Origin of the sequence: Chryseobacterium sp. FH2, from assembly GCF_001045455.1 — a bacterium.
GTDB lineage: Bacteria > Bacteroidota > Bacteroidia > Flavobacteriales > Weeksellaceae > Chryseobacterium.
The window spans coordinates 1-115,343 of sequence record NZ_LFNE01000010.1 but is presented as its reverse complement, the minus strand read 5'-3'; the positions used below and the strand labels follow the sequence as shown (position 1 = coordinate 115,343).

Annotated in this window: 99 protein-coding genes, 10 tRNA genes, 1 other RNA gene and 1 riboswitch (1 of these 111 running past the window's edge); of the genes, 70 read left to right on the top strand and 40 right to left on the bottom strand. The window is 34.3% G+C overall.

Annotated features, from left to right (window positions below; all coding sequences use genetic code 11):
• The 3 genes from ACM39_RS15035 to ssrA all read right to left on the bottom strand — a co-directional run.
• Positions 1-850: the beginning of a cysteine peptidase family C39 domain-containing protein gene (locus ACM39_RS15035; protein ID WP_048511864.1), read on the bottom strand. The gene continues 1,454 nt to the left of window position 1, outside the view; only the first 850 of its 2,304 coding nucleotides appear in the window; its start codon is at positions 848-850; the stop codon falls past the left edge of the window.
• Between the two features lie 477 nt (positions 851-1,327).
• Complete coding sequence (locus ACM39_RS15025) at positions 1,328-1,627, bottom strand: hypothetical protein (RefSeq protein WP_048511862.1); 300 nt, start codon at positions 1,625-1,627, stop codon at positions 1,328-1,330.
• Between the two features lie 607 nt (positions 1,628-2,234).
• Positions 2,235-2,633, bottom strand: a transfer-messenger RNA (tmRNA) gene (gene ssrA, locus ACM39_RS18915).
• A 216-nt stretch (positions 2,634-2,849) separates the two neighbouring features.
• On the opposite strand from ssrA, the gene rpsU reads away from it, so the two are divergent.
• From rpsU to ACM39_RS14965, 12 genes are all read left to right on the top strand, one after another.
• On the top strand, positions 2,850-3,047 hold the full coding sequence (gene rpsU, locus ACM39_RS15020) for a 30S ribosomal protein S21 (protein ID WP_048511861.1): 198 nt from the start codon (positions 2,850-2,852) through the stop codon (positions 3,045-3,047).
• An 83-nt stretch (positions 3,048-3,130) separates the two neighbouring features.
• Positions 3,131-4,018 (top strand): tyrosine-type recombinase/integrase, encoded by an 888-nt coding sequence (locus ACM39_RS15015; RefSeq protein WP_048511860.1) that lies wholly within the window; start codon positions 3,131-3,133, stop codon positions 4,016-4,018.
• Positions 4,015-4,305 (top strand): HPF/RaiA family ribosome-associated protein, encoded by a 291-nt coding sequence (locus ACM39_RS15010; protein WP_048511859.1) that lies wholly within the window; start codon positions 4,015-4,017, stop codon positions 4,303-4,305. Before ACM39_RS15015 ends, ACM39_RS15010 begins: the two co-directional genes overlap by 4 nt.
• A 112-nt stretch (positions 4,306-4,417) precedes the next feature.
• Positions 4,418-4,491 (top strand) — tRNA-Thr (locus ACM39_RS15005).
• Between the two features lie 16 nt (positions 4,492-4,507).
• Positions 4,508-4,588, top strand: a tRNA-Tyr gene (locus ACM39_RS15000).
• Between the two features lie 86 nt (positions 4,589-4,674).
• Positions 4,675-4,747 (top strand) — tRNA-Gly (locus tag ACM39_RS14995).
• Positions 4,748-4,834: 87 nt separating this feature from the next.
• A tRNA-Thr gene (locus ACM39_RS14990) sits at positions 4,835-4,908 on the top strand.
• Positions 4,909-4,924: 16 nt separating this feature from the next.
• Positions 4,925-5,005, top strand: a tRNA-Tyr gene (locus tag ACM39_RS14985).
• A gap of 84 nt (positions 5,006-5,089) precedes the next feature.
• Positions 5,090-5,162, top strand: a tRNA-Gly gene (locus tag ACM39_RS14980).
• A gap of 43 nt (positions 5,163-5,205) precedes the next feature.
• Positions 5,206-5,277 (top strand) — tRNA-Thr (locus ACM39_RS14975).
• Positions 5,278-5,466: 189 nt separating this feature from the next.
• Complete coding sequence (locus tag ACM39_RS14970) at positions 5,467-6,162, top strand: hypothetical protein (RefSeq protein WP_048511858.1); 696 nt, start codon at positions 5,467-5,469, stop codon at positions 6,160-6,162.
• 208 nt (positions 6,163-6,370) lie between these two features.
• Positions 6,371-6,634, top strand: a complete 264-nt coding sequence (locus ACM39_RS14965) for a hypothetical protein (RefSeq protein WP_048511857.1) — start codon at positions 6,371-6,373, stop codon at positions 6,632-6,634.
• 209 nt (positions 6,635-6,843) lie between these two features.
• On the opposite strand, the gene ACM39_RS14960 is transcribed toward ACM39_RS14965, so the two are convergent.
• A complete protein-coding gene (locus ACM39_RS14960; protein WP_048511856.1) occupies positions 6,844-7,143 on the bottom strand; it encodes a hypothetical protein in 300 nt (99 codons plus the stop codon).
• Between the two features lie 34 nt (positions 7,144-7,177).
• Positions 7,178-7,954 (bottom strand): GLPGLI family protein, encoded by a 777-nt coding sequence (locus tag ACM39_RS14955; protein ID WP_048511855.1) that lies wholly within the window; start codon positions 7,952-7,954, stop codon positions 7,178-7,180.
• 357 nt (positions 7,955-8,311) lie between these two features.
• Between ACM39_RS14955 and ACM39_RS14950 the strand changes: the two genes are divergently transcribed.
• The 23 genes from ACM39_RS14950 (at position 8,312) to ACM39_RS14840 (ending at position 35,505) form a co-directional block, all read left to right on the top strand.
• Positions 8,312-8,992 carry a response regulator transcription factor gene (locus ACM39_RS14950; RefSeq protein ID WP_048511854.1) on the top strand — a complete coding sequence of 227 codons (681 nt, stop codon included), beginning with the start codon at positions 8,312-8,314 and terminating at the stop codon, positions 8,990-8,992.
• A 4-nt stretch (positions 8,993-8,996) separates the two neighbouring features.
• Positions 8,997-10,361 (top strand): ATP-binding protein, encoded by a 1,365-nt coding sequence (locus ACM39_RS14945; RefSeq protein WP_048511853.1) that lies wholly within the window; start codon positions 8,997-8,999, stop codon positions 10,359-10,361.
• A gap of 220 nt (positions 10,362-10,581) precedes the next feature.
• Entirely contained in the window at positions 10,582-11,823 is a 1,242-nt protein-coding gene (locus tag ACM39_RS14940; protein WP_082140618.1) for a TolC family protein, read from the top strand.
• A gap of 3 nt (positions 11,824-11,826) precedes the next feature.
• Entirely contained in the window at positions 11,827-12,912 is a 1,086-nt protein-coding gene (locus ACM39_RS14935) for an efflux RND transporter periplasmic adaptor subunit (protein ID WP_048511852.1), read from the top strand.
• Between the two features lie 49 nt (positions 12,913-12,961).
• Positions 12,962-16,060, top strand: a complete 3,099-nt coding sequence (locus ACM39_RS14930; RefSeq protein ID WP_048511851.1) for an efflux RND transporter permease subunit — start codon at positions 12,962-12,964, stop codon at positions 16,058-16,060.
• Positions 16,061-16,316: 256 nt separating this feature from the next.
• Positions 16,317-17,519: an elongation factor Tu gene (gene tuf / locus ACM39_RS14925; protein ID WP_048511850.1), complete on the top strand. Its 1,203-nt coding sequence runs from the start codon at positions 16,317-16,319 to the stop codon at positions 17,517-17,519.
• A gap of 58 nt (positions 17,520-17,577) precedes the next feature.
• A tRNA-Trp gene (locus tag ACM39_RS14920) sits at positions 17,578-17,648 on the top strand.
• A 12-nt stretch (positions 17,649-17,660) separates the two neighbouring features.
• Complete coding sequence (secE, locus tag ACM39_RS14915; RefSeq protein ID WP_048511849.1) at positions 17,661-17,867, top strand: preprotein translocase subunit SecE; 207 nt, start codon at positions 17,661-17,663, stop codon at positions 17,865-17,867.
• Between the two features lie 18 nt (positions 17,868-17,885).
• Entirely contained in the window at positions 17,886-18,428 is a 543-nt protein-coding gene (nusG, locus tag ACM39_RS14910; RefSeq protein WP_048511848.1) for a transcription termination/antitermination protein NusG, read from the top strand.
• Between the two features lie 315 nt (positions 18,429-18,743).
• Entirely contained in the window at positions 18,744-19,187 is a 444-nt protein-coding gene (gene rplK, locus ACM39_RS14905) for a 50S ribosomal protein L11 (RefSeq protein ID WP_048511988.1), read from the top strand.
• 11 nt (positions 19,188-19,198) lie between these two features.
• Complete coding sequence (gene rplA, locus ACM39_RS14900; protein ID WP_047399347.1) at positions 19,199-19,891, top strand: 50S ribosomal protein L1; 693 nt, start codon at positions 19,199-19,201, stop codon at positions 19,889-19,891.
• An 18-nt stretch (positions 19,892-19,909) separates the two neighbouring features.
• The gene (gene rplJ, locus ACM39_RS14895) at positions 19,910-20,497 is read left to right on the top strand and encodes a 50S ribosomal protein L10 (protein ID WP_048511847.1); all 588 of its coding nucleotides are present in this window, start codon (positions 19,910-19,912) and stop codon (positions 20,495-20,497) included.
• A gap of 46 nt (positions 20,498-20,543) precedes the next feature.
• Complete coding sequence (rplL, locus tag ACM39_RS14890; RefSeq protein WP_034749652.1) at positions 20,544-20,909, top strand: 50S ribosomal protein L7/L12; 366 nt, start codon at positions 20,544-20,546, stop codon at positions 20,907-20,909.
• A 630-nt stretch (positions 20,910-21,539) separates the two neighbouring features.
• Positions 21,540-25,361, top strand: a complete 3,822-nt coding sequence (rpoB, locus tag ACM39_RS14885; protein WP_048511846.1) for a DNA-directed RNA polymerase subunit beta — start codon at positions 21,540-21,542, stop codon at positions 25,359-25,361.
• 84 nt (positions 25,362-25,445) lie between these two features.
• Positions 25,446-29,711 (top strand): DNA-directed RNA polymerase subunit beta', encoded by a 4,266-nt coding sequence (rpoC, locus tag ACM39_RS14880; protein ID WP_048511845.1) that lies wholly within the window; start codon positions 25,446-25,448, stop codon positions 29,709-29,711.
• Between the two features lie 87 nt (positions 29,712-29,798).
• Positions 29,799-30,104 (top strand): DUF3467 domain-containing protein, encoded by a 306-nt coding sequence (locus ACM39_RS14875; RefSeq protein WP_034702050.1) that lies wholly within the window; start codon positions 29,799-29,801, stop codon positions 30,102-30,104.
• Positions 30,105-30,292: 188 nt separating this feature from the next.
• Entirely contained in the window at positions 30,293-30,943 is a 651-nt protein-coding gene (locus ACM39_RS14870) for a Crp/Fnr family transcriptional regulator (protein WP_048511844.1), read from the top strand.
• A gap of 127 nt (positions 30,944-31,070) precedes the next feature.
• Positions 31,071-31,910 (top strand): DUF5777 family beta-barrel protein, encoded by an 840-nt coding sequence (locus tag ACM39_RS14865; protein WP_048511843.1) that lies wholly within the window; start codon positions 31,071-31,073, stop codon positions 31,908-31,910.
• Position 31,911: 1 nt separating this feature from the next.
• Positions 31,912-32,262, top strand: a complete 351-nt coding sequence (locus ACM39_RS14860; protein ID WP_228377127.1) for a c-type cytochrome — start codon at positions 31,912-31,914, stop codon at positions 32,260-32,262.
• A gap of 11 nt (positions 32,263-32,273) precedes the next feature.
• Positions 32,274-32,819, top strand: a complete 546-nt coding sequence (locus ACM39_RS14855; RefSeq protein ID WP_048511842.1) for a YceI family protein — start codon at positions 32,274-32,276, stop codon at positions 32,817-32,819.
• Positions 32,816-33,343, top strand: coding sequence for an ankyrin repeat domain-containing protein (locus tag ACM39_RS14850; RefSeq protein ID WP_048511841.1), 528 nt, complete (start codon positions 32,816-32,818; stop codon positions 33,341-33,343). Before ACM39_RS14855 ends, ACM39_RS14850 begins: the two co-directional genes overlap by 4 nt.
• A 3-nt stretch (positions 33,344-33,346) precedes the next feature.
• The gene (locus ACM39_RS14845; protein WP_048511840.1) at positions 33,347-34,093 is read left to right on the top strand and encodes a T9SS type A sorting domain-containing protein; all 747 of its coding nucleotides are present in this window, start codon (positions 33,347-33,349) and stop codon (positions 34,091-34,093) included.
• Positions 34,094-34,221: 128 nt separating this feature from the next.
• Positions 34,222-35,505, top strand: a complete 1,284-nt coding sequence (locus tag ACM39_RS14840; RefSeq protein ID WP_048511839.1) for an ectonucleotide pyrophosphatase/phosphodiesterase — start codon at positions 34,222-34,224, stop codon at positions 35,503-35,505.
• Positions 35,506-35,598: 93 nt separating this feature from the next.
• On the opposite strand, the gene ACM39_RS14835 is transcribed toward ACM39_RS14840, so the two are convergent.
• Positions 35,599-36,483: an SDR family oxidoreductase gene (locus ACM39_RS14835; RefSeq protein ID WP_048511838.1), complete on the bottom strand. Its 885-nt coding sequence runs from the start codon at positions 36,481-36,483 to the stop codon at positions 35,599-35,601.
• A gap of 80 nt (positions 36,484-36,563) precedes the next feature.
• On the opposite strand from ACM39_RS14835, the gene ACM39_RS14830 reads away from it, so the two are divergent.
• On the top strand, positions 36,564-36,935 hold the full coding sequence (locus ACM39_RS14830; protein WP_048511837.1) for a winged helix-turn-helix transcriptional regulator: 372 nt from the start codon (positions 36,564-36,566) through the stop codon (positions 36,933-36,935).
• Positions 36,936-36,986: 51 nt separating this feature from the next.
• Here ACM39_RS14830 and ACM39_RS14825 read toward each other — a convergent pair whose 3' ends face one another.
• Together ACM39_RS14825 and ACM39_RS14820 are read right to left on the bottom strand one after the other, a co-directional pair.
• Complete coding sequence (locus ACM39_RS14825) at positions 36,987-38,042, bottom strand: NAD(P)-dependent alcohol dehydrogenase (RefSeq protein WP_048511836.1); 1,056 nt, start codon at positions 38,040-38,042, stop codon at positions 36,987-36,989.
• A gap of 34 nt (positions 38,043-38,076) precedes the next feature.
• Entirely contained in the window at positions 38,077-38,481 is a 405-nt protein-coding gene (locus tag ACM39_RS14820) for a cupin domain-containing protein (RefSeq protein WP_048511835.1), read from the bottom strand.
• A gap of 130 nt (positions 38,482-38,611) precedes the next feature.
• On the opposite strand from ACM39_RS14820, the gene ACM39_RS14815 reads away from it, so the two are divergent.
• Positions 38,612-39,514, top strand: coding sequence for a helix-turn-helix domain-containing protein (locus ACM39_RS14815; RefSeq protein WP_048511834.1), 903 nt, complete (start codon positions 38,612-38,614; stop codon positions 39,512-39,514).
• Between the two features lie 76 nt (positions 39,515-39,590).
• Positions 39,591-40,931: a carboxylesterase family protein gene (locus ACM39_RS14810; protein WP_048511833.1), complete on the top strand. Its 1,341-nt coding sequence runs from the start codon at positions 39,591-39,593 to the stop codon at positions 40,929-40,931.
• A gap of 7 nt (positions 40,932-40,938) precedes the next feature.
• On the opposite strand, the gene ACM39_RS14805 is transcribed toward ACM39_RS14810, so the two are convergent.
• The 5 genes from ACM39_RS14805 to lpxK form a co-directional block, all read right to left on the bottom strand.
• Positions 40,939-42,411: an alpha-amylase gene (locus ACM39_RS14805; RefSeq protein WP_048511832.1), complete on the bottom strand. Its 1,473-nt coding sequence runs from the start codon at positions 42,409-42,411 to the stop codon at positions 40,939-40,941.
• Between the two features lie 44 nt (positions 42,412-42,455).
• Positions 42,456-43,553, bottom strand: coding sequence for a DNA polymerase IV (dinB, locus tag ACM39_RS14800; RefSeq protein WP_048511831.1), 1,098 nt, complete (start codon positions 43,551-43,553; stop codon positions 42,456-42,458).
• A gap of 140 nt (positions 43,554-43,693) precedes the next feature.
• Positions 43,694-44,209: a TlpA family protein disulfide reductase gene (locus tag ACM39_RS14795; protein WP_048511830.1), complete on the bottom strand. Its 516-nt coding sequence runs from the start codon at positions 44,207-44,209 to the stop codon at positions 43,694-43,696.
• 102 nt (positions 44,210-44,311) lie between these two features.
• Positions 44,312-45,127, bottom strand: coding sequence for a purine-nucleoside phosphorylase (locus tag ACM39_RS14790; RefSeq protein WP_048511829.1), 816 nt, complete (start codon positions 45,125-45,127; stop codon positions 44,312-44,314).
• A complete protein-coding gene (gene lpxK, locus ACM39_RS14785; protein ID WP_048511828.1) occupies positions 45,111-46,136 on the bottom strand; it encodes a tetraacyldisaccharide 4'-kinase in 1,026 nt (341 codons plus the stop codon). The genes ACM39_RS14790 and lpxK overlap by 17 nt, the downstream gene beginning before the upstream one ends.
• A 130-nt stretch (positions 46,137-46,266) precedes the next feature.
• Here lpxK and truA point away from each other — a divergent pair, with 130 nt between their 5' ends.
• The 5 genes from truA (at position 46,267) to ACM39_RS14760 (ending at position 50,748) form a co-directional block, all read left to right on the top strand.
• Positions 46,267-47,001: a tRNA pseudouridine(38-40) synthase TruA gene (gene truA / locus ACM39_RS14780; protein WP_048511827.1), complete on the top strand. Its 735-nt coding sequence runs from the start codon at positions 46,267-46,269 to the stop codon at positions 46,999-47,001.
• A gap of 19 nt (positions 47,002-47,020) precedes the next feature.
• A complete protein-coding gene (locus tag ACM39_RS14775) occupies positions 47,021-47,356 on the top strand; it encodes a hypothetical protein (RefSeq protein WP_048511826.1) in 336 nt (111 codons plus the stop codon).
• A gap of 59 nt (positions 47,357-47,415) precedes the next feature.
• Positions 47,416-48,003 carry a Crp/Fnr family transcriptional regulator gene (locus ACM39_RS14770; RefSeq protein ID WP_048511825.1) on the top strand — a complete coding sequence of 196 codons (588 nt, stop codon included), beginning with the start codon at positions 47,416-47,418 and terminating at the stop codon, positions 48,001-48,003.
• A gap of 85 nt (positions 48,004-48,088) precedes the next feature.
• Complete coding sequence (locus ACM39_RS14765) at positions 48,089-48,859, top strand: alpha/beta hydrolase (RefSeq protein WP_048511824.1); 771 nt, start codon at positions 48,089-48,091, stop codon at positions 48,857-48,859.
• 128 nt (positions 48,860-48,987) lie between these two features.
• Complete coding sequence (locus ACM39_RS14760) at positions 48,988-50,748, top strand: ABC transporter ATP-binding protein (protein WP_048511823.1); 1,761 nt, start codon at positions 48,988-48,990, stop codon at positions 50,746-50,748.
• Here ACM39_RS14760 and ACM39_RS14755 read toward each other — a convergent pair.
• Entirely contained in the window at positions 50,743-51,096 is a 354-nt protein-coding gene (locus ACM39_RS14755; protein WP_048511822.1) for a hypothetical protein, read from the bottom strand. The genes ACM39_RS14760 and ACM39_RS14755 overlap by 6 nt on opposite strands.
• 348 nt (positions 51,097-51,444) lie before the next feature.
• Between ACM39_RS14755 and ACM39_RS14750 the strand changes: the two genes are divergently transcribed.
• Entirely contained in the window at positions 51,445-51,657 is a 213-nt protein-coding gene (locus tag ACM39_RS14750; protein WP_048511821.1) for a hypothetical protein, read from the top strand.
• Between the two features lie 64 nt (positions 51,658-51,721).
• Here ACM39_RS14750 and ACM39_RS14745 read toward each other — a convergent pair whose 3' ends face one another.
• The 12 genes from ACM39_RS14745 to ACM39_RS14685 form a co-directional block, all read right to left on the bottom strand.
• Positions 51,722-53,014, bottom strand: coding sequence for an MFS transporter (locus ACM39_RS14745; RefSeq protein WP_048511820.1), 1,293 nt, complete (start codon positions 53,012-53,014; stop codon positions 51,722-51,724).
• Between the two features lie 111 nt (positions 53,015-53,125).
• Positions 53,126-53,881 carry a DUF3575 domain-containing protein gene (locus tag ACM39_RS14740; RefSeq protein WP_048511986.1) on the bottom strand — a complete coding sequence of 252 codons (756 nt, stop codon included), beginning with the start codon at positions 53,879-53,881 and terminating at the stop codon, positions 53,126-53,128.
• 204 nt (positions 53,882-54,085) lie between these two features.
• Positions 54,086-54,730, bottom strand: coding sequence for a 3,4-dihydroxy-2-butanone-4-phosphate synthase (ribB, locus tag ACM39_RS14735; protein ID WP_048511819.1), 645 nt, complete (start codon positions 54,728-54,730; stop codon positions 54,086-54,088).
• A gap of 92 nt (positions 54,731-54,822) precedes the next feature.
• Positions 54,823-54,948, bottom strand: a riboswitch (FMN riboswitch).
• A 132-nt stretch (positions 54,949-55,080) separates the two neighbouring features.
• Positions 55,081-55,518 (bottom strand): DUF1801 domain-containing protein, encoded by a 438-nt coding sequence (locus tag ACM39_RS14730; RefSeq protein ID WP_048511818.1) that lies wholly within the window; start codon positions 55,516-55,518, stop codon positions 55,081-55,083.
• A gap of 60 nt (positions 55,519-55,578) precedes the next feature.
• Positions 55,579-56,001 carry an NAD(+)--rifampin ADP-ribosyltransferase gene (gene arr / locus ACM39_RS14725; protein WP_048511817.1) on the bottom strand — a complete coding sequence of 141 codons (423 nt, stop codon included), beginning with the start codon at positions 55,999-56,001 and terminating at the stop codon, positions 55,579-55,581.
• Between the two features lie 162 nt (positions 56,002-56,163).
• Positions 56,164-57,090 (bottom strand): Kelch repeat-containing protein, encoded by a 927-nt coding sequence (locus ACM39_RS14720; protein WP_131701467.1) that lies wholly within the window; start codon positions 57,088-57,090, stop codon positions 56,164-56,166.
• Positions 57,091-57,200: 110 nt separating this feature from the next.
• Positions 57,201-57,524, bottom strand: a complete 324-nt coding sequence (locus ACM39_RS14715; RefSeq protein ID WP_048511815.1) for a hypothetical protein — start codon at positions 57,522-57,524, stop codon at positions 57,201-57,203.
• 704 nt (positions 57,525-58,228) lie between these two features.
• Complete coding sequence (gene groL, locus ACM39_RS14705; RefSeq protein ID WP_048511813.1) at positions 58,229-59,854, bottom strand: chaperonin GroEL; 1,626 nt, start codon at positions 59,852-59,854, stop codon at positions 58,229-58,231.
• Positions 59,855-59,948: 94 nt separating this feature from the next.
• Entirely contained in the window at positions 59,949-60,227 is a 279-nt protein-coding gene (groES, locus tag ACM39_RS14700) for a co-chaperone GroES (RefSeq protein ID WP_039369684.1), read from the bottom strand.
• A 149-nt stretch (positions 60,228-60,376) separates the two neighbouring features.
• Entirely contained in the window at positions 60,377-61,264 is an 888-nt protein-coding gene (locus ACM39_RS14695; RefSeq protein WP_048511812.1) for a hypothetical protein, read from the bottom strand.
• Between the two features lie 82 nt (positions 61,265-61,346).
• Positions 61,347-63,725: a M1 family metallopeptidase gene (locus ACM39_RS14690; protein WP_048511811.1), complete on the bottom strand. Its 2,379-nt coding sequence runs from the start codon at positions 63,723-63,725 to the stop codon at positions 61,347-61,349.
• Positions 63,726-63,790: 65 nt separating this feature from the next.
• Positions 63,791-64,369, bottom strand: coding sequence for a HupE/UreJ family protein (locus ACM39_RS14685; RefSeq protein WP_048511810.1), 579 nt, complete (start codon positions 64,367-64,369; stop codon positions 63,791-63,793).
• 149 nt (positions 64,370-64,518) lie between these two features.
• Here ACM39_RS14685 and ACM39_RS14680 point away from each other — a divergent pair, with 149 nt between their 5' ends.
• Complete coding sequence (locus tag ACM39_RS14680) at positions 64,519-67,749, top strand: S8 family peptidase (protein ID WP_048511809.1); 3,231 nt, start codon at positions 64,519-64,521, stop codon at positions 67,747-67,749.
• 84 nt (positions 67,750-67,833) lie between these two features.
• On the top strand, positions 67,834-68,358 hold the full coding sequence (locus ACM39_RS14675; protein WP_048511808.1) for a DUF6702 family protein: 525 nt from the start codon (positions 67,834-67,836) through the stop codon (positions 68,356-68,358).
• A gap of 43 nt (positions 68,359-68,401) precedes the next feature.
• On the opposite strand, the gene ACM39_RS14670 is transcribed toward ACM39_RS14675, so the two are convergent.
• On the bottom strand, positions 68,402-68,995 hold the full coding sequence (locus ACM39_RS14670) for an ACP phosphodiesterase (RefSeq protein WP_048511807.1): 594 nt from the start codon (positions 68,993-68,995) through the stop codon (positions 68,402-68,404).
• Between the two features lie 94 nt (positions 68,996-69,089).
• Entirely contained in the window at positions 69,090-70,442 is a 1,353-nt protein-coding gene (radA, locus tag ACM39_RS14665) for a DNA repair protein RadA (RefSeq protein ID WP_048511806.1), read from the bottom strand.
• A gap of 126 nt (positions 70,443-70,568) precedes the next feature.
• Between radA and ACM39_RS14660 the strand changes: the two genes are divergently transcribed.
• The 3 genes from ACM39_RS14660 (at position 70,569) to yidC (ending at position 75,064) form a co-directional block, all read left to right on the top strand.
• Complete coding sequence (locus ACM39_RS14660) at positions 70,569-71,141, top strand: YceI family protein (protein WP_048511805.1); 573 nt, start codon at positions 70,569-70,571, stop codon at positions 71,139-71,141.
• 339 nt (positions 71,142-71,480) lie between these two features.
• Complete coding sequence (locus ACM39_RS14655) at positions 71,481-73,088, top strand: CTP synthase (protein ID WP_048511804.1); 1,608 nt, start codon at positions 71,481-71,483, stop codon at positions 73,086-73,088.
• 179 nt (positions 73,089-73,267) lie between these two features.
• Positions 73,268-75,064, top strand: a complete 1,797-nt coding sequence (yidC, locus tag ACM39_RS14650; protein ID WP_048511803.1) for a membrane protein insertase YidC — start codon at positions 73,268-73,270, stop codon at positions 75,062-75,064.
• A gap of 114 nt (positions 75,065-75,178) precedes the next feature.
• On the opposite strand, the gene ACM39_RS14645 is transcribed toward yidC, so the two are convergent.
• A complete protein-coding gene (locus ACM39_RS14645; protein WP_048511802.1) occupies positions 75,179-75,763 on the bottom strand; it encodes a ribonuclease HII in 585 nt (194 codons plus the stop codon).
• Positions 75,764-75,898: 135 nt separating this feature from the next.
• On the opposite strand from ACM39_RS14645, the gene ACM39_RS14640 reads away from it, so the two are divergent.
• From ACM39_RS14640 to argS, 3 genes are all read left to right on the top strand, one after another.
• Positions 75,899-78,898, top strand: a complete 3,000-nt coding sequence (locus ACM39_RS14640) for a SusC/RagA family TonB-linked outer membrane protein (RefSeq protein ID WP_048511801.1) — start codon at positions 75,899-75,901, stop codon at positions 78,896-78,898.
• Between the two features lie 12 nt (positions 78,899-78,910).
• Positions 78,911-80,338: a SusD/RagB family nutrient-binding outer membrane lipoprotein gene (locus tag ACM39_RS14635; protein WP_048511800.1), complete on the top strand. Its 1,428-nt coding sequence runs from the start codon at positions 78,911-78,913 to the stop codon at positions 80,336-80,338.
• Positions 80,339-80,430: 92 nt separating this feature from the next.
• Positions 80,431-82,191 (top strand): arginine--tRNA ligase, encoded by a 1,761-nt coding sequence (gene argS / locus ACM39_RS14630; RefSeq protein ID WP_048511799.1) that lies wholly within the window; start codon positions 80,431-80,433, stop codon positions 82,189-82,191.
• A 37-nt stretch (positions 82,192-82,228) separates the two neighbouring features.
• Here the strand turns inward: argS and ACM39_RS14625 are convergent, their stop codons facing one another.
• The 5 genes from ACM39_RS14625 to ccoN all read right to left on the bottom strand — a co-directional run bounded on the left by ACM39_RS14625 (position 82,229) and on the right by ccoN (position 94,017).
• Complete coding sequence (locus tag ACM39_RS14625; RefSeq protein ID WP_048511798.1) at positions 82,229-83,167, bottom strand: YihY/virulence factor BrkB family protein; 939 nt, start codon at positions 83,165-83,167, stop codon at positions 82,229-82,231.
• Between the two features lie 2 nt (positions 83,168-83,169).
• A complete protein-coding gene (locus ACM39_RS14620) occupies positions 83,170-85,491 on the bottom strand; it encodes a BamA/TamA family outer membrane protein (protein WP_048511797.1) in 2,322 nt (773 codons plus the stop codon).
• Positions 85,491-90,521, bottom strand: a complete 5,031-nt coding sequence (locus tag ACM39_RS14615) for a translocation/assembly module TamB domain-containing protein (RefSeq protein ID WP_082140616.1) — start codon at positions 90,519-90,521, stop codon at positions 85,491-85,493. The genes ACM39_RS14620 and ACM39_RS14615 overlap by 1 nt, the downstream gene beginning before the upstream one ends.
• Positions 90,522-90,832: 311 nt before the next feature.
• Positions 90,833-91,720, bottom strand: a complete 888-nt coding sequence (locus ACM39_RS14610; protein ID WP_048511796.1) for a cbb3-type cytochrome c oxidase N-terminal domain-containing protein — start codon at positions 91,718-91,720, stop codon at positions 90,833-90,835.
• A gap of 17 nt (positions 91,721-91,737) precedes the next feature.
• A complete protein-coding gene (gene ccoN / locus ACM39_RS14605; protein ID WP_048511795.1) occupies positions 91,738-94,017 on the bottom strand; it encodes a cytochrome-c oxidase, cbb3-type subunit I in 2,280 nt (759 codons plus the stop codon).
• A gap of 195 nt (positions 94,018-94,212) precedes the next feature.
• On the opposite strand from ccoN, the gene ACM39_RS14600 reads away from it, so the two are divergent.
• Both ACM39_RS14600 and ACM39_RS14595 read left to right on the top strand, forming a co-directional pair.
• Complete coding sequence (locus tag ACM39_RS14600) at positions 94,213-94,506, top strand: helix-turn-helix domain-containing protein (RefSeq protein WP_048511794.1); 294 nt, start codon at positions 94,213-94,215, stop codon at positions 94,504-94,506.
• Between the two features lie 109 nt (positions 94,507-94,615).
• Complete coding sequence (locus ACM39_RS14595; RefSeq protein WP_048511793.1) at positions 94,616-96,040, top strand: amino acid permease; 1,425 nt, start codon at positions 94,616-94,618, stop codon at positions 96,038-96,040.
• An 89-nt stretch (positions 96,041-96,129) separates the two neighbouring features.
• Here the strand turns inward: ACM39_RS14595 and ACM39_RS14590 are convergent.
• Positions 96,130-96,200: transfer RNA gene (locus tag ACM39_RS14590), tRNA-Gln, on the bottom strand.
• 1,717 nt (positions 96,201-97,917) lie between these two features.
• Here ACM39_RS14590 and ACM39_RS14585 point away from each other — a divergent pair.
• The 9 genes from ACM39_RS14585 to ACM39_RS18730 all read left to right on the top strand — a co-directional run bounded on the left by ACM39_RS14585 (position 97,918) and on the right by ACM39_RS18730 (position 109,164).
• The gene (locus ACM39_RS14585) at positions 97,918-99,459 is read left to right on the top strand and encodes a T9SS type A sorting domain-containing protein (RefSeq protein ID WP_048511792.1); all 1,542 of its coding nucleotides are present in this window, start codon (positions 97,918-97,920) and stop codon (positions 99,457-99,459) included.
• 3 nt (positions 99,460-99,462) lie between these two features.
• Positions 99,463-103,023 (top strand): DUF5977 domain-containing protein, encoded by a 3,561-nt coding sequence (locus tag ACM39_RS14580; RefSeq protein WP_048511791.1) that lies wholly within the window; start codon positions 99,463-99,465, stop codon positions 103,021-103,023.
• 11 nt (positions 103,024-103,034) lie between these two features.
• Positions 103,035-106,571 carry a DUF6443 domain-containing protein gene (locus tag ACM39_RS14575; RefSeq protein WP_053073336.1) on the top strand — a complete coding sequence of 1,179 codons (3,537 nt, stop codon included), beginning with the start codon at positions 103,035-103,037 and terminating at the stop codon, positions 106,569-106,571.
• A 570-nt stretch (positions 106,572-107,141) separates the two neighbouring features.
• Positions 107,142-107,288: a hypothetical protein gene (locus ACM39_RS19270; RefSeq protein WP_165585122.1), complete on the top strand. Its 147-nt coding sequence runs from the start codon at positions 107,142-107,144 to the stop codon at positions 107,286-107,288.
• 86 nt (positions 107,289-107,374) lie between these two features.
• Complete coding sequence (locus ACM39_RS14570; protein ID WP_048511790.1) at positions 107,375-107,635, top strand: helix-turn-helix domain-containing protein; 261 nt, start codon at positions 107,375-107,377, stop codon at positions 107,633-107,635.
• A 76-nt stretch (positions 107,636-107,711) separates the two neighbouring features.
• Positions 107,712-108,053: a hypothetical protein gene (locus tag ACM39_RS14565; protein ID WP_228377126.1), complete on the top strand. Its 342-nt coding sequence runs from the start codon at positions 107,712-107,714 to the stop codon at positions 108,051-108,053.
• Between the two features lie 103 nt (positions 108,054-108,156).
• Complete coding sequence (locus ACM39_RS18740; protein WP_053073335.1) at positions 108,157-108,339, top strand: hypothetical protein; 183 nt, start codon at positions 108,157-108,159, stop codon at positions 108,337-108,339.
• Positions 108,336-108,881: a recombinase family protein gene (locus ACM39_RS18735; RefSeq protein WP_053073334.1), complete on the top strand. Its 546-nt coding sequence runs from the start codon at positions 108,336-108,338 to the stop codon at positions 108,879-108,881. Before ACM39_RS18740 ends, ACM39_RS18735 begins: the two co-directional genes overlap by 4 nt.
• Positions 108,862-109,164 carry a hypothetical protein gene (locus tag ACM39_RS18730; RefSeq protein WP_131701466.1) on the top strand — a complete coding sequence of 101 codons (303 nt, stop codon included), beginning with the start codon at positions 108,862-108,864 and terminating at the stop codon, positions 109,162-109,164. The genes ACM39_RS18735 and ACM39_RS18730 overlap by 20 nt, the downstream gene beginning before the upstream one ends.
• Positions 109,165-109,245: 81 nt before the next feature.
• Here the strand turns inward: ACM39_RS18730 and ACM39_RS14555 are convergent.
• Positions 109,246-109,316: transfer RNA gene (locus ACM39_RS14555), tRNA-Gln, on the bottom strand.
• Between the two features lie 98 nt (positions 109,317-109,414).
• On the opposite strand from ACM39_RS14555, the gene ACM39_RS14550 reads away from it, so the two are divergent.
• The 4 genes from ACM39_RS14550 to ACM39_RS14535 all read left to right on the top strand — a co-directional run bounded on the left by ACM39_RS14550 (position 109,415) and on the right by ACM39_RS14535 (position 112,876).
• Positions 109,415-110,437 (top strand): AMP-binding protein, encoded by a 1,023-nt coding sequence (locus ACM39_RS14550; protein WP_048511982.1) that lies wholly within the window; start codon positions 109,415-109,417, stop codon positions 110,435-110,437.
• 2 nt (positions 110,438-110,439) lie between these two features.
• Positions 110,440-110,832: an alternative ribosome rescue aminoacyl-tRNA hydrolase ArfB gene (arfB, locus tag ACM39_RS14545; RefSeq protein WP_048511789.1), complete on the top strand. Its 393-nt coding sequence runs from the start codon at positions 110,440-110,442 to the stop codon at positions 110,830-110,832.
• Between the two features lie 398 nt (positions 110,833-111,230).
• On the top strand, positions 111,231-111,875 hold the full coding sequence (locus tag ACM39_RS14540) for an outer membrane beta-barrel protein (RefSeq protein WP_131701465.1): 645 nt from the start codon (positions 111,231-111,233) through the stop codon (positions 111,873-111,875).
• Between the two features lie 26 nt (positions 111,876-111,901).
• Positions 111,902-112,876: a deoxyhypusine synthase family protein gene (locus tag ACM39_RS14535; protein WP_048511787.1), complete on the top strand. Its 975-nt coding sequence runs from the start codon at positions 111,902-111,904 to the stop codon at positions 112,874-112,876.
• A gap of 143 nt (positions 112,877-113,019) precedes the next feature.
• Here the strand turns inward: ACM39_RS14535 and ACM39_RS19265 are convergent, their stop codons facing one another.
• Positions 113,020-113,166: a hypothetical protein gene (locus ACM39_RS19265; RefSeq protein ID WP_165585121.1), complete on the bottom strand. Its 147-nt coding sequence runs from the start codon at positions 113,164-113,166 to the stop codon at positions 113,020-113,022.
• A gap of 93 nt (positions 113,167-113,259) precedes the next feature.
• Between ACM39_RS19265 and ACM39_RS14530 the strand changes: the two genes are divergently transcribed.
• Positions 113,260-113,556 carry an MGMT family protein gene (locus tag ACM39_RS14530; protein WP_048511786.1) on the top strand — a complete coding sequence of 99 codons (297 nt, stop codon included), beginning with the start codon at positions 113,260-113,262 and terminating at the stop codon, positions 113,554-113,556.
• 184 nt (positions 113,557-113,740) lie between these two features.
• On the opposite strand, the gene ACM39_RS19260 is transcribed toward ACM39_RS14530, so the two are convergent.
• From ACM39_RS19260 to ACM39_RS14520, 3 genes are all read right to left on the bottom strand, one after another.
• On the bottom strand, positions 113,741-113,896 hold the full coding sequence (locus ACM39_RS19260) for a hypothetical protein (protein WP_165585120.1): 156 nt from the start codon (positions 113,894-113,896) through the stop codon (positions 113,741-113,743).
• 13 nt (positions 113,897-113,909) lie between these two features.
• Positions 113,910-114,110, bottom strand: a complete 201-nt coding sequence (locus tag ACM39_RS14525; RefSeq protein WP_048511785.1) for a hypothetical protein — start codon at positions 114,108-114,110, stop codon at positions 113,910-113,912.
• Positions 114,111-114,312: 202 nt separating this feature from the next.
• Positions 114,313-114,729: a hypothetical protein gene (locus ACM39_RS14520; protein ID WP_048511784.1), complete on the bottom strand. Its 417-nt coding sequence runs from the start codon at positions 114,727-114,729 to the stop codon at positions 114,313-114,315.
• 279 nt (positions 114,730-115,008) lie between these two features.
• On the opposite strand from ACM39_RS14520, the gene ACM39_RS19110 reads away from it, so the two are divergent.
• Together ACM39_RS19110 and ACM39_RS18910 are read left to right on the top strand one after the other, a co-directional pair.
• Complete coding sequence (locus ACM39_RS19110) at positions 115,009-115,197, top strand: hypothetical protein (protein ID WP_131701464.1); 189 nt, start codon at positions 115,009-115,011, stop codon at positions 115,195-115,197.
• Position 115,198: 1 nt separating this feature from the next.
• Positions 115,199-115,342 carry a T9SS type A sorting domain-containing protein gene (locus ACM39_RS18910; RefSeq protein WP_082140615.1) on the top strand — a complete coding sequence of 48 codons (144 nt, stop codon included), beginning with the start codon at positions 115,199-115,201 and terminating at the stop codon, positions 115,340-115,342.
• Position 115,343 lies beyond the last annotated feature (1 nt).

Here is a 115,343-nt window from a genome sequence, read left to right as displayed (position 1 = left end):
CGTCAGGAAGGTGTTCTATAGAAGCTTCTTTAACTTTGTTTGCTGCCTGTTTTACCATTGACCCAACCTTTGAAAAGGCAACTTCAGCTCCCTGAACAAATGGATTATCTCCTAAGTTCTCAAAGAACTGTGCAGCCTTATTCATATTAACAGGAACTGCAACACCTCCAATAATAGGAACCAATGGAGAATAATCTTTAGATTCAGGATTGTAATTCTTCTCTGTAGGTTTAAAGGCTTCTAACTTTTCAGCACACCATCCAATAGCATCAGCAGGAATAGAAGAAATATTTCCTATGATCTCTTCAAACCTCCTGTCTCCTGTATAAAATTGATATTCTCTCATTAATGCCTGATGAACAAGAGTTGCATCAATCTTATCTTTCTCAAAAGTATAAGCCAACTGAGCCAAATAAGCAGCCTCATCTTCCATAGAAGAGATATTACTGAAGAACTGACCGCTTATATTGGATGGTAATGGTTCTGGAAACCTCTTGAAGAGCTGTACAAAGTAATCTCCCATCTTGGCAATGTAAAAATCACCAGAAAAGTTTGATTTGTTGGTATTGGGCTTCTCATAGAACAGAAATAAAGCCTGTTTCTTTCTTGTATTAGCCTGATAGCTTCCATATACCTGTGAACCTGTTTCACAAGGCAAAACTTCTGCATAATATTCATATCCTTTTTCTCCTTTGTCATTGACTCCTGTTGAAGCAAATATTGACACAGGGTTATCTGTAAGATAAGAATAGCCTAAAGGTGTATTTCTGTAATCATGGAATGGACTTCTATAATCAGGAGAATTATCTTTGTTGATAATAGTATCACCCAAAGCACTCTTATCTCCCACAAATCCTTTGTTTAAATCTTCTATAGAAATGACCTTGAACTCAGAGAGATCATCACTCCACTCATCATCAAATAGTTTTTTTCATAAGCTGTGTTTTAGCAATTAATATTTTGTTTTAATGTTTTTAAAGCAAAGCTAATCCTCATACACGCCAGAACTTGACGCATTAAAATTTCTTTTGGGAATATTATAGTGAACTACAAATAATGTAGTAGTTTCATAATGCTTATAAAAACAAACCTGCCATATTGTAGGCAGGTTATTGATTATTTGGTATTTTTCTTTTTAAAAGTACTTTTCAGTCTATTCGTTGCGAGTTTCAGCGCCAGTAGGAGATAGTAAGTGCACCCTACATACAAAACAGCAAATGAGATTAACATCAAGAATAAATTAATGTCGTCCCAAATACTGTATTGTTTAAAAGGTGGAGTATAACATCCAAATCCAATTGTAGCGGTTAGAGACTGCATTATCATTTTATTTGTGCTTTTGAATAAATGTTTTTCTATTTCTAACGATATAAATAGCAAAGCAGACTATCCCTAATAACATTAGCCATTGCCAAGGTTTATTTTGGTTAGTTGATTCACTATTTAAAGTGATATTTGGGTTGTAATCGCTTGTATTAACACTTGTATTACTTGAGTTCTCAACAGGATTTTTAGGAGTTGTTAATTGACTAAACATATCGGGATTATTTCCCATTGCTCCTCTTCTAAATTCTGCTGTTTGGGGTGAAACCTCTAATTCTTCACTTTTATATTCAATGGAGTCCAAGCTGGATGAGTATTCTTCTAATTTTTTAATTTAAGTGGTGGTGGGAGGGGACTGTTTGGGGGTGGTTCATTACTGTTTATTCTGCTACCTGTTCTATTATACATACTTGATTCGATAGGAAAAGAAGCAGGGAGGTTGTATTGTGTTTGAGCTTGTAATTTTGCGTAAAAAGCAAAAGTTAGTAAGTCAGCGATAAATAATTTTTCATACCTTTTAATTTGTTGTTAGGCATATATTAAAAAAGCAATCAAAAAGAAAAAATATGTCAAAACAAAAGTGTAATCCACTCATGAAAATTGAATTGTTTATTTCCACAATAAGTAAAAGCATTAAAAAGAGCTAAAATTCAGTATTAAAAATCATAGCTCCTTATATATTCTATCATGTCTAAAATGGTATTAATTTATTTGAAATCATTTATATAGTTCGTATCTTTACATCTGATAGAAATCTTATTTTAGAGGAGTATTCAAATAAATTAAATGAGGTTTAATTAGAGCAAATAATTATCAAATATAATTTTCGGATACAATTTCGGATACAAAATAGAAAAGAGAAAATGTAATTATTTTAAATTCAATAATTTACAAATTCTCTTTAGCTTAAAAAGTGGAGTTGGAGGGATTCGAACCCTCGTCCAAACAAGCAATACATAAGCTTTCTACATGCTTATTCTACTATTGGTTTTCGGCTGAAAGCAGAGAGCAGACACCCAACTTTCAGCTTATCTTCTAAAGTTTTCGAGTTTTGGTCAAAGCATCCAAAACCTTATTTCTGCATTCCTATATCCCAGAATCAAACGCCGCAGAACAGAGCATTTGTGAGATATCTTGCTTCCTTACTATCTTCGGGAAAACGCTTGATCTACTATACTTCGATATTAAGCTGCAAGAGCGAACTCTTCGTTGCCAGTTAAAATTTTGTAGCAAGGGATTAAAGAGATCGCGCTACGGTTCTCTGCATGCTTACTTATCCATTGATCTTGCTGTCGAAACCAGTCAACCCCAAGTATAAATTGAATGCAAAGATAAGACTTTTGTTTAAATAATTAAACTTTTTAATACTATTTATAAGGCGCTATAGTGTACTGAAAGGTAAGAGCCAAGGTATTTAGTTATTGTGATTATTTTATTTTAAAGAAAATTTAGAATATTAAATGAGCCCGGATTTTGCAGTTTAATAAAAAATTCATAGTTTTGCAATCCAAAATGAGATGTAATATATGTTAATAATTCCGGTAAAAGATGGTGAATCCATCGACAGAGCGTTAAAAAAATATAAAAGAAAATTTGATAAAACTGGTACAGTTCGTCAATTAAGATCAAGACAACAGTTTAATAAGCCTTCTGTAACTTTAAGACAAGCTAGACTTAAAGCTGCTTATAAGCAAAGAGCTCTTAGTAAAGAAGAACAGGCTTAAGAAATTTTCTTAAACTTATACTAAATTCACTTCTTAAATTCTTATATTTGAGAAGTGAATTTTTGTTTTTATAATCTAATAACATGTTAGATAAATTTTTAGACTATTTACAATTTGAAAAGAGGTATTCTCCTCACACTATTACAAGCTATAAGAAAGATCTTGAAGATTTTTCTTATTTCTATCTCAAAACTGAGTCTTCCGAAGATATTTCAAAAGCAGACAAAAAAGTTATCCGGAATTTTATTGTTGAGCTTAGTGAAAATAATATTGCAAGACGAAGTATCAATAGGAAGCTTTCCTCCCTTCGTAGTTTTTATCTTTATCTCTTAAAAATAGGTGAAATTAACGTTTCTCCCACTGAAAGTATTTCTTCTTTGAAATTTTATCCTGAAAAGCAGATTCCTATGTCTAAAGAGGAGATGCAGGTGCTTAATGATAATATTTTTGGGCAAGTAAATGATAGATTAGAAAAATGTATAATGGAGGTACTTTATCAGACAGGAATTCGGAAAGCGGAGCTTTGTGGTATGATGTTTGAGAGTGTTAACTTGAGTGGGAATGAGCTTAAAATTATTGGTAAAGGAAATAAAGAAAGATATATTCCTATATCTGAAGACTTATCTATCTTGCTTAAAAGTTATTTAGACATAAGAATGCCACAAGATGAATATAAATCATATTTTTTTGTAAATAAGAAAGGGAAAAAACTCAATGAAAAATTTGTTTATGTGGTAGTTAATAAGTACCTTAGTCTTATAACAACGAAGGAAAAAAGAAGTCCTCACATCCTCCGTCATAGCTTTGCTACTCACGTTTTGGATAATGGGGCGGAGATCTCCAAAGTAAAAAAGATATTAGGGCATTCCAGTCTTGCAAGTACGCAAGTTTATACGAATGCTAATATTGAACAATTGAAAAAAGTGTTTAATCAGGCTCATCCTAGAGCGTCTAAAAAAGAAGAATTATGAAGATCACAGTACAATCAATTGGTTTAACACCTCATGAACCATTAGAGTCACACATTGAAAAGAAAGTAAGTAAACTTGATACTTTCTATGACAAAATTCAGGAGTGTAAAATATTTTTAAAAGTAGAAAATAATGCGGATAGAGCGAACAAAACTGCCGAGATTATTTTGGCTGTTCCGGGTGACGATATCGTTGTAAAAAAGACATCTGCTAGTTTTGAAGAAAGTTTAGATATGTGTGTAGATACTGCTAAAAAGCTACTAATCAAGAAAAAAGAAATGGCGTAGAAAAAAAAGATAAAAAAAGTCAATAAAAAGTTTGAGAATTCAAAAAAACCGTTCTATATTTGCACTCGCAAAAAGGGAACAGCGTTCTTTTGAATTCTTTTTTTAATTATATGCCTCCATAGCTCAGTTGGCCAGAGCACGTGATTTGTAATCTCGGGGTCGTGGGTTCGAATCCCTCTGGAGGCTCTTAATATAAACATTCGGGAAGATTCCAGAGTGGCTAAATGGGACTGACTGTAACTCAGTTGCTTCGGCTTCGCAGGTTCGAATCCTGCTCTTCCCACAGTTTATATTTAAAAAAAGGCTTGCGAGTCTCAGAGAGTTTTCTTAGATTTGCACACCGTTACCAATAATTTTGGAAACAAAATTGCGGAAGTAGCTCAGTTGGTAGAGCGTCAGCCTTCCAAGCTGAATGTCGCGAGTTCGACCCTCGTCTTCCGCTCAGAATTACACTGTAAAAGTGTCTTTTAACTACTGAAAAACTCAGAGTAGAATTTTCTCAACAGTTTTCAGTCAGGATATTAAAAATGCCTCCATAGCTCAGTTGGCCAGAGCACGTGATTTGTAATCTCGGGGTCGTGGGTTCGAATCCCTCTGGAGGCTCTTAATATAAACATTCGGGAAGATTCCAGAGTGGCTAAATGGGACTGACTGTAACTCAGTTGCTTCGGCTTCGCAGGTTCGAATCCTGCTCTTCCCACAGTTTATATTTAAAAAAAATTGCAAGTTTCAAGAATTTTTCTTAAATTTGCAAAGCGTTACCAATAATTTTGGAAACAAAATTGCGGAAGTAGCTCAGTTGGTAGAGCGTCAGCCTTCCAAGCTGAATGTCGCGAGTTCGACCCTCGTCTTCCGCTCAACAAGAATCACTCTATTTTTAGCGTGATTTTTTTGTTTAATGCCGACTTAGCTCAGCGGTAGAGTGCTTCCTTGGTAAGGAAGAGGTCACGGGTTCAAGTCCCGTAGTTGGCTCTAATTGCAAAACCCTTCCTACATTGGGGTTTTCAAGGTTTTAATTCAGCTTTAACAAAGGTAGAAAATGTTCGATGTCAACATTAACGTCAACATTAATCTACCAAAATGAGAAAACGAAGCACAGAGCTAATAAAGCTTACTAATGGTTGTGAACGAACCGGAGTTTATTTTTCACCGAAAGGGTGTATGAATTTTACTTCAATATCGAAGTTTTCGAAAAAGTGGTTTATAGAATGTAGATTCTATGATCCAAAATTTAAAGAAATATATCCTAACGGGTTTCAATACAGAAAGAAATTTACAAAACCTACACTTCGAGAACTTAAAATATTTGCTGAGATTTTCAAAGAGGAAATGGAGCATAAACTTGACGATTTAAAGTTCAATCCTATTTCAAAAATTTATATGAATAATTCTCTGGGTGAATTAAATCCCGGTATGAAATTTATGGATGCTCTTTGGAAGGTCCGGGATAAAATACTCTTCTCAGAAGATTATATGCGTTTGTCAAGACAATTGTTAACTCTTATTGAAAAAGTTATTCCGGAACTTGGATATACTGACTTGAGAATAATTGACACTAAGATTTGGCATATTAAAAACATCTTAGAATCTATTTACACTACAAATTCAGTATTCAATAAACACAGAAGTTGTCTCAAAACATTATTTAATGAGTTATTGGAATATGGCTGTGTTGAATTTAATCCAGTTGGTTCGCTTTCTAAAAAAGTAGAAACTCCAGCAATACGAGAACTTTTAACAGACCGAAAGAAAACAATTGTTTTGCAATATTTACATGATAATTTTTCAGAATTTTATAGATATGCAAATATTTTCCATTATTCTGGGGCCATAACAACAGAATTATTTAGGGTTTAGGCAAAATATGTTGATATCGAAAATCAAGAATATAAAGTTTTAATAAAAAAAAGAAGGAAATTTGAATGGGAAACTAAAGTAATTATACCTGCAGCTGTTCCATATTGGCGTCAAATTTTACTTGAATGTACATCAGAAGATGATTATGTTTTTTCAAAAGGTTTACGTCCAGGAAGAGTGCAAGTAAACGTTCTTTAGTTACTCAACGATGGAAAGAAATGTTAAAGATTCAGATAAGATAACAGATCCCTTTACGAAAAAGCCAATTAAAGTAACAGAAGATTTTTATTCATGGAAACATTTATTCTTAGATAAACTTGACAAGTTTCAGAATTCTTTGGAAGCACCAATAATTCCGATTAATTTGGCTCAAGGTATGGCAAGTCATTTATCTCCAGAAACGACAAAAAAATATACTATTGGTAAGTCTGATAGAAACAAAGAATATTTAAAGAAAATTTCAATTAAATAAAAAAAAACAGATTGGGAATCTGGGTTCAAGATTTTCAAAAAGTCCATTTAAAGCAATGAGTGAAACTTTTTACAAAACTAGTGATATTTTTGTAATTTTAAAGAGGTTGAAAAGTATGTTATTAGAAAATTTAAAGATATAAATAGAGGATATTAAAAAAATAGCTTCCTAATTATTAGGAAGCTATTAACATTTTTACTTAAAGTTTTTTAGCAATCTCCATAATTGGAGTTTACAGCATATGCTAGTTCATCATTAAATCCTGGACTCATATCTGGATTGTCTGATTGAAAAAATACTGTTGTAGTACTACCACATGCATTTATAAAAGCGACAGACCACCAACGAAAATACAAAGCTATAGCTTGTTTTTGCTCTTGGGTAAGTTCTTTAACTTCCGTAGTATTTTCATGATTAACTACCTGCTTGTTTTCTTTAACCTCATCTTTTGTATTAGCAAAAGTAAATGTTGATAAAGCTAGGGCTCCGATAAAAAATAATTTTTTCATAGTTGAAATTTTTATATTGTTTTTAAAAAATGTTCTAATCAAGAAATGTATTTATGCTTTTAATACGATCAACCATAAATTTAGTCCGATCATTCCCATTTGCATCTACAACTTTAATGTTGCCATTATACATGGACGGATTTTCCTGGAAATTTTTTCTTGCCTCTAAAAACTGAGCTTTCGTTTTTGCTTTGACTTCGTTATAATATTTTAAAGGCTCTATAATATCTTCTGACTTTTTCACATCAGTAGCATAAATCTCAATAGTTCTGTTTTTATTATATACCTCCAGTACAACCCCTGATAAACCTTTAAATCTGAAAGGACCTTCTGGAATAGATATATCACTTGTGAACCATGCAAAAAAAGTTTGACCGGTATCTGTTATGGTTTTTGCAAGCCGGCACTTATATCCCTTTATTTCTTTGGTTTCATTTAGTATCTCCCATTTTAGAAGTGGTTCCTCAAAAGTAAAAGCATATTTTCCAACTGGCAATGAAGCTGTAATAATCTCATTATTTTTATAGATGCTCTCCGTAGTTTTAGGATACTTTGCAATTGGACCAGCTGAAGTAGTAATAGTTTGCGTTGGTATTCCTTTATAATATGCCTTAGCTTCTTTACTGCAATAAATTGAGTGAGTATTATTAAAAAGTAGGGTAGTATTAAAAATGTTTACTTTATCCCTATTTAAACTATCGCTAATCATTTTAGTTTCATAGTTAATCTCCATGATAGCTTTTTCTTGAGCAGATAATAAAGAGATACTAAAAATACCAATAATAGCAAATACTAATTTCTTTTTCATCATTTAAATTATTATTTGACTATTTACAAAATATTTTTTAATCACAATTACGGGAATCCATATTTTTTAATTTTTCAAATTTATCAAGTATGATAGATACCATAATTTTAGAATTGAATATGGCTCTCCATTATCCCGGATTTCTTTCGGGATATTTCTTTATCCAAATTTCATACGCATATTAAAATATTAAGGTTGAGTTTATTTTAGAAATACCGGTACATAATGAGATTTTGTAAAATATCGGTTGCTTTTGTGATGAAAACTTTACCTTAAAATTTGATTAAAGTATTTGTCAGCGATCCATTGCCGGACAAGAATCATAAAAATTTTCGTTAAATTCGTATCAAATAAATATTGATGAATATTCTCTTATTGGAAGACGACCTTATTCTCTCGGCAGAGCTGTGTAAGTTTTTAGAGTCAAACAATTTTACTTGCGATAAAATTTATGACGGGGAAACATTTCTTCGTCAGATTAAAAATAATACGTACGATTTTTATCTGCTTGATATAAATGTTCCAAAGATAAACGGATTAGATGTTTGTCAGACCATTCGTTCTTTCGATAAAAATACTCCTATTATCATCATTTCAGCGTATGGAGATTTGTCAGATAAAAAAGATGCCTTTACAAGATTGGCAGATGATTATTTGGTAAAACCCTTTCAGTTTGAAGAATTGTTGTTGAGAATGAATTCTTTATTAAGAAGAAAAACACCTGCAGATACCACTGATCAGGATATCATCAGAATTGATGATTTGATTATCAATAAAACCGAGCAAAAGGTTTATCGTGCAGGAACTGAAATTGCGCTTACTTTAAAAGAGTTTCAATTACTGGTTTATTTGGCGGAAGCACAAGGTAGAACCGTTTCAAAACAGCAGATAACTGAACATGTCTGGGAGCATAATTTTAATACGAATACAAATACAGTCGAAGTTTATATCAACTTTTTAAGAAAGAAAATTGATAAAGATTTTAAAATTAAACTTATTCATACGCGTTCAGGCTTCGGATATTATTTAAGCCCATTATAACCAAATGTCATTAAAACAGAAGATAGCGCTTAACCTTAGTATTGCCTTTTCATTGCTTTTTGGTATTGTGATGGCGGTAATTTATATGTCTTTTAATGATTTCAGAAGAGATGAATTTAAAGAAAGGTTCAGGCAAAGGCTAGAATTTACTTCACATTTTATTGCCAAGTCAAAGAATTTTGAAGAGGAAGCGCCTATTTTTTTTAATGAAAATTCTGATAATATTCTTTTAAATGAGACAATTTTGATTTTTAATGGTCAAAAAGAACTTATTTACAGTACAATAAAGGATCGGAATGTTACTTGGGACAGTTCTTTATTGAAAGAACTTGATGAAAAGAAAATTATTTATTCAGAAAAAACAGTTCCTGAAATTTATGCTGCACTCAGAACCATCAATGGGGAAAACTATTATATTCTTACGAGCGCTTTTGATACAAACGGAAAATCAAAACTAGCCTATCTTAAATATCTTTTAATAACAGCTTATGTAATGAGTACGTTGCTCATTGGATTTTTCAGCTATTATTTTATGGGGCAATTTCTGCGCCCTTTGGAAGATTTAAATAAAGAAATCTCTGAAGTAACCGCTCATAAACTGACAACACAAATTCCGGTTCGAGAATCAAATGACGAAATTAATGTTCTCGCTCAATCTTTTAATACCATGATTACAAGGTTGGATGATATTTTTCAGTCACAGAAAGATTTTACAGCAAGTGCCTCTCATGAAATCAGAACCCCGATTACAAGAATGGCTTTCCAGCTTGAAAATCTGATTAAACTTGAACAGCACACTCCCGAAACACTTTCTTCTTTAAAACAGATTCAGAGAGATGTGTATCAATTGTCAGATTTAACGAATTCGTTATTGCTTTTAACAAAATTCGATAAAGAAAATATTCAGAGTATTTATGAAGAGGTGAGAATCGATGAAGTAATTTTTGAATCTTTCGAAGCGGTAGAAAAAAGTTATCCCAAACTTAAAATGGATTTCCTGATTTCTGAAGATACCTCCGAAGATGCATTGCTAACGATAAAAGGGGTTCAGTCTTTACTCGATATTGTTTTTATTAATTTGTTTAAAAACGCGGCAGTATATTCTGATGATACTGAAGTTGATGTTTTAATTACTGAAACAGATGAAAACCTCATAGTTGATGTGATTTCTCACGGAAATACTATTCCCAAAGAGGAACAGCTAAAATTATTTGAAGCATTTATGCGAGGGAATAACTCTCAAAATATTTCCGGTTCAGGTCTTGGTTTGAGAATTGTTAAAAGAATTCTTGAATATCACGGTGCAAAAATTTCCTATACTTCTCCTGCAGATTTATTGAATAAATTCAGTGTTATTTTTAACAAATAAATTATACAATATTTTAAATCCATTAAGAATATTTAGTCAAAGGTAAATTAAGATAAAATCAAGCGAAAAAAAACTTAAAATTCTTAACTCCTTAAATACATCTTAATGGTTAAAAAAATTCTTAAATCATCGTCTCAAGCCAAATTTAATTTTTTTTTAAGCATTCTTTAAGAGCATTTTAATAGCAGAAGGGCAATTTTGTATCATAAAATCAATAAAAATGAACAAAATTGCAGGGCTGTTCATCGTCATCTCTTCATTCATGACGGCACAACAGCAAATGTCACTTTCGGATTGCGAAGAAGCTTTCCAAAAGAACAATCTACAACTGCTCGCCGAACAATACAATATTAACATGGCTGACGCAGATATTTTGCAGGCCAAAATCTGGGAACTTCCTCAACTGAGTGGACAAATCAATGCGTATAACCCTGAAGACAGAAAAGTTTTTGATATTGGAAGCGCAAAAGGAGCTGAAATTACCCAATTAATTTACATGGGAGGCAAAAAGAAAAACGAAATCGCCTTTGCAAAATCAAATAAAGAGCTGGCTCAGCTTCAGTTTTCTCAACTTTTGGTTGATTTGAAGACGCAGCTTCATACAACATATTATAATCTTTATTACGAAAGGTTAAAACTAGACAACACCAATAAACAATTAGGCTATATGAATGACCTTCTGGCGGCTTATAGAGTACAGTCTGCCAAAGGAAATGTATCCCTGAAAGATGAAGTGAGACTTCAGAGTATTGTTATTCAATTAAACAATGACAAACTGGGGATTAATAAAAATATTCTTGAGTTGGAGCAAAACCTTAAAGTTTTAACAGGAATTACAGATGATATAGAACCACAGCTTTCAGATGCCGAAGCAAAAGAAATTCTCGCGGCTCAACCTTTTGGTGATGACTCTGAATTGAAAAATAAAGCGCTGGAAAATAATGCAGAGTATCAATATAATTTAAAATTAATTGAAAATAGTAAACTGTATGCCCAATGGCAAAAATCGTTGAATGTTCCGGATTTAAACCTTGGAGCGGGATGGGACCAAAACGGAGGGACTTTTAAAAATGAAGTGAATTTGATGGTGGGAATTCCGCTGCCTTTATGGAAAAGCAATCAAGGGAATGTGGAGAAAGCAAATTTTGCTATTCAACAAAACCAGAAAAACGCAGATTTCCAAAAACTAAACCTTGAAACTAAAGTTCAGTCCGCTTACAAAACCTGGAAAACACAGTATGAGCAATTAGCAGAAATAAAATCCACAGACCTTAATAATTTGGATTTGGTTTACAACGGGATGCTGAAAAATTTCAGAAACGGAAACATAAGTCTTATAGAATTCACAGATTTTATGGAAAGCTATAGACAGACTGCACTTCAGATTTATGATATGAAAAACGGAATCATACAATCTGCAGAACAATTGAATCAACTAGTACAAACGAAAATCTTCTATTAAATAATGAAAAAATATATAATCCCTGTAATGATAGCGTTGTCAATTTTATCTTGCTCAAAAAAGGAGGAAGAAAAAACAACACAAGCAAAAAAAGGCTTTGAACTGAGTAATACAATGTTTCAGTCTATTTCTCTGGCAAAAGTTGAGAAAAAATATATAGAAGATGATTACAACTTTTACGGAAAAATATCGGCTGATAAAAATAGCTATATAGATGTTTATCCACTGGTTGGAGGAAATGTTTTGAGTGTAAATGTAGAGTTGGGAGATCACGTGACGAAAGGGCAGGTTTTGGCAACCATCAGAAGTACAGAATTGGCGGAAGTACAGAAAGATGTGAGTGATGCAAAAACAGATTTGGTTGTTGCTCAAAACAATCTTCGTGTAGCCAAGGAAATGTATGAAGGAAAGCTGAATACAGAAAGAGATGTATTGGAAGCTAAAAGCCAGCTGCAAAAAGCACAGGACCAAATGCAGAGGGCAAGTGCCGTAAGTACGGTTTATAATGTAAAGAAAGGAAATATCTATAGTGTTATAGCACCAATCAGCGGATATATTGTTCAGAAAAATATCAATAAAGATATGCAGCTGAGAAGTGACAGAAGTGATAATATTTTTGATGTTGCAAATACAACCAATGTCTGGGCCATTATGAATGTCAACGAGTCAGATATCGATAAAATAAGCCTGGGAATGAGAGCTCAGGTTTCTACATTATCTTATCCGGATAAAGTTTTTGATGGTAAAATTGATAAAATCTTTAAAATTATCGATCCTCAAACCAACGCAATGCAGGCAAGAGTTGTGCTAGATAATGCAAACGGATTATTGATTCCTGAAAGTAAAGCTACTATAAAAGTAACAAGTTCGGAGAATAATATGGCATTGACTGTTCCATCTAAAGCCGTTATTTTTGATGATAACAGGAGCTTTGTGGTGATTTTTAAATCCAGAACAGATGTAAAGGTTAAAGAAATAAAAGTTTTGAAACAAGTCGGTGACATTACTTATGTTTCTGAAGGTTTGTCTGAAGGAGAGCAGGTAATTACTAACAACCAGCTGTTGATCTACCGTTTTCTGAATAGTTAAAACCAAAATTTTCTTTCAACGGCCTTTTTAGGTCAACAAAAAATCTATCATGAATAAATTCATTAAAAATATAATTGCTTTTTCCTTAAAAAATAAAGCATTTACCTTTATTTGGGTAGCTATTCTGGCAATCGCGGGTTTTATAAGCTTTAAAAATATGCCTATTGAAGCCTTTCCTGATGTTACTAATACCCAAATTGTAATCATTACTCAATGGAATGGGCGAAGTGCGGAAGAAGTGGAGCGTTTTGTTACAACGCCTATAGAGCTGGCGATGAGTCCGGTTCAGAAGAAAACCAGTGTGAGAAGTACAACGATGTTCGGACTTTCCATTGTGAAAATTCTATTTGACGACGGGGTGGATGATACTTTTGCGAGAAATCAGGTCAATAACCAATTGCGGACAGTCAGCCTTCCTGATGAGGTAGATCCTGAAGTACAGCCACCCTATGGACCAACCGGAGAAATTTTCCGATATACGCTACAGAGTAAAACAAAAGATTCCCGAGAATTGCTCACTTTACAAAACTGGGTTATCGACAGGGCTTTGAGAGGCGTTCCGGGAGTTGCAGATATCAATGTTTTCGGAGGTCAGGATAAAGTTTTTGAATTAAGTATCGACCCAAGAGCTTTGGATAAATATAATTTGACTCCGCTTCAGGTTTATGACGCCGTGACGAAAAGTAACTTGAATGTCGGAGGTGATGTTATCGAGAAAAACGGACAGGCTTATGTGGTAAGAGGAATTGGTTTGGTAAAATCTATTACAGATATTGGCAATATTACCATTGAAAATGATAACGGAAACCCTGTTTTGGTTAAAAACGTTGCGGAAGTTCATGAAAGTTCAATGCCTAGAGTAGGACAGGCCGGACTGAATAATCAGGAAGATACCGTAGAAGGGATTGTCGTAATGAGAAAAGGGGAAAATCCTCGTGAAGTTTTAGTGGGTGTAAAAGCTAAAATTAAAGAGCTCAACGAGAAAATTCTTCCAAAAGATGTAAAAATGGTTACTTTCTATGATAGAGATAATTTGATGGATTTTACTACAGAAACGGTAATGCACAATTTATTGGAGGGTATTGTTTTGGTAACGGTAATTGTTTTGATTTTCATGGCAGACTGGAGGACCACGCTGATTGTTTCCATTATCATTCCTTTATCTTTATTGTTTGCATTTTTATGTTTAAAACTTTCGGGAATGAGTGCCAACTTACTTTCGTTAGGTGCGGTTGACTTTGGTATTATCATTGACGGAGCCGTTGTCATGGTAGAAGGGCTCTTTGTAATGCTCGATCACAAAGCACTCAAATACGGACAGGAAAAGTTCAACAAAATGGCAAAAGCTGGGTGGATAAAACAAACAGGAACAGGCTTAGGAAAAGCGATTTTCTTTTCAAAGTTAATTATCATCACTTCATTAATCCCGATTTTCTCGTTCCAGAAAGTGGAAGGTAAGATGTTCTCTCCTTTAGCATTTACGTTAGGCTTTGCATTAATGGGTGCACTGATTTTCACGTTGACGTTAGTTCCGGTTCTTTCGCATATCCTATTAAATAAAAATGTAAAAGAGAAAAACAATCCTTTTGTTAATTTCTGGGACAGAATTGTTTTAAAAGGCTTCAACTATACTTTTAAACATAAGAGAATGAGTTTAATTGTTTCCATCGCTTTCTTGGCAGTGACCTTATTCTCAGGAAAATTTTTAGGAACAGAATTTTTACCTCAATTAAATGAAGGTTCACTTTGGATCACCGCGGAAATGCCAATGAGTTCATCATTAAAAGAGTCGTTGAAAACGGCAGATCTTTTAAAGAAAGATATTATGAGCTTTTCGGAAGTGACGGATGTTCTTGCTCAAACGGGCAGAAGTAACGACGGAACAGATCCGAATGGTTTTGGGTTCGTACAATTTGCAGTAAATCTGAAACCTAAAAGTGAATGGAAAAGGAATATCAATTATGAAGAACTGATTGAAGAGATTGATAAAAAGCTTCGAAGCTATCAGGGAATAACATTTAATTATTCTCAGCCGATTTCTGACAACGTAGCTGAAGCGGTAGCCGGCTTCAAAGCTGAAAATGGAATTAAAATTTATGGAGATAACCTTCAGACACTGGACAGATTGGCAGAAGAAGTTTTAAAGCAAGTTAAAGATATCAAAGGCGTAAAAGATGCCGGAATTATAAAAAATATTGGGCAGCCGGAAGTAAGCGTTGTGCTGGACAGAGATAAAATGGCCGCTTATGGGGTAATGCCGGATGACGCACAGTCTGTTCTTGAAATGGCTTTCGGAGGAAAAACAGCTTCGGAAATGTTTGACGGCGAGAGAAAATTCCCGATTCGCCTTCGATACTCCCAAGAATACAGAAAAGATGAAAATGATATTGCTTCATTGATGGTTCCTACTCAGGACGGCACGAAGATTCCTTTAAAAGAAATAAGTACTATTGAAAAAGATAATGGTGCAGCATTTATTTACCGGGATGATATCAAACGATATATTGGTGTGAAATTCTCTATTCGTGACCGGGATTTAGGAGGCACAATTGCAGATGCACAGAAAGCAGTTTCAAAAATTGACTTTCCGGATGGGTATTCTGTAGGCTGGACCGGTCAGTTTGAGAATCAGCAAAGAGCTTCAAAAAGATTAACACAGGTTGTTCCAATAAGTCTTCTGGGAATTTTTTTCCTGTTATTTATTCTTTTTGGAAATATGAAAGATTCGCTTTTGGTTTTGGCCAATGTACCTTTTGCACTGATTGGAGGAATTATTGCGTTGCACGTTACAGGAATCAATTTTGGGATTTCAGCCGGGGTAGGGATGATTGCCTTATTGGGGATCTGTATTCAGAACGGAGTTATTCTCATCACGGAATTTCATCAAAATGTCAAGAGTGGACTTAATTTAGATGATGCAATATTGAGTGGTGTAAAATCACGAACCAGACCTGTGATAATGACCGCACTTATGGCTTCGATAGGACTAATGCCTGCGGCTTTGTCAACAGGTATCGGTTCGGAATCCCAGAAGCCCTTGGCAATAGTTATTATTGGAGGATTAATTACGGCTACAGTATTGACATTATTAATTTTTCCAATCATATTCTGGATCTTCAACAGAACCAAAAAATCACAGCAAATCTAATTATTCTTTCATTTATATTATACTAATCGGGTCTGAAACAGATTGTGTTTCAGGCTTTTTCATAAAAGCTTTTGTAAAGTTTTTTTAAAATGAGAAAATTGTGTAAATTTGCAGTCTCAATACATTGAAAGATAAGGTCTGTATTTCATTGGATTTAAATGTTGAAACTTTTTTTAAGAAAAAGGTTTTAGTATTTAAAAATTCATTATATTTGCACACCGAAAATTTGAAAAACAATAAATAAATAATTTAAATCATGGCAAAGGAAACGTTTAATCGTAACAAACCACACTTGAACATTGGTACTATTGGTCACGTTGACCATGGTAAAACTACACTTACTGCAGCAATCAGTGCTGTGTTAGCTAGTAAGGGTCTTGCTGAGAAAAAAGACTTCTCTGCGATTGACTCTGCTCCAGAAGAAAAAGAAAGAGGTATCACTATTAATACTGCTCACATTGAGTATGAAACTGTAAACAGACATTACGCTCACGTTGACTGTCCAGGTCACGCGGATTACGTAAAGAACATGGTAACTGGTGCTGCTCAGATGGATGGTGCTATCTTAGTATGTGCTGCTACAGATGGTCCAATGCCTCAAACAAGAGAACATATCCTACTTTGCCGTCAGGTAAACGTACCTAGAATTGTTGTTTTCATGAACAAGGTTGACATGGTGGATGATCCAGAATTGTTAGAGCTTGTTGAAATGGAACTTAGAGATTTATTATCAACTTATGATTATAGCGAGGATTCTCCGGTAATCCAAGGTTCTGCTCTTGGTGCACTTACTGCAGCTACTTCTGGTAATGCTGATGATAAATGGTTTAAAACTGTAGAAGAATTAATGGATGCTGTTGACTCTTGGATCGAACTTCCAGTAAGAGATCAAGATAAAGCATTCTTAATGCCTATCGAAGATGTATTCTCTATTACAGGTAGAGGTACTGTAGCAACAGGTAGAATCGAAGCTGGTGTTATCAACACAGGTGATCCTGTTGATATCGTTGGTATGGGTGATGAGAAATTAACTTCTACTATTACAGGAGTTGAGATGTTCAGAAAAATCCTAGACAGAGGTGAAGCTGGAGATAACGTAGGTCTATTGTTGAGAGGTATTGAAAAAACTGACATCAAGAGAGGTATGGTTATCGCTAAGAAAGACTCTGTGAAGCCACACAAAAAATTCAAAGCTGAGGTTTATATCCTTTCTAAAGAAGAAGGTGGACGTCACACTCCATTCCACAACAAATATCGTCCTCAGTTCTATGTAAGAACTACTGACGTTACAGGTGAAATCTTCTTACCGGAAGGTGTAGAAATGGTAATGCCTGGTGATAACTTAACGATTACAGTAGAATTGTTACAACCAATCGCTCTTAACGTAGGTCTTAGATTTGCAATCAGAGAAGGTGGTAGAACAGTTGGTGCTGGTCAGGTTACTGAAATCTTAGATTAATTTCTTAAAATAAATAAAAAGCTTCCGTAAGGGACTACTTTACGGAGCTTTTTAATCTACGGGCATCGTCCAATGGTAGGATACCGGTCTCCAAAACCGTTGATCAGGGTTCGAATCCTTGTGCCCGTGCAAATATAAATTATGAGTTCATTAATTGATTTTTTAAAAGGTTCTTATAACGAATTCAGACATAAAGTTGAATGGCCAAAATGGTCTGACCTGCAATCTTCTACAATTGTAGTAACTATTGCAACAGTTATCTTGGCTTTATTTACTTTTGGAGTTGACGAATTGTTTTCTAAAGCAGTCAGCAACATAATAGGAATGCTAATCAACTTGTTCAACTAAAAAAAGTATTTTCCCACAATGAGCGAACTGAAATGGTATGTGCTGAAAGCTATCAGCGGACAGGAAAATAAAGTGAAAAACTATATTGAGACAGAAATCAAACGTTTAGGTTTTGAGCAGTATGTTACTCAAGTGGTTATTCCTATGGAAAAGGTTATTCAAATTAGAAACGGTAAAAAAGTTCCTAAAGAAAGACCTTACTATCCTGGATACTTGATGGTTGAGGCTGATTTAATGGGAGAAATTCCTCATGTTATTAAAAACATCCCTGGAGTTATTTCTTTCTTGAGTCTGACAAAAGGAGGAGATCCTGTTCCAATGAGAAAATCTGAGGTAAACAGAATGCTTGGAAGAATGGATGAATTATCAGAATTTGCATCAGATGTTGAAATTCCTTATATTGTGGGTGAAAACGTTAAAGTAATTGACGGCCCATTCAATGGATTCAATGGTACGGTAGAAAAGATTCTTGAGGATAAAAAGAAGATCGAAGTTTCAGTTCTTATCTTCGGTAGAAAAACTCCAATGGAACTTAGCTATATGCAAGTAGAGAAAGTTTAAAATATTTTATCAGATATAAATAAAAGACCACTTTAATAAGTGGTCTTTTATATTTCAGGATTCTGATATCGATGTATAAATAAATACGGTTGAATATAAAAAAGAGTACAGCTGGTTTCTTATTTAGTAAACTTTTATTTTAAAGTATTTTAGATTTTTTTTTAATCTTTCTAAAAATCAACAATATCCGTTTGCTATTTCAAAAATATTTCATAATTTTGCAAACCGAAAGTAGATTTACTGTATGTGAGTCGGTAATCTGCTGAATAATAAATGCTTCCAAACTCATTAATTATTCATCTTAAAAAACAAAAAATGGCTAAAAAAGTCTTTAAAATGGTAAAACTTCAGGTGAAAGGTGGCGCTGCCAACCCTTCTCCACCAGTAGGTCCAGCATTGGGTTCTGCAGGTGTGAACATCATGGAGTTTTGTAAGCAATTTAACGGAAGAACCCAAGATAAGCCAGGGCAAGTTTTACCTGTAGTAATTACAGTATACGAAGACAAATCTTTTGAATTCGTGATTAAAACTCCACCTGCAGCAATTCAGTTAATGGATGCGGCTAAAATCAAGGGAGGCTCTGGAGAACCAAACAGAAACAAAGTAGGTTCTGTATCTTGGGATCAAGTGAAAAAAATCGCTGAAGATAAAATGGCAGATCTTAACTGCTTTACATTGGATTCTGCTCTTTCTATGGTTGCAGGTACTGCAAGATCTATGGGATTAAGAGTAACAGGAACTAAACCAACTAACGCTTAAAACTTAGAGAAATGGCAAAATTAACAAAAAAGCAAAAGGAGGCTTTAAGCAAAGTAGAAAAAGGTAGAATCTATAACCTTGACGAAGGTTCAGCTCTTGTAAAAGAAGTAAACACTGCAAAGTTTGATGCTTCTGTAGATATTGCTGTAAGACTAGGTGTAGATCCAAGAAAAGCAAACCAAATGGTAAGAGGTGTTGTATCTCTTCCTCACGGAACTGGTAAAGATGTTAAAGTATTAGCTCTTGTAACTCCTGATAAAGAAGCTGAAGCTAAAGAAGCTGGTGCTGATTATGTAGGTTTAGACGAATACTTACAAAAAATAAAAGATGGTTGGACAGATGTTGACGTTATCGTTACTATGCCGGCTGTTATGGGTAAATTAGGACCATTAGGTAGAGTATTAGGACCAAGAGGTTTAATGCCTAACCCTAAATCAGGAACTGTAACTATGGAAATTGGTAAAGCAGTAACTGAAGTGAAAGCAGGGAAAATTGATTTCAAAGTAGACAAGTATGGTATCATCCATGCTGGTATCGGTAAAGTATCTTTCGATGCTGCCAAGATCAAAGAAAATGCTCAGGAACTTATCCAGACATTGATCAAAATGAAACCAACCGCTGCTAAAGGAACGTATGTAAAAAGCATTTACCTATCTTCTACAATGAGTCCGGGTATTGCAATTGATACTAAATCTGTTAACTAATATAAAATCCTTAAGACAATGACAAAAGACCAAAAAGTTGTAGCAATACAAGAGATCAAAGATTTGCTTCAGGATGCTAAAGTAGTTTATGTAGCAGATCTAGATGGTTTGAACGCTGCTAAATCTTCTGAATTCAGAAGACAGGCTTTCAAACAAAATATCAAAGTAAAAGTTGTAAAAAATACGCTTTTGCAAAAAGCAATGGAGCAAATTGAAGGAGTAGATTACTCTGAAATGTTTACTACATTCAAAGGGAATTCTGCATTAATGATTGCTGAGACTGCAAATGCTCCTGCAAAATTAATCCAAGGATTCAGAAAGAAAGAAGATAAGCCAGCTCTAAAGTCTGCTTACCTTCAGGAAACTTTCTATGTTGGAGATGAAAACTTATCTACACTTGCTAATATCAAGTCTAGAGAGGAAATGATCGGAGAAATCATCGGATTACTTCAATCTCCAATTCAAAGAGTTGTTTCTGCTCTTCAAAACAAACCTGAAACGGTAGAGGCTAAAGCTGAAGTAGCTGCTCCTGCTGTAGAAGAAACTCCTGCTGAAGCTCCAGAAGCTGCTGCAGAAAGCACAGAAGAAACTCCAAGTGCTGAATAATTACACTCAAAAAATTAAATAAATAATCAACAAAAACATTACAACAATGTCAGATTTAAAAAATTTAGCTGAAACGCTAGTAAACCTAACTGTAAAAGACGTAAACGAATTAGCTACTATCCTTAAGGATGAGTACGGAATTGAGCCAGCTGCTGCTGCTGTAGTAGTTGCTGCAGGTGGTGGAGAAGCTGCTGAAGAAAAGACTGAGTTCGACGTAATTCTTAAGTCTGCAGGTGCATCTAAATTAGCTATCGTTAAATTAGTAAAAGATTTAACTGGTGCTGGTCTTAAAGAAGCTAAAGATATCGTAGACGGAGCTCCTGCTGCTATTAAGCAAGGAATTTCTAAAGACGAAGCTGAAGCTCTTAAGAAGCAATTAGAAGAAGCTGGTGCTGAAGTAGAATTGAAATAATTCAATTTACCTTACAAATATAAAGCCTGAGCAATTTGCTCAGGCTTTTTTTGTTTTATGCTTGTATGCTATTGATAAGTTTTTAATAATTGTCAATTGTATTTGAATATTAGTAATTCTTGAAAATGTATATTAAATACAATTGGTAGTAATACAAAATCGTAAAATTATTGGCAAATAATTTTTAAGAAAAATTTCCTAGTAATAAGGAGAGGCTATTCGAAAGGATGGTGTTTTATTAGAAAATATTTAATAGCTTAAGAATGAATTGATTTTATTTGTGAATATAGATAAATTTTCGTACTTTTGCTCCTCTTTTGGCGCGAAAAATTGTTTGTAAATCTATAAAATACTGTGAATCACCTCTTTCATGAAAATGAAAGGGCTTTCTTGTATATAGATATTGCGGTAGATTCAGCCTCAAAAGTAATAAAAATATTTTGCATTACGCTGTGAAAAGATATACCAGCGTTGCAGTTAGGAATAAGATTCTGAGAATCAAGAAAAAAGAAAAAAGATTTCTTAATAGCGCCAAACATTATCATGTCTTTATCTTTTATCTCTTCTCTTTCTTTTTTTCTGATATTTTTTTAAATCAAAATATTTTTTAACCCTTTCTTTAAAAGTTTTATGAGTAAAACAACAGCTACAACTAGGGGAAATCAGAGAGTTAATTTCTCATCAGCGAAAGGAAAAATTATTACTCCGGACTTTTTGGATATCCAAATTGAGTCTTTCAGTGATTTTTTCCAGCTTGATACCCTTCCGGAAGACAGAACAAACGAAGGTTTGTACAAGACTTTTCAGGAAAATTTCCCGATTACCGATTCTAGAAACCAATTTGTATTGGAGTTCATAGATTATTTGGTAGATTCTCCACGTTATTCAATCAATGAGTGTGTGGAAAGAGGATTGACGTATTCAGTACCTCTTAAAGCAAGACTTAAATTGTATTGTACAGACCCTGAGCACGAGGATTTCCAAACTGTGGTGCAGGATGTATATTTAGGCCCGGTTCCTTACATGACGCCTAGTGGATCTTTTATCATCAATGGTGCTGAAAGAGTAATTGTTACGCAGCTTCACCGTTCACCTGGTGTATTCTTCGGGCAAACTTACCACGCAAACGGAACTAAACTTTATTATTCAAGAATTATTCCTTTCAAAGGATCTTGGATGGAATTTACGACGGATATCAACAGCGTAATGTATGCTTATATCGATCGTAAGAAAAAGTTACCATTAACTACTTTATTAAGAGCTATCGGTTTCGAATCTGATAAGGATATCCTTCAGATCTTCGACCTTGCTGAAGAAGTGAAAGTTTCTAAAGCTGCCCTTAAAAAAGTGGAAGGAAGAACATTGGCTGCGAGAGTATTGAACACCTGGTTCGAAGATTTCGTAGATGAAGATACAGGTGAGGTGGTTTCTATCGAAAGAAACGAAATCATCTTGGATAGAGAGACTATTCTTGAAAAAGAACATTTGGATCTTATTCTTGATGCTGGTGTGAAATCTATCTTGATTCACAAAGAAAACAGCAATGAGTTCTCTATTATCCAGAACACATTACAAAAAGACCCTACTAACTCTGAAAAAGAAGCGGTAGAATATATTTATCGTCAGCTAAGAAATGCAGATCCACCAGATGAGGAAACTGCAAGAGGAATTATTGAAAAATTATTCTTCTCTGAGCAAAGATATTCATTAGGTGAAGTAGGACGTTACAGACTAAACAAAAAGTTAGGTCTAAATATCCCAACTACTACTGAAGTTCTTACAAAAGAAGATATCATTGCTATCGTAAGACATTTGATAGAGCTTGTAAACTCTAAGGCTGAAGTTGATGATATTGACCACTTATCAAACAGAAGAATTAAAACTGTTGGTGAGCAATTAGCAGGTCAGTTTGGTGTAGGTCTTTCGAGAATTGCCAGAACAATTAAAGAAAGAATGAACGTTAGAGATAACGAAATCTTTACTCCGCTGGATCTGGTTAATGCTAAGACTTTAACATCTGTAATCAACTCATTCTTCGGTACCAACCAGCTTTCTCAGTTTATGGACCAGACAAACCCGTTGTCAGAGATTACTCACAAGAGAAGATTATCTGCACTAGGGCCTGGTGGTTTATCAAGAGAAAGAGCAGGTTTCGAGGTTCGTGACGTTCACCATACCCACTACGGAAGAATTTGTCCGATCGAAACCCCGGAAGGACCAAACATCGGTTTGATTTCATCTTTAGGTATTTATGCAAAAATCAACAATTTAGGTTTCATCGAAACTCCATACAGAAAAGTAGAAAACAGTAAGATTGATCTTAATGCTGCTCCTATTTATTTGAATGCAGAAGATGAAGAAGATAAAGTAATTGCTCAGGCAAACGTTGAGCTGAATGACGAAGGAGAATTCTTAACAGACAGAATTATTGCAAGACTGGATGGTGACTACCCGGTAGTTGAGCCGTCTCAGGTAAACCTTATTGACGTTGCACCAAACCAGATTTCTGGTATTTCGGCTTCATTGATTCCTTTCTTGGAACATGATGATGCAAACCGTGCGTTGATGGGATCAAACATGATGCGTCAGGCAGTTCCTTTATTGAAGCCACAAGCTCCAATCGTAGGTACAGGGCTTGAGCAACAAGTTGCAAGAGATTCTAGAATTTTGATCAATGCTGAGGGTACTGGTACTGTTGAATACGTAGATGCTGACAGAATTGTTATTAAATATGAAAGAAGCGAAGACGAAGATTTAGTACAGTTTGAGTCTGCTACTAAAACATATAACCTTACTAAATTTAGAAAAACCAACCAGAGTACCACGATTACATTAAGACCAAACGTAAGGGTAGGTGATGTAGTAGAAAAAGGACAGGTTCTTTGCGACGGTTATGCTACTGAAAAAGGGGAATTGGCTCTTGGTAGAAACTTAGTAGTTGCCTTCATGCCTTGGAAAGGGTACAACTTTGAGGATGCGATTGTAATCAACGAAAAAGTTGTACGTGAAGACTGGTTTACTTCAATCCATGTGGATGAATATTCTCTGGAAGTTCGTGATACTAAATTAGGTATGGAAGAACTTACAGCAGATATTCCAAACGTTTCTGAAGAAGCTACCAAAGATCTTGACGAAAATGGTATGATCAGAATTGGTGCTGAAGTGAAGCCTGGAGATATAATGATTGGTAAAATCACTCCAAAAGGTGAATCTGACCCGACTCCTGAAGAAAAACTTCTTAGAGCAATTTTCGGTGACAAAGCTGGCGATGTAAAAGATGCTTCATTGAAAGCTGACTCTTCATTGAGAGGTGTTGTTATCAACAAAAAATTGTTCTCAAGAAACATTAAAGATAAAAAGAAAAGAACTGAAGAAAAACTTAAACTTGAAGAGATTGAAAATACTTACAAGGCTAAGTTTGATGAGTTGAGAAATACTTTAATAGAAAAATTAAATACACTTGTAAGCGGTAAAACTTCTCAAGGGGTTACAAATGACCTGGATGAAGAAATAATCGGTAAAGGTGTGAAATTTACTCACAAATTATTGACTTCAGTTGAAGATTACGTAAACGTTAGCGGTTCAGACTGGACTGTTGATAATGATAAGAATGAATTAATCAAACAATTAATTCACAATTATAAAATCAAATTCAACGATATTCAAGGGGTTAAAAACCGTGAGAAATTCGCAATTTCTATTGGAGATGAGCTTCCGGCAGGTATCATGAAGTTAGCTAAAGTTTATATCGCTAAGAAACGTAAACTGAATGTAGGGGATAAAATGGCAGGACGTCACGGTAACAAAGGTATCGTTTCGAGAATTGTTCGTGAAGAAGATATGCCGTTCCTAGAAGATGGAACACCGGTAGATATCGTATTGAATCCACTTGGGGTACCTTCTCGTATGAACATCGGCCAGATTTATGAAACAGTTCTTGGATGGGCTGGTCAGAAATTAGGTATGACATTCGCTACACCAATCTTCGATGGGGCTAGTCTTGAGCAAATCACTGAGTATACAGAGAAAGCAGGTCTTCCTAAATTCGGTAACACTCACCTTTATGATGGTGGTACCGGGGAAAGATTTACTCAGCCGGCTACTGTGGGTGTTATCTATATGTTGAAATTAGGTCACATGGTAGATGATAAGATGCACGCACGTTCTATCGGACCTTACTCGTTGATTACTCAGCAACCGTTAGGAGGTAAAGCTCAATTCGGAGGTCAGAGATTCGGAGAGATGGAGGTTTGGGCTCTTGAAGCATTCGGAGCATCAAATATCCTGAGAGAAATCTTGACCGTGAAGTCGGATGACGTGATTGGTAGAGCAAAAACTTATGAAGCAATTGCAAAAGGTGAATCTATGCCTGAACCAGGTATTCCGGAATCATTCAATGTATTACTTCACGAGCTACAAGGTCTTGGACTTGACGTAAGACTTGAAGAATAATTTTAAATTTTAAATTATAAATTTTGAATGTTTCATTCAATGCATTAATCTAAAATCTAAAATCTAAAATTTAAAATCTAACAAATGTCAAATAAAAATAAATCAAGTAGATTTAATAAAATAACCATCGGTTTAGCTTCGCCGGAGTCTATTTTACAGGACTCAAGAGGGGAGGTTTTAAAGCCGGAAACTATTAACTACAGAACGCATAAACCTGAGAGAGACGGGTTGTTCTGTGAAAAAATCTTTGGCCCTATCAAAGATTACGAATGTGCTTGTGGTAAATACAAGAGAATTCGTTACAAAGGGATCGTTTGTGACCGTTGTGGGGTAGAAGTTACAGAGAAAAAAGTAAGAAGAGAGAGAATCGGGCACATTAATCTTGTTGTTCCTATCGCTCACATCTGGTATTTCCGTTCTTTGCCAAACAAAATCGGTTACCTTCTGGGTATTCCTTCAAAGAAATTGGATATGATTATCTACTATGAGAGATATGTAGTTATCCAGCAAGGTATTGCTAAGAAATTAGACGGTTCTGACTTTGAAAAAATGGAATTCTTGACAGAAGAAGAGTACCTTGATATCATGGAAACTCTTCCAATCGAGAACCAATATCTTGACGATTCTGATCCAAACAAATTCATCGCTAAAATGGGTGCTGAAGCTGTTGAAGAATTATTAAGAAGAATCGATTTGGATGCATTGTCTTTCGACTTGAGACACAAAGCTCACAACGAAGGTTCAAAACAAAGAAGAACTGAAGCTCTGAAAAGATTGAACGTTGTAGAAGCATTGAGAGGAGCCAATACGAGAATGATCAACAGACCGGAGTGGATGATTATGCGCGTACTTCCGGTTATACCACCAGAATTAAGACCATTAGTTCCGTTGGATGGAGGACGTTTCGCTACTTCCGATTTGAATGACCTTTATAGAAGAGTTATTATCAGAAACAACCGTTTGAAGAGACTATTGGAAATCAAAGCTCCTGAAGTAATCTTGAGAAACGAGAAGCGCATGCTTCAGGAATCAGTAGATTCATTATTTGATAATACAAGAAAATCTTCTGCAGTAAAATCTGAGTCAAACAGACCATTAAAATCTCTTTCTGATTCATTGAAAGGTAAGCAGGGGCGTTTCCGTCAGAACTTATTAGGAAAAAGGGTTGACTACTCTGCGCGTTCGGTAATTGTTGTAGGTCCAAACTTACAGCTTCACGAATGTGGTATCCCTAAAGATATGGCTGCGGAATTGTACAAACCATTTATCATTAGAAAACTAATTGAAAGAGGTATTGTAAAAACAGTAAAATCTGCAAAGAGAATTATTGACAGAAAAGAACCGGTAGTTTATGATATCCTTGAAAATGTGATGAAAGGACACCCTGTTCTATTGAACAGAGCACCTACGCTTCACAGATTGGGTATCCAGGCTTTCCAGCCTAAAATGATCGAGGGTAAGGCAATTCAGCTACACCCGTTAGTAACGACAGCCTTCAACGCCGATTTCGATGGTGACCAGATGGCGGTACATTTACCGTTAGGCCCTGAAGCGATTTTAGAAGCTCAGTTATTGATGTTAGGTTCTCAGAATATTTTGAACCCTGCAAACGGTTCTCCGATTACAGTACCTTCTCAGGACATGGTTCTTGGTCTTTATTTCATGACTAAAGAATTAAGCTCTACTGAGACAATGAAAGTGAAAGGGGAAGGTCTTGCATTCTATTCTCCTGAGGAAGCGGAAATTGCTTATGCTGAAGGAAAAGTTTCTTTAAATGCTAAGGTAAGATGTAGACTACCTGTTAAAGAAAACGGAGAATTAGTCACAAAATTAATCGAAACTTCTGTTGGTAGAATTTTATTTAACCAAATTGTACCTAAACAGTCAGGATATATTAATGAACTTTTAACTAAGAAATCATTAAGAAACGTTATCGGTAAAATTCTTGCAGATACAGATTTCCCTACAACGGTGAAGTTCCTGGATGCAATGAAAGACTTAGGATATTCAAATGCATTCAAAGGAGGCCTTTCATTCTCACTTGGAGATATTGTAGTTCCTGTTGAGAAGAAGCAGATGATTGCCCAGTCAATTGAAGCTGTAGATGAAATTAGAGCTAATTATAACATGGGTCTGATTACAGATACAGAACGTTATAACCAGGTAATTGACGTTTGGACAAACACAAACGCAGGATTGACTGAAATGATCATGAGCAGAATGAAATCTGACCAAGGTGGATTCAATTCTGTATATATGATGCTTGATTCTGGAGCGAGGGGTTCTAAAGAACAGATTCGTCAGTTATCAGGGATGAGAGGTTTGATGGCAAAACCGCAAAAAGCAGGTTCTACCGGTGCAGAAATCATCGAAAACCCGATTCTTGCAAACTTTAAAGAAGGTCTTTCAATCCTTGAATACTTTATTTCTACTCACGGTGCCCGTAAAGGTCTTGCAGATACCGCTCTTAAGACAGCCGATGCCGGTTACTTGACAAGAAGATTGGTAGACGTTGCTCAAGACGTTATCGTTACCGGAGATGATTGTGGTACTTTAAGAGGTACAGAAGTCACTGCTCTTAAGAAAAATGATGAGATCGTTGAAAAAATCTCTGAAAGAATCTTAGGTAGGGTTTCTCTTCACAATATTTATGACCCGGAAACAGATGAACTAATTGCTGAAGCTGATCAGGTAATTAACGAAGCATTAGCTAAGAGAATTGAAGAAGCAGGATTAGAAGCAGTTGAGGTACGTTCACCACTTACCTGTGAAGCGAAAAAAGGTATCTGTGCTAAATGTTACGGTAGAAACTTGGCAACAGGTAAAGTAATTCATATGGGTGAAGCGGTAGGTGTAATTGCAGCACAATCAATTGGGGAGCCGGGAACTCAGCTTACGTTGAGAACTTTCCACCAGGGGGGTACTGCAGGTAACGTTTCAGAAAACCCATCAATTGTGGCTAGAAGAGATGGTATCGTTGAAATGGATGAGGTAAGAACCATTACTTCTGAAGATGAAAACGGAAAAACTGCTGAAGTGGTAGTGTCTCGTTCTACAGAATTTAGATTAGTTGCTGATAACGAAACAAGAACACCATTGATGGTGGCAAACGTACCTTACGGTTCGATATTATCTGTAAAACCAGGTGATAAAGTGAAAAAAGGAGATATAATCTGTAGATGGGATCCGTATAACGCGGTTATCATTGCAGAAACTTCTGGTAAGGTAGAGTATGAAGATATTATCCAAGGGGTTTCATTCCAATTGGAGATTGATGAACAGACAGGATTCGAAGAGAAAGTAATCTCAGAATCTAGAAATAAGAAAGCCGTACCTACTTTGAAAGTGGTAGATTCTAAAGGTGTTGAGCAAAGAGCTTACAACTTGCCGGTAGGAGCCCACTTGATGGTAAATGATGGTGAGAAAATTAAGGCTGGTAAAGTTTTAATCAAAATCCCAAGAAAATCTGCAAAAGCAGGGGATATCACCGGAGGTCTTCCGAGAGTTACCGAATTATTCGAAGCAAGAAACCCTTCAAACCCGGCGGTTGTTACAGAAATCGACGGTGTAGTTTCTTACGGAAAAATTAAGAGAGGTAACCGTGAACTTATCGTTGAAGCTAAAACTGGTGAAAGAAAAATTTACTTAGTTAAATTATCAAACCAGATCCTGGTTCAGGAGAATGACTTCGTAAGAGCTGGTTCTCCGCTTTCTGACGGTTCTATTACGCCAGACGATATTTTAAGAATCAAAGGTCCAACTGCGGTTCAGGAATATCTGGTAAATGAAATTCAGGAGGTTTATCGTCTACAAGGGGTAAAAATTGATGACAAGCACTTCGAAATCATCGTAAGACAGATGATGACGAAAGTATCTATCGTTGATGGAGGTGATACTCAGTTCCTTGAAGGAGCCCTTGAGCATAAATTCGATTTCTTGGAAGAAAATAACAGAGTATTTGGTCTTAAAGTTGTAGTTGACGCGGGTGATTCTAAAGAATTCAAGCCAGGTCAGATGATTACAGCAAGAGAATTAAGAGATGAAAATTCTAAGCTGAAGCGTGAAGATCAAGCCTTGGTTGAAGTAAGAGAAGCTTTACCTGCTACAGCAACGCCTGTACTTCAGGGTATTACAAGAGCAGCTCTTCAAACTAAATCATTCATGTCTGCAGCATCATTCCAGGAAACAACTAAGGTTCTAAACGAAGCAGCAGTTGCTGGTAAGGTAGATTATCTTGGTGGTCTTAAAGAAAATGTAATTGTAGGACACAGAATTCCTGCAGGTACAGGTCTTAAAGAATATCAGAATGTTATCGTAGGTTCTAAAAAAGAATTTGAAGATCTTAACTAAAATTAATAATTTGAAATTTGAGGTTTGAATTTATTTTTATACTTTCACAATCTCAAATTTCAAATTCAAAAAAAATAATTTATAACAATGGACAACAATCAAAATCCACAAGACGGAAACATCAACATCGAATTAAACGAAATGGTAGCTGCTGGAGTATATGCTAACTTAGCATTGGTAAACCACTCTCCATCTGAATTCGTTGTAGATTTCATCCAATTAATGCCGGGTGTACAGCAGGCTAAAGTAAGATCAAGAATCATTCTTGCTCCACTTCATGCTAAAAGAGTACTTTCTGCTCTTCAACAAAATATTACTAACTACGAACAGCAATTTGGAGAAATCAAAGAAGTTGAGCCTTTCGTATTAGGTGGTAACAACGTACAAGCTTAAGATTTTTCTTAATCATAAATAAGAGTGCCTCAATTTATTGAGGCACTTTTTTTATTAAAAGTTTTTGTTTAATAATAGTTGAGCAATGATATTTAAAAAATTATTTTAGTATTTATTGTCTGTAATAAAAGTTTAATACTTATCATTTAATGAATTTTATATATTTGTTGATTATGATATAAAAAGATATGATAAATAAACAGTTTGTTTTTAATAAATTTGGATTTTTAGGTAGTGATTTCGCAAATGAACTTCAACAATACGCTCTTGTCAATAATATAAAGGCAAAAACCGAAATAATTGGTGAAGGACAAAAAGTGAAATATGTGCTCTTTTTAATAGAAGGATCTATAAAAGTTTATTCTCTGAATGATGGGAGAGAATTAATTTACTATTATGTAAGACCTGATGACAGTTGTCTGATGACCTTCTCTTCTATTTTTAATGATTATATAAGTAAGGTTTATGCCATTACTGAGGAAGATTCACAAGTACTGTTAATACCCGTTTCGGTTATGCATGACTGGCTGATACGTTTTCCTGAGATTAACAGGATTTTTTATCATGAATATGATAAACGTTTTTGCGATGTTATGAATATGGTGAATGATGCAGTATTTCATAGGCTAGACAAAAGAGTTTTGAATCATATCAAGCATCAAATAGCCATTACAGGAAATCATCCGATTAAGCTGACCCATAAAGAGATTGCCAATAGTTTGGGAACTTCAAGAGAGGTGGTAAGCAGAGTTTTAAAAAAAATTGAAAATGAAGGAGAAATCTTACAAAGCAAAGAAGGGATAAGAATTCCTGAAAATGAAAATGTTAGATATATCTAATATATTTTGTTTTAATTAATTTAACATTATGATTGATAAAAACAATTTCATTGGTGACTTTTATCACATACTTTTGAAATGTTAACGTGATAAGTTTGTCATACGAATAACTTAATTAAAAATTTGTATGACAAAAACTTTATTATTTTTGTCGATGTTCTCATCATTTTTTGCCTATTCTCAGGAAGATTTGTTGAAGGATATTGACACCATTAAAACAACCGAAACCGCACAGCCAGCCTTCAAGGCACTGCAAGTCGTCACGGCCCAATCTACAAAGCTTTCTGCAAAAAATGAATGGTATATTGTGGTTGCCCACCGATTTGGTGATATAAGCACGGGATTTAAAAACTTTTTTGGATTAGATGATGCTTCTACAAAATTAGGAGTTATTTATGGCTTGACGGATGGCCTTTCTCTGAGCTTTTCCCGAGAGACTAACATGAAAACTTTTGAAGGAGGAGCAAAGTATAGCCTGCTAAAGCAAAATGATAATTTTCCGGTTGATATTGTAGGGTATAATGTAATGGCAGTAAACACCGATTTGGATAAAGATAATTATCCTTATCTAAAGTTTGGCAACAGGCTTTCTTATCTTACACAGGCACTGATTTCAAGAAGATTTAGTGACAAATTTTCTTTGCAATTAACGCCTTCTTATGTACACAAAAATCTTTACGAGCCAGCTATTGAAGACAAAAATCAATTTTTGACAGGGCTGGGAGGGCGCTACAAAATCTCTAAAAGAATTTCTGTCAACGCTGAATACTTTGTGAATTTTGATGATCACAGTTTCTACAAAAATCCTTTGTCATTAGGCATGGATATAGAAACCGGAGGACACGTTTTTCAGCTTGTATTTTCAAATTCTCAGCTTAATTCTGATATAGGTTATCTTACGAATGCAGCCGGAGAATGGGGAAAAGGACATGTTTTCTTTGGATTTAATCTTTATAGAGTTTTTTAGCATGAAAAAGTTTTTATACATAGTGTCGGGTTGTGCATTCCTTATTTCATGTGAAAGCAGAACCTATGAAGAAATTTCGGATAATACACCCCTCCCGGAAGTGGTCAAATACAACACAGATGTGAAATCAATCGTAGATAATAACTGCATTGTATGTCATTCGCCAACGGGAGCAGCTTCTTTTAAACCTTTTACAACTTATAATGATGTTAAAAATAATATTGACGGAATTATAGATCGTATAGAAAGGCCAAACGGAGATCCAGGTAAAATGCCTCAAGGAGGTTCTTTATCAAACAGCCAGATAAATGTTTTTATTAAATGGAAAGCCGATGGGCTTATGGAAAATTAAACTAACTCAATATGAAAAAATTAGTACTAATTATTGTATCGTTACTTTTCTCGAATCTGGCTTTGGCCCAAAAATATAGCTCAAAAACAGGTAAAGTAACTTTTGAAGCATCTGTTCCTTTGTTTGAAGATGTTTTTGCCCAGGATGACAACAACGTGGTGGTATTAAATGCAGATACAGGAGATATGGCATCTATTTCTGTTGTAAAAAATTTCCATTTTAAAACCAAGTTAATGGAAGAGCATTTTAACGAAAGCTATGCAGAAACAGCAAAATACCAGAAATCAACTTTTACAGGAAAGATTTTAAATTTTGATAAAACAAAGCTTACTGCCAGTCCCCAGAAATATACAATTCAGGGAAAGTTAAACTTTCACGGTGTAGACAATACAATTACTTCTAATGCTACTATTTATGCTAAAGATGGTAAAATTTATATGCAGGGAAGTTTTGTAGCAAAAGCAGCAGATTACAAAGTAACAATTCCGAAAATGGTAATGAAAAAGGTTGCAGAAAGTGTGAATGTAGAATATAATTATGTATTGGTAAAACAATGAAAAATTTAATGCTACTTCTAAGTATGTTCCTGAGCTTAACATTTATATCAGCTCAGGAAAAAGCAAAATCTATTTTTGATATTGCAAGAAGCGGAACTGTGGCAGAAGTTAAAGAACTGATGAAACAGAATCCGGATATTATCAATGAAACCAATGACCATGGGTTTTCCCCGCTAATTTTAGCATGCTATAGGGGAAATACAGAAGTGGCTAAATTTTTAATGGATAATGTGAAAGATATCAATTATACAAGTCAGGAAGGAACCGCTTTGGCAGGGCTTTCTGTGAAGTATAATAAAGATTTGGTAGAGTATTTACTTAAAAAAAATGCCAATCCAAACATCACGGATGCTACAGGATCTACTCCGTTATTCTGGGCTGTGAAATTCGGAAATAAAGAATTAACAGAATTATTGCTTAAAAATAAAGCAGATAAATCTATCAAAGATTCACAGGGAATGACTCCCTTTGAATATGCACTGCAAACAAATAACAAAGAAATTATCAACCTCTTAAAAAATTAAAATATGAAAAAAGTTTTACTCACATTTAGTCTGGCTTTTGCAAATTTTGTATTTGCTCAATTTACAACAGGTACAGTTAGCTTACCAACTGCTGATATGACTGTGAAAATAGATACTACACCCACTACGGTGACTATGACATTGACAGGAGACAGTAATTCAATGCTTGGAATCGGTTTTGGTTCCAGCGGAATGGCTAATGGTGCGGATGGATTTATTTATAATTCTTCGGCGAACAGGGATTACACTTTTGGAGGAATAGGAATTACACCAACCGCAGATGCCTCCCAAGACTGGACTGTAACTACCAATAATGTATCGGGGAGTACAAGAACAATTGTTGCTACAAGAAGCCTTGCAGGTGGTTCCGGAGATTTTGCGATCGCAAATTCTAATTCAAGTATTAATATTTTTTATTCCAGGAGATTAGGAAATCCGGCTCTTGGATACCATGGTTCGGATAGGGATTATGCGACATTGACAAGGACTGCGGCTTTGGGAACAAATGATTTGGTTTTAGCCAGTAAAAAAATTATACTTTATCCAAACCCTGCAAAAGAAACAGTAAGTTTTAAAAATGCTGATAAAATTAAATCTGTTGATATTTATGAAACATCAGGCAGAAAAATAAGAAGTGTAAATATGGATGGAGAAAACATTAATGTTAATGATTTGAAATCAGGAAGCTACTATTTTGAAATTACTCATAAGGATGGAACGTTATCCTATGAAAAGTTGATTAAAGAATAAACAGAAGCCACTGAAAAGTGGCTTTTTTATTTACAACAATTCTAAAAAGTGCTTTTAATGTTTTTTTAACCCAGGAAACTTTTAGGTGTAATTTAGGGAGAGTAACTTTGCTTAAAATTTATAAACAAATGAAGCAAGGATTACAATTTTTACTGTTGATTTTTTCGCTGACAGTTTTTGCTCAAAATGGAAGTATTGATACTGCTCAAATAATTATTCCCAATAGATATAACAGTGTTGAAGCGCAGACAAAACCTTATGTAATAATGATTTCTGCAGATGGCTTTCGTTATGATTATGCTAAAAAATATAATGCTGAAAATCTTTTAAAGTTTTCAAATGGGGGAGTTCAGGCTAAGGCAATGATCCCAAGTTATCCGAGTATTACTTTTCCGAATCATTGGACTTTGGTTACAGGACTTTATCCTTCTCATCACGGTTTGATTGATAACTTTTTCTACGACTATAAAAGAAAGGAAAACTATGCAATGAATGATCGAAAGAATGCAGAAGACGGCAGTTGGTATGGTGGAATTCCACTTTGGGGATTGGCTGAAAAGCAGGGAATGATTTCAGCTTCATTAATGTGGGTAGGGTCTGCGAGTGACGCAGGAGGAAAAAGACCTACTTATTATTATCCTTATCATGAAAAATTCACACCATCAGAAAAAGTTGATAAAGTGATTAATTGGTTGAAATTACCTATGGATAAACGTCCGCATTTCATTTCTCTTTATTTCCCTGAGGTGGATGGAAGCGGCCATCATTTCGGACCGGATACAAAAGAAACGGAAGATGCGGTACATTTAGTTGATAAAGCGATTGGAGAATTGGTTCAGAAAGTGAATGATTTAGGATTAAAAAATGTAAATTTTGTTTTTGTTTCAGATCACGGAATGATAAAAGTTGACGGTGGAAATCCTTTAGAAATTCCTGCTGTTTTGTTTGATAAAACCAGATTTGATTTTTATAACTCTCAGACTTTGTTGAGAGTCTACGTTAAAAATCCTGACGAAGTTAAAGATGTTTATCAGGAATTAAAAGCTAATAAAACGGATGATTATGAGGTTTATTTGGATAAGAAACTGCCTAAATATCTCCACTTTGGTTTAAAAGATGATAAATATAACAGAATCGGGCAAATTTTATTGATACCAAGAGCCCCTAAAATATTTTTAGAGAAAGGAAAGAAAACATCTGTGGGAAAACACGGTTATAATCCGAAGATTGTTCCTGAAATGAAAGCAACATTCCTCGCTTGGGGTACTGAATTTAAAAGTAATTTGGTGATTGATGAATTTCAAAATATCAATGTTTATCCTTTAGTTGCTGAAATTTTAGAACTAAAAATAGACCAGCCAATTGATGGAAAACTAAAAGTTTTGAAAGAGACTTTAAAAAAGAAAAAGTAGAGGGGGTGAAGTTTCTTAGTTTAAAGTAAGTTAACTTCAATATTTAAATAGTTTCGGCGCACCTTTGGTGCGCCGAAACTATTTAATAGGAAATCAAGAATTAAACTTAGCTGCAAACTCTTTTGCAAATTCCTCTAATTTAATTTCACCGGAAACAATTGACCCATGCTCCATAAAATCCTGTTGAACAACACCATCTCTTAAACCTCTTCCCATTTCGGTATACAATTCTGCCATTTCATTTGGAACTCCGGCCTGGAGCATTCCGTTTAATGATTCTTCATCTTTAAATTCAACCCAAGGAAGTTCCGGTTTTCCGATTGCAGTTCCAAAAGTTTTAGCAAGATCACTTGCAGGGCGAATGTCACTTACAATATATCTTACATTTTTGCCTTCATTATTTTTTACTAATTCTTGCGCGGCAGCTTTAGCAATATCTTTTGGATGAACTAATGGGATTTTGATATTTGCGGGATAATTTGCTCCAATAATTCCTGTATTTTTAATTAAAGGAATATCATTAAAGAAATTAATGTAGAAATATCCGGCTCTCAGGAAAGTTACAGATGTATTTTCCAGTTCGTTGTAAAACTTCTCAATGAATTGGAGACCTTTTATCGGCCCGTTGTCTATAGGAGATTCAACACCGATGCTGCTTAACATGACAATTCTTTGTATACCAGTTTGTTTGACGGCTTCAGCATAATTTTTTCCGGCATTAATAGTATTTTCTACGATATTTTCAAACCCCATATTAGGAGGAGTCATCAAAAATACTGCATCTGCTCCTTCAAAGGTTTTAATTAAAAAATCTAAATCTGTGATTGAGCCAATTGCTGACTGTGCTCCTAAGATTTCAATTTCACTTTTTTTAGACTCGTTACTGCTGATTACTGTGATATTGTGTCCTTCTGCAATTAATTGTTGAGCCAGCGGTTTTGCTACATTTCCTAATGATCCTGTGATTACAATTTTCATAATAAATATTTTTTTATTTTCAGGAACAAAGTTATATTTGTACTTACTTTTATACAAGTACTTACCCTAAAGTATGTATCATGACAGCCATTAAAGAAAGTTCTACAATACAGCAAAATAAAAAATACGCACTCGATTCTTGCCCTGTGACTTATGTTATGGAAAAAATCGGTGGATTTTGGAAACCTATTATTTTATATCATCTTTCCAACGGCGATAAAAGGTATAGTGAGCTGAAACGCGCTATTCCTGCGGTTACAGAAAAGATGTTAATCCAGCATTTAAAACAATTGGAAACAGACGGATTGGTTATAAGAACTGCAAAACCCGTTATTCCTCCTCATGTAACTTACGAATTAAGCGAAGGCGGTAAAGGTTTGATTCCTGTTATCCACTCAATGGCAGAATGGGCGTTTAAAGATATGGAAGGAAAATATAATGGGAAGAAATAAAAAAAGGCTTTCCAAAATCGGAAAGCCTTGCCTGTTAAAATATATGAAGAATTACAGAGATTGCATATCAATGACAAAACGATATTTCACATCGCTTTTAAGCATTCTTTCATAAGCTTGATTGATATCCTGCATTTTGATTAATTCAATATCAGAAACGATATTATGTTTTCCGCAGAAATCTAACAATTCCTGGGTTTCAGCGATACCTCCGATTAAAGATCCCGCAACAGAACCACGCTGGAAAATCATTGGTCTTGTGCTTGGAGATTCATTTTCAAATTCACCTACAAACCCTACTAAAACCAAAGTTCCGTTTAAAGCAACAGTCTGCATATAAGGGTTGATGTCATGCTCGTAAGGAACTGTATCAATAATTACATCAAATTTTCCTTTTACAGCATCCATTTGTGATTGTTCAGTAGAAATAACTACGTGATCAGCCCCCAATTGTATTGCATCTTCGGTTTTTCCCGGGGTTCTTGAGAATAAAGTCACTTCAGCTCCCAAACCTTTTGCCAATTTGATAGCCATATGTCCTAAACCTCCCAAGCCTACAACAGCGACTTTAGAATCCGGTCCCACATTCCAGTGTCTTAATGGCGACCAGGTTGTGATACCTGCACAAAGAAGTGGGGCAACTGCTGCTAAATTTAAATTTTCCGGTACGCTTAGAACAAATCTTTCGTCAACCACTACTTTTTGGGAATATCCTCCGAAAGTGTGACCTCCCAAATGTTTGTCTTTTCCGTTGTAAGTGCCTGTAAATCCGTTTTCGCAATACTGTTCTAAGTCATGTTTACAGCTATCGCAATGTCCGCAGGAATCTACCATACATCCAACTGCAGCCAAATCTCCGATTTTAAATTTAGAAACTTCGCTTCCTGTATTTGTGATTCTTCCTACAATTTCATGTCCCGGAACTGCAGGATACAAAGATCCGCCCCAGTCATTTCTTGCTGTGTGAAGGTCTGAGTGGCAAACTCCGCAATATAGAATTTCAATTTCTACATCTTTAGGGGTAACTTCTCTTCTTTCAATATTCATTCCTGCTAAATCAGCAGTTTTAGATTCTGCTCCGTAAGCCTTTACTGTGAATGTACTCATTTGATTTTTTTAGTTAAAGTTAATTAAGTTGAGTTTATAAATTGCTGTATTCTCTATCTGTTACAGGTTCCAGCCAGTTTACAATACCGTTTTGAGTATTTGTATTAATGGCAATGTGGGTGAATTCACTTTCCGGACCAGCGCCATGCCAATGAATAACATTTGGTAGAATATTCACGACATCTCCGGGATTTAAAATCTGAATTGGTTTTCCTCTTTCCTGATAAAAACCTGTTCCTGAAGTTACAATTAAAATCTGTCCCCCGCCATGAGTATGCCAATTATTTCTGCATTTTGGCTCGAAAATTACGTTTCCGATTTGGCAGTTAAGATCATTTTCATCGGGTTTTAAAATTTGTATCCAGGCTATCCCCCGGGAAAAATATTCTGAAGGAGCCTTTTCTCCTTTCGGAAAAATGTTTTGATTGAATGTTTCCATAACAGGTACAAAAGTCGATACTTTTAGATAAATTCAGCTTATACAGATTACAGAAAGATTTACCAATTTTACGGACACTGTAAAATCTCCGCTGGAAAGTGGTAATTTTGAATAATTAAAAATATATTTCATGGAAAATCAGGAGGTTGAATTTGTTGAAAGTGTTTCAGATTACAATAAAATGGTAAACCATGAAACATTGCATCCGTTGGTAAGCGTAGTTGATTTTTCAAAGTCAGACCCTATTTGCCAATACAGAAGAACGTATTCTTTTTATACCGTTTTTTTGAAGGATGTGATTTGTGGAGATATGCATTATGGTAAACACAGCTATGATTATCAGGAAGGGACTTTGGTTTTCATCGCCCCGGGGCAGGTAAGTGGAATTACCAATGACGGAAACTACGTACAGCCGGGAGGTTATGCTTTATTATTTCATCCGGATTTAATCAAAGGAACCAATTTGGGTAAAAATATTAAAGATTATAATTTCTTTTCCTATGATGTTCATGAGGCACTACATCTTTCAGAAAAAGAAAGAGAAATTATTTTAGAATGCTTTAAAAATATTAGACTTGAACTGGAGCAATCTATTGATAAACACAGTAAATCTTTGATTGTTAATAATATTGAATTATTTTTGAATTACTGTATGCGTTTTTATGATCGTCAGTTTCTTACAAGAGATCATGTCAATCAGGGAGTTATTGGTAAGTTTGAAAATTTATTAAATGATTATTTAAAGTCCGAAAAACCTAAAAATATTGGTTTCCCGATGGTTAATTATTTTGCAGAACAACTAAATCTTTCGGCGAATTATTTTGGTGATCTGATCAAGAAAGAACTCGGAGTTTCTGCACAGGAATTTATTCACAATAAGTTGATTGATGTAGCGAAAGAACAGATTTTTGATCCTTCAAAATCTATCAGTGAAATTTCTTATGATTTAGGATTTAAATACCCTCAACATTTTACTAGGTTATTCAAAAGTAAAGTAGGAGTTTCTCCAAGTGAATATAAAACTTTGAATTAATAGTTTAAAAATGAAATTTAGTTTCAGTATTAAGCAAAATCATTAAATTTAATGTGAAAATCTATTCTGTTTTGAGATGACATCACGGCAAAATATAGGAACACATACTTTTCAAACATCTTTTGGAAAAATTTTAGCCTTAAAGGAAAACGGTATTATTAAAGCTAAAAGTATTCGTTATGCTCATTCCGAAAGGTATCAAAAGCCAACCCCTGTCGAACCATCTTCTTCGGAAATTATTTTTCCTGAAAAAACTCCGGTTTGTCCTCAAGTAATTAGTCCGCTTATTGAAAGAATGATTGGGACTACTAATGTTGAAAGTTTTGACGTACATGAATCTACGCAATATCTTTCGGTATACCGTCCCGAAGATTTTACTGAGAAGAAAAAGCTTCCTGTTGTAGTCTGGATTCATGGAGGTTCCCATGAAATTGGCTGTGGAGACTTACCTACTTCTGATCCTGCGGATTGGGTGAAAGAGCAAAAAATTATCGTTGTTACTGTTTCTTATCGTTTGGGTCTGTTCGGATTTTTGGGAGGAGATGAAAATAGGCCGCCAAATTTAGGTTTGCTTGATATTGTCGAAGCTTTACGATGGGTTAAAAATAATATTAATGGTTTTGGCGGAGATCCTGAAAATATGACACTTCTCGGTCAGTCTTCAGGCGGTGATGTGATTGCTCATTTAATGGTTTCTGAAGGGGCTGAAAATTTATTTCAAAGAGTAATTATCCAAAGTGCACCTTTGGGTCTTAGACACCATCGTCAGAAAATGTCTGCTGAATTTCTAAAAAAAACGGAACATTTAAAAGATGAAACTGATGTTTTAAAAATGATGGATGGGTATAGAAATTTTGTCCCGTCAGTTTTTAAATATGGCTTAAAAGCCGCAATGCCATTTGGTACTCAATATGGTTTTTCACCTTTATGCAATGAAAACGAAGTTGTAGGAAAATGGAAACAAAAGGCTGGGAAAATTGATGTTTTAATAGGTTTAAATGATAACGAAACAGCACTCTATCTAAAAACTTCAGAACAATTGAATAAATATCTCGGAAAAGGCTTTGGTGAGAGGATCATGAATAAAACAGTTCAATTGACCACAGAAACTATCTACGGAAAACCTGCTAGAAACTTTGCTGAGAATTTCTCTCAGGCCGGGGGAAATGTTTATTTATTCAGAATCCATTCTACGCTGAAAACTAATTATTTAGGTGCTGCACATTGTGTAGATTTACCCCTGATTTTCGGAAATGAACCTGCATGGAAATCTGCTGAATTATTAAAAGGTATTCCTTGGGAATATATTCATGAAAACGGAAAAAAGTTACGAGCTCTTTGGGCAGAATTTGCTCGTAACGGTAGTATTTCAGACCATTCAGAAAGACCAAAAATTTTAGAACTCAGAAAAATCTGATTCAAAGTCATTCAGGAACCCAAAGGCTTACATTTCCGGCAGGAACAGGGAAATTTCCCCAACCATTTTCGTCTATAATTATTGTATCTTCATATCTTTTAAGTAAATCGTAGAATTTTTTCCCGATGTATTTTTCACCCATTTCCATAGGTTTATTGTAAGCTTCTTTATTGCTTAAAACTACAGCACATCCTTCGTGTTCTTCATCGCCTTCACGAATCCAGCCAAGACAATTGGCGTCTTCAAAATAATCTCTTTGAAGTCCATAAGCATAATCTTTCCTGGCTTTTAAAAGTTCTTCGATACCATCCACTTTATCAAGGAAAATTTCCTGTTCATTTCCTTCTTTATCTTTATCTACATAATGAGCACCGTATAAATCGGGATAAAATACACAAGGATAGCCATTTTCTCTTAATAAAATTAAGGCGTAAGCCATTGGCTTAAACCAATAGTCGACGGGCGCCTCCAAATCCTGTAAGGGCTGCGTATCGTGATTGTCGACCAATGTCACAGAATGGATAGGATCTGCCTGTGTAAGTGTTTGTTCAAAAATATTTCTCAAATCATACGAACTGCCTTCTTTAGAAGCCGTGTGAAAATTATTTTGCAGAGAACTATCGAATAAACTCATGCATCCTTCCGTTACTTCAATATATTTTTGGAGTAAATTGAGGTATCCGGGAGCCCAATATTCTCCAACAGCGAAAATATTTTTCCCTGAATTTGATCTAAGCAAAGTCAGCCATTCTTTATAAAAATCAAAAGAAATATGTTTTAAAGCATCCAGTCTTACTCCGTCAAAATCGGTTTGTTCAAAATACCAGGTTGCCCAATTATTAAGCTCTTCCCGTACGAAAGGATTTCTATGCTCAATATCGTTATACATGAGGTAATCATAATTTCCTTTTTCGTCATCGATCATTTCTTCCCAATCATTTCCGTACTCAGACTGTATTTTAAAAATATGGGAATCCATTCCTTCTGCATAATCTACCCCGCTGAAACAGTTGAAATTCCATATAAAATCTGAATATTTTTTTCCTCTGCCCGGAAATGTAAACTTTGTGTATGACTGTATTTCTATTACATCTGAAATTACTTTATCTCTATTGTTTTCATCTACTTTTACGGCTTTGAAAGTTTCCAATTCGTCACCCCCGGCTTTGTGGCCTAGGACAATATCAACAATTATTTGAATATTTTGTTCTTTTAAAGCTTTGATTGCCTTTAAATAATCCTCTTTAGTTCCGTATTTTGTAGGAAGTGTTCCTTTTTGATTAAATTCGCCTAAATCAAAAAGATCATATGCATCATATCCAATGGAATACCCTCCGTTTGTTCCTTTATATGCGGGAGGGAACCAAACTGATGTGATTCCTAGCTCAGATAAATATGTTGCCTGTTTTTCGGCTTCTTTCCATAGTTTTCCATCTCCTTCAGAGTACCAGTGGAAAAATTGAATCATTGTTTGGTTCATAGGTTTTGAAATTTGGTTACTACAATGTAGTGAAAATTTCTAAGCTATTGATCTTCAAATTCTTTAAACGGTATTTTTAGTTGAACGGAAACGAGCTTCTTTTCTTCTGTATTTAGCTGTGAAAGAGAGAGTCCCAGTAAACGGACAGGCTTATCAAAAGGTCGAAGTTCCCAAAGTTTTTTTCCGGTATTAAAATATTGTTCGGTAGACAAAAAATATTCTTCTTTAGTAATGCTCCGGGTAAAAAGGGAGAAATCTTTGTATTTTATTTTTAAAGTTAAAGTTCTGCCAAGAATAGTGTTTTTTTGTAAACGGTTATAAAGTTCTTCACTTAGGCTTTGTAATTTTTCATTGACTTGCTGTTCGTCAAAAAGATCTTCAAAAAAAGTTCTTTCTACGGCAACGCTTTTTTGAATCCGATGAGGTTTTACTTCAGAATTATGAATGCCGCGAACAACGTTATAATAATACCCTCCTGATTTTCCGAACATTCTTGTAAGATCTTCAATGGTTCGTTTTTTTAAATCTTTTCCTTTATAAATTCCTAAACTAAACATTTTATTAGCGGTAACTTTCCCTACACCGTAAAATTTTTCGACGGGTAATTCATCAAGAAATTCTTCTATTCTATCTGGATGAATAGTTTTTTGTCCGTTGGGTTTATTGATGTCTGAAGCAACTTTTGCTAAAAATTTATTGACCGAAATTCCGGCAGAAGCAGTAAGGCCTGTTTCATCAAATATTTTTTGCCGGATTTCTTTAGCAATCTGATTGGCAGAGTCTATTCCTTTTTTATTTTCGGTGACATCAAGATAGGCTTCATCCAAAGAAAGTGGTTCTACCAAGTCTGTATATTCGTAGAAAATTTCCCGGATTTTTCTTGAAATTTCTTTATACCGTGCAAAATGTGGCGGAACGAAAATAAGATGTGGACATTTTTCTTTTGCTGTTTTGCTTGGCATTGCGGAACGGACACCAAATTTTCTTGCTTCATAACTGGCTGCAGAAACTACTCCGCGATGTTCACCGCCTACCGCAATGGGCTTTCCTCTTAATGCTGGGTTGTCATGCTGTTCTACGGAAGCATAAAATGCATCCATATCAACATGAATAATTTTGCGTATAGGAAAAGAAAAATCCATATTGCAAAGATATGGATTCCTATATTTTAATTAATTTCTTTTGTTTTTTTTCAGTTCAATATTTGTGTCGTACTCAAGCAGTAGAATTTTTTATGTTTATAGATTTTATTTCCTTAATCTCCTCATTTCCTATGTAGGTTTTATTTAAGTAAATTATCAATTGTAGTCTGAATTTCGGGATCTTCCGGAGAAATTGCGTAATATTTTGCAATCGCAGACTTTTGGTCGATTACCATATATCTTGGAATCCAGTTTAGATCAATATAATTATTGAAATCATTTTTCCAGCCTGAAGAAAACCAGTAATTTTCTTTGTCTTTCATTTCAAATCTCTCAAGGCTTTTATCAAAACCTTCTTTCGAACGATCTAGTGAAAGGAACACAAAATCAATATTTTTATTATTTTCTTCTAATTCCTTAGCCTTTGGAAGAGCTTTAAGGCAATCTCTACACCATCCCGCCCAGAAATCAATCACTAAAACTTTTCCTTTATGCTGATCCAGAATTTGTTGGATAGTTATACTTTTTCCTTCTTCATCTTCAACCTTTTGATTTAAAGCTTCTTTAGAAAAGCTTGTTTTAAGAACTTTTGGAGTCTGCTGAGAACAGCTTAATCCAAAAATACCCATCATAAATAGTAATAATAACTTTTTCATTTTTTCAATTTCATTTTATGCAAATCTAAACAATGAAACGCAATTTGAAACTGGTTTCGTATTAATTAGGAAAAATTTAAGAGATTGAGAAATTCTATGATATTACAGATAATTTTTTACCAAACCTTTTACCAGGGCAATTACATTCGGCATAGCTTTATTGGCAGCATTCAAAACTTCTTCGTGAGAAACGGAAAATGAAATATCCGGACCACCCAAATCTGTAATAATAGAAACACAGAAAACATCCATTCCCATATGTTTTGCCACGATAACTTCGGGAACAGTACTCATTCCCACCATATCACCACCGATGGCCTTTATCATTCCGTATTCTGCGGGAGTTTCAAAGGTTGGGCCTTGGAGAGCAACATAAACTCCCTGGTGAATTTTAATATTATTTTCTTTTGCGGATTGCTCGGCAACGGAAATCATGTTTTTGTTGTAAGGCTCGCTCATATCAACGAAACGAGGTCCGAATTGATCAATATTTTTACCTCGAAGCGGGTGTTCGGGCATCATATTGATATGATCTTTTAAAATCACAATATCAGCAACACTGTAATCAGGATTCACACCACCACAGGCGTTAGAAAGAATAAGATTTTTAATTCCCAGTAAATGAAAAATCCTGATAGGAAAAGTAACCGTTTCTATAGAATGGCCTTCATAATAATGAAAACGACCACTCATTATCAAAACTTTTTTATCCTCTAACATCCCGTAGATTAGTTTTCCACCATGACCGACAACAGTTGTTTGGGGAAAATTCGGAATATTCTTATATTCTAAAACATGAATAGCCTTTACTTCATCCTGAAGTTTCCCTAAACCGGAGCCTAAAACGATAGCAAAATCAGGCGTTTCCTGAATAATATTTTTAATGAAATCGGCTGTTTCTTTAATTTTTTCTAACATAATCTAAGATGATTTGATTGAATTCTTCCTTTTTATCAATAATCACATTGATAGGCCAGTAGTAAACAATGTCCCTAAGATAGTCAAAAGTTTTAAGACGGACATAATCCTTTTCTGTGGTTAAGATTAGTTTGTATTCCCCTAGTTTTTTATATTCAGCAATGATTTTTTTTATGTCATCATCAGTAAAATTGTGATGATCTCTGAATTTAAGATGTTTTACTCTTTGTGAGAATTTTGCTAAATGCTGTAATAAAGGCTTTGGATTGGCAATTCCTGTAATTAGCAAAATATCATAATAATTCAGGTTATTATCAGGAAGCATTTTTTCTCTTCCGTATACATTTTCATCATACCCTATGGATGAAAAAAATACTTTTTGGGCACGGTTCGGTCTGATTCTGGAGATATAATATTGCTTGGTTTCCTCTGTCAGTTCATCAGGACATTTGCTGACCATAATAATGTCCGCTCTTTGTGCTCCTGCTCTTGATTCTCTCAAATCTCCTGCCGGAAGAAGATGATCTTTAAAATAAGGATCATTAAAATCAGTCATTAAAATATTAAATCCGGCTTTGATAGCTCTATGTTGCATGGCGTCATCAAGTACTAAAACATCAAGATCCATATCGGCAATCACTTTTTTCGCTCCCGGCACTCTTTCTTCAGAAACCGCAATTACGAATCTGTTTTTGAAACGTTCAAATAATTGCATTGCTTCATCTCCTACCATTTTGTAATTGCTGTCGTAGTTTGTTACGTCATAACCTTTTGTCAGCCTTCCATAACCACGTGAAAGGACTCCCGTTCTGTAATGTTTAGACAGATATTGGGCAAGGTACATCACCATTGGTGATTTGCCGCTTCCGCCCACAGAAAGGTTGCCGACACAGATTATCGGTGTTTTGAATTTCGTAGATTTTAAGATTCCCAGATCATACATTGTGTTTCGGATACCTGTTACCATGTGGTAGCCGAGGGAAAAAGGATAGAGGTACCATCTTTTCATACATTTGCAAAAATAAGAAATTTCATATGGATTTTGCTTAATATGGTATCTACTTTTCAATATTTATTTTAAAAAATCAATTATTGATTATCATTAAATTACAGTATTTTTGTAGAGTTATTTTATCACATTGAGGTATTTTATTGAGTTTTCCTATAACGGCAAAAATTATTTCGGTTACCAGATTCAGCCTGATGCTATTTCTGTACAGGAAGAATTGGAAAAAGCACTTTCCACCATTTTAAGAGAAGAAATTAAAACAACAGGAGCCGGAAGAACGGATACAGGAGTTCATGCAAAGAAAATTTTTGCCCATTTTGATACGGAAAAAGTATTGGATCAGGATCTTCCGCGCAAGCTGAACAGTTTTCTTCCGCCAGATATTTCTGTTAAACGAATCTTTAGGGTAAAAGATGATTTTCATGCACGTTTTGATGCAACTTTCAGAACGTATGAATATTATATCACGTTAGAAAAAAATCCTTTTACTCAGGAGTCAGCTTGGCAACACTGGAAAAGAAATTTAGATATTAACAAAATGAACGAAGCCTGTAAGATTTTGTTTGAATACGAAGATTTTACGAGTTTTGCTAAATTGAAAACCGATAACAAAACCAATATCTGCAAAATGTATAAAGCAGAGTGGGAACAAAACGGAAATGAATTAAAATTTACGATTTCCGCTAATCGTTTTCTACGGAATATGGTGAGAGCAATTGTCGGAACAATGGTTGAAATTGGTTCAGGAAAAATGAAACCTGAAGATTTACGGAAAGTGATTGAGGATAAGCACCGCAATTCGGCGGGAACCTCTGCACCTGCTCATGGATTATATTTGGTAGATGTAGGATATAAATTTAATTAAACTAAAAACAACAATAACTATGATGTCAATCTTTATTATGATTGGAGCTTACAGGTATTATGGCGGATTAGCAGAGAGATTTGGAAAAACGAAATGGCAATTTGGATTATTAGCAATCGGTATTTATTTAGGATTTCAAATAGCATTTCTTTTTTGTTACGAGATTTATGAGGGACTTTCCGGTTCTTATAATGAAAACAATTATACAGGTTTTTCTCTGGTTAATATTATTAGCTGGTTACTTGCAATTGTAGCTGTCTACGGTGTCCATAAAATATTGGAAAATAAGCTCAAAAAAGAGAGTCTCAGAAAACCTTCTTTGGAGATTGAAGAAATTGGGAATAAAGAGTTGTAATGTAATGATGGTGGCTAAATTTTAAGTCACCATTTGAATTTTAAATAAAACTAAATCTCATGGATGAAATAGGAAAACTCGCTTTTACTTTGAATCATTTCGCAGGTCTTACAGAAGAGGATTTTAAGTTATCTAAAGACTTTTGGTTGCCCAAAATTTACAAAAAAGGAGATTTTTATAATCTTCGCGGTACAGTTTGTACCTATTTAGGGTTTATTGTTGATGGAGTTTTCCGTTCTTATACGATCGACGATATAACAGGAGAGGAAAAAAATGTTTTTCTTTATTCTGCTAATGGTTTTGTAGTTTCTTTCAAAAGTTTTATTAATCAGATACCGTGTGATTATCATACACAGGCTTTGACGGATGCTTCGATTATTTATATACGATATACAGATTTGCTTTCCCTGTATCATCAGTCGCACCAATGGGAAAAATTTGGAAGACTTCTGGCGCAAGAAGCATTTAATGTTACGATGACAAGAATCGAAGGTTTTATTCTGAAATCTCCCGAAGAACGATATTTGGATTTGATAAAACAGCATCCTGATATTTTTAATAATGTCCCGCTGTACCATATTTCCTCATACTTAGGCATTCAAGGACCATCTTTAAGCAGAATCCGAAAAAGAATTTCGGGTAAGTAATACGATTTTAACCCTGGTTAAAATTATCCTCATTTTATTCTCGGAACTTTGTCTCATAATTTAAAACCAATTAAAAATAAAAGTTATGAAAACAAAAACTATCGTATTTATTCATGGATTATTTGTGAACAGTACAAGCTGGAAAGAATGGAAAACTTATTTTGAAACTCAAGGTTATACTGTACATACGCCATCAAATCCGGGGCATGAAGGAGACCCAAGGAGCCTAAAGAAAAATATTCCGGCAGAATTAAAAAATGTAAGTTTTGATGATACTGTTGAAAATTTGGTGAAATTTATTGACAAACTTCCTGAAAAACCAATCATAATCGGGCACTCGTTTGGCGGATTGATGGTTCAGAAATTAATTGATATGGGAAAGGCTGTTGCCGGAGTAAGTATTGATGGAGCGCCTCCCAAGAATGTAATGGCTCCTTTTTCTACTGTAAAAATTGTTTGGCCAGTCGTAAATTTCTTTAAAGGGAACTCCGTATTTTTAGGAACAAAAGAATGGTATCATAAAGCCTTTTTCAATAATTACTCAAAAGAAGAAAGTGATAAATTATATGAAGCTGTTGCTGCTCCTGAAAGTAGAAGATTAGCAAGAGATCCGCTTTTTAAGCCGTCAGCAAAATTAGATCTAAATAAATCTCATGAACCGTTATTATTCATTGCTGGTTCTAATGACAATATCTTCCCTGCCGAATTTTCCAGAAAAATCGCAAATGCTTATAAAGATCAAACCAGTATCGTTGATTTTAAAATATTTGAAGGCAGAAGCCACTTCATTGCGGGTGAAAAGGGTTGGGAAGAAGTGGCAGGTTATGTGTTGAGCTGGTTGAAGAAAGTCAATTAATATTCATACCATAAATGATAGAGATTTGAATTTTTCTATCACGATTTAATAAAGTTGTAAAGGCTGTCAAATTAGAAAGTCTTATTTTTGCAAAGAATTTTATATTAATTCTTTCTTCAATTCGTACAATGAAAAAACAAGATACCGGAGGAATCATAAAGAGGCTGTTCTTTATTGGAATGAAGTTTCGGGCGTGGTTTATCCTTACTTTGATAATTTCCATCATATTAGCGATGGTTTCTACTTATAGGCCTTACCTTACGATGCAGGTGGTAGATAATGATATCACAAAACTGAAAGATAAGGCTTTAATGATGAAGCATATCTACATGTTAGTAGGGCTGGTGTTTGCGGAGACTGTTTTAAATTTTTTCCTGGTTTATTTTTCTAATTATATTTCTCAAAATGTAATCAGAGATATCAGGGAAAGGCTTTATGCTAAACTTATTTATTTCAAAACATCATTTTTTGATAAAACTCCGATTGGGCAGCTTGTAACAAGGGCAGTTGGTGATGTTGAAACTATTGCGACAGTTTATACAGATGGTTTCCTGATGGTTTTCGGAGACATTTTGAGAATTGTTTTTGTATTGGTGATGATGTTTAATACCAATGTACATCTGAGTTACATTACGCTTGCTATTTTGCCTTTGATGGTTATAATCACAAGGTTTTTCCAAAAAAGACTGAAAAAAGCCTTCGGTGATGAAAGAACCTGGACGGCAAATCAAAATTCTTTTGTTCAGGAAAGATTGGCAGGGATGTCAATTATCCAGGTTTTCAACAGGCAGGAAGCTGAGTTTAAAAAATTTGACGATATTAATATTACTTTGAAAGGGGCGTTATTGAAAACAGTTTTCATTTTCTCATTGTTCTTTCCTGTTGTAGAACTTATTTCGTCACTTTTCATTGGGTTTATTCTCTTTTATGGAGGCTATATTACGATTAGTGCAGGGGTTGTTATTGCATTTATTCAATATATTTCAATGCTGATTCGTCCTTTGAGACAAATTGCAGACAGATTCAATAATATTCAGAGAGGTATAGTAGGTGCAGAAAGAGTTCTGGGTATAATGGATGAGGATTATGCCATGACCAATACCGGAAGGGTGGAAAAAGATCATTTTGACGGTAAAATTGAATTTAAAAAAGTTCATTTTGCTTATGATGAAAAGCAGGAAGTTTTAAAAGGAATTGATTTTAAAGTAAATCCCGGAGAGACTGTTGCCATTGTTGGTGCAACCGGAGCCGGCAAATCTACTATTATCAGTTTAATTACCAGACTTTACGATATTAACTCGGGAAATATTTTAATCGATGATATTGATTTAAAAGATTATGAATTATATAATTTAAGAAGTCATATCGGGGTAGTATTGCAGGATGTTTTTCTGTTCCATGGAAGTATTTTTGAAAATCTTGCCTTTGGAGATGATACCATTACTCTAGACCAGATCAAGGCGGGCGCGAAAGAAATTGAAGTTGATGATTTTATTGAAAGCCTTCCCGGAGGTTATGAGTATGTGGTAAGTGAGAGAGGTTCATCGATTTCTTTAGGGCAGAGACAATTATTGTCATTCCTGAGAGCTTATTTATCTGATCCGAAAATTTTAATTTTGGATGAAGCCACATCTTCTATCGACCACGAAAGTGAAAAATTAATTCAGAGAGCAACAGAAAAAATTACCAAAAACAGGACATCAATTATTATTGCGCACAGGCTTTCAACCATTGAAAAAGCTGATAAAATCATTGTCATGGAACATGGTAAAATTGTAGAAGAAGGTAAACATCTTGACCTTTTGGACAGAAACGGCTATTACGCTACGCTTTACAAGGCTCAGCTGAGGCATGAGGTAGAGATGGAAGAAGAAAGTCAGGAATCATAATCCGTATGGAATAATTTCTAAATCTTTTTTCCATACATCACCATATTTTTCAGTTAACAACTTTGCCATTGCAAGGTTGTTTTCTTTTGCTATTTTTGAAATCATGGGGCTGATTACACAGTTCTGATACACAACATCGGTTTTATATTTATTTTTAAAGACCTCATGACTTTTAGACATAATACCAAATTGAATGAAATGGGGAAGGTTTTCGTTCTTAATAACTGTTTCAGTTTTTTTCCCTTTTCTGTCTTTAGATATAATTTTTATTTCATCCCTTTTTTGAGCAAAACTCAATCCGGAAAAAGATAATAGAAGAAGGAAAAGAAATGATTTTGAGATTTTCATGTTATAATTTTTTAGATAAGATGAAAAAATATCAGATAGGTTAAAGTCTGAATATTTAAAGTTCGCATTTTCGAGATAAATAAGTTTAAAATTAATAACTGGGAAGTACTTTGATATGCATGATTATAAAGATTTTAATAATCTTTGTCAACACGAAATGTAATAAATATGCGTAAATGATATTGAATTGTTTTATTATTTTAAATTTATTAGCGAATTTTTAATTAAATGTTATGTTTATATTGATAAATTCACTAATTTTAGTGTAAAATTAATCACTACCCCATGAAAATGGGAGGGTGTTGATTTTAAATGTTGTTTTTTTAACTAAAAATCCAAATTTAACAGATGAATAATATACAAGACGAATTCCAGGTTTTCAGAGAAGAATTGAAAAAGTTGAATATTGATGTGCAGAAAATTGTGAAAGTAGGAAATGGAAGCATGGATTTCCATGAGGTCTTCTACAAGTCTCCGAGATATCAAGATGTGAAAACAGTGTATGTTCAGCGTCATAACTTAGACAGTATGGTTGAAAAGTTTAGACAGGCTTACCATTAAAATAAAAGATTAGGCCTCAGACAAAGTCTGAGGCCTAATCTTTTATCATCAGAATATCAAATGACTAATCTTTATCTAAAGCTGAAGTTTCTTTGGTGTCCTTCATTTGTATATACACCAGCAAAGAAAATAGTATGCATGCAGTAATGTACCAGTAAAAATAATGTTCAGCACCAAATTTTTTAAGCCATAATGCAATATATTCGGCACTCCCTCCAAATATCGCTACAGTTAAGGCATAAGGCAAACCTACTCCTAAAGCACGCACTTCAGACGGGAAAAGTTCCGCTTTTACGATAGCATTAATGGAAGTGTATCCGCTCACGATAATTAATGCTGCCATAATCAGAAAGAAAGCCGCCCACATTGACGTTGTGTGGCTTAAAGCAGTAAGTAATGGAATCGTAAAAATTGTTCCTAAAATTCCGAAGCCTAAAAGTAAAGGCCTTCTTCCTATTTTATCAGAAAGTCCTCCAAAAACGGGCTGCAATCCTGCAAATGTTAGTAATGAAACAAATGAAATTAAAGTAGATTGTTCTTTGGTGAGATGAACAGTATTCACCAGGAATTTCTGCATATAAGTCGTATAAGTATAGAAAGCCAGAGTCCCTCCGAGTGTTAATCCTACGACCGTAAGCAGAGATTTTGGATATTTAAGAAGCTCTTTGATACTTCCTTTTTTCTTTTCACTCACTTCTTTTTTATTTTCAAAAGCTTCGGTCTCATGAAGATTCGATCTTAAATATAAAGCAATCACAGAAAGAATAGCTCCGATAACAAAAGGAATTCTCCAGCCCCAGTTTTCCAGTTGGGTTTCTGTTAATATTAGTTTTTGTAAGATCAACTGAATTCCTAAAGCAATCAGCTGACCTCCAATTAACGTTACATATTGAAAGCTAGAATAAAATCCTCTTCTGTCTTGTGTTGCCATTTCGCTGAGATAAGTAGCTGAAACGCCGTATTCTCCACCAACGCTTAATCCCTGTAGTAACCTCGCGATAAGCAATAATGCAGGTGCAATAATGCCTATTGTGTCATATGTTGGGGTAAGTGCAATGAGTAAAGAACCGAAAGACATCAGTAAGACAGAGAGTGTCATTGCTCTTTTTCTTCCGATTTTATCGGCAATACTTCCAAACATCCACCCTCCAATGGGACGCATTAGGAATCCGACAAAAAATATGCCCGCAGTATTCATTAATTGTGCATTAAAATCTGATTCCGGGAAAAAAGAATTTGAAAAATAGATAGAAAAGGCTGCGTAGGCATACCAGTCATACCATTCTACCAAATTTCCTATAGAGCCGCCAACAATTGCTTTAATTCTTTGGACAGTCGTAATTTGTGATGAATTCATAAGGGAAAGATATCATTTTTTTTGAAACAGATAAAAGTGAATATATTTCTTAGCAGTATCAAATCGTATGAAATTTATATTAAAAACTATCCTAAAAGTAAGAACTTAAAATTAAAATCTGTATCCCATTGAAAGCCCGCTTCTAAAGCCTGCCCAAGGTCCGTCTATTTTTATTTTGGCTCCATTGGTATTAGTTTCCACTGTGTAATCAACAAAAGGGATATCTAAGTTTTCTATTTCCTGTTTCAGCTGAGCCTGCATTTCAGGAGTTAAAATATGATTGCTGGTCATAATGAAATCTCCTTTTCCACTTCCGTAATGTGCACCCGCAATCCAGAAATCCAAGACAAAATTCTGACTTTTTGTAAGGAAAAGCTGTACTCCTATCATTAATCCGGCACTGTTTCCATTTGTACTTCCGTTCCCTTTCAACGGAATTTGATAGGTAGTTTCATTTGGGGCCTTATAATCATAATAAAAATCAAATGTATTGGAAGAGACTTTGGAGTATCGGTAATATGGTGCAAAATAAAACCCTTTTCCATAGCCTTTTCCAATATAAAAACGAGGTTCAATCGTAAAGTTAGTAGCTTTTACTCTGAGATTTTCAAATCTTTTTTCATCTGCATCGCTTAAAAAAGTATTAATAAAAGGAACTTTTCCTTCAGTCATTGTTCCAAATCCTATATTCAGGGAAAACCATTGATTAAAAGCTCTTTCGTAAGATAAATTAATATTTCTCAATACATATCCTGTGACGTTTGTTTTCACAATATTCATCTTATCTGAAGAAATAGTATGGGCGGCTTCCTGAGCATTAATTTCAGTAAAGAGAAGAGAGATAATTATAATGAAATATTTTTTCATGATTTTTAAATTTTCATTAAACATTAAGTGACTGGTGTTTTGAAATGATATCAAAAAACGGGCAAAAAATCAGTATAAAATGGATTTAATTCTTGATTTTGATTCAGAATAATAATTAAATATTAATTATGAATAGGTATTAAAAAATAAAAAAACCGTCCGGAATAATCGGACGGCTGTTTCTGTGCGCTAAATTTATATTTTTTAACTATGTCTCATTTTGCGATAATCATAAATGTCTTCAATCGTCACAACGGTCATATTTTTTTTCTCCGCAAAATCTACGATTTCGGGAAGCTTTGCCATAGATCCGTCTTCATTGGTCAGTTCACAAAGAACAGCATCCTCGCCAAGGTTGGCTAATTTTACCAAATCCACACTGCCTTCCGTATGCCCGCGCCTTTCGAAAACACCATCTTTTCTGGCGATTAAAGGGAAAACGTGTCCCGGGCTGGCGATGTTTTCTGCCAAGGCATCTTCTGCAATTGCTGTTCTGATAGTTGTTACGCGGTCTTTTGCAGAAACTCCTGATTCCACACCTTCTTTAGCTTCAATAGAAATGGTAAATGCCGTCTGATTTTTTGAATTGTTATTCTCCACCATTGGACGAAGATTCAGGTGTTTGCTTTTCTCTTCCGAGATGCATAAGCAAACGATTCCGCTGCATTCGCGGATTAAAAGCGCCATGTCTTTTTCTGTGATAGTTGAGGCTGGAAAGATGATGTCGCCTTCGTTTTCACGGTCTTCATCGTCTACTAAAAGGATGCCTTTTCCCTGTTGTAAGGTTAGAAGTGCTTTTTCTACACGTTCTTTCGGAGTAACCCCGAATTTTTCTAATAATTTTTCCATGTTATTTTACTTTTGAAAGTTAAAATACACTTCGGTACATGGAAATGAAATACAACACAATGAGTCCATCGAAATAGCCTCACTGATTGTTTCATTTTCTTCTCCCATCCAGACTGTAACTGTCGGTTTTGGAATTTCACCAAATCAGTCCCTTCAAAAGAAAGGAGTCGCGGACTGTAACCGCCGGTAGGGAATTGCACCCTGCCCCGAAGAAAACTTATACTAAGTTTTACTGTATGTTTGTTTAATCTAAATTTTTAATTCATTAATTTTTTTTATTTAACGCACAGATGACAAATTTCGGGAAGTTTTTTGGAATGGAGAAGAAATTTATGAATAATAAGTTTGCATTATTTTTCTCTGCAAGCGCATTCATGATTTTCATTTAAATAAGCAATCGTTGCTTTGCAGATTTTTTCTAAAGTTTCAATATTAATCTCAGAAAGTTTTTTAACATAAATACAGGCTTTACCCATTTTAAATTTTCCCAACTCATTCAATAAAGGTTCGCTTTCTTTCGTTGGCGAGTAAACATATAATGAAAATTCTGCTTTACGTGGAGAAAACCCAATTAAAGGCATATCGCCTTCGTGTCCACTTTCATATTTATAATGATAGCTGCCGAATCCGATGATGGTTGGTCCCCACATTTTAGGTTCAAATCCTGACCAATCGCTCATTAATTTAATTAATTCAAAACTGTCTGCTTTTTTCTCATCTTTTTCTACGTAAGAGTTGATGAAATCTGCTACGCTGACTGTTGTTTCGGTGGTTTTGTTTTTAGCCATGATGATTAAATTGTATTGATGACATTTTGTAGGAATAAACTAAAATAATCTATATTAAAACTAATTAATAATTTCAGCATCCGGATTTTCTCGAATTTTTGCGATTCGTTCTTTCCAATTTTGGAGCTCTTCATCTGTTAATTTTATCCAGTCGGTAACTTCTCCTACAGCTTTTAAAGGTTCTGTGCTTCGATATGATCTTGTGGGATTTCCAGGAAATTTTTTATCGGTTACATTAGGATCGTTTTCGAAATTTCCGGTTGGTTCTACGATATAAATACGCTCATCTCCATCTCCTTTTGCCAATGCAGCAGCAAGTCCTGCTCCATTTTGTAAAGCTGTAAAATAAATGTGATTCATGATGATTTCCGGATAATAATTTGAGCCAAATCCTGCGGTGAGTAAGTCTCCGATTTTAAGGTCTGCTTTGGTTCCGTGGTAGAATGGGCCGTTGTCTAGAACTTCATCTTTTTTATTTTCCATTGTGAGTTTTTTTGAAAAATTCAGGACTTGTAAACTTAGGAATTTGTTTTTGAATAGAAAAACCGCCCTGAGGATAGATTATGAATATTCGTAAAGAAATGTCTTGCCATTATTTTTCATTTTGGTTTTTAATGGTTCAAGATGTTTTTCACTGATTTCAGATTATTCAGTGGAAAGAGTTGCTTCGCTAATATCGGCAACCTGAATGCTTTTAATAGCTGATTTGGTTGATGACGTTGTACTTCCACCCATGATGTATAATTTATTGTTATAAATTTCCGAAGCAGCGTGTCTTCGAGGAATCATATTGGATGATAGCTGATGTAACTTATTGGTTTCTGTATCAAAATAAGCCAGAAAAGTTTGATTATTATAACCTCCTGCAATAAAAATCTTATTGCCGGATACCGCTAATGAATGACCGGATATCCCAACAGGCATCGTATATTGCTCAGTCCAAAGATTTTTGTTGAGGTCATAAACATTGACCAAACGGGATGATGTACCATTAAAACCACCAATGACATACAATTTATCATTCACAATTTTGCCTTTTGTTTCTCTGGCTGTGGGCATATCGGGTAATGGATTCCATGTATTGGAAGCAATATCATAGTATTGAAATCTGTTAGAAAATACGGTGGTTGCTGCATTGTTTAGTCCGCTGCCGCCGAACACATATATTTTCCCGTTATAGATCGCAGAACCGGCATTTCCTGTGTAGGCACGATTGACAGCTCCCTTCGTTATTTTATGAGTTTCAAGGTCTACAATTTCAAGATGGCTATTTCCCCAACCGTTAAAAATATAAATTTTATTATTGTAAGTCTCTGAATTGGCGAATCTTTTGGGAAGCAGAGTAGGGCTGATTATGCTCCAACGGTTATCTTTAATACTATATTTCTCAATAAAGTTTGCGTTACCATCAGTGCTTTTATAACCATTGCTCACATAGATATTCTCATCTACAATGACACTGCTTGTAGCTCCTCTGCCCATAGACATATCCGCAAGATGTTTAAAATTTAGGGTTTGTGCATGAGTTAAGCATAAGCTGAAAAGTGAAAGGAGGAATAGTTTTGTTTTCAATAGTGATGGGATTTTGTTTTAAAGATAGGGAAAATAGTGGATTGTAATTGAGTTTTTATTGTAGGTACGAGTGGGAAATAAGGTATTTACGCTAATGTGAATACAATAGCTTAATACCTTTTTAGATAGTCAGCCAACTTAAATTCTTTGTCATTAAACTCACAATAAAATTTGTATCTTCTTTTATTTTCAATAAGTAGTTTTTTTCGCTTTTTATTTTTATTAAATATTTCTTTTATGATGATATAGAATTCACTACTAATAGATTCATTGAAAAAAGATAAAAAATTATATAATTCAATTGTGTCAACTAATTCTTTCTTTGTTAAAATATCTCCAACTTTGTTTTTATCTTTATATTCTGCTTTAAAATATCCTTCTTGGATATAATGATTTAAAGATATCTGTATATTTTGATTTTTTGCAATTGCCAAGTAGTATTTTATATTATTTGAAAATTTATTGATCCTTTTTTTCTGAAGAAAATATTTTTTAAAGCATTCATAGAGTTTTTATTTATTTTATCTCTGTTATTTGTTTGTGAATAAAAAATACTTTCTAATTTTCTAAGTTCGTTTTCGATTAATTTGAACTGATCTTTATGAGATGTATTATTATAACTATTTAGCTTTGTTTTAACATTTTTTATATAGAATTTGAGAGAATACGATTTAAATGCCCATCTAGTTGTTCTATAAATTGCTGTTCGACTTTTTCTTTTACTCATAAAAATTAATGGTGTGAAATTATTTGTTGGAGCTGTGGAGAACAAGTGATTATTGATCCAATATTGGATGTAAATTTTCAATATATTCACTCAAACTTTTAAATATTCTGATTAATTCAGAATAAAATTCATCGTTTGATAATGTTTCTGGGTAGTCAATACCCATACTTTTCTCTCCATCAAGAGTAATTAAAAAGTATTGATTAAAAGGATCTGTGTTATGAGTAAAGTTATTTCTAATTGTTTCTCTAAAATCTTTTACATTATTTTCAAAATCATTTATAAAAACTAAAATCTCTTGATGAATATTTTTTAGTTCTTTTTGTAAGTTATTTAAATTAACTTTTATTAAAAAAACCGCTCCACAAAAGCAGAACGGTTAATATATTAAATTGTCTCAGTGACATGCTGTTACATCATTCCTGGCATTCCACCACCCATTGGCATAGCTGGTTCGTCTTTTTTCACTTCAGTGATTACACATTCAGTTGTTAAAAGCATTCCTGAAACAGAAGCTGCGTTTTCAAGAGCAACTCTTGTTACTTTAGTAGGGTCGATGATACCTGCTTCAAGCATGTTTACATACTCGTCAGTTTTAGCGTTGTATCCGAAGTCTCCGCTTCCTTCCGCAACTTTAGCAACGATTACAGAACCTTCACCTCCGGCATTAGCAACGATTTGTCTCAATGGCTCTTCGATAGCTCTTTTTACAATTTTGATACCTGTAGATTCATCAGAATTGATACCTGTAAGATCTTCTAAAGCTGCGATAGCTCTTACCAAAGCAACACCACCACCTGCAACGATACCTTCTTCAACAGCTGCTCTTGTAGCGTGAAGGGCATCATCAACTCTGTCTTTTTTCTCCTTCATTTCAACTTCAGAAGCTGCACCTACGTAAAGAACTGCAACACCACCTGCTAATTTAGCCAATCTCTCCTGCAATTTTTCTTTATCGTAATCAGAAGTAGATGTTTCCATCTGAGCTTTGATTTGAGCTACTCTTCCTTTGATTTTGCTTTCTTCACCACCACCGTTTACAATAGTTGTGTTGTCTTTATCGATAGATACTTTCTCAGCAGTTCCCAACATATCCATTGTAATGTTTTCCATTGTGAAACCTTGCTCTTCGGAAATAACCGTTCCTCCTGTAAGGATTGCGATATCTTCCAACATTGCTTTTCTTCTGTCTCCGAATCCCGGAGCTTTCACAGCAGCAATTTTAAGAGAACCTCTTAATTTATTTACTACTAAAGTTGCCAAAGCTTCACCTTCCACTTCTTCAGAAATAATTAATAGAGATTTACCTCCTTGTGCAATTGGTTCAAGAACAGGAAGCAATTCTTTCATAGAAGAGATTTTTTTCTCAACTAAAAGGATATATGGATTTTCTAGTTCAGCCAACATTTTCTCAGGGTTGGTCACGAAATATGGTGACTGGTAACCTCTGTCAAACTGCATACCTTCTACAACATCTACTGTTGTATCAATACCTTTGGCTTCTTCTACCGTGATAACACCTTCTTTTCCTACTTTTCCAAAAGCTTCAGCAATCAAAGCACCGATAGTTTCGTCATTGTTAGCAGAAACAGAAGCAACCTGTTTTACCATTTCTGTAGAATCTCCAACAGTTTTAGACTGTGATTTTAAGTTTTCAACAACTGCAGTTACTGCTTTGTCAATTCCTCTTTTCAAATCCATTGGGTTTGCACCTGCAGCTACGTTCTTAAGCCCTTCTCTTACGATAGCCTGTGCCAATACAGTAGCAGTAGTAGTACCGTCTCCTGCAATATCATTGGTTTTGGAAGCCACTTCTTTTACCATTTGCGCTCCCATATTTTCTACTCTGTCTTCAAGTTCGATTTCTTTTGCTACAGAAACACCATCTTTAGTTACGTGAGGTGCACCGAAAGATTTTTCGATTACTACATTTCTACCTTTTGGTCCTAATGTTACTTTTACTGCATTAGCTAATGCATCAACCCCTCTTTTTAAAGCGTCTCTTGATTCAATATCGAATTTTATTTCTTTTGCCATAATTTTTTATTGTATTAATGTACTTTGTACAATGTATTAATGAATTTTATATTCATGAAGTCATTTTACATGAATACATTTTACTTTTTACAAATTAACCGATGATTCCTAAAAGGTCTCCTTCTTTTACAATTAAATAATCTTTTCCTTCTAATTTCAATTCAGAACCTGAATATTTTCCATAAAGAACTTTGTCACCTACTTTCACAGTTGTAGGCTCATCTTTTTTTCCGGGACCTACTGCTACTACCGTACCTTCTTGCGGTTTTTCTTTAGCGGTGTCCGGAATAATAATACCTGAAGCTGTTTTAGTTTCTGCAGCGATTGGTTCTACCAAAACTCTGTCTGCTAATGGTTTAAAGTTTACTGACATAATATATTTAATTTTTAATTATTCTGTGTTGTAATTCTCTAAATGTATGCCAACGGGTTGAAAAGAAATTTTTGGCAGACTTTTATTTTATGATGTGAAATTTTGGCAGAAAAAAGTCACATGAAAAACAGGCGACTTTTAAATTTTAGTTATTTACAGGACTGCTGATAATCGTCAATCAGCTTTTTATACATTTTTGTGTATAATTCTGTTCTGTATTTCATATTGATTCTTGAAGCTTCAGCACCTTTTTTTCCTTTAAGCAAAGCTTTTCTTTCATCATCTGTTGCTCTCTTGTTTTCTTTAAAAGTTTTATTGGAAAAATAATCGTTTTGTCTTGCTTCATCTACTTTTTTCAGAAATTCAGGGCAGTCGGCTCCTACAATTTCGTAAGCTTTATAAAATTTTTTATATAATGTTTTTAAGTTGAATAATGCTAAAGGGCTTAGTGAGCTGTAGTCTACCGGTGCAATGGCAAAAGTTTCGTTTGATTTGCTTAAATAAATCATTACATACGTCAGTTGGCAATTGTCTTCGTTTCCATTAAACCCTGAAGAAAAATTATCTCCAAAATCTGATTTACACATCATACTTCTATAGCCATACAGGTTGATTGGACCTTTTTCCATCAGGGGAAGCATTAATACTGTTCCTTCTGATTCCATTTCCAGATCATTATTTATTTCCTTAACAAGACGTTTGTCTAATTGAAATGTTTCCAGTGTCTCTTCATTTGTATAAATAAGACTTTTTATATCTGAAACAGGAATAGATTGCACTTCGGTATCGCTTTTTGATGTTTTAAATTTTACTTCTTTTCTGTCTAAATTAGCATTCTTTGCACCTTTTCCCATAAAGCTGAAAGTGGCAACATCCGGAAGCATAAAATCCTGGGCAAATCCCTTTTTCGTACTGCCGTCTTCCATCAGAATTTCGATAGGAAGAAAATCTCTTTTTCCGGTATAAAATTGTAAAGATTGAGCAAAAAAGCTGTGCGCTGAAAAGACGAACAGCAATAAAGCACTAAGTTTTTTCATGGATTTTTAAAGTTTTTTATAAATGGCAAATCTAAAAAAAAAGTATCCAGATTCTGAATACTTTTTTTAGAAGTTATATTTTTTAGCTTTTCTTTCCTGCGGCCTGCATCGGGTTTACTTTTCCGTTTGACCCACCTCTTACGGGGCCGTTTTGTTTTTGCTTAAATAATTGGAATTTTGAAGTGGGAGAAGAGCTTCCGTCATTACTCCAGAAATTGTTTGAAGTATCAATATCAGCCGTTTCTCTCATCGGATCAAGCTGTATTGATTTTAATTTTTTATCAAAATAAAACGTTTTGGAAACTTTTTGCTCGTTTAATCTCCAGATTTGAGCAGAAGATTTATCACGAAGTTTTGTACCGTCTTCAAAAGTAAATTCAAGAATAATAGGCATTACCAAACCGCCTTTGTTTACAAAATCAACCTGGTAAGCAGTGATGCTTTTAAATTTACTCTTGTCTTTAGAGTCTAAAGCAGTATTTTCTTCTTTCTTTAAAGTATAGGTTCTGTTGGTGTCAACTTTTTCCTGACCTCTGTCGTATCTATAATAAAAATCCTGAAGACTTTTATCTTTCTCCACATCGAAAGTAATATTTTTATCTTCTCTGTTTCTGATTTTTGAAATATCTTCAAACTCATTTTGCAAAGGCTTCTCAACATTATATGTTTCTTCTTTTACAACCGGTACTGCATCTAAATCAGGCGTTGCAACCGTTACCTTATCAATGGCAATATCCACAGGATCCGTTCCGTAGAACCAGCCTCTCCAGAACCAGTCCAGGTCTTCACCGCTTGCATCTTCCATTGTTCTGAAAAAATCTGCAGGTTCAGGGTGTTTGAATGCCCATCTTTTAGCATAGGTTTTAAAGGCTTTGTCAAAAAGTTCCCTTCCCATAATGGTTTCACGAAGAATATTCAATCCTGTTGCCGGTTTTGAATAGGCATTTGGGCCAAACTGAACAATATTTTCAGAGTTTGTCATGATAGGTTCCAATTGATCTTTCGGAAGTTTCATGTAATCAACAATCGTCCAGGCCGGACCTCTTTTTGATGGGAATTTGTTGTCCCATTTTTCTTCGGTAAGATATTCTGTAAATGTATTTAAACCTTCATCCATCCAGCTCCACTGTCTTTCGTCTGAATTTACAATCATCGGGAAGAAGTTGTGTCCTACTTCATGAATAATTACACCAATCATTCCGTTTTTTGTGCCTTCCGAATAAGTCCCGTCTTTTTCGGTTCTTCCGAAGTTGAAACAAATCATAGGATATTCCATTCCGTTTGCTGCTTCTACAGACTGAGCAACAGGGTAGGGGTAAGGTATTGTAAACTCTGAATATGTTTTAATGGTATGAGCAATCGCTTTTGTTGAATAGTTTCTATACAATCCGTAAGCTTCTTTTGGGTAGAAGCTCATTGCCATTACTTTATTATTGTTCTCAGGAATGGTTACGCGCATTCCGTCCCAAACGAATTTTCTTGAAGAAGTCCAGGCAAAATCTCTCACATCATTCGCTTCGAAATTCCATGTTTTCCTTTGTTTTGAATGATTTTTTTCTGCTTTTTTAGCTTCATCTAAAGTTACAATTTCAATTGGTTCGGCAGCATTTTCTGCTTTTCTGTATCTTGCTAATTGGTCTGAATTTAAAACTTGATCGTAATTTTTACATTCACCCGTTCCACCTACAATATGATCTGCAGGAACGTTCATGGAAACTTTAAAGTTTCCGAAAACCAACGCAAATTCGCCTCTTCCTGTAAACTGGTGATTCTGCCACCCTTGAAAATCGCTATAGACACACATTCTGGGGTACCATTGTGTCATAGTATAAAGGTCATTTCCATCTTCAGAAAAGTTTTCATAACCTCCACGACCACCTTTTATGATTCTATTCGGAATATTATAATTCCAGTTGATTTTAAATATAAATTTTTCACCTTTTTTCAGAACTTTAGGCAAATCAATACGCATCATCGTTTTGTTGACCGTATATTTTAAAGGATTTCCGGATGCGTCTGTTACTTTTTCAAGGTTTACACCATAACCGTCATCCTTTGCTGGAAGTTCTGTAATTTTTAAATGTTGATCTGTTGTAGTTTTTGGGATAATAGACGAATTCTGATAATCTGCGTTTTTTACACTCGATTGTTGGTTTTCATCCAGTTGAAGCCAGATGTAGTCTAAATCATCCGGTGAATTATTGTAGTAAGTAACTGTTTCGGAGCCTTTCAGATTTCTTTTGTCCTCATCCAGATAAGCTGTGATATCATAGTCGGCTCTGTTTTGCCAATATCCGTGTCCGGGAGCTCCGGAAGCTGTCCTGTACATATTGGGAGTCGGAAGTATTGTCCCTAATTGCTCAAATTTATTTCCGTGATTACTTCCCGGATTGTTTTGAATATTTTGAGCAGATGCCCCAGCATATAATAAAACCGAAAGTGCGGTTACTTTTAATTTCATGACCCAATCATTTAAGAATTATCAAATATAATAATAAGTAGTTGAAAAGTTGAAAATGTTTCAGCCTAAAATGGAATTCTTTCCAAGGTCATTTTTAATGATAAAGCAAAAACACCTGAGGAAACAAATAATATCCAGTCTTTTTTATTAATCTTGACAATATTCAGGAGTATGAAAAGTAGAATTAATATCGCGAAAACAATCACAACTTGCCCCAATTCCAGCCCGATATTAAACCCTAAAAGCGGAATAGCAATACTTTGATTTTTTGCAATCATCACTCTGGCTGTATTGGCAAAACCCATTCCGTGAATAAGACCAAAAACTAAAGCTAAATAATAATTGGCCCGCATCAGAGTTTGTTTTTTATTCTTCATCAAAATATTATCTAAAGAAGTAATGACGATAGTCAACGGAATTAGAAACTCTACCCATGCCGAATTGATTCTTATAATATCTAAAATGCTTAAAGCTAAAGTAACAGAATGCCCGATGGTAAAGGCTGTAATAAGAATCAAGACTTTTTTCCAGTCATTGTATGAATAAACCGCAATCAAAGCCAGTACGAAAAGCTGATGATCCAGCGCATCCAGTGAAATAATATGTTCCCAGCCAAGATTTAGATAAAATAGAAAGTCCTGCATTTGATTCTCATTTTTAAATTTTAATTATTGCATTAAATGATGTTAATTATAGTATTTTATTATACTTACTATTCTGAATGTTAATAATATGATAGGGTAAAGTAATTTTAAATAAAAATCGTATAATTGTAAACTTAAAACTGTTTACAATGGATATAAAAAAATTACTCTTTACAAAAGTAAACATTCCTTATGAAGGAGCGAAAATTCTTCGTAATGCCGCCGCCGCTTTTTTAGGATTGTATTCTTATACTTTTTCTGCACAAGTACAAAAATTAGATGCCAGATTTGAAATTTTGCTTCAAAATAAGGATAAAATAGTTACTGAAAATGCGATAAAAGATTTTGAACGTTCTGATTTAAAACTTGATAAACACCTTGTTGTGACTTCTAAAGGGGCTCAGACAATGTATTCATGTATTATATATACGAAAACTCCAGAAAAATTAAAATCCGACGGTATTTTGGTTCAAAGTCAATTACCCACTTTTGCAACAGCTCTAGTGAGCATTGATGACATAGAAAAGCTTTTGAAGCTGCCATATGTTACTTCTATAATGGGACCAACATTTGATGAGCTTCATAACGATGTAGCAAGAGCACAATCTGGTGCAAGTTTATTACAGTCTGGTGTTTTTAATAATACATCTTATAATGGAACAGGAGTTTTGGTTGGTGTTTATGATACTGGTATAGACTGGAAGCATCCAGATTTTAGAAATGCAACAGATCAAACTAAAAGTAGAATTGTTTCTATTTGGGATCAAACTTTGACGGCTCAGGGTTCAGAAGCACCTCCTGCGGGATTTGCAACAGGTGTAGAATATACAAGAGCTCAGATTGAAGATGAATTAGACGGAACTCCTGCAAATTTTGTTCGTGAAAATGATACTAACGGTCATGGATCGCATGTTACTGGTACTGCTGCCGGAAATGGGATGGGATTTGCCGACAAAAGGCATAAAGGATTTGCCTCGGATGCAGATATTGTTTTTGTGAAAGGGGGGAATGGTTCTTTTCCTACTACAAATACAATTAATGCCTTAACATATTTTAAAAATGTTGCAACAGCTTTAAATAAGCCAATCGTTGTAAATATGAGTATCGGAGGGCAAGGAAGTGCGCATGACGGAACTGAAACTCATGAAACGGCTGTAAATGATTTTACCACATCAGGACCAGGTAGAGTGGTAGTGATATCTGCTGGAAACGAATATGGAAGTAATCTTCACAGAAAATTGGATCTTGGAGCAAATGCTTCAGGCACTTATACTTTTACTGTAGGTAGCAATACAACAGCAGCAACCGCTTTTGCTTTTTTGATGTTTGCTAATAATGACGGCCCGGTAACGGCTAAGCTTACAGCTCCTGACGGGCAGCAATATATTCAGAATATAAGCACAAATACAACTCATAATATTTTAGGAGGAGGATTGACTGCAACAATGTATAATTATACATATACTAATAACGGAAACAGATTTGTACAGCTTATTGTATCAAGGCCTGCAGGTTCTACAACAAATACTCAGGGAACATATACTTTAGAAATTACTAATAATGGTACTCAAGCGACCACTTTCCATGGCTGGCTTTATTCTCAAGGAGTTGCAACAGTGTTACAAAATGGGGATAATGAATATATTGTAGGTTCACCAGGTAATGCTTCAAATGCTATTACTGTTGCTTCGTATATGGGGAGAGCTAGTTGGTATACTGCTGCAGGTGGTTATTATACACTTACTCCGCAAGAGTCTATTTCAACATTTAGTTCGCAAGGACCAAGAGCTGATGGTTTTCAGAAACCTGATATTACGGCATCAGGACAAAATGTTATTTCTGTAAGATCAAGTAATTCAGTTCCGGCAGCTTCGGATATCATTAACGATACTAATTATTATGTGAAGAATCAGGGAACGAGTATGTCTTCTCCTGGTGTTGCGGGAGCTGTAGCATTGCTGCTTCAGGCTAATCCTACATTGACGGCCGCACAGGTAAAATCCCGACTGACCGCAAATGCAAGACAAGATGAAGCAACAGGAACTATTCCGAATTCAAGATGGGGATATGGAAAACTAGATATTTATAAGGCTGTTACTGATGAGTTGGGCTGTGTAAAATCTAATTTTGAGACAGTTACGTACGATGAGCCTTTTGTAATAGCAAATACGGAAGCTAACTCTTATTTTGAAAATACAGCTTTAGCAGTTCGTTATACACCTACATTAACCGGTAGATTAGGAGCGGTTTCTTTTGCAACAGGAACTACTGTGATTCCGAATGATATGGCAGTAAATATTCAGGTTAGAAAAGTAGATGCGAATGGTAATCCTGGAGATATTGTTGCTACAAAAACAGTTTCTTCTTGGGTGAATGATATTCAAAGATTTACTTGGAATTATATTGATTTATCAGATTTAAATGTTCAGGTGGCTACAGGGAAAGATTTCTATATTGTAGTAAATGGCCTTAATGGCAGAATTTCTATGAAAAATGAACCAATATCACCAAGCGGACGTTCAAAAACGTCTACAGATGGAACAGTTTGGACCGATAGAACATTTGATTTAAAAATGAGAGCAACTGTTTATGAGAATATCGCTGAGGTGAAAAATCTGGCCACTTCAAATCAAAATAAAGTTTTAGCAGTTGCAAACGGATATAATTATTTTACAAATGCTTGCCAGTTTATTACGAGAGTGGAAAAAGAAACAGCAAGCACGGTTGCTGGAAATGTTACTTCAAAAGTTTGGGTGGATAATGCACAACCAAATTACGTCTCAAGAAGATATGAGATCAACCCTGATGCAAATGCAACTACAGCAACAGGAAAAATTACATTATATTTCAAACAAGCAGAATTTGATGCTTATAATATGACAAGTACTGTAAAATTGCCAACTTCGAGTACGGATAATGCCAATAAAGCGAACCTCATCATTGAAAAATATGCAGGAACAAGTGCAAGCAATACGGGAACAGTAGCTTCTTATGGAGGTTCTGCAACCACTATTACACCAAATGCAGCTGATATTGTATGGAATGCTACCTATCAATATTGGGAAGTTACTTTCCAGACAACAGGCTTTGGTGGATATTTTGTAAAAACTAATTCTACTGCTTTAGGGACTAATGATATTAAAGCAGATTCAGGAGTGAATATCTATCCGAATCCTGCTAAAATGTATGTAAGTGTTGATCTTGGAAAAGCGTCTAAAGCTACAATTACTATTATTGATGCATCTGGAAAATTAGTAAATACAATGAGTGTTAATTCTAAGGATAAAGTTGACGTATCCGGTTTGGTTAAAGGAACTTATCTTTTTGATATTACTTTAGATAATAAAACAAAAATTGTTAAAAAGGTAATTAAAGAATAATACATTAAAAATTAAAATATGATTCATAAAGTGGCAGTGGTTTGACTGTCACTTTTTTTATATTTGTTTTAAATATTATTAGGAATGCTTTTAGTTTTAAAAAAATATTTTTTCGCCATTTTTTTAGTGTTATCGCTGGGGTTTCAGACTTTTGTTTCTGCAAAAGAATTTCATCCTTATCATGTTGGCTCTCTAGAAATTAATTATAATTCGAAAACAAAAACATTTGAGATTACAGGACGTTTTTTTCTTGATGATTTGGAAAATGCTCTGAATAAAAAATATTCGAAACCTTTTCATTTTAATGATATTAACTATAAATCAAGGTTGAATGATGCTTTAAAAGATTATTCTTCAGAATATTTTAAGCTTAAAACAAATAATAAGTTTTTGAAAGTTAACTACATTGGATATCAGGAGGATAGCGAATCTGTAAATGTTTTCCTAGAATCGGAAGTTGTTGATAATCCAAAAAAAATAGAAGCTGCGGTAAGTTTTTTGTATAATCTGTTTGATGACCAGATAAACATTGTACATATTATTGTAAATGGAGAAAGGAAAAGTGAAAAAATGACATATCCTAACCGTTATTTGTACCAGCAGTTTTAATATTTCATATCCGTTTTGATAGCTAAAACTAAATATTTTTGCATTAGTTTTCTAATTGTAAGAGGGTATTGATTCCATTAGTGTGTGCCAAAAGATCAGGAAAGAAATCATCATAGTATTTCTGAAGAATATCTTTGTTTCCCAAAAAAGCTTCAAAAACCGGAATATCTTTATCTAAATATTTAGCTTTGTTTAAAACATTTCTCATGCTGAATTTAATGGCCCAGTCTTCTCTATAATTATATAACCAATCATCCTCTTCCATTTTTTTCAGCATCATTTTAAAATTTTCAGGAAGCCATTTTTCATTTTCGTTCAAAACCCGATAAACCCGTAATGAATGTGCTTTCCACTCTGCTAAAGAATTTAGGGATAAATCATTGGCTACAAAATAATCCATAGCAACATCTACAAAAGCTCCTGCGTATAATCTTACCAAAGGCGCAAAAACTTTTTTTGCTTCATGAATAGCTGGATGAGCATCTGTAAAAGTATCAATTGCTCTGTGTAAGGTTATCCCATCCTGAATGTCTTTCGGAAAGGAAAAGCGGTCCCGGTTTCGGATAAAATCTTCCAAAAACTGACCAACAATTTGTCCGCCAGTAAAAGTAAGGAAAGAGTGCGCCAGATAATTCATCTCTATAAAGTTATGAAAAAAATAGCAATAGCCAGTCGTTCAGTTTTGTTTTTCCATTAGCTATTTACTTGCCAAATAATATTTATCATTCACTCTAGAAAAGTCTTTCGTGGAAATCTTCAATTTTGCTGACCTCTTCAATGATGATTCCGAATTTTCTCTTCGGGATTTTATTAAGATTAGAAACGAAAATTTTCTCGTAACCCAGCTTTTCTGCTTCTGTAATTCTTTGTTCGATTTGTGCAACAGGGCGAATTTCTCCGCTCAAGCCAATCTCTCCTGCGAAGCAGAAGTGTTCAGAAATAGCAATATCTTCATTGGAAGAAAGTACGGAAGCAATTACTGCTAAATCTAAAGCAGGATCATCCGTTTTTATGCCTCCTGTGATATTTAAAAATACGTCTTTTGAGCCTAGCTGAAAACCTGCTCTTTTTTCCAAAACAGCCAAAAGCATATTCAGTCTTTTTGAATCAAATCCCGTACAGCTCCTTTGCGGAGTACCATAAACAGCCGTACTTACCAAAGCCTGAATTTCCAAAAGCATCGGCCGGTTTCCTTCTAAAGTTACCGCAATAGAATTTCCGGAAAGTTCCTCGAATTTTTTTGTAATTAAAATTTCAGAAGGATTTTTAATCTCTTTTAAACCTTGAGAAATCATTTCATAAATCCCAATCTCTGAGGTAGATCCAAAACGGTTTTTATTTGCCCTCAATAATCTGAAAAGGTGGTTTCTGTCGCCGTCGAAATTTAAAACCACATCTACCATATGTTCTAAAACTTTTGGCCCTGCGATTTGTCCGTCTTTTGTAATGTGCCCTACTAAAAAAACAGGAACACTATTTTCTTTGGCATATTTTATAATCTCATTCGAACATTCGCGGATTTGGGAAACAGTTCCGGGCGAGCTTTCTATTAATTGAGATTGTAAAGTCTGTATAGAATCTATAATGATAAAATCGGGTTCTAATTTTTTTGCTTCATGGAGAATCTTTTCTAAAGAAGTTTCGGTAAAAAGAAAACAGTTTGGATTTTGAATATCCGTTAATCTATCAGCTCTCATTTTAATCTGGGAAGCGCTCTCTTCACCTGAAACATAGAAGATTTTTTTCTTCATTTTCAAAGCAAGCTGGAGTAGAAGAGTAGATTTTCCGATTCCGGGTTCACCGCCAATCAACGTGACAGAGCCTAAAACAATTCCGCCTCCCAAAACTCGATTGAGCTCTTCAGATGGTGTTTTTATACGAGGTTCTTCGCTGGTTTCAACTTCAATAATATTGATAACATGTTGTTTTGATTTTGAAAAAGGAGGAGTTTTATGTGAGGTTGTTTTTTCTACGACTTCTTCCACCAAAGTATTCCATTCTCCACAATTTTTACATTGTCCCATCCATTGAGGATATTGAGTTCCACAGTTTTGACAGAAATATGCTGTTTTTAATTTTGCCATGATGTAAAATTATGAAAAAACTTAGCATTAAGAAATTTTCAGATACAGATAAAAGATAACATAGATCAATATGATTCTATATGATATCGTTTACCTTTGGTGAATAAAGAAAATAAATATATAACAATGAAAAAAGTATTTTTAACTTTCGTTTTTGCTTTATTAAGCGTCATAGGTTTTGCACAGACGGGTTGGGCAGTAGATCCCATGCATTCATCTGTGAATTTCAATATTAAGCATATGGGAATCAGTTTTGTACAAGGCCGATTTGATAATTTTACAGGGAAAGTGGTTACCAAGACTAACGATCTTGATAATGCAACTTTTGAATTTACAGCAGATGTAAACTCTGTAAACACAGGCGTTGAGATGAGAGATAAGCATTTGAAAAGCCCTGACTTTTTCGATGTTGAAACCTATCCTGAAATGAGATTTCAAAGTACTTCAATCACTAAAGATAAGGCTAAAAATACTTACATTCTTAAAGGAAAACTGACTATCAAAGATGTTACCAAAGATATCAGTGTACCGGTAACTTTCGGGGGGACTACTAAAAACCAACAAGGTAAAGAAGTTTTAGGCTTCCAAACAGCATTTAAAGTAAATCGTTTAGATTATAATATTAAATATGATCCAACGGGGGCAGGTGTAGCAAAAGACGTTGACGTTAACTTATATTTTGAGTTAATTAAGCAATAGTTTTCATATATAATTTGGTTTAGGAAAGGGTTTTCAATTTTTTGAGAACCTTTTTTGTTTTTTATAAAAGCAAAAAGGCAAAGAAATTTATTAAGTGATCTTTGCTCTTCAATTTGTCATTTTGGCGAAGGAAGTATCTGTAAATTAATTTTTTTATTAAATTTTAATTCTCGCAGATTTTAAAGATTAATTTTAAGCGCAAAAATTTGGTAAATCACTCTGATCAGCGAGCGTGTAATAAGTAATCAAAAGGTTTAATTTCATCAATCTGAAATTTAAAATCCCCAACAAAATTGCTTTGTATTTCTTTTTCCCATAACTTTGCACAAACCTAATCTAATGAGTAAAAAGAATACAAAGTACATCTTTGTGACAGGAGGTGTAACTTCATCTTTGGGAAAGGGAATCGTTTCTGCTTCTCTGGGACTTCTACTAAAATCACGCGGCTTTAATGTAACGATTCAAAAATTGGATCCTTATATCAATATCGACCCAGGGACATTGAATCCTTATGAACACGGAGAATGCTATGTAACCGAAGATGGTGCGGAGACGGATCTGGATTTAGGTCACTACGAGCGTTATCTTGATGCTCCTACTTCCCAAAACAACAACGTTACAACAGGAAAAATCTACCAAACTGTAATAGAAAAAGAAAGAAAAGGAGATTTCCTTGGAAAAACAGTTCAGGTAATTCCTCATATTACTAACGAAATCAAACGTAGAATTAAAATTCTATCTAAGCAGAACTACGATATTATTATTACTGAGATCGGGGGAACTGTAGGGGATATTGAATCTTTACCTTACATAGAAACTGTTCGTCAGTTGAAATGGGAATTAGGTGAGAAAAATTCTATGGTGATTCACCTGACTTTGCTGCCGTATCTGGCTTCAAGTGGGGAATTAAAAACAAAACCTTCTCAGCATTCTGTTCGTCAATTGATGGAAAGCGGAATCATGGCGGATGTTTTAGTTTGCAGAACGGAACATAAAATTCCGAAAGATCAGAGAGCAAAACTGGCTCAATTCTGTAATGTTCCTTTGGATAATGTAATTGAATGTAAAGATTTGGAAACAATTTACGAAGTTCCGATGTACCTTCAAAAACAGAACTTTGATGATGTAGTTTTAAAAGAATTGGATCTGAAAAGTGATAAAGATGCTGATCTTAAAGACTGGAAAAACTTTCTAAAAAAATTCCAAAATCCTAAAAAGAATGTTGAGATTGCCTTGGTTGGGAAATATGTTTCCCTGCAGGATTCATATATTTCAATCGCTGAAGCTTTCAAGCACGCAGGCGCTGATTTGGAAACTGAGGTAAAGGTAAGATGGGTTTACAGTGGTGATATCACGGCTGAAAACATTAAAGATACTTTAAAAAATGTGGACGGAATCCTTATCGCTCCGGGTTTTGGCGATAGAGGAATTGAAGGTAAAGTGCTTACTGCTCAATATGCAAGAGAAAATAAAATTCCGATGTTGGGGATTTGTTTAGGAATGCAGATTATGACTATCGAATTTGCCAGAAATATTTTAGGGTATTCAAAAGCAAACTCTGTAGAATTTGATACATCTACTCCGGATCCTGTAATTTCATTAATGGAAGAGCAGAAAAATGTAGTAGATAAAGGGGGAACAATGCGTCTTGGGGCCTGGAAGTGCGCTGTGAAAAACGGTTCTAAGCTTTCTGAAATCTACGGAAGCAAAAGTATTTCTGAAAGACACCGCCACAGATATGAGTTTAATAGTGATTATTTAACTGAATTTGAGAAAAATGGTTTCTTGGCTACAGGTACAAATCCTGAGACAGGATTGGTGGAGGCATTGGAAATGCCGGGACACCCGTTTTATGTTGGAGTACAGTACCACCCGGAATATAAAAGTACAGTTGCAACACCGCATCCGTTATTCAGAGCTTTTATTAATGCTTGCGAAAAGAAATAAGGTAATTTTTTAATTACAAACGTTATATATAAACTCAGGTTGATTATTATCAGCTTGAGTTTATTATATAGTAATATATTATAGCATAGAGTTTTGATAAAAAAACAGTATTTTTGTCGACTCAAAATGTATAGCATTTCGCAATACACATTTAATAGTAAAAATTTAATTAAGATAAAATGCAACAGAACAACGGACTCGATAAAAGTCAAATGATTAGTTTTGCGGTTTTATGTTTGGTTCTTTTTGGTTTCATGTTTTATTTCCAGAACAAACAATCAAAAGAAGAAGAGGTAAAAGCTCAGCAACAAAAGACTGAACAAGTAAAAAATGCTGTAAAACAAACTCAGGCAAGCAATATCAATCCAAATGTAACTCCTAATGCAATTCAGACCGCGAAGCTTTCAAACAAAGAATTGAATATTGAATTTGCAAGTTTAGGAGGGCAGGTTTCTAAAGTAGAGCTTTCAGAATACAAAGCCTACGATCATAAAACTGATAAGGCTGATCTTCCGCTTTATCTGATCACTAAAAATAATTCAAACTACGGTTTCCAGTTCAAGGACAAAACAGGAAAAGTAATTAACACTAAAGATTTAGTTTTTGCTCCGGCTGTAAACGGGAATGTAGTGACGATGACGGCTAATTACAATGGCGCTGTCATTCAATTTATTTATACATTACTTCCAAAATATACATTAGATTTTAAAGTAAGAACACAAGGCCTAGCTAAAATTACTTCTGATAATAAAGCAGATTTTATCTGGGATTACAGTGTCAGAAACCTTGAAAAAGGTAGAGCTCAGGAGCAGTCTCACTCAGAATTCTCGTATGCATTTAATAATTATAAAGATTATGACTATGACGGAAGAACAACGATGGATGAAGAGAAAGAAACACTTAATTGGATTGGTGTAAAACAACAGTTTTTCTCTTCAGTGATTGAGGCTAAAAATGGATTCACTCACAGTAAAGGAAATCAGGAAACGGTTGAAGAAGGTGAATATTTGAAAAAGCTTAACTATGAAGGCTTCGTTCAAATGACTGGAAGCGAATTGAATCAGGATTTTACTTGGTATTTTATGCCATTGGATTTACCACTGCTAAAATCTTACGATAAAAACTTTGACGAAATCTTACCGTTGGGCTGGTCTTTCATTGGATGGATGAATCGTTATTTCTTCATGTGGATGTATAGTATAATTGCTGGTTGGGGATTATCTGCAGGTTGGGTGATTTTTGTAATGACAATTATTGTTAAATTGATCTTATCACCCATCATGTACAAGCAGCATAAGCTGAGTGCAATGATGAGAGTGATTCGCCCGGAAATTGATGAGGTCAATGCAAAGCTAAAAGATGCAGATCCTATGAAAAAACAACAAGCTACCATGGAGATCTACAGAAAAGCTGGAGTGAATCAGATGGCAGGATGCCTGCCGGCATTGGTACAAATTCCGATTTTTTATGCATTATTCCGTTTCTTTCCGAACTTTATTGATTTGAGAGGTAAAGGCTTCTGGTTCGCAAAGGATTTGACGGCATATGATGATTTGATTAAATTGCCATTTAAAATTCCTTTTCTGGGAGATCATCTGAGTGTTTTTGCTCTTGCATGTACAGTCGTGATTTTGATTTATACTATTATGACTTCTGGAAATATGCAGCAGCCACAGCAGGAAGGTATGCCAAATATGAAAGTATTAATGTATATATTCCCGATTACGTTCTTATTTTTCCTGAATACTTCGGCATCTGGTCTTTCTTGGTATTATTTTGTATCGAATGCGATTAATATCTTGATTATTTTAGTCATTAAGTATGTGATTTTGGATGAAAAGAAAATTCATGCACAAATTCAAGCGAATAAAGAAAAGCCAAAAACTGAAGGTAAATTCCAAAAACGTATGAGAGAGATGATGGAAAAAGCTCAGGAGCAGCAAAAGGCACAAGAGCCAAGAGGTAAAAAGAAATAAAATAACCTAATATAACAAAAAAGAGAAGCAAATATTGCTTCTCTTTTTTTATTTAGACAGAGTTTAAATTTTACTTTGGGGTTTGTGGATTTTATAATTCACGGCTTAAAGAATTTAATCATACTTTAATCTGAAAGATTGACGGTGGTATTTTGTTGGACCATGCTTTACCAGGGCTTCCTGATGTTTTTTAGTAGCATACCCAAAGTTGGTGTCCCAGCCGTACTGAGGAAATTCTTCATGAAGCTCGATCATTAATTTGTCCCTGTAATTTTTTGCCAAAATAGATGCTGCCGCAATAGATAAAACTTTTGAATCTCCCTTAATAATACATTGATGTGGAATATAATTATAAGGATGGAATTTGTTTCCGTCAACTAAAATAAACTCCGGTCTCATGGTTAATTTATCTAACGCTTGATGCATTGCGTGTATGCTAGCATTCAGAATGTTATGTTCATCAATGAATTTTGGAGGAAGTTCTGCGATTGCAAAATCTTTGACATTATTTCTTATATAATCATCAAGTCCCATTCTGGTTTTAAAATTTAATTTTTTGGAATCATTAACTAAATTTTGTTTAAAATTTTCATCCAAAATTACAGTTGCAGCCACTACTGGACCACTTAAACATCCTCTACCTACTTCATCGCATCCTGCCTCTACGTAAAGATTTGTCCATTTTTTTATCAATTCCATAAAAATTAACATTTCTAATAATACAAAAGTAAGAATAATTTAAAAACTATGATAAAAATAACATTTTTTTATGTTTTTGTTTTGTTTTATTAGGAAAGTTTTACAAATTTGTACGGTACAAAAAAATAATTTGATATGAAGAAACTAACAGCTGGTGTGCTTGTGTTAGTACTATCCTCATCTCTAGCTGTAGCAAATGCTCAGCAAAAGAAAAGTGATAGTATTAAAACTCAAGACATTGAGGGCGTAGTAGTAACTGCGCTAGGTATTAAAAGAGAGAAAAAATCTCTTGGATATGCTTCTCAGGAAATTAAAGGGAGTGCATTATCAGACGGAACAACAAATACAGGTAATATAGCTTCTCAACTTTCAGGAAAGGTCGCTGGTTTAAATGTTACGACAAGTAATAACTTTGGAGGTTCTTCAAACTTATTAATTAGAGGTGTGAAGTCTTTAGGTGGAGGTAACCCATTAATTGTTATAGATGGTTCACCTGTGAATAATACTTATACTCAAGAAAAAAATGTTGATTATGGTAATGCATTATCGGACATAAATCAAGAAGATATTGAGTCTATTAACGTATTAAAAGGGGCTGCTGCGTCGGCTCTATACGGAGAAAGAGGTTTAAATGGTGTAATTGTCATTACGACCAAAAATGGAAAAGGAAAGGATGATGGTTCTTGGGGGGTTACATTATCATCTTCTGTAAATGTAGGTTTTATCGATAAATCTACTTTCCCTGAATATCAAACACGATATGGAGCAGGTTATGCACAGGAGTTTTCTTCACAAGGAGCAAATGGAATTAATAATGTTAATTTTGGAGATGATGCTTCATGGGGACCAAAATTTGATCCTAATTTATTAGTCTATCAATGGGATTCCTACGATCCTACATCTCCTAATTATGGAAAGGCGACACCATGGGTAGCAGCTAAAAATGGACCGATTAAATTCTTTAATAATCCAACTACTTATACTAATAGTGTAACATTAGAAAAAGGACAGAAAGGAAAGAATATTAGTTTTACTTATGATAATATGATGACAGACGGTTTAATGCCTAACTCTCATATTAATAAAAATAATTTCTCGTTAAAAATTAATTACGATTTAACACCTAAATTACACTCTTCTTTTTATTCTACAATGACATTGCAAGATACAAAAGGACGTAGTATAACTGGATATTCTGATAACACTGTTACAGGATTTAGACAATGGTGGCAAACAAATGTTGATTTGAAAGAGCAGCAAAGAGCATATTTTCAAAATGCAGGTAACTCAAATGCTTATTATGGAAATGTGTCGTGGAATAGAAAGTCAGATACTGATGGAAGTGCTGCTTATTGGAATAACCCTTATTTCCAGGCATATGAGAATTATACAACTGATAGGAGATTTAGAAATTTCACATATGCTCAGGTGACCTATGATTTATTAGATAATATATCATTAACAGGTAAAGTTTCTTATGACAGATCCAATTTATTCGCGGAAAACAGAGTAGCAGTTGGGTCAATTTCTCAGCCTTTTGGTAGATCAGGTAATGATGTAACTTCAGGTTATGCAAGAAGAGATGTTACAAGAACAGAAACAAATTATGATTTAATGGCAAATTATAAATTTGATATTACTGATAATATTAATGTTTCTGGGGTTTTAGGAGGGAATATTAGAAGAAATTATTTAAATTCGGTTTATGCTTCTACTGAAGGAGGCTTGGTTGTACCAGGTATTTATGCGTTATCTAATTCTGTTAAAGCACCTTTAGCGCCAGATGAAAATGAATCTACGGTACAAACTAATTCAGGATACGTAACAGCTTCTTTTGATTTCTATAAAATGTTCTATTTAGATGGAACATGGAGAGTTGATCAAAGTTCAACACTTCCTTCAGCAAATAACGTATATAATTATCCTTCAATTACAGGGTCATTAATTCTTTCAGAAATTTTAAAAACGAAAGATTGGATGAATTTCTGGAAATTAAGAGCTAATTACGCTGAAGTTGGTGGTACTGCTGATCCTTATCAATTAGCAAACTATTATACATCTGCAGGTATTTTTACTGGAGCTCAAGGTGGTGTGGGATTATATAATTCTATTTTAACAAAAGCAGAGGCAGATTTAAAACCTCAAAGATCTAAAGAATTTGAAGTTGGTACTGAAGTTCACTTTTTAAGAGATAGAATTACATTAGATTTTGCTTATTACAAGACTAAAACAATCAATCAAATTATCACACTTCCAGTGTCTTCTGGTACAGGGTATACAGGTAAAGTTATTAATGCAGGTAGAATTGATAATACAGGATATGAGGTACAGCTAGGATTAGTGCCAATAAAAACTAAAGATTTTACATGGAATATCGATGCTAACTGGTCTAAAAATACCAATAAAGTTGTTGATCTTTATCCAGGAATTACAAATCTACTATTGAATAGTTTCCAAGGAGGTGTTTCACTAAATGCTAGAGTTGGAGAAGCTTGGGGGACACTTGTTGGTTCTGATTATGTATATTTAAATGGACAGAGAGTGATCGATCCTGATACAGGTATCTATCAAACAAATCCGAATCAAGTTATCGGAAATACGACTCCTGACTGGATTGGGGGTATTAGAAATAGTTTTACATATAAAGGTTTTTCTTTAAGTTTCTTAATTGATATGCGCAAAGGAGGTGATGTATTTTCTACAGATATGTATTATGGTATGGATACTGGTCTCTATAAAGAATCTGCAATAGGTGATTATAGAGATAAAGATGTGATTCTTCCTGGTGTTTTACCTGATGGAACTCCAAATAATATTGCATTATCTCAATTTACAACAGGAAGTAATTATGGATATGAAACACAACCTTCAAAAGAGTTTGTTTATGATGGCTCATTTATTAAATTAAGAGAGGCAAGCATTGGATATATGTTACCTAAATCTCTATTAGCAGGAACAAAGATTTACGATGCTAAGATTTCTATTGTAGGAAGAAATTTATGGATTATTCATAAAAACTTGCCTCATGCTGATCCTGAAGCAATGATTGGAGGGGGAATAAATTCTTACGGATGGTCTATTGGTTCTATGCCAACAACAAGAGATGTTGGAGTGAATGTAACATTTAAATTCTAAATTACGTTAAAAATGAAAAATATAATAAAAATAACTTTAGTATCAGCATTTGTAGGCTTGGGACTAGTTTCATGCCAAAGTGATTTAACTTCACTTAATGAAGATCCTAAGCACCCATCGGTTCTTCCATCAGAAAATTTATTGGCCACAGCTTTGTTTCAATCTTCATATTATATGGATAATCCAAGTGTAAACTTCAATAATTATAGATTTTTTACACAACAATGGGCAGAAACTCAATATCCACAAGAGACTCAATATGATTTGATTACTCGTAATCAACCACGTAATCATTTTAATAGAATGTATGTATATACATTAAATAATATTAGACAAGCAAAGACAAATTTAGAAAAAGAAGCTAATACTAGTGATGTTAAAGCTAATAAATTAGCAACTTTAGAGATTGAAGAAATTTTTGTTTGGGAGAACTTGGTAGATACATATGGTGATGTACCTTATTCGGAAGCATTAAAAGTTGATGAAATTTTCTCTCCTAAATATGATGATGCTAAAACTATTTATGTTGATTTAATTAAACGCATTAATGATGTCATTACTACAGTAAATTCATCATCGAAAGGATATAATACTGGTGATTTAGTTTATTATGGTGATATGTCTAAATGGGTTAAATTTGCTAATTCTGTTAAGTTAAGATTAGCTATGAATTTAGCAGATGAAGATCCTGCTTTATCTAAATCTACTGCTGAATCTGCAATTGCAGCTGGCGTGATTTCTTCCGATTTAGAAGCTTATAAATTTAAATATGATGGAAATACATTTTCAAATCCTGTATTTGATAATCTAGTGGCTTCTAATAGAAATGATTTTGTACCTAGTGAATTAGTAGTTAATACTATGAATAGTCTTTCTGATCCTAGAATGGATGCATGGTTTACAAAAGTTGGAGGAATTTATAAAGGAGGTGTTTTTGGAGAGTTGAATAACCCTTATACTAACTATTCTCAATTAAATTCTTTCTTCAGATCTTCAACCGCCTCATCTAACTTATTAAGTTATGCAGAAGTTGCATTTTTAAAGGCAGAAGCTGCGGCTAGAGGGTATTCGGTTGGAGATACTGCTTCAAATCTTTATAATATTGCAGTTACCGCTTCAATGAATGAAAATGGAGTAAGTGCTGCAAATACAACATCTTATTTAGCTGCAAATCCATATAATGTTGCTAATTGGAAACAGTCAATTGGAGTTCAAGCATGGATAGCAATGTTTAATAGAGGATTTGCTAGTTGGAATTTTACAAGACGATTAGATAATCCAATTTTAGTTAACCCTCCTAAATCTAATTTATCATCTGTACCTTACAGAATGCCTTATTCAGACCAAGAATATGTTTTGAATGGAGCTAATGTAAAAGCAGCGGGAGATAAAATGGGAGGTGATAAAGCTACAACAAAACTTTTCTGGGATAAATTCTAATTCTAGAACAAATTTTAATATTTTAACATTCATATAAAACCGCCTTCGGGCGGTTTTTTTATTTCCGTATATTTGTAATTCAAAATTTTGAAATGAATATTAAAGATATAATAATAGAGAAGCTTTCAGAGATTATTTTGAATGTTTATCAATTGAAGGACATTAATCTGGAAGTTCAGGAAAATAAAACTGAATTTGAAGGTGATTTTACGATTGTTACTTTCTCATTGGTGAAACAATTAAAGAAAAACCCTGAAAGTATTGCTGTAGAATTAGGCGAAGCTTTGACAGAACAAACAGAAATATTGGAAAGTTTCAATGTTGTTAAAGGCTTTCTTAATGTAAAAATTAAAAATCAATTCTTTGTAGATAATTTTAAATATATTACTAGTGATTTTGATACAATAGAAAAGAAAAATTCTACGGTAATGGTGGAATATTCTTCTCCGAATACCAATAAACCTTTGCATTTGGGTCACATTAGAAATAACCTGTTGGGATATTCTGTGGCTCAGATTCTTAAAGAGGATGGATATGATGTAATTAAAACTCAAATCATCAACGACAGGGGAATTCATATCTGTAAGTCGATGTTGGCATGGGAAAAATTTGGAGAAGGTGAAACACCCGAAACAACTGATACAAAAGGTGATAAATTCGTAGGAAATTATTATGTGAAATTTGATCAGGAATATAAAAAAGAAATCTCTGAACTTGTAGCTCAAGGTGTTTCAGAAGAGCAGGCTAACAAAGATGCCCCTTTGATGAAGGAAGCTCAAAAAATGTTGCTGGATTGGGAAAATGGGGATGAAAAAGTAAGAAATCTTTGGAACGAAATGAATTCTTGGGTGTATAAAGGTTTTAATGAGACTTACAAAAGATTGGGGGTAGATTTTGATCAGGTTCAATATGAAAGCAACACTTATATTCTAGGAAAAGATCTTATTCAGGAAGGTTTGGATAAAGGTGTTTTATACCAAAAAGAAGATGGTTCTGTTTGGTGTGATTTGACGGATGAAGGTCTTGATCAGAAACTTTTATTACGTTCAGATGGTACTTCTGTATATATGACTCAGGATTTGGGGACAGCTGTAGAACGTTTTAAACAAAATGATATTAAAAAGTTAATTTACACAGTTGGAAACGAACAAGATTATCACTTCCAGGTTTTATTTAAGATCTTAGGAAAACTCGGATATTCCTGGGCAGCTCAGTTGTATCATTTGTCTTACGGAATGGTTGAATTACCAAACGGCAAGATGAAATCCCGTGAAGGAACCGTTGTAGATGCTGATGATTTGATGCAGGAAATGCATGATATTGCAAAATCTAAATCTGAAGAATTAGGGAAGTTGGAAAACTTTACTGAGGAAGAAAAGAATGCTAACTATGAGAATATAGGAATGGGAGCATTAAAATATTTCATGCTAAAAGTTGATCCAAAGAAAAAAATGTTGTTTAATCCTGAAGAAAGTATTGATTTTAATGGGAATACAGGACCGTTTATTCAATATACATATGCTCGTATCCAGTCTTTATTGGCTAAAGCTAATTTTGAACAAAATGAAGTTACTAAAATTGAGCTGAATCAATCTGAAAAAGAATTGATTATGCAATTGATAAATTATAAAGGAATAGTTTCAAAAGCGGCAGAATTACTAAGTCCGGCTTTGGTGGCAAACTATGTTTATGATTTGGTTAAATCTTACAATTCATTCTATCAAAGTAACCCCATTTTGAAGTTGGAAGATGAAAATTTAAAACAATTCCGTTTGAATTTATCAGATCTTACGGCAAAAACAATACAAAAATCTTTAGGTTTATTGGGAATAGGAACAGTAAACAGAATGTAAAATAAAGCCTCTTAATTTTTTTAAGAGGCTTTATTTTTTAAGTTTGAGATTCATTAGCTTTTTGATTTTTAATACTTTCTTCGTATAGTTTAGCATCGCTCCATTTTGCATGTATTGAAGGGCTGATTTTGTAACCTTTTTTTATAGCATAAACTTTAGTAAATTCCGCTCCAAAAAAGACAAGCATACAGGAATAATTAATCCACATCATAATCAGAATAACCGTTCCGGCTGTCCCGAATGCTGATGTAGGCTTTGCCGTTCCAAAATAAAGGCTTAATAAAAACTTTCCTAGTGTAAATAAAATAGCTGTAACAAAAGCTCCCTTCCAAACGGGTTTCCAACTTATTTGGACATCCGGAAGTACTTTAAACATCATAGCAAAGAGTAACATAACAAATCCGAAACTTACCCCAAAGTTTATAACTTCCACCAACATATATGTCTCGAAGCCAAAATATTGAGTAATTATTTTATTAAAGACACTTATTAATGAAGTTAAGACCATTGTTATCATTAATAGAAATCCAAGAATGAGAATCATTCCCAATGAATTGGCCCTGTCTAAAAGAAATTTGATCAAGGCTTTTTTCGGTGCAGCCTGCACATCCCAAAGACTGTTCAATGAATGCTGAAGCTGAAAAAAAAGGGTAGTGGAACCAAAAACCAATGATCCTACACCCACAACTTTCATAATAATATTTTGCTTGTCAATCAAAGCTCCGGCAATCATATTTTCAATGCTTTTGGCAACATCTGTTCCCATAATTCCACTTATTTGATGACTGATTTCACCGCGAATGGCTTCTTCACCGAAAAAATTTCCTGCAATCCAAATGATTATAATCAATAATCCAGGAATCGAAAAAATTGCATAATAAGCCAGGCTTGCCGAATCCTTTGAAGCAGAAGAATTATTCCATTCGCTGAAGGTTTCCTTTAGAACCTCCCAGAAAAATTTTATGTTTTTTACCATCTTTAGAAAGGATATCCGATTGCTATATTCAAAATAAGATTGTCTCTTCTCCAGCTTGGATTGCCAAAATCTATTCTATCAAAAGCCCATCTGTCATTCTTTTCGTAATAAGGAACCCTCAGCGGCATTGCCAGATCTAATCTTAAAACTAAGATAGAAAAATCAAGTCTCAGACCAACTCCGGCTCCAACCGCAACTTCGCTTAAAAATTCTTTAGAAAATTTTGCTCCCGGCCTGTCTATATCGTCATGTAATAACCAAATATTCCCTGCATCTACAAAAGCTGCAACATTTAAAAATTTATAAAGGTTAGCGCGGTACTCCGCATTTAATTCTAACTTAATATCTCCCGACTGATCCATAAAAGTACCAGCTGGAACTGTTCTGGGATCAAAACTACCCGGTCCTAAAGTTCTTGCACGAAAGGCACGGATACTGTTGCTTCCTCCTGAGAAAAACTGCTTAGAGAAAGGTACAAATTCAGAATTTCCGTACGGGTATGCGATTCCTCCAATAAATCTTGCAGCAAACGAACTCTTTTCAGCAAATTTGTGATAGAACCTGAAATCATTTTCAATTTTAGCATATTGACTAAACGGGATACCGAAAATTTCTTTTTGTTTATCTTTTTTTACATTAGCTCCTGTTACCAGACCTGTAATATTTCCTGCCAAATCCAATGTTCCTTTATAATAAATGGTATTGGTTTTAGGAAGCATTGTATTGGTATAAGTATAAGAATAAGTTGGCCCGAAAATCAGCTGTTCCTCAACGATTCTTTGCGAAGCCGGTGTTTTTGCCTGATCCCAAAAAGCTTGAGTCACATTTGCGGGAGAAACAAGTGTAATATCAATTACTTTTAAGTCATGTTCTTTTCTTGCGTTTTCTTTCCAGACGTAGCCGAATGATGCATTAAAATTATTAAGAGTATAATATTGGGTTCGGTTTTGGAACTCATATCCCAAAGTAATATTCGTTCTAGGGACAAAAGCACTTGACGAATTAAAGCGGAAAGGTGCAACAATTCTAGGAATCGAAAGCTGAACATTTGTTCCTGCACGGAAAAGATTTTGCGCGTTGTCACCACCTCCCATCTGGAAATCAAAAGCGCCGTAAATGGAAGCCTTGAATTGCTCTGCTCCTTTGAAGAAATTTCTGTGTGTCCAATTCAGGTTTAGTTCACTCCCTGCGTAATTTGCAGAGTTTGTCCTTCCTAAAGCTTCCAGCCTGAGTGACTGAATTGGTCTTGGCGTTAATAAATAATAGGCGTCAAATTTATGGCTTAATGAATCTGAAACTATAAATTCATTTTTTACAAATTTAAAAACACCTAAACTGATCAAGCGGTTTAGAGATAGGTTATGATTTGAACGGTTGTATAAATCTCCTTTCTTAAAATACAATGCTCTGTCGAAAATTTTCGGCTTAAATTTATGTTGGGGATCAATCACGTATATATCATCATATGCATATTTCGAAAGAGAATCCTTATCCATCGGAACCTGATATTTCCCGTCTTTTACATCCTGAATATTATAATTTGGAAAAACAATAACTTTATCTATACTGAATTGTTCGGTTGCTAAATCCGGAGTGTCATCTTTTAGTTTTACATTAAGTTCTACTTTATGATTTTTACTCACGGTACTGTCTGCCTGAACAATAATATTATCATCACTAAAATAATAAAAGCCCCTCTCCTTTAAACCGTTATCAATACGCTCCCTTTCATTTTTAATAACATCTAGGTCAAAGGGTTTGCCGGATTTAAGTAAAGTTTTGTTGGTTAAAGCCTGAATTTCCTTATTCACAAGCGAAGAATCTTGCTGAAACTTAACATTGCTTATTAAATATCTTGAGCCTGGTCTTAACGTATAGATAACCTTTGCTTTTTTATTTTTAGAGATTGTATCGTAAGTTGCTCTTGCATTGAAATATCCCTTATTTTCAGAATAATTTTCAATAATATCTTTGTTAAACTCACGATCGACATCTCCCAATAAAACAGGTTTTTCACCTACTTTATATTTTAGCCAATAATTAAAACCTTTGTCTTTTTTAGGTTCTTTGGCGATATTGTAGAAATATAATTTAGGTCTTAATCCCAAAAATGTTGAATTGGGTTTTGGAACTAAATTAGCCTCCAAAGCTGTCTGGAGTTCTTTTTTTTCTTTTTTCAGAATGGTGTCATTTTCGATTTTTACTTCTCCGCCGGTATACAGCATTTGTCCTTCCTTCAAGAATCTCGTATTGCTGCATGAAAGACTAACTGCGGCGAATCCCGAAGCGAACAAATATTTATAGATATTAAGTTTACTTTTCATTATTTAAATTCTACCACTTGGTTATTCTTATTCTGTTTTTTAGCTCTGTCTTTTTTTGTTTTCTGGAAAATCTCACGGAATTTATCATAGTCTAAGGTGATGATAAAGCCGACTCCCGTTTCTATGATTTGTCCCTGAAGAGCTACCTGATATTCATCTTTACGATACGCACGAAGCATATACCTTCCGTCTTTTGAAAGGCTGTAGTCTACGGTTACATCTCCTGCAATATTCGTTGTATTTTCATTTTGACGTGCATCACCTTCCAGTGCAAAATTGCTTCCCACCGAAACTTTCAGACGATCATTCAACAGTTTTTTGCTCAATCCCACATTTAGATCAGTTCTTGTATTTTTTTCTCCGGTTGAATAGTCTTCAGAAGAATCAAGACCCAAATCGATGTCAACTCCTTTTATCAGGCCTGCTGCGAGATTATTTAATTGTTGAGAAAGAATTTTACTTACACTTTGCCTTGCCATAGATTCGGCAGACATTCCGGTGCTGGATTCAAATGGATTCTCTCCGATGAAACGATTCAATAAAAGTAAGGCAAAAACCTGCTTATTCATTTCAGATTCCTGGGTTCTTAGCTGGGCTAATTTTGCATCAATTGTCCCTAGAACTGCTGATGATACTGCATTATTCTTGTCATCTGTAGTGATATCAAAACTAATTTGTGGTTTTAAAAGCTCACCCTTCATTTTCAATAAAGTATTAAAAGGTATTCTTTGTTTATACTGATTCATTGTAGAAGCGCTTTCACCGCTGAGCTGTTGTTCCACCAGGTCGAGAGGAGCAGTTTCGGTTTTATAGACGGCGGTAATGTCCATGATTGCAGCAGTGGGTTCGCCTGTCCATGTAATTGTACTTCCTTTTTGAATATCAAATTTACGTTTTAGAAGGCTTACAGAAAGCTCATAAGTCCCTTTTTCCACTTCATAAACACCCACTAAAGTTGTTTTTCCTGAAGGATCAATTCCTCCTGTCAATTCTGCTTCACCTTGGAGCTTCACAAAATCTCCATTAGCTTTATCAATGACAATCGACATTTTTGCCTCTTTGCTCACTTCAATGTTTACACTTACATCCATACCTTTGATTCTACTTTGGGCTTTCAGAGAGTCAGCTTTGATGGTTTTATTTAAAACAACCTGATCCTGGTCTATAAACTCTACAATTCCCTCTCTTTCCTGTAATGTGGGACTGGATTGAGGAAGTACAAAAGTAAAATCTGTATCATCAGAAACAGCCAGCCTTCCGTCAACTTTTGGTAAGTCTAAATTTCCGCGAATGTGCAATCCTGCATCAATTGCCAGAATCCCGTACATCATGGCATCGTTTGATTTTTCAGAATTGACAACCTTGAAATCTTTGGCATTTACATCAAGATTGAAGGCAAAATCTCTATAAGTCTGGGTTAAAACCTGACCATTGATTTTTAGCGAATTTCCATCTTTATCGTTGATCTTGAAGTTGTCAAACTCTATTCCTCTGTTTGTAAAGTCAATTTCATCATTCAATTTTCGGAAATCACTTCCTGTTTTTGCAATATCCAATCCAACGTCGTTGAATTTTACTTTCCCCAGAATATTCGGTTTATCAGTACTTCCTGTAATTTTCAGATTTCCTGAAATATAACCTTCTGTATTGGTAATCGCATTCATAGAGAAGCCCTGAACACTTTTCATCTGAAGTCTGTTGATAGCCATATTCAAATCAAATGTGCTTGAAGAAGTGTTATAATCGCCCAATACTGTCACATCATTATTATTTCCGGAAAGGGCAATATTGGCATTGATAATATTTGTAGAAGTGTTGTTTACTTTTGCGGTAAGATTTCCAACCGGACTTCCGTAAACAATTAAATCTGTTATACTTAAATCGGAAGTAAATGTCATTTTTTTCGTTAAATCTCGAAGCTGGGCGGTTCCGTTAATCGTTCCTCTTGCTAAAACAGTATCTTTTTTAATCAGTTCTGTAATTGTCTCTATTTTAAAATCTTTCAACGAAACATTTAGAGGGGAATTGGGGGTATTGCTTTCTGATTGTAATAAAATTTCACTTCCTGCATTTGAGAGCCTGAAATTATCCGCCAAAATACCTTTACTGCTGATTTGGATTTTATTTCCTTCAGCCACTGTCCAATCTGTATAATTTAATTTTAAACCATTGGGATTTAAAGAAATTTCAGTAATATCATTTAATGATTTTGCATTTCCGGCAATCAGGAACTGCGTTGCATCTTTTTCATCTTTCGTTGTGATGTTGTAATTGATTGTATTATCTGCGATATCTCCGTTGATACTAACTTTATTTAAAGCCAAACTTGGGCTTTTTAAAGCTGCAACATTCAGAGCATATTGTAAAGCCTGGTTTTCATTGGTGATTTTTACTGTAGTATTTTCAATGGAATTTTCACCGTAAAGCAGTTGTGGAACTTGTCCGTCAACTTCAATTTTCTGTGAATCTGCATCATAATTTCCAACTAAAGTTATGGTTTCAAAACTCTTCAAATCCGGTACGAATTTTCTTATCAAATCATCATTTTTAACTTTAGCATTAAAGGTGAAAAATTGTCCTGCCTGAATTTTTTCAGCTTTTCCGGGTTTTTGGAACTGATAATATTGGTTAATTGTATTTGCTAATGATCCGAAAATCTGAGTCAGTTTATATTTTCCGGACAATTCTACATCCGCAATCTGAGAATTGAGAACAATTTTGGTTGAATCATTCGTAGAAGAAGCCTTCAGATTCACTTCCTGAACAGGATAAACTTCTTTCGTATCTGAAAAGGCAAAATTCTGTAGATTCAAGTAACCGTTCAGATTATCAGGATCTAAATTTGAGAAATCACCATCTATTTTTCCTGCAATAATCATTGGTTTTTCATAGAAACCAAGCTTGTTGATATCAAGTTTTATAATTTCTCCATTTACTTTTACAGTAGGATTCTTTTCGTTGTAAACTCCGGATGCCGTTAGTTTTAAATTAGCATTGGGATCTGCGGAATCTAGAATAATATGATAAGCCCCACGATTGATTTTCCCTGTCAGATTCATGTTTTGATAACGGTAACCTTTGTAAACCGCGGAAGCAACATGTCCTTTTAAAACCGCTTTTGCATTTTTGAAATCAAAACTTTCTCCCTTTGCATAAATCTGTGCAGAAATTGCCCCGATATCTTTATTCTGAATGATTTTTCCGATTTGTAAGCCTTGAATATTGGCTTTCACATCGTACAATTCGTGATTCTTTTTTCGCATATCTACTTGTGCGATAAGAGATGCGTTTCCAAGAGTAGAGTATAGATTAAGATTGGTGTCTACTACTTTCGTTGTACCTTTTGCAGTACCTTTAATACTGAAATGTGAAGGCAGAGATATATTCGAAGGAATTGTATTTTTCGGAACTAAATTAAAGATGGTTTTTGCTGACGAAGAAAGCTCTGCAATTCTTAAATCATAATACAGATTATCAGGATTCATGGCATTTTTAATCCTTCCTGATGCTGAAACTCTTAATTGATCTAAACCTGAAACTTTAAGATTGTTAATCAACAAATCATTTACGCTGCCCTTCACATTGGCATTTACATTCAAAATAGCGTTTGGATATTTGTTGAAGGGAACTGTACTACGTAAAGCCGGAACTAAATTTAGGATATCAGCGAAACCTATTCTTGAATCTTTAATATTAGCGGAAATTTTTACAGCTCCAAGATTTGAGGCCAATTGATCTATTGAATTATAATTTAAAACAACCTCATCGCGCAAAAGCGTTTTTGGAGTTTGCAGGTATAAATCTTTTAGATATGCTTCTTTTTCACCATATACAAAATCCGTGTTGAATTTTTGGATATCCAACCCCCTCGCTTCCTGAATTTCCGCAGAATTTACCGTTCCCGCGAAAGTATTATTTTCCATTTTGAAACTTCGAACCTCAACATTCATTTTAGAAAAATTCATGTGATTGAAATCCATTCCTTGTTTTGTAGGAGCAATGGCGGTGTTGTTGTATGCTATTTTTACATCATTAAAAATTAATTTTCCTAAAAGAAGCCGAATTGCTTTTTCTTTATCGGAAGCCTTTGAAACTTCAGGCTCTTTGGCATTTTTAGGATTGGCATCTTGAGCCGGAAGATAAAGATTGGCATTAATATCTGCTCCCGAAAGGAAAACATTGGCTACATTATAAGCATTGTTTTCCAAGTCAAGCTTGTTGATTTTGGTGCTTAATTCTTTAAATAAAACCTTGGCAAAAGTTTTGGTATTATCATCTCCGTAATCGATGTCAAAATTGGTCAGTTTGATTCCTCTTAAACCAATGTTCATTGGTTTTTTATCGTTTAGAGAATCTACTTTTTTCTCAACTTTCTTTGCGACTTCCTCTACAAGATCCTGTTTTAGTTTTAATTTTAATCCGTCAAGATTAATATCATTGACAGCATATGTATTTTTACTTAAATCAAACTTTTTCACTCTTGTATCAAAAGAATTGAAGTGAAGTTGTATATCATTTTTAGATTGCTGATCATTGAAAGTAACACCAATATCCTTTAAATTAATTTTATCTAAAGAAATAATGAAAGGCTTTGACGGGCTTTCTTCTTTATCACTCGTTGCAAAAGCACTAATAATATAATCAAAATTAAATTTTCCATCAGGTTTTCTTACAACATTCGCACGAACCCCCTCTAAATCAACAGATGTGATATCTGCAGTAGAATTGATAAGTTTAAGCATATTTAAGCCGACGTCAAGCTTTTTTACAGCCAAAAGTGTATCGATATCCTGGCCTTTTAAATACAGATTTTCCATAATAAGGCTGTTTGGAAATCCTATGTAAACTTTTTCCAGACTTACTTTTGTCTTGATTTTTTTCTCAAGATATACAACAAGTTTGTCTTTGATAAAGTTTTGAACAGCAGGAAGTCTTAAGCTTAATATGAGCAGGGTAAGAAAAACCAATATCGAAATAAAGGTTATGGCAATACGCCTCAATAGCTTTCTTTTGTTGATTTTCAGTTTCAAATGTGACAGGGTTTAAAGCAAAGATAATAAATCATTTGGGAAATTTATGTTAATTATCTCTGTTGTGGTACCTGTTTCTGAGTACAAAAATCCTGCCTTGGTTGCCTTTTATGGAATTTAGTTTAGTCGAAGTGAAGTGAATTAGTTGATGAAGGCAACCAAAGCCTGGATTTTTATAGAATATTTTAAAAGCCCCCTTTTTAATCATTTTTCGATGTATGAAAAGATTTGCAAAAATGAAAATTCAAATGTTAGTTTAGATTTTTCAAAAGGGGACTGAATGCTGTATTATTTTAGGTAATAAATGTTCTTTAATCATTTCCGTTTTCCCATTTTACTTCTTCACCTTGTGGCGAAGCACCACCTTTAGCAGGAGTGATAGGATCGGTTTCCTGATTGATATGATAAACGTATGCTGCAATTTTCTCGGCATCACGCCCTGTAATGGTGCCTTCTTTGATGAAAGGTCTCATTGTGGGATTATTCGGAGAGCCATTTTCAAGCATCCAGAAAACATTTTTGAATAAACTTTTTTCTTTAATGTTTATCCAATGTGTGTCGGTAAGGTTGGGGCCAATTCCGCCTTTTCCGCCATCGCCATGACAGGTTACACAATTGGTTTTAAAAAGCTCCTGACCTTCCGCGATATTGTCTGCGCTGTATTTTGCAGATTCTAAATCAATTTTAGGGGCTGTTTTTTCGTATTCATCGATCGAAGCAAGGATTGTTTTTGTTTCTTTCGTTAATTCTGCATCGGGATGGGCATAATCTGTGAAGGCAAAAGCTGTCAAATACACGATGCAGAAAATGCATCCGAACCAGAATAAACCTATCCACCATTTTGGTAATGAATTGTCAAGCTCCGTAATACCATCAAAACCATGGTCAATAAGAATATCTTTTTCCTCGGTTGCAGATTGTTTTTTGAATGCTGAATTCCAAAGTTTCAGGTAATAAGGCGTGTTTTTTTCTTCCAGAAATTTTGCTTTTTCTTCGGCTGATAATCTTCTGAAATTTTCGTTTTCCACCAAATCTCCGATAGAGTTCATAATGAAAAGTAAAATAATTGCGATTAAGATTAATCCCCAGAAGAAAGGTGACGAGAAATAGGCTGAATCATTGGTGAACATTTCGAACGCAAGGATAGTTAAACCTATCGTTACCGCGATATATACTGATATTGGGGTTCTGGTTTTCATTTTAATTCAATTTAAAATTAATCTGCACTTGCTGTTTTTATTTCGGTAGTCTTAATGTCTGTTCCTAATCTTTGCAGATAGGCAATCATCGCTACAATCTCTCTTTGCTCAAGCGGAACAAATTTTCCTCCTTTTGCCACTCTTTCTTTTTCCATTTGATCTTTCACATCAGTTGCTTCGGCATAAATTCTCTTTACAATGGCCTGCGACTGATTGTCTGCCCATTTGTTTGCGGAATCAATTTGTGGTTTTGAGTACGGCACATCAAATGAGCTTTTCATTAATTTCATTTTATCCACCATTTGCGTTCTGTCAAGTTTATTGGTAATCAACCAAGGAAAACGTGGCATAATAGAACCTGCAGAAGTAATTCTTGGGTTATACATGTGTTTGAAGTGCCAGGAATCCGGATTTCTTCCGCCTTCTCTGTGTAAATCCGGTCCTGTTCTTTTAGAACCCCACAAAAAAGGTCTGTCATAGATAAATTCTCCTGCTTTGGAATATTGCCCGTTTTTACCTTCGAATCTTACAATCTCATCTCTGAACGGTCTAATCATCTGAGAATGGCAGGCATTACAGCCTTCACGGATGTACAAATCTCTTCCTTCTAATTCCAACGGAGAATAGGGTTTTACAGCTGTAATCGTCGGGACACTCTGTTTCAAAGTTAAAGTTGGAATAATTTCGACTAACCCTCCTATTGCAACGGTAACGAATGCTAAGATTGCCATTAACTTCGGGGTTCTTTCCAGCCAGAGGTGTACACCTTCACCTTCTTTTCTTCCCGTTCCGATATTGGCCAAAGCAGGTGCTTCTGCAGGAACTTCTTTTTGGAATGATCCTTGTCTAATGGTTTTGAATACATTCACAACCATTAAAATAGCACCAGAAAGGTAAAGGAGACCTCCAACGAATCTCATTTTAAAGTACGGAATAATAGCAGTTACCGTATCCAGCCAGTTTTTCCATAATAATGTTCCGTCCGGGTTAAATTGTTTCCACATTAATCCCTGAGTGAATCCTGAAATATACATTGGTACGGCATAGAAAATAATACCTAATGTACCTAGCCAGAAATGCCAGTTGGCTAATTTTTTAGACCAGATTTCAGTTCTCCACATTACTGGAATCAGGTAATAGACTACTCCGAATGCCATGAAGCCATTCCACCCAAGAGCTCCTAAATGTACGTGACCGATAACCCAGTCTGTATAATGCCCGATTTTATTTAAAGATTTTGTAGCTAAAAGCGGTCCTTCAAACGTTGCCATACCATAACAAGTAACAGCCACAACAAAGAACTTCAAAATAGGATTTTCTCTTACCTTATCCCAGGCTCCTCTTAACGTAAGAAGACCATTCAGCATCCCTCCCCAAGATGGTGCAATAAGCATGATGGAGAAACCTGTTCCTACGGCCTGAGCCCAAGCGGGAAGGGCTGTATATTGTAAGTGGTGAGGACCAGCCCAAAGATATACGAAGATTAATGACCAGAAGTGAATAATAGACAGTTTGTAAGAGAAAACCGGTCTGTCAGCAGCTTTTGGTAAGAAATAATACATTAATCCTAAAACAGGAGTCGTCAATACAAATGCCACTGCATTGTGGCCGTACCACCATTGAACAAGCGCATCTTTTGCTCCTGCGTATATTGAATATGATTTCCAGCTTGTGAAAGATAACGGAACTTCAAGGTTATTGAAGATATGTAGCATTGCCACTGCAATCCACGTTCCGATGTAGAACCAGATGGCAACATACAGGTGTCTCACCCTTCTTTTGGCAATCGTTCCAAACATATTGATACCGAAAATGACCCATGAAATTGTAATTAAAATATCAATCGGCCATTCGTGTTCAGCGTATTCTTTAGAAGTGTTGATTCCCATCAGGAAGGTAATCACCACACTGATAATCATAATTTGCCAAGTCCAGAAATGCAGCCATGATAAAGTATCACTGTACATTCTTGTTTTTAATAATCTTTGCATACTGTAATATGCACCACAAAAAAAGGAATTACAGACAAACGCAAAAATAACGGCACTTGTATGTAACATTCTTATTCTTCCGAAGCCTAGAGCTCCTTGTGTATTAATCAGTCCCTGAATATTTCCTGAAGCTAAACTTTTAATAGTAGTATCATCAGTCCCGAATAAAAATTCAGGAAGTTCAGGGTAAAAAAGCATCAGTGCTGCTGTAAGTCCCAGTAAAAAACCTACAAGCCCAAATGCAATGGTAGCATACAAGAATGCCCTGACAATATTATTGTCATAATTAAATTTTTGCGTCTCCATAATCCAATAGTGTTGTACTGAAGTGATATTCTTTATTGTAATCAGTCTGTTTCAAATTAAAATTTTACTTCCAAATTACTTGTTGAAATAAATATCATGTAACGTAATAATGTTTTGCCAAAGGTATTTACTAACTTTGTGTAAGTCTAATAGATAAACTTCTAAATTATACCGAAAACTTCTAAAATAAACACAATGAAAATATGTGGTCAAAATATTAGGAAAATCAGAAGAAATAAAGATTTTACACAGGAATATATGGCTTTTGAAATGGGAATTTCACAAAAAGCATATTCTGATATTGAAAACTCCAAAGTGAAAATCAATCTGGAAATTTTGACTAAGATTTCGACTATTCTAGATATAAAACCATCTGATATTTGTAGCATATCCCATAAGTGCGGGTCAAATGATTATCAGGAAAGATATAATGATCTTTTGGAATATATGAAACAAAATAATATTTCGGTTCCTGAAAAATTTAAATAAAATATACAGTGTTTTTCTTTTTAAATTATAGCTTTCAGTATTTCTAAATCAAATTTCAATTAGCTTGTAGAAAGAAGTTTTTATATATTTAGACAATATTTTTCATTCTATGAGCAACGAAAAGAAAGAAGATCAAAATGATTCTCTGGTTAGGGGACTGACAAACAGGCATATTCAATTAATTGCCCTTGGTGGAGCTATCGGGACAGGGCTTTTCTTAGGAATTGGTCCTGCAGCAGTTTTAGCCGGTCCGTCAGTTATTTTAGGCTATGCTTTGGCAGGTGTTATCGCTTTTTTTATTATGCGCCAACTTGGTGAAATGGTTGTTCAGGAACCTGTTTCAGGGAGTTTTAGTCATTTTGCATATAAATATTGGGGTAATTTTCCCGGTTTTGCTTCCGGTTGGAATTACTGGATTCTCTACATCCTCGTTAGTATGGCTGAGCTTACAGCTATTGGTCACTATATTCATTTTTGGTGGCCTGAAATACCGCTCTGGGTTTCGAGCTTATTCTTTTTTGTAGTTATTAATGCGTTAAATCTTGCTTCTGTAAAAGTATATGGAGAAACCGAATTTTGGTTTTCCATCATAAAAGTAGCGGCAATAATTGGGATGATTATCTTCGGTGTTTATTTATTATTAAGCGGTACAGGAGGAGGTAAAGCGAATATTTCAAATTTGTGGAATGATGGTGGGTTTTTCCCGAAAGGATTTTTTAATAAAAGTGAAAATGGATATTCAGGTCTTTTTTCAGCAATGGCGATGATTATGTTCTCTTTTGGCGGATTGGAACTAATAGGGATTACTGCTGCGGAAGCTAAAAATCCAGAAAAGACTATCCCTAAAGCTACAAATCAGGTGATTTATAGAATTTTGATTTTCTATGTTGGGGCCTTGGTTATTTTATTTTCATTGAGCCCGTGGAGAGAGATTACAGAAGGAACGAGCCCGTTTGTAATGGTTTTTCAAAATTTAAATGGATTTGAGTTTAATATTTTTGGAAAGACAATACACTTCAATGTTTTAATTGCTAATGTCCTTAATCTGATTGTTTTAACGGCGGCTTTGTCGGTTTATAACAGTAGTGTTTACAGTAACAGCAGGATGCTTTTTGGATTGGCTCAACAAGGAAATGCTCCGAAATTTTTAATGAAACTGAATAAAAACAGCGTCCCGATCAATGCTATTCTTATTTCGTCTTGCTTTGCGGGAATCTGTATTATTATTAATAAATTGGTTCCGGAAAAGGCATTTGAGTATTTAATGGCTTTGGTGGTTTCTACTTTAATTATCAATTGGTTAATGATATGTTATACGCATTTGAAATTTAGAAAAGAAAAAAATAATATAGAAGAGAAAACAAAATTTCCTTCTCTGTTTTATCCGATATCAAATTATATCTGTATTGTATTTTTAATTGCTATTTTGGTGTTGATGAGTATTACAGGAATGGAAATCCAGGTTATCCTGATTCCGATATGGCTGGCATTTTTATTTTTGATGTTTAAATTGTATAAACCGAAATCGAATTAAAATAAAAAGAGGGAAGATTAATCTTTCCTCTTTTAGGTAAGTCTTTAAGAGTAAAAAGAAAAAAACCATTCTCAGGAAAGAATGGTTTGTAGACCCACAGGGATTCGAACCCCGACTGACGGTACCAAAAACCGGAGTGCTACCGTTACACTATAGGTCTTTATTTTTAGTAGTACGAATTTACAGCTTTTTTTATTATTTGCAAATACCTTGTTTAAAAAGTATAAAATTTTGAATTCAAAGTTTTCTTAAATCTATTTTGAAGTTATTTTTAATAAAAATTGAATAGCAAAAAACCATCCTTGGAAAGGATGGTTTGTAGACAATAGTGAACAAATATCGAAACATTTTATCGAGGATTTAATAAAATGTCAGAATTTATAATTGAAATATAAGTCGACTGCTTTAAGCAATCTCATTATACTAATCCAAGACAAATTATCTAATTTTGTTGTAATGTAAGATAGTTTACAAACAACTACTTAAGATCTTTTTTTTCGACTTCCCAAAGTATTCGCATCTTTTTCTAGATGAACTTTGACATTATAAATTTGCAATGTATGTATTCAATCGACACACTATTTATTAATCTGATCTTTTTGAATTATTATAAACTAACAAGTTGGTTTTTACCCTGAAAAAGGTTCAAAAATGGAGGAATTTTTATAATTTTAATAAAAACTATAATTATGCAAATTGTTCCAAATATCTATAGATTAGATAAGCAAATTTTGAAACTCAGGGGGTTAAGCGATTATGAAATTATACTTCTAAAGGATTTTAATAATCAAATATAACAGGAAGATTTAAGTATTTTTTACTATCGAAAATATTGAGTATATTCTTTATACATTCAATACAGATGAAATCATCTTTCATCAGTTTTTGTAGAAGTTCCCACATTTCCGTGCTGACAGTTTCTTTATGTAGCATATTTCATTTTCAGAAAAGTAAATCTGAAAATGATGTTTGCCTGTACAATGGTAGTGCAAGGAACTATTTGACTTCGATTGTCAATGAAAGTCTAAAATAGAAGCCTTTTATTGATGGAGATATTAATAATTGGAATGACAAATTTTTCTGTTGGTAGTTACTTTAGTACGTACTAATTTTAAGAAGTACATCTTTTAGCAGGAAACCTTAAAAAAAATCTGAAATATGTAGATGGCTTCGTTTTGCATATTTAAACCATTAATGAAAATCAAGCCTGCTTTGTAAAAAGTAGTGTTCTTAAAATTTTGTTTTGAGAATGGATTTATTGCTTATTAAAATACGTGCGATTTTACAACTGCGTGGAGAAGTTAGGAGCTCATTCGCAACTTTGAAAGTCCTGTCGTCCTAACAAAGTTGTTGCTTCGTCCTGCGGAGCTCTAAAATTAATTTAGATAGAAAATTTAATTGCCTAATTTTAATCGGTTATAAGAAGTAATAGAATTTAATTTGTTTTAATAAGATGTTTTAGTTTTTATTTAACTGATAAGCAGAAGAACACAGTTCAAGTTATTCAGATCAAACTTCTTGATGAAACAATAATACACTGTTATAATAAACCTCCTGCCAATTGGTGTGAGATTTTTTATTTGCATTACTCATTTTATACATCGATTATTCTCATTGTATTGTGCAAAGACTAAAACTTCTGTTAGTATATTTAAAAATCATTTCAAAAAAGGGGAAATTACTAAATACGTCAAAACCTGTTTATAATACGACAGGTTTTGGCGTTTCATAGATATATCTTTACTTTAAATCAATTTAGAAAAGGTGATAATACTTACATTAAATCTCATTCATAAATCTTATTAATGTGATATAAAATATGTAGTTTTGCTATACTTTAAAAATTAATAATAATAACTCAAATATAGACGCTAAGTATGAAGAAATTCTACCTAGGGGCATTATCATTATGCTCCGTCTTGAGCGTATCTGCTCAAGAAGTGATTTGGCAGAAAGATATTAAATCCTCGACACAGGATTTTCTTTCACAAGTAACTACAACAATCGATCAGCAATATCTGGTTTCAGGAAGTTCGATTCAATCCAAAAAACTTTCCACGGAAAACAAACAAAATAATGGTTACGACTTTCATTTGGTAAAACTGAACCAACAAGGTGAAGAAGTTTGGGAAAAATATTTCTCTGGAAAAAACCACGATTTTTTATCGGCAACGGTTTCCACGCAAGAAGGAGGATTTCTTTTGGCTGGAACTTCTTATTCAGGAAAAGGATTAGATAAAAAAGAAGAATCCGAAGGAGGATCTGATATCTGGCTAATTAGAGTCAATGAATTCGGAGATGAAATGTGGCAGAAAACCATTGGAGGAACTTCTGATGAAGAAGCGAGATCAGTTATTCAGACTACAGATTTAGGATTTTTTGTGGCTGGAAATATTCAAAACTCGGCAAAAGGTTACGGATCCAAAGATGTTTTGGTTATACGATTAGATAAAAACGGAAAAGAATTATCTCAATTGGTTTTAGGTGGAAAGGGCTTAGACGAAGTAGAGAAAATGATTCCAACAAAAGATGGCGGTGCTTTATTAGGAGCTTATTCAAGAAGTAACCAAGGCGGATCTAAGAAAACAGAAAACTTTGGTGAAGGAGATTATTGGATCATTAAACTTTCAAAAGACGGAAAAGTAGAATGGGAAAAGAACTTTGGGGGTAAGGGAGATGACCATTTAAGAACACTTTCTTTGACTTCAAAGGGCTATCTAATCGGCGGAGAATCACGATCAGAGAGGTCAGGAAATAAATCTGTTGGAATAGAAGAAGGAACAGATTTGTGGCTGATTTCACTCAATGAAAGAAGTGAAGAAATCTGGCAAAAGTCTTACAATTTTAAAAACAGAGACGTTTTGATGGGAATGAGTGTTTTACACTCTTCGGATGAAAAATCTTCGAAGGGCATTTTATTAGGCGGTTACACGCAGGCTGAAGGAAGAGTTGAGAATGATGATGAAACGTTTTGGATGCTGTATCTGGATTATAATGGCAATGAACAATGGAGAAAACATGTAAAAGGAGAATCGAGAAAAAAAGAAGAAAGACTGTCTGATATTAAACTCAACAGAGACGGCTCAATTATCCTTGCAGGAACAAGTGCAGAAGAACTTGGTAAAGAGAATTGGAAGATTGTAAAACTGGGAGATAAACAAATCGATCAACTCATCGAAAAACAGGATATCAAGATTTATCCGAATCCAGTATCCGATTATGCTTATGTGGAAATTGGCTTTGATTTTATAGAAGCTGATATCACACTATATGACATGGGAGGAAGACAGCTTCAAACTGTAAAAACAAAGAATAAGGTGACCAAAATGAATACTCAGAATTTGATTCAGGGAGTTTACCTGATTACCATAAAAACGGACACAAATAAATCCGCGAATGCAAAAATTATTAAACAGTAAATTATGAAATTTTTTTTTCTATTTTGTCTCATCTCAGTATCATTAATAAAAGGGCAGTTTAATGGTGAGGAGGGCTTTTATAGTCCTGAGTTTTCTAAAAGCCCAAACTCAAGTGAATTTAAAGTATATGGAGGAACTAATTTAAATCATGCATTAGGTAAGCCGGATATCAATATCAGTTTACTATCCTTAAAAATTGATCACGTAAACAATTTTGATTTAAATCTTAATTACGATGTTACTTTCAATAAGCCCGATACTTATCCTTCATGGACCGGCTTGGCATGGAATTTAAGTACTTCAGGGACTATTACAAGAAATTTGAGCGGTATAGCAGATGAATCTGATACAGAAGGTTATTATTATAAATATAATCTTTTGAATTCAGGGGATTGGAATTCTTTAGATAAGCTAAAATCATATTCGTCTTCATACGAATATAATGAAAAAGCATTAAATCCTGATACTTTTAGCTTTTCTGTAAATGGGATATCGGGTACTTTCATTAAAAATCATGAAGGAAAATGGATTGTAAACTCTGACACACCTAATTTGTCTATTATAAACACATTAAAAGATAATGAGTATGGTATGGACCATTTCATATATTCATTTATTATAACGGATGGTTTCGGGAACAAGTATACTTTTGGAAATCAATATTCGGCAATTGAGGTTTACCGAAGTAGAAATAAAACTCAAAATCCCAAAATCGCCGCAACATTTTATAAATATGTTAAAAATTGGCATTTAACTAAAATCGAATATTCAAATGGTAAAAATGTTGATTTCAGCTATAATAAATCTGCGGAACTCATCTATTTTAGAAGCTCATATTCGGGGTATAAAAGTTTTACATATGGTGGCTACAGTTCTAGCGGTTGTGTAAAAGATCTTGATAACAGTAATTGTTTTAACCTTTCAAGTTTTGAAGAAGGAGAGTTTAGCTATTTGGATAAAGTTAATTTTAATAATGTTGAGATAAAATTTAATAGATCTTTGGCAAATAGCCTTGAATTTACCAATGAAAATATATATCTGAGTGATGGATATGAAATTAAGCCTCCTGATAGCTATTATAATTCTAAACATTGGAATAAACTTGATAATATTTCATATAGCGTAAACAATAAAAACGTTGAAACTATCCGCTTTGAGTATGATGAAAACCCTGCAAGACGATTAAAATTAAAAAAAATAAAAATCGGTGAAGCAGAAAACAATAAATATGAATTCCAGTATAATGCTAACTTATTTCCAAAATTTAATAGCGGAAATACTGACCGTTGGGGATATTTCAATGATAGGACATTTAATTTCAATGCGGTAAATTCTACAGATTTTAACACTATTGCAGCGGCATATCGACAAGCAAAAGAACCGAATTTCAAATTAAACGAAATTTTGGAAAAAATCTCTTATCCGACTGGGGGAAGCACTCGTTTTTATTATGAACCTCACGATTATACTAAGACAACCAGTTATAACAATGATTTTTTTATTAGTGAAGTTAGCCCTAGAGGGTTAGCCGGAGGTTTCAGAGTGAGCCAGATAGTTGATTATGGTTTTTCAAATGCACCTTCACAGAGAAAGTTTTACTACGTTAAGGATTTCATTGCCAACAATTTAAGTTCTAGTGGAGTATTGTCAAATACGACAGATTACAATCATATGCAAATTGTTTATAGAGAAATTTCACCTGAAGGTTGGCCATTAAATTACACTAGCGGGGCACATATTGTATATTCAAAAGTTTACGAAGAAGAAAGTAGCGGAGGAATTACTGAATATACATTCAGTAACCAAGATAATGGCTTTATTGATCAGAAAGCTGATAACATGGTAATGTCTTTTGCACAAAGACAGAGGACTACGCTAGGACCCAACAATTATACATGGACTTCTCCATATTGGGAGTATACTGAAAATGCAGGTACTAGAATAAATTCTTTCAGCTCCCTCCAAAAAGAAAGAATGAAGATATTATTTAAAAAAGAGTATACGAACACTAAGACATTATTATCTGAAACAACGTATAATTATAATAGTACGCCCATAAGATTTTCACAATATGCCAGAATAATCGAAATTAACGGACGCCCTTTTGGCCCTGTCCCAATGGGGTGGAATGGACAAGGCCAAGCTTTAGATAATTCATGTGACGTCATTAATACTTCGGCTTATAAGCTTTATTTTTACAATCATTATTTAGATTCGGAGACAAGAAAAGATTATTTCGACAATGGAAATGTTACTACTAATACAAAGTATTTTTATGATAACTCTAACGATGACCTTTTAAGGAAAGAAGAAACGACATATCCAGACAATAAAGTAATTTCTAAAACATATCAATATGCGAATGATGCTGCAATAAACAATCAGTATTTGATCAGTAAAAATATGGTAGGAATTCCACTGGTTACCGAGACAAGAAAAATAGATAATCCCACAAATAAAATTCTAACAAGGTGGGAAACTGTTTATCCAGTTTCTCAAGCAGATGCTGATATAAATACAAGTGGTATGCCACTGCCAAAATCGGTAATATCACATAATCTTAAAGATTTGAATAGTCCTTCTCCTGTTCCAACTACACAAATTACCTATGACTTATATGATCCCAAAGGTAATATTCTACAATATACCAGTAAAGACGGTAAACCAACCACAATTATTTGGGGGTATAACCAAACTTTACCTATTGCTAAAATAGAAGGAGGAACATATAGTAACATCATGTCTGTTTTAGGTGTAAACGGCTCACCTTCAGGATATACAAATCTGCCAATTTATATAAAATCCAATGAAGATATTGATTTACCTTCTGAGCAATTGCTAATTGAGGCGCTGGATAATTTTAGAAAAACTCCTACCTTTGCAAACTTCAACATCACAACGTATACTTATAACCCATTAATCGGGGTAACAAGCATTACTCCTCCAACTGGAATAAGAGAGACCTATAGTTATGATTTGGCCAATCGGTTAGAGAAAGTTGTTGATTATAATGGAAAATTGATTAAAGAATATAAATATAATAATGCCCCTATAAGATATAGTAATAATGCGTTAAGTCAAACATTCTATAAAAATGACTGTCCAAGCTGGAAAGTCGGATCATCATATGAATATAAAGTTCCGGAATATAAATATATATCCCTTATTAGTCAAGCAGATGCAGATCAACAAGCCCAAAATGAGATTAATTTAAATGGGCAAAGTGCAGCAAATGCAAATGCAGATTGCGGATTTATCAGTTGTAATTTTACTCCAAATTATTATGTAAATGCCAACTTTGTTTCAATACAACAAACAGCGCCTAATCATATTTCAATGATATTAACTTACAGTGCTAATCCACCGTCGGGAATGACATATTTAGGAGGTGTTTCATTAGGGTATATTGGTTCTTTCTGTAGACCTACAACTACTAAAACTCTTTATAGTGGAAGTTACAGAATTACCATCACTCCAGATGGATATGTTGTAGTAAATACTAATACAGGATCTGTCCCACCACCTAATTCTCCAGGGGGGTTCTCAGTTGAATACGATAAATAATAACTAATTACATGAAAAAAATAATAATTCCTATAGGTACTTTACTATTTTCAAGTATTACATATGCACAGTTAAGTTCTACAGAAAACTATGTATATAGCAAGACTTATCTTGACTATAATGGAGTTACTCCAACAAAAAGCACAGAAACTGTTCAGTATTTTGATGGTTTAGGCAATCCCAAACAAATAGTCAATATCAAAACATCTCCTTTAGGGAAAGATGTTGTAACGCCTATTTTATATGATGGATATGGAAGAAAAACTAGAGAGTATCTACCTGTACCACAACAATCGACAAACGGCGGAGCGATCTACCCTCAAACTTCAGGAGACTTTCCAGTAGGTGATCCTACGTCAGCATACACGAATGAAAAAGCTTTTTCAGAGAAAATATTGGAAAGATCTCCCTTAGACAGAATTTTACAGCAAAAACAGGTTGGAATTGCTTGGAATGACAAACCTGTCCAGTTCGGTTATGACACCAATACCACTGGAGATGCCGTTAAAAAATATACAACTGTTACCAATTGGGAGAACGAATCAACCATAAGTACTGTCAGCCAAACTATTAATTATGGAAATGCGCAATTATACAAAAATACAGTAACTGATGAGGACGGTAATGTAACAATAGAATTCAAAAATGGGGAAGGACAGATATTATTGGTGAGAAAAGTAATCAGTACTACAGAAAATGCAGATACATATTATGTTTATAATGAATTTAATCAACTTGCCTTTGTCATTCCACCAAAAGCGGCTGTTGTTTTAGATCCCAATTCTGTACTTAGTGATCTTTGTTATCAATACCGTTATGACAGCTGGAATAGACTGGTCGAAAAGAAGGTTCCTGGTAAAGGATGGGAATATATGATTTATGATAAGCAGGACAGATTGGTAATGAGTCAGGACGCTAATATGGGATTATTTAGGCAGTGGCTTTTTACAAAATATGATCAATTTGGAAGAAGTGTTTATACTGGGATCTATATAAGTTCACAAAATTATGAGAGCGCTGGAAGAAAAGTCGAGCAAACTATTGTGGATTCAAAAGGAAGTAACAATGTAGAACGATTATCGACGATCGGATTTACAAATAGTGGTATGGATGTCTATTATAGCAATGATGCTAATACCAGTTATCCAAATTCTATTAGTAAATTATTAAGTGTTAGTTACTATGACTCATATACTGTAGGAACTCCTACTGTTCCTATACAGGTTTTAGGTCAGGAAGTTTTATCTCAAGATAATCAAAACTCATCTATGAGTACCAAAAGCCTACCTGTAGCTTCTTATATAAAAAATATGGAAGATGATAACTGGACAAAAAATTATACTTATTATGACAAAAAAGGAAGAGCTATAAGTACTTATTCCACCAATCATTTAGGAGGACGCACTAGAGTTGACTCTAAGCTGGATTTTGCGGGAATAGTTCAGCAATCAATAACAACTCACAAAAGATTAGATACTGATACGGATAAAGTGATTACTGAAAATTTCACCTATGATCCTCAAAATAGGTTATTGATTCACACCCATCAAGTTGACAATAATATTGTCGAGTATCTGACTCAAAATACATACAATGAGCTTTCTCAGATTACTAATAAAAAAGTAGGTGGAGTCGTTTCTTCCAGCCCTTTACAGGATATTACATTCGATTATAATATTCGTGGTTGGATGACCAAGATTAATGATCCAGCAAATCTTAACGGAAAATTATTTGGATATGAAATGAGATACGACAATCCTATATCATCGAATATCGCTCCAGGAAGATTTAACGGAAATATTGCAGAGATTGACTGGGAAAATTCACAAGATGGTATTTTGAAAAGATATAATTATGAATACGATAATTTGAATAGATTAAAAAATGCGTTCTACAAAGAGCCAACAACTGGAGTTAGTAATTTTTTTGATGAGTATCTGACATATGATTTGAATGGTAATATCATGACTCTGCAAAGATTTGCTCCATTGGCATTTTCACCAACTGCAACAATGATTGATGATCTTCAGTATGAATATAATGGCAACCGTCTTGATCAAATCATTGAAAACATACCGAACAGTACAGGTTATGAGGGAGGAAATAATCTTATTAATTACGATCTGAATGGAAGCATGACCAATATGAAAGATAAAGGAATTCAGAACATTTCTTATAATCATTTGAGCCTGCCTGATGGTTTTGCAATTAGCCAGACAGACCCGTTTGGTACAAATGTAAACTTCAGTTTAAGCTATTTATATCGTGCTGATGGAACAAAACTCCGAAAAACAAATACATCAGGAGGAGGAAGAGGTCAATCCACTTCTTATGCATACACTGATTATTTGGATGGTTTTCAGTATAGTTTTTCAGAGACAGTACAGCCGTGTTTATGGTGTAGAACAAGCGTAGCCTATGAACAGGAAGCATTTAAAGATCCAATCCTTCTTGATCCTCCTCCTTTTGGCTCTTTAGGTTGGCTATTGGATTTTGTACCGACAGCAGAAGGTTTTTACAGTTTTACAGAAAATCGTTATATTTATCAATACAAAGACCATTTAGGAAATGCAAGGGTGAGCTATGCTAAAAATAGTGAAGGTAATCTAGAAATTACAGATACGAATAATTATTATGCTTTTGGAGCAAACCATATTGGAGGAACTAAATCCACTTTAGGAGGATATAAAGGCTACAAGTACAATGGAAAGGAAATTCAGGAATCAGGAATGTATGATTATGGAGCAAGATTCTACATGGCTGATTTGGGAAGATGGGGAGTAATCGATCCATTGTCAGATAAGATGAGAAGACATTCTCCCTATAATTATGCATTTGATAACCCAATCAGATTTATAGACCCTGATGGAATGATTGCAGTAGATACGCAATCTCCAAACGACTGGGTTAGAAGAAGAGACGGTTCTATTTATTGGGATAATAAAGCAAATGACCAAAAAACCACAAAAGCTGGGGAAACTTATATGGGCAAAACTTTACGAATAGGAATGGATAGTTACATAGATGAAAAACTTTGGGATGGTCCAAATCCTTGGTTTGATGTCTCTGGCTCTAAATTACAATCTGATATATGGATTTCTTCTGAAGAAAATAGTAAAGGCGAATTAACGGGTATTACAGCAACAATAAAATCTGAAATTATGACAAATAAAGGGGGATTTAAAGGAGTCAAGATTAACTCTATGCCTGATATAGAATCAAGTAAAAATTTTGTAGATAGTAATGGTAAATTTATTGGGTTTAATATCGCTCTTGAAAAACACGCTCAAGTTCCAGAGTTTGAAAAATTTGGATTGAATATACAGGGGTACGGACCTGTAAATGTTGCGCAAAGAATAGATATTAATTATATAGGGAAAAATTTAAATATTTCTTTCAAAACAGATGTTTTCCCTTCTGCTTCAGCAGGAATAATTGGTGCTGGCGCCCCATTTAAATTAATGCAATATAACCAGCCATCTTATAGAAAAACACACAATCTATTTGATAATGGAGTAAGAAGACCCTATTTATATCCAAGAAACTGACATGAGAAAAAGATTTTATTTATATATTGTATTGCTCTCTTTCATTACAAATCTATTATACTATTTGTGTTTTATTTTACTGAAAACAGATAATTCTTTATCGGAGTTTTTTAAAGGTATAGTTATTAATTTTCCAACAAGCCTTTATTATTTGGTTCCTTCAGTTATTCCATCATTGTATTTTATACTGATTGGAATTATAATTTATAAGCAAAAAAACATTTATTTCAATTTATTTCTAAGCTTTACATTAGTCATTTTGGATATTTTTTTTATAAAGTTTTTATATGGAGATATAAATATTGATATGATGCTTCTATTCATAAGGATTATGTTTGGTATTTTTTATATAATCACTTGTATTCTATATTCTCAAAAGCGATAATACACTATTATAATAAACCTCCCACCAATTGGTGGGAGATTTTTTTATGTGCATAACTCATTTTATACACCGATTGTTCTAATTGTATTGTGGAAAAACTAAAACTTCTGTTATGGACGTACATAAATACCACTATCTCTTTGAGCAATTCTTCTACGAACATATTTTCTTTTACTGATTATAATATGAGCGTACATCACAGTATAGCAAAAGTGAACAAAGAGAAAGCAGATCAGATGAAAATGATTGTAGAAAAGCTGATGAATAAACTCAGAGAAGCTGTAATAGGTGGTCAGTTATTACCGGACTTTGAAAAAGAATCTATCCGTTAAAAAACTAAAAATTAATATTCACGTTCAATTTACCAAAGGATTTTTAATTCTTCAAGCATCCCCCTTGATATCAACAATTAATAGTTATGAAAATAGACATTATCACGAAAGAAGATCTGCAAGAGTTTAAAACGGAATTATTGGAAGAAATTAAGAATTTTCTTCAAGTCAAAAACTCAGAAAAAAAATTGTGGCTAAGATCAACGGAGGTTAAAGAACTTTTGAAAATTTCCACCGGAACATTACAAAATCTTCGTGTTAATGGAACTTTATCTTACACCCGCATAGGAGGTACATTATATTATAATTATAAAGACATCGAACAGTTATTAAATAAGAAACCTTGATAATGATTTCATCTTTGTCATAACTTTTCACTGTTGAATAAATCATTATGTATATCCACTTAATACTTTCAGGAAAATGAATTACGTCAAGCACTTAACAGCTTTTTTTGGAAAAGTCGCTCAAGAACATACACTTAATCCTACTCATATCAGCCTGTATATGGCATTGTTTCAATTTTGGAATTTCAATCGCTTTAAGAATCCGATTAATATTTCTCGGGATGAAATTATGCGAATTAGTAAAATACACTCACCAGCTACTTATCATAAATGTATAAAGGAACTACATTCTTTAGGTTATTTCGACTACCAACCTTCATACAATCCATTCGAAGGAAGTCAAGTTAATATGTTTGATTTTGCCGGGGAATTAAAACCAAAACCTAGGGCAAAAAGACCTTTACCAAATTGGGAATAGATCCGCAAGCGGTTGAACAACCCCTTGATCTTTCTATTCCGGAAAACTATCTGGCTGCACCCGAGGTCAAGAACGACCGACGAGCATTGAATGTATTTATGGAATGAGAAGGGCTGTAAAAGAAGGTCGTGTGATGGGAAAAGCACCTTTCGGATATGCCAATAAAACAACCGAAAACGGCAAGAAGTACATTGCACTCAGCGAACCAGAGGCATCAAAAATGAAATGGGCATTCGAAGAAATATCTAAGGGAATATATGCTTCTAATCAGATTAGATTAAAATGAATGAATCACTTCGGAAGAAGATTAGCCGAACTTCTTTTCATATCGCCATCAGAAATCCAGTCTATTGCGGAAAGGTCTTTATACCCAAATTTAAAGAAGAAGATGCTTATTTTATTAATGGTCAACATCAGCCTTTGATCACAGAGTCTCTATTTTACAGGGTACAGGATATTTTAGATGGGAAAAAGAGAATACACAGACCTAACACCAAGATATTATCAGATGAATATTTTCCATTGAGAGGCTTTTTGATCTGTCCTAATTGCGGAAAAAATATCATGGCAAGTGCATCGAAAGGTAGAAATAACAGATACTATTATTACCATTGCAATGCTACCTGTGGTTTTCGCCACAGGGCTGAGATTGTCAATACTGTTTTTGAGGATGGATTGAAGGCATTGGAAATGACAGAAACCGTTAAGAAATTGGTCAGAAAGGTATCCTTAAATTCTTATGAGAGATCATTAAAACACCAAGACTCGAAAAGAAAACACTATCTCGATAAGATAGATAAATTCAAGATTGTCCGTAGCAAGAAATAAATTGCTTGCTGAAACGATAGATGATGATGAATATATTGAGATAAAAAAAGACTGCAAAGATCAGATTGAAACGCTGGAAATTCAGTTAAATATTTTACTCGAGCAATCAAAAGTTGACATTCCAAAACTCATTGATCAGGCTATTGAAAGTCTCACTATTATCTGGAAAACTTACTCGGAAGGGGGAATTGCCGTGAAAAGAAAAATAATCGGTTCGATTTTCCCCGAAAAACTGGAATTTGACGGAAATCATTATCGAACCACCGAATCAACACCATCGTAAATCTTATTTTTCAGATTAACAATGAGTTGCCAAAAAAAGAAAACAGGAGAAACGATAATAATAATCATTTCTCCTGCTATGTAGACCCACAGGGATTCGAACCCCGAATGACGGTACCAAAAACCGGAGTGTTACCGTTACACTATAGGTCTGTTTTATTTTGGTGATGCAAATTTACAGCTTTTTTCATTATTCGCAAGAACTTTTTAAAGTTTTTTTTACATTTACTCCATATTTTATTTATGAAATTATGCTGATAGACTTCAATGATCTCAATATTAATAAATTATCATTCGATACAGAATTTGCTAATAAAGTCAAAAGCTTTCTGGGCGAATGGTTTTCTGATTCTGCAACCGTAAAAGTTCAGACCTCTGGCTCTACAGGAATACCAAAAGTTTTTGAAATTGAAAAAAATAAAATGGTAAATTCTGCGAAGATGACTTGTGATTTTTTAGGTTTAAAAGAAAGCAATACAGCTTTAATATGTCTCCCGATAGAATATATTTCAGGAAAAATGATGGTTGTACGCTCCATTCAGCGAAAGCTGAAACTCATTATTACAGAACCATCCTTAAGACCTCTTGAGAATGTTGAAACGGAGATTGATTTTTGTGCAATGACTCCTCTTCAGGTAGAAAATTCTCTGGAAAAACTACATTTAATTAAAAATTTAATTATTGGAGGGGCTGCCGTTTCAGAGTCTTTGAAAAGGCAGATTGATAAAACGAATAGCCAGTCGCAAAAAGGGAATCGCATTTTTGAGACGTATGGAATGTCAGAAACTCTTTCTCACATTGGTTTAAAACAAATTTTTCCAATATCGGAGGATTATTTTACAGTCTTTGAAAATGTCACTATTTCAAAAGATCAGCGAGGTTGTTTAAAAATTTTTGCCCCAAATGTGAATGATGAAATTTTGCAAACTAATGATTTAGTTGAAATTAAGAATGAAAATCAATTTAGATTTTTAGGAAGAATAGATAATGTAATTAATTCAGGAGGAGCTAAAATTTTTCCGGAAGAACTGGAATCATTAGTAAAGAAAGAAATTCCGAATGAAGTGGTTTTTTTAGGTATGGAAGATGAAAGTTTGGGACAAAAATTGATATTGGTAATAGAAGGAAAAGAATCAAAAGATGTAGTGAATAAAATAGCTGGAATTCCGTTTGAGAAAAATTTTCATAAGCCAAAAGAAATTCTTTTTGTTGAACAAATTCCCAGAACTCCTAACGGAAAGGTAAGTAGAACTGAGCTTAAAAATATAATGTAAGAATGAAAGATTTCTCAAAAGAATTAAGTTTCAAAACTTCCCGCAGTAGCGGGGCAGGAGGACAGAATGTAAATAAAGTGGAAACCTCTGTGACTGTACTTTGGAAAGTTGAGGATTCTGAATTTTTTACTGTTGAACAAAAAAAATTAATTCAAAATAAACTGAAAAACAGGATCAATGCAGACGGCTTTTTGTTTTTAACGGTTTCTGAAAGCAGAACACAATTAATGAATAAAAATAAAGCTATTGAAAAAATTATTGAAATTGTAGATGAAGCTTTGTTTATACCGAAAAAAAGATTGGCTACCAAACCTTCAAAAGGCCAAAAACAGAAAAGATTAGATGCCAAAAAAAAGATTTCCGATAAAAAGGAAAATAGGAAGTTTAAGTACTAATACGTGGTAGGAATTAGAAAATAACTTAAAAGATGATATCCCGATTTCTTAGTTACATTATTCTTTAATGGCCAAGCTTTAATTTTAAAACTCATATTAAAGCTCTATCTTAGCAAAACTTGATATGAACATTATATTATGACAACACAAATTTCATTTTCTGAAACATTTTGCTTTTCTGGCATATTGTTGTCATTATTATATTTACACATAGATTCTTTTTTAAAAAGTTCTAATGCCTTTTAAAGATGGGGAACGAAAGATCGAAATTATCAAAGTTGCTTTATGGCTGTACTTTATGTTTTTCCGCGATGCTGGATTTATAAAACCATAGATCTAATTTTTGTAAAGCTCCTTTATTTTTTTATAAAATGTTATTTTTGAGCAAAATTTTAAAAATGATAAAAAAACTAATAACTCTAGGATTATTTTCAATTTCAGTATTTTCTTTTGCCCAGCAAAAATTTTCGATCATTCCATCTGTAGGATATGCTTGGAGGACAGCCGAAACTATTGAAGGGTTGACAAAGGAAGAAAAAGACTATATGAAGGGACTGAAAAGCGGGATGAATTTTGATATTTCCGCATATTATCACCTTAATAAAATTTTGGCAATCGGGGTAAAATATTCTAATTACAATGCCTCAAGTGATGGATATATTTTAGGATATGTGAATGGTATGCCTGTGTCTGTTCCGATAACGACAAAAGATAATATCAATTTTTTCGGACCGGCTGTCATGATTTCAAATTTTGAAGAAGCTACAAAACATAAGCTGTTTGCTGATATAAGTTTAGGCGCTATTTCTTATACTACAAAAACTGCGGACGTTAAAGGTACGGGGTCTAATGTAGGAGCTGAACTCAATTTAGGATATCAGTATCAGATAAATAAAAATGTTTTAATTGGTCCAAAATTGGGATTAACTGGCGGAACATTGAATAAAATGAAGATCAACGGTGTTTCATACACCTTAGAAGATGAACAAAAAGAAGGTTTAGCGAGAGTTTCTTTGAGTGCAGCCGCTACATTCCGTTTTTAAGTTTTATCTTTGCAAAAATTAAAAAAATGAGCAAACCGATTTCTGAATTTATAGAAAAATATTACCTGCACTTCAATGCAGCTGCGTTGGTAGATGCTTCTAAAGGATATGTGGCACATCTTAAAGATGGTGGAAAGATGATGATTACTTTAGCAGGAGCAATGTCTACTGCTGAGTTAGGAAAAATTCTTGCTGAGATGATCCGTCAGGGGAAAGTAGACTTTATCTCTTGTACAGGTGCAAATCTTGAAGAAGATTTAATGAATCTTGTTGCTCATTCTCACTACGAAAGAGTTCCTCATTACAGAGATCTTACACCACAGGAAGAGTGGGATTTATTGGAAAGAGGTCTAAACAGAGTTACAGATACCTGTATTCCTGAAGAAGAAGCTTTCAGAAGATTGCAGAAACATATCGTTGAAATTTGGAAAGACGCAGAAGCTAAAGGTGAAAGATATTTTCCTCATGAATATATGTACAAAATGATTCTTTCGGGAGTTTTAGAGCAGTATTACGAAATTCCTAGAGAAAACTCTTGGATGATTGCTGCTGCTGAAAAAAACTTGCCAATTGTGGTTCCGGGATGGGAAGACTCTACAATGGGTAATATTTTCACATCTTACTGTATTAAAGGAGAGTTGCAATTTTCTACAATGAAGTCAGGGATTGAATATATGGCTTATCTGGCTGATTGGTACACTAAAAACTCAGGTGGGAAAGGAGTTGGGTTCTTCCAGATTGGGGGAGGGATTGCGGGAGATTTCCCAATTTGTGTTGTACCGATGCTGTATCAGGATATGGAAATGCATGACATTCCATTCTGGTCTTATTTCTGTCAGATTTCGGATTCTACGACTTCTTACGGTTCGTATTCAGGAGCTGTTCCAAACGAGAAAATTACCTGGGGTAAACTGGATATTACTACACCGAAATTTATCGTTGAAAGTGATGCAACTATCTGTGCACCATTAATGTTCTCTTATATATTAGAGAATTCTTAATATAATATTTTCTGTTTGTCATTTCGACGGAAGAGAACTTATAAACGCTTCAATTTTTTGGAGCGTTTTTTATTGGCATGTCCTTTCTGAATCTATACCAATGTTCGGATCGGTTTTCTGTAGATTCTGTTTCCTTTTATCTATCAGTCTAAAGAATTCACTAAAACGAAATACCGGTAGGCCAGAATTCCTTTCTGGATTTTAGTCAATTTATTTGGATCTTTATTGCTTAATTTTGGTAACACAGCCTTATTGATTGTATTCAATACGCTGAAAAGTGATTTTTTCATAACTTTATATCTTGATGATTAGATTAGATGTGGTTATAAGAATCCAAAAATGATGCTAAGTATTAAGTATCAAAACACATTTTAACGTAAAATATGAACGAAATATTCAAAGAACAAGTCTGGGAAATTACTAAACTTGTTCCAAAAGGAAGAGTAACAAGTTACGGGGCGATAGCAAAAGCGGTGGGTTATCCCAATCATTCCCGTCATGTAGGGAAAGCAATGGGAGGGTGCCCGAAAGACGTGCCTGCACATCGTGTGATTTCCAGCTCAGGAGTTTTATCCGTTCCTGAATTTCAGCCTAAATTAGAAAAAGAAGGAGTTGTTATTGAGAATTTTAGAATAAAAAATTTCAAAAAATTATTTTGGAATCCTCTTACTGAACTTTAATATTTTGGTTTTTATTCTCTTGGAATTTGAACTTTGTCCGTTTTTAATATCAATGTTTTTTTCGAAAAGTAACTTGAAATAACCTATTAAAGCAGGAATTAAAAGAGTTATAAATAAGCTGCACACTCCCAAAAGCCCAAATCGGAGTATCATCCCTTTTTCCTTTATAATATTCCCAAATCACTCATGAAAGAGCAATAATGAAACCCAACATGGCTCCCGGAAAAACAAAATACATTATAAAGCCTATAATTATTGTATTAATCTGATTATAAGATTTGACCAAAAATGAAACAACATCTACAATGACAATGATGATGATAAGTGTGGAGATTAGCATTCTGTGATATTTTTTAGTTGAGGAAATCAAAAGGATTTTGAGTTAATTTTTCTTTCCAGTTGACAGATCCGAAGATAAGTTTGCTTCCTTCCGTTTTCACCGGAGTTATAAAAATAAATGTGGAAATAAGTGCGATGCAAAGTATTGTGGCAACAGCTCTTAATTTAAGAGGCCTCCATTTATTTGCGAAATTTACCAATTCAAGTGGGGCCATTCCGAAGAGTTTTTTATTTTTATCATATCTGAAAATGGTTTTTGCCCCTTCGTAAAAGCTTGCCCAATCATCAGAATTTCTGTTTTGTCATCAAGAATATACTCGCGGTAACGCTGATTTCCTCTTTCTACCTCAAAAGTGGGAGAGAAACTTATCCATTCCAGCTTTTCAGTATAAATTTCTATGCTCCCGGAATCATCAGTTAAAAGAAAGTTCTTTGCACGACTTCTCTTCTGATTTCGCGATAAGATTTGCTGATTTTTCCATCATCATCTCTTGTCTCTGTAATTTCGTTAACGGTATAGATGTATCCGATACATTGTGTAGCAGTATAAGGAGAAACTGCAATATTAATAGCTTTTGCTTTCCCGCAAATTTCAGCTAGTCCTATCGCGACACTTTTAATTTTTGAAGTTGAGAGGTTGCGCTGATAAAAGTAAAGCCGATTTTTATTATTAGGTAAAATCGATCCTAGGATAATGATAAAAAATATAATAAAGAAAGAATATTGCAGTTTCAGAGAGTATATATTCCACCGTTTGAATACAAGCAATATAACATTTGGGATGAGGTATCTTATTTTGATATTGTTTACATTGCTTGTTGTACTGTTATCCATTGCTTGGTTTAAAAATGGAAGTAAACTGAAAAGTTATTTAAAAAGAAAAGTTTAACCTATTTTCCAACCTAAATGAAAATATTTGCATCTTTAAAAAACATACGTCAAGTTCTGTCGCTGTGCCGTTCTATTTTTGCCTAAGGTTATGAAATAAACCATTAACCTATAACAAATTTGATATTAAATCTCATTCAGGTGAGTGAGTAATTATTAAAATTCGTTAAATTTGCAAGATTGTGATAATAAAAACTAATATTAACCTTTAAATACACAAAATAGATGAAAACACTCTACTTTAGTGCATTAACCTTATGCACAGTTTCCGTACTGTATTCTCAGGAAGTAGTAGTCTGGCAAAAGGATATTAAATCCTCGACACAGGATTTTCTGAGCCAGGTGATCTCCACCATTGACCGACCGTATTTAATCTCAGGAAGCTATATTCAGGCTTCAAAGCAATGTGTTTGATATGAGCGGAAGGCAGTTGCAGAGCCTGAAAACCAGGAATAAGGTGACCAAGATTAATACGCAGGCTTTGATTCAGGGGGCTTACCTGGTGACCATTAAAACGGAGGAGAATAAAACAGCAAATGCCAAAGTGATTAAGAAATAAA

Excerpts from the sequence above, each read along its gene's own strand:
- ACM39_RS14770 (WP_048511825.1), top strand. The coding sequence starts at position 47,416 with ATGGATGAAATAGGAAAACTCGCTTTTACTTTGAATCATTTCGCAGGT.
- rplA (WP_047399347.1), top strand. The coding sequence starts at position 19,199 with ATGGCAAAATTAACAAAAAAGCAAAAGGAGGCTTTAAGCAAAGTAGAA.
- yidC (WP_048511803.1), top strand. The coding sequence starts at position 73,268 with ATGCAACAGAACAACGGACTCGATAAAAGTCAAATGATTAGTTTTGCG.
- ACM39_RS14850 (WP_048511841.1), top strand. The coding sequence starts at position 32,816 with ATGAAAAATTTAATGCTACTTCTAAGTATGTTCCTGAGCTTAACATTT.
- ACM39_RS18735 (WP_053073334.1), top strand. The coding sequence starts at position 108,336 with ATGAATGAATCACTTCGGAAGAAGATTAGCCGAACTTCTTTTCATATC.
- ribB (WP_048511819.1), bottom strand. The coding sequence starts at position 54,730 with ATGGAAAAATTATTAGAAAAATTCGGGGTTACTCCGAAAGAACGTGTA.
- rpoC (WP_048511845.1), top strand. The coding sequence starts at position 25,446 with ATGTCAAATAAAAATAAATCAAGTAGATTTAATAAAATAACCATCGGT.
- ACM39_RS14855 (WP_048511842.1), top strand. The coding sequence starts at position 32,274 with ATGAAAAAATTAGTACTAATTATTGTATCGTTACTTTTCTCGAATCTG.
- dinB (WP_048511831.1), bottom strand. The coding sequence starts at position 43,553 with ATGGATTTTTCTTTTCCTATACGCAAAATTATTCATGTTGATATGGAT.
- ACM39_RS14585 (WP_048511792.1), top strand. The coding sequence starts at position 97,918 with ATGAAGAAATTCTACCTAGGGGCATTATCATTATGCTCCGTCTTGAGC.
- ACM39_RS14945 (WP_048511853.1), top strand. The coding sequence starts at position 8,997 with ATGTCATTAAAACAGAAGATAGCGCTTAACCTTAGTATTGCCTTTTCA.
- ACM39_RS14940 (WP_082140618.1), top strand. The coding sequence starts at position 10,582 with ATGAACAAAATTGCAGGGCTGTTCATCGTCATCTCTTCATTCATGACG.
- rpsU (WP_048511861.1), top strand. The coding sequence starts at position 2,850 with ATGTTAATAATTCCGGTAAAAGATGGTGAATCCATCGACAGAGCGTTA.
- ACM39_RS14760 (WP_048511823.1), top strand. The coding sequence starts at position 48,988 with ATGAAAAAACAAGATACCGGAGGAATCATAAAGAGGCTGTTCTTTATT.
- ACM39_RS19265 (WP_165585121.1), bottom strand. The coding sequence starts at position 113,166 with ATGAAAAAATCACTTTTCAGCGTATTGAATACAATCAATAAGGCTGTG.
- ACM39_RS14520 (WP_048511784.1), bottom strand. The coding sequence starts at position 114,729 with ATGGATAACAGTACAACAAGCAATGTAAACAATATCAAAATAAGATAC.
- ACM39_RS14575 (WP_053073336.1), top strand. The coding sequence starts at position 103,035 with ATGAAAAAAATAATAATTCCTATAGGTACTTTACTATTTTCAAGTATT.
- ACM39_RS14835 (WP_048511838.1), bottom strand. The coding sequence starts at position 36,483 with ATGAAAATTGTAATCACAGGATCATTAGGAAATGTAGCAAAACCGCTG.
- ACM39_RS14775 (WP_048511826.1), top strand. The coding sequence starts at position 47,021 with ATGATGTCAATCTTTATTATGATTGGAGCTTACAGGTATTATGGCGGA.
- ACM39_RS14935 (WP_048511852.1), top strand. The coding sequence starts at position 11,827 with ATGAAAAAATATATAATCCCTGTAATGATAGCGTTGTCAATTTTATCT.
- ACM39_RS14635 (WP_048511800.1), top strand. The coding sequence starts at position 78,911 with ATGAAAAATATAATAAAAATAACTTTAGTATCAGCATTTGTAGGCTTG.
- ACM39_RS14610 (WP_048511796.1), bottom strand. The coding sequence starts at position 91,720 with ATGAAAACCAGAACCCCAATATCAGTATATATCGCGGTAACGATAGGT.
- arr (WP_048511817.1), bottom strand. The coding sequence starts at position 56,001 with ATGGAAAATAAAAAAGATGAAGTTCTAGACAACGGCCCATTCTACCAC.
- ACM39_RS14730 (WP_048511818.1), bottom strand. The coding sequence starts at position 55,518 with ATGGCTAAAAACAAAACCACCGAAACAACAGTCAGCGTAGCAGATTTC.
- rplJ (WP_048511847.1), top strand. The coding sequence starts at position 19,910 with ATGACAAAAGACCAAAAAGTTGTAGCAATACAAGAGATCAAAGATTTG.
- ACM39_RS14600 (WP_048511794.1), top strand. The coding sequence starts at position 94,213 with ATGAAAATATGTGGTCAAAATATTAGGAAAATCAGAAGAAATAAAGAT.
- ACM39_RS14540 (WP_131701465.1), top strand. The coding sequence starts at position 111,231 with ATGATAAAAAAACTAATAACTCTAGGATTATTTTCAATTTCAGTATTT.
- groL (WP_048511813.1), bottom strand. The coding sequence starts at position 59,854 with ATGGCAAAAGAAATAAAATTCGATATTGAATCAAGAGACGCTTTAAAA.
- ACM39_RS14620 (WP_048511797.1), bottom strand. The coding sequence starts at position 85,491 with ATGAAAAGTAAACTTAATATCTATAAATATTTGTTCGCTTCGGGATTC.
- ACM39_RS14820 (WP_048511835.1), bottom strand. The coding sequence starts at position 38,481 with ATGGAAACATTCAATCAAAACATTTTTCCGAAAGGAGAAAAGGCTCCT.
- ACM39_RS14625 (WP_048511798.1), bottom strand. The coding sequence starts at position 83,167 with ATGGTAAAAAACATAAAATTTTTCTGGGAGGTTCTAAAGGAAACCTTC.
- groES (WP_039369684.1), bottom strand. The coding sequence starts at position 60,227 with ATGTCAGTAAACTTTAAACCATTAGCAGACAGAGTTTTGGTAGAACCA.
- ACM39_RS14815 (WP_048511834.1), top strand. The coding sequence starts at position 38,612 with ATGGAAAATCAGGAGGTTGAATTTGTTGAAAGTGTTTCAGATTACAAT.
- ACM39_RS19110 (WP_131701464.1), top strand. The coding sequence starts at position 115,009 with ATGAAAACACTCTACTTTAGTGCATTAACCTTATGCACAGTTTCCGTA.
- ACM39_RS14690 (WP_048511811.1), bottom strand. The coding sequence starts at position 63,725 with ATGAAATTAAAAGTAACCGCACTTTCGGTTTTATTATATGCTGGGGCA.
- ACM39_RS14580 (WP_048511791.1), top strand. The coding sequence starts at position 99,463 with ATGAAATTTTTTTTTCTATTTTGTCTCATCTCAGTATCATTAATAAAA.
- ACM39_RS14875 (WP_034702050.1), top strand. The coding sequence starts at position 29,799 with ATGGACAACAATCAAAATCCACAAGACGGAAACATCAACATCGAATTA.
- ACM39_RS14755 (WP_048511822.1), bottom strand. The coding sequence starts at position 51,096 with ATGAAAATCTCAAAATCATTTCTTTTCCTTCTTCTATTATCTTTTTCC.
- ACM39_RS19270 (WP_165585122.1), top strand. The coding sequence starts at position 107,142 with ATGAGCGTACATCACAGTATAGCAAAAGTGAACAAAGAGAAAGCAGAT.
- ACM39_RS14805 (WP_048511832.1), bottom strand. The coding sequence starts at position 42,411 with ATGAACCAAACAATGATTCAATTTTTCCACTGGTACTCTGAAGGAGAT.
- ACM39_RS18740 (WP_053073335.1), top strand. The coding sequence starts at position 108,157 with ATGAGAAGGGCTGTAAAAGAAGGTCGTGTGATGGGAAAAGCACCTTTC.
- ACM39_RS14810 (WP_048511833.1), top strand. The coding sequence starts at position 39,591 with ATGACATCACGGCAAAATATAGGAACACATACTTTTCAAACATCTTTT.
- secE (WP_048511849.1), top strand. The coding sequence starts at position 17,661 with ATGAGTTCATTAATTGATTTTTTAAAAGGTTCTTATAACGAATTCAGA.
- ACM39_RS14685 (WP_048511810.1), bottom strand. The coding sequence starts at position 64,369 with ATGCAGGACTTTCTATTTTATCTAAATCTTGGCTGGGAACATATTATT.
- ACM39_RS14870 (WP_048511844.1), top strand. The coding sequence starts at position 30,293 with ATGATAAATAAACAGTTTGTTTTTAATAAATTTGGATTTTTAGGTAGT.
- ACM39_RS14960 (WP_048511856.1), bottom strand. The coding sequence starts at position 7,143 with ATGAAAAAATTATTTTTTATCGGAGCCCTAGCTTTATCAACATTTACT.
- rpoB (WP_048511846.1), top strand. The coding sequence starts at position 21,540 with ATGAGTAAAACAACAGCTACAACTAGGGGAAATCAGAGAGTTAATTTC.
- ACM39_RS14825 (WP_048511836.1), bottom strand. The coding sequence starts at position 38,042 with ATGAGTACATTCACAGTAAAGGCTTACGGAGCAGAATCTAAAACTGCT.
- ACM39_RS18910 (WP_082140615.1), top strand. The coding sequence starts at position 115,199 with ATGAGCGGAAGGCAGTTGCAGAGCCTGAAAACCAGGAATAAGGTGACC.
- ACM39_RS14670 (WP_048511807.1), bottom strand. The coding sequence starts at position 68,995 with ATGAATTATCTGGCGCACTCTTTCCTTACTTTTACTGGCGGACAAATT.
- ACM39_RS14550 (WP_048511982.1), top strand. The coding sequence starts at position 109,415 with ATGCTGATAGACTTCAATGATCTCAATATTAATAAATTATCATTCGAT.
- ACM39_RS14535 (WP_048511787.1), top strand. The coding sequence starts at position 111,902 with ATGAGCAAACCGATTTCTGAATTTATAGAAAAATATTACCTGCACTTC.
- radA (WP_048511806.1), bottom strand. The coding sequence starts at position 70,442 with ATGGCAAAATTAAAAACAGCATATTTCTGTCAAAACTGTGGAACTCAA.
- ACM39_RS14565 (WP_228377126.1), top strand. The coding sequence starts at position 107,712 with ATGAATTACGTCAAGCACTTAACAGCTTTTTTTGGAAAAGTCGCTCAA.
- ACM39_RS14680 (WP_048511809.1), top strand. The coding sequence starts at position 64,519 with ATGGATATAAAAAAATTACTCTTTACAAAAGTAAACATTCCTTATGAA.
- argS (WP_048511799.1), top strand. The coding sequence starts at position 80,431 with ATGAATATTAAAGATATAATAATAGAGAAGCTTTCAGAGATTATTTTG.
- ACM39_RS14965 (WP_048511857.1), top strand. The coding sequence starts at position 6,371 with ATGGAAAGAAATGTTAAAGATTCAGATAAGATAACAGATCCCTTTACG.
- ccoN (WP_048511795.1), bottom strand. The coding sequence starts at position 94,017 with ATGGAGACGCAAAAATTTAATTATGACAATAATATTGTCAGGGCATTC.
- rplL (WP_034749652.1), top strand. The coding sequence starts at position 20,544 with ATGTCAGATTTAAAAAATTTAGCTGAAACGCTAGTAAACCTAACTGTA.
- ACM39_RS14840 (WP_048511839.1), top strand. The coding sequence starts at position 34,222 with ATGAAGCAAGGATTACAATTTTTACTGTTGATTTTTTCGCTGACAGTT.
- ACM39_RS14660 (WP_048511805.1), top strand. The coding sequence starts at position 70,569 with ATGAAAAAAGTATTTTTAACTTTCGTTTTTGCTTTATTAAGCGTCATA.
- ACM39_RS14740 (WP_048511986.1), bottom strand. The coding sequence starts at position 53,881 with ATGAAAAAATATTTCATTATAATTATCTCTCTTCTCTTTACTGAAATT.
- ACM39_RS14830 (WP_048511837.1), top strand. The coding sequence starts at position 36,564 with ATGACAGCCATTAAAGAAAGTTCTACAATACAGCAAAATAAAAAATAC.
- ACM39_RS14695 (WP_048511812.1), bottom strand. The coding sequence starts at position 61,264 with ATGAAAAAACTTAGTGCTTTATTGCTGTTCGTCTTTTCAGCGCACAGC.
- ACM39_RS14860 (WP_228377127.1), top strand. The coding sequence starts at position 31,912 with ATGAAAAAGTTTTTATACATAGTGTCGGGTTGTGCATTCCTTATTTCA.
- ACM39_RS14640 (WP_048511801.1), top strand. The coding sequence starts at position 75,899 with ATGAAGAAACTAACAGCTGGTGTGCTTGTGTTAGTACTATCCTCATCT.
- lpxK (WP_048511828.1), bottom strand. The coding sequence starts at position 46,136 with ATGAAAAGATGGTACCTCTATCCTTTTTCCCTCGGCTACCACATGGTA.
- rplK (WP_048511988.1), top strand. The coding sequence starts at position 18,744 with ATGGCTAAAAAAGTCTTTAAAATGGTAAAACTTCAGGTGAAAGGTGGC.
- ACM39_RS14525 (WP_048511785.1), bottom strand. The coding sequence starts at position 114,110 with ATGGCCCCACTTGAATTGGTAAATTTCGCAAATAAATGGAGGCCTCTT.
- ACM39_RS14655 (WP_048511804.1), top strand. The coding sequence starts at position 71,481 with ATGAGTAAAAAGAATACAAAGTACATCTTTGTGACAGGAGGTGTAACT.
- ACM39_RS15015 (WP_048511860.1), top strand. The coding sequence starts at position 3,131 with ATGTTAGATAAATTTTTAGACTATTTACAATTTGAAAAGAGGTATTCT.
- ACM39_RS14765 (WP_048511824.1), top strand. The coding sequence starts at position 48,089 with ATGAAAACAAAAACTATCGTATTTATTCATGGATTATTTGTGAACAGT.
- ACM39_RS14795 (WP_048511830.1), bottom strand. The coding sequence starts at position 44,209 with ATGAAAAAGTTATTATTACTATTTATGATGGGTATTTTTGGATTAAGC.
- ACM39_RS14930 (WP_048511851.1), top strand. The coding sequence starts at position 12,962 with ATGAATAAATTCATTAAAAATATAATTGCTTTTTCCTTAAAAAATAAA.
- ACM39_RS14865 (WP_048511843.1), top strand. The coding sequence starts at position 31,071 with ATGACAAAAACTTTATTATTTTTGTCGATGTTCTCATCATTTTTTGCC.
- ACM39_RS14970 (WP_048511858.1), top strand. The coding sequence starts at position 5,467 with ATGAATTTTACTTCAATATCGAAGTTTTCGAAAAAGTGGTTTATAGAA.
- ACM39_RS14845 (WP_048511840.1), top strand. The coding sequence starts at position 33,347 with ATGAAAAAAGTTTTACTCACATTTAGTCTGGCTTTTGCAAATTTTGTA.
- ACM39_RS14530 (WP_048511786.1), top strand. The coding sequence starts at position 113,260 with ATGAACGAAATATTCAAAGAACAAGTCTGGGAAATTACTAAACTTGTT.
- tuf (WP_048511850.1), top strand. The coding sequence starts at position 16,317 with ATGGCAAAGGAAACGTTTAATCGTAACAAACCACACTTGAACATTGGT.
- ACM39_RS14570 (WP_048511790.1), top strand. The coding sequence starts at position 107,375 with ATGAAAATAGACATTATCACGAAAGAAGATCTGCAAGAGTTTAAAACG.
- ACM39_RS19260 (WP_165585120.1), bottom strand. The coding sequence starts at position 113,896 with ATGCTAATCTCCACACTTATCATCATCATTGTCATTGTAGATGTTGTT.
- ACM39_RS14675 (WP_048511808.1), top strand. The coding sequence starts at position 67,834 with ATGCTTTTAGTTTTAAAAAAATATTTTTTCGCCATTTTTTTAGTGTTA.
- ACM39_RS15010 (WP_048511859.1), top strand. The coding sequence starts at position 4,015 with ATGAAGATCACAGTACAATCAATTGGTTTAACACCTCATGAACCATTA.
- ACM39_RS14595 (WP_048511793.1), top strand. The coding sequence starts at position 94,616 with ATGAGCAACGAAAAGAAAGAAGATCAAAATGATTCTCTGGTTAGGGGA.
- ACM39_RS14950 (WP_048511854.1), top strand. The coding sequence starts at position 8,312 with ATGAATATTCTCTTATTGGAAGACGACCTTATTCTCTCGGCAGAGCTG.
- ACM39_RS14955 (WP_048511855.1), bottom strand. The coding sequence starts at position 7,954 with ATGATGAAAAAGAAATTAGTATTTGCTATTATTGGTATTTTTAGTATC.
- ACM39_RS14645 (WP_048511802.1), bottom strand. The coding sequence starts at position 75,763 with ATGGAATTGATAAAAAAATGGACAAATCTTTACGTAGAGGCAGGATGC.
- nusG (WP_048511848.1), top strand. The coding sequence starts at position 17,886 with ATGAGCGAACTGAAATGGTATGTGCTGAAAGCTATCAGCGGACAGGAA.
- ACM39_RS14790 (WP_048511829.1), bottom strand. The coding sequence starts at position 45,127 with ATGTTAGAAAAAATTAAAGAAACAGCCGATTTCATTAAAAATATTATT.
- ACM39_RS14750 (WP_048511821.1), top strand. The coding sequence starts at position 51,445 with ATGAATAATATACAAGACGAATTCCAGGTTTTCAGAGAAGAATTGAAA.
- arfB (WP_048511789.1), top strand. The coding sequence starts at position 110,440 with ATGAAAGATTTCTCAAAAGAATTAAGTTTCAAAACTTCCCGCAGTAGC.
- ACM39_RS14745 (WP_048511820.1), bottom strand. The coding sequence starts at position 53,014 with ATGAATTCATCACAAATTACGACTGTCCAAAGAATTAAAGCAATTGTT.